The 115,343-nt window shown below is 42.9% G+C and carries 98 protein-coding genes and 1 pseudogene (2 of these 99 running past the window's edge); 44 read left to right on the forward strand and 55 right to left on the reverse strand.

Going from position 1 to position 115,343, the window contains the following annotated elements; genetic code table 11:
• The 18 genes from der to iscR form a co-directional block, all read right to left on the reverse strand.
• Positions 1-1,130, reverse strand: the 5' portion of a protein-coding gene (der, locus tag BK026_RS08095; protein ID WP_071815412.1) for a ribosome biogenesis GTPase Der. 316 nt of this gene lie to the left of the window's left edge; only the first 1,130 of its 1,446 coding nucleotides appear in the window; it begins with the start codon at positions 1,128-1,130; its stop codon lies beyond the left edge, outside the window.
• Positions 1,131-1,438: 308 nt separating this feature from the next.
• On the reverse strand, positions 1,439-2,698 hold the full coding sequence (gene bamB, locus BK026_RS08100) for an outer membrane protein assembly factor BamB (protein WP_071815413.1): 1,260 nt from the start codon (positions 2,696-2,698) through the stop codon (positions 1,439-1,441).
• Between the two features lie 43 nt (positions 2,699-2,741).
• Positions 2,742-3,359 carry a tetratricopeptide repeat protein gene (locus BK026_RS08105; protein ID WP_071815414.1) on the reverse strand — a complete coding sequence of 206 codons (618 nt, stop codon included), beginning with the start codon at positions 3,357-3,359 and terminating at the stop codon, positions 2,742-2,744.
• Between the two features lie 12 nt (positions 3,360-3,371).
• The gene (hisS, locus tag BK026_RS08110; RefSeq protein ID WP_071815415.1) at positions 3,372-4,655 is read right to left on the reverse strand and encodes a histidine--tRNA ligase; all 1,284 of its coding nucleotides are present in this window, start codon (positions 4,653-4,655) and stop codon (positions 3,372-3,374) included.
• A gap of 82 nt (positions 4,656-4,737) precedes the next feature.
• Complete coding sequence (gene ispG / locus BK026_RS08115) at positions 4,738-5,856, reverse strand: flavodoxin-dependent (E)-4-hydroxy-3-methylbut-2-enyl-diphosphate synthase (protein ID WP_071815416.1); 1,119 nt, start codon at positions 5,854-5,856, stop codon at positions 4,738-4,740.
• A gap of 8 nt (positions 5,857-5,864) precedes the next feature.
• A complete protein-coding gene (locus BK026_RS08120; protein ID WP_071815417.1) occupies positions 5,865-6,863 on the reverse strand; it encodes a RodZ domain-containing protein in 999 nt (332 codons plus the stop codon).
• Between the two features lie 6 nt (positions 6,864-6,869).
• A complete protein-coding gene (gene pilW, locus BK026_RS08125; protein WP_071815418.1) occupies positions 6,870-7,973 on the reverse strand; it encodes a type IV pilus biogenesis/stability protein PilW in 1,104 nt (367 codons plus the stop codon).
• Between the two features lie 24 nt (positions 7,974-7,997).
• On the reverse strand, positions 7,998-9,116 hold the full coding sequence (locus tag BK026_RS08130; protein ID WP_014977032.1) for a bifunctional tRNA (adenosine(37)-C2)-methyltransferase TrmG/ribosomal RNA large subunit methyltransferase RlmN: 1,119 nt from the start codon (positions 9,114-9,116) through the stop codon (positions 7,998-8,000).
• A gap of 418 nt (positions 9,117-9,534) precedes the next feature.
• The gene (gene ndk, locus BK026_RS08135; protein ID WP_012519000.1) at positions 9,535-9,966 is read right to left on the reverse strand and encodes a nucleoside-diphosphate kinase; all 432 of its coding nucleotides are present in this window, start codon (positions 9,964-9,966) and stop codon (positions 9,535-9,537) included.
• A 272-nt stretch (positions 9,967-10,238) separates the two neighbouring features.
• Positions 10,239-10,649, reverse strand: coding sequence for a SufE family protein (locus tag BK026_RS08140; protein WP_014950170.1), 411 nt, complete (start codon positions 10,647-10,649; stop codon positions 10,239-10,241).
• 59 nt (positions 10,650-10,708) lie between these two features.
• Entirely contained in the window at positions 10,709-11,242 is a 534-nt protein-coding gene (gene sufT, locus BK026_RS08145) for a putative Fe-S cluster assembly protein SufT (RefSeq protein ID WP_071815419.1), read from the reverse strand.
• Between the two features lie 50 nt (positions 11,243-11,292).
• Complete coding sequence (locus tag BK026_RS08150) at positions 11,293-11,649, reverse strand: iron-sulfur cluster assembly accessory protein (RefSeq protein ID WP_014979828.1); 357 nt, start codon at positions 11,647-11,649, stop codon at positions 11,293-11,295.
• A gap of 9 nt (positions 11,650-11,658) precedes the next feature.
• The gene (locus BK026_RS08155; protein WP_071815420.1) at positions 11,659-12,876 is read right to left on the reverse strand and encodes an aminotransferase class V-fold PLP-dependent enzyme; all 1,218 of its coding nucleotides are present in this window, start codon (positions 12,874-12,876) and stop codon (positions 11,659-11,661) included.
• Positions 12,873-14,129: a Fe-S cluster assembly protein SufD gene (sufD, locus tag BK026_RS08160; protein ID WP_071815421.1), complete on the reverse strand. Its 1,257-nt coding sequence runs from the start codon at positions 14,127-14,129 to the stop codon at positions 12,873-12,875. Before sufD ends, BK026_RS08155 begins: the two co-directional genes overlap by 4 nt.
• Positions 14,126-14,887, reverse strand: a complete 762-nt coding sequence (sufC, locus tag BK026_RS08165; protein WP_014977037.1) for a Fe-S cluster assembly ATPase SufC — start codon at positions 14,885-14,887, stop codon at positions 14,126-14,128. Before sufC ends, sufD begins: the two co-directional genes overlap by 4 nt.
• Before the next feature lie 3 nt (positions 14,888-14,890).
• Positions 14,891-16,327: a Fe-S cluster assembly protein SufB gene (gene sufB, locus BK026_RS08170; RefSeq protein WP_014950176.1), complete on the reverse strand. Its 1,437-nt coding sequence runs from the start codon at positions 16,325-16,327 to the stop codon at positions 14,891-14,893.
• Positions 16,328-16,721: 394 nt separating this feature from the next.
• Complete coding sequence (locus BK026_RS08175; protein WP_071815422.1) at positions 16,722-17,888, reverse strand: IscS subfamily cysteine desulfurase; 1,167 nt, start codon at positions 17,886-17,888, stop codon at positions 16,722-16,724.
• A gap of 18 nt (positions 17,889-17,906) precedes the next feature.
• Positions 17,907-18,392: a Fe-S cluster assembly transcriptional regulator IscR gene (gene iscR / locus BK026_RS08180; protein ID WP_071815423.1), complete on the reverse strand. Its 486-nt coding sequence runs from the start codon at positions 18,390-18,392 to the stop codon at positions 17,907-17,909.
• Between the two features lie 745 nt (positions 18,393-19,137).
• Between iscR and BK026_RS08185 the strand changes: the two genes are divergently transcribed.
• Together BK026_RS08185 and BK026_RS08190 are read left to right on the forward strand one after the other, a co-directional pair.
• Positions 19,138-21,990 carry a CheR family methyltransferase gene (locus BK026_RS08185; protein WP_071815424.1) on the forward strand — a complete coding sequence of 951 codons (2,853 nt, stop codon included), beginning with the start codon at positions 19,138-19,140 and terminating at the stop codon, positions 21,988-21,990.
• Between the two features lie 3 nt (positions 21,991-21,993).
• Complete coding sequence (locus BK026_RS08190) at positions 21,994-24,564, forward strand: bifunctional diguanylate cyclase/phosphodiesterase (protein WP_071815425.1); 2,571 nt, start codon at positions 21,994-21,996, stop codon at positions 24,562-24,564.
• An 89-nt stretch (positions 24,565-24,653) separates the two neighbouring features.
• On the opposite strand, the pseudogene BK026_RS08195 reads toward BK026_RS08190, so the two are convergent.
• The 4 genes and pseudogenes from BK026_RS08195 to BK026_RS08210 form a co-directional block, all read right to left on the reverse strand.
• Positions 24,654-24,767: pseudogene (locus tag BK026_RS08195) on the reverse strand (transposase); the annotation flags it as partial.
• Between the two features lie 367 nt (positions 24,768-25,134).
• Positions 25,135-25,947, reverse strand: coding sequence for an SDR family oxidoreductase (locus BK026_RS08200; protein ID WP_071815426.1), 813 nt, complete (start codon positions 25,945-25,947; stop codon positions 25,135-25,137).
• Complete coding sequence (locus BK026_RS08205) at positions 25,937-26,860, reverse strand: alpha/beta fold hydrolase (protein WP_071815427.1); 924 nt, start codon at positions 26,858-26,860, stop codon at positions 25,937-25,939. Before BK026_RS08205 ends, BK026_RS08200 begins: the two co-directional genes overlap by 11 nt.
• Positions 26,857-28,350, reverse strand: a complete 1,494-nt coding sequence (locus tag BK026_RS08210; protein ID WP_071815428.1) for an NAD(P)/FAD-dependent oxidoreductase — start codon at positions 28,348-28,350, stop codon at positions 26,857-26,859. The genes BK026_RS08205 and BK026_RS08210 overlap by 4 nt, the downstream gene beginning before the upstream one ends.
• 141 nt (positions 28,351-28,491) lie before the next feature.
• Here BK026_RS08210 and BK026_RS08215 point away from each other — a divergent pair, with 141 nt between their 5' ends.
• Complete coding sequence (locus tag BK026_RS08215; protein WP_177247893.1) at positions 28,492-29,094, forward strand: TetR/AcrR family transcriptional regulator; 603 nt, start codon at positions 28,492-28,494, stop codon at positions 29,092-29,094.
• Positions 29,095-29,120: 26 nt separating this feature from the next.
• Here the strand turns inward: BK026_RS08215 and cysE are convergent, their stop codons facing one another.
• On the reverse strand, positions 29,121-29,945 hold the full coding sequence (cysE, locus tag BK026_RS08220) for a serine O-acetyltransferase (RefSeq protein WP_071815430.1): 825 nt from the start codon (positions 29,943-29,945) through the stop codon (positions 29,121-29,123).
• 5 nt (positions 29,946-29,950) lie between these two features.
• Positions 29,951-30,715: a tRNA (cytosine(32)/uridine(32)-2'-O)-methyltransferase TrmJ gene (gene trmJ / locus BK026_RS08225; protein WP_014950182.1), complete on the reverse strand. Its 765-nt coding sequence runs from the start codon at positions 30,713-30,715 to the stop codon at positions 29,951-29,953.
• A gap of 255 nt (positions 30,716-30,970) precedes the next feature.
• Between trmJ and suhB the strand changes: the two genes are divergently transcribed.
• Complete coding sequence (suhB, locus tag BK026_RS08230; RefSeq protein WP_071817556.1) at positions 30,971-31,747, forward strand: inositol-1-monophosphatase; 777 nt, start codon at positions 30,971-30,973, stop codon at positions 31,745-31,747.
• A 162-nt stretch (positions 31,748-31,909) separates the two neighbouring features.
• Here the strand turns inward: suhB and secF are convergent, their stop codons facing one another.
• The 6 genes from secF to BK026_RS08260 form a co-directional block, all read right to left on the reverse strand.
• Positions 31,910-32,851, reverse strand: a complete 942-nt coding sequence (gene secF, locus BK026_RS08235) for a protein translocase subunit SecF (protein ID WP_071815431.1) — start codon at positions 32,849-32,851, stop codon at positions 31,910-31,912.
• A gap of 9 nt (positions 32,852-32,860) precedes the next feature.
• A complete protein-coding gene (gene secD, locus BK026_RS08240) occupies positions 32,861-34,705 on the reverse strand; it encodes a protein translocase subunit SecD (RefSeq protein ID WP_071815432.1) in 1,845 nt (614 codons plus the stop codon).
• Positions 34,706-34,760: 55 nt separating this feature from the next.
• Entirely contained in the window at positions 34,761-35,099 is a 339-nt protein-coding gene (yajC, locus tag BK026_RS08245) for a preprotein translocase subunit YajC (protein WP_071815433.1), read from the reverse strand.
• A 24-nt stretch (positions 35,100-35,123) separates the two neighbouring features.
• On the reverse strand, positions 35,124-36,236 hold the full coding sequence (tgt, locus tag BK026_RS08250; protein ID WP_071815434.1) for a tRNA guanosine(34) transglycosylase Tgt: 1,113 nt from the start codon (positions 36,234-36,236) through the stop codon (positions 35,124-35,126).
• A 172-nt stretch (positions 36,237-36,408) separates the two neighbouring features.
• Entirely contained in the window at positions 36,409-37,455 is a 1,047-nt protein-coding gene (gene queA / locus BK026_RS08255; RefSeq protein WP_071815435.1) for a tRNA preQ1(34) S-adenosylmethionine ribosyltransferase-isomerase QueA, read from the reverse strand.
• A 403-nt stretch (positions 37,456-37,858) separates the two neighbouring features.
• Positions 37,859-38,134 (reverse strand): DUF6471 domain-containing protein, encoded by a 276-nt coding sequence (locus BK026_RS08260; protein WP_071817557.1) that lies wholly within the window; start codon positions 38,132-38,134, stop codon positions 37,859-37,861.
• Between the two features lie 264 nt (positions 38,135-38,398).
• Here BK026_RS08260 and BK026_RS08265 point away from each other — a divergent pair, with 264 nt between their 5' ends.
• The 12 genes from BK026_RS08265 (at position 38,399) to BK026_RS08320 (ending at position 49,639) form a co-directional block, all read left to right on the forward strand.
• Complete coding sequence (locus tag BK026_RS08265; protein WP_071815436.1) at positions 38,399-38,788, forward strand: DUF2170 family protein; 390 nt, start codon at positions 38,399-38,401, stop codon at positions 38,786-38,788.
• Positions 38,789-38,811: 23 nt separating this feature from the next.
• Positions 38,812-39,492 carry a PspA/IM30 family protein gene (locus BK026_RS08270; RefSeq protein WP_071815437.1) on the forward strand — a complete coding sequence of 227 codons (681 nt, stop codon included), beginning with the start codon at positions 38,812-38,814 and terminating at the stop codon, positions 39,490-39,492.
• Positions 39,493-39,648: 156 nt separating this feature from the next.
• Complete coding sequence (locus BK026_RS08275; protein WP_177247894.1) at positions 39,649-40,704, forward strand: potassium channel family protein; 1,056 nt, start codon at positions 39,649-39,651, stop codon at positions 40,702-40,704.
• 12 nt (positions 40,705-40,716) lie between these two features.
• Positions 40,717-41,361: a YjfK family protein gene (locus BK026_RS08280; RefSeq protein ID WP_071815438.1), complete on the forward strand. Its 645-nt coding sequence runs from the start codon at positions 40,717-40,719 to the stop codon at positions 41,359-41,361.
• A gap of 14 nt (positions 41,362-41,375) precedes the next feature.
• Entirely contained in the window at positions 41,376-41,792 is a 417-nt protein-coding gene (locus BK026_RS08285; RefSeq protein ID WP_071815439.1) for a DUF350 domain-containing protein, read from the forward strand.
• 11 nt (positions 41,793-41,803) lie between these two features.
• Positions 41,804-42,496, forward strand: a complete 693-nt coding sequence (locus BK026_RS08290) for a DUF1190 family protein (protein ID WP_083575052.1) — start codon at positions 41,804-41,806, stop codon at positions 42,494-42,496.
• A gap of 3 nt (positions 42,497-42,499) precedes the next feature.
• Positions 42,500-43,666, forward strand: coding sequence for a glutathionylspermidine synthase family protein (locus BK026_RS08295; protein ID WP_071815440.1), 1,167 nt, complete (start codon positions 42,500-42,502; stop codon positions 43,664-43,666).
• A gap of 35 nt (positions 43,667-43,701) precedes the next feature.
• Positions 43,702-44,241, forward strand: a complete 540-nt coding sequence (locus BK026_RS08300; protein WP_071815441.1) for a rhomboid family intramembrane serine protease — start codon at positions 43,702-43,704, stop codon at positions 44,239-44,241.
• A gap of 45 nt (positions 44,242-44,286) precedes the next feature.
• Positions 44,287-44,988 carry a VC0807 family protein gene (locus BK026_RS08305; protein WP_071815442.1) on the forward strand — a complete coding sequence of 234 codons (702 nt, stop codon included), beginning with the start codon at positions 44,287-44,289 and terminating at the stop codon, positions 44,986-44,988.
• Between the two features lie 83 nt (positions 44,989-45,071).
• Positions 45,072-45,779 (forward strand): ABC transporter ATP-binding protein, encoded by a 708-nt coding sequence (locus BK026_RS08310; RefSeq protein ID WP_071815443.1) that lies wholly within the window; start codon positions 45,072-45,074, stop codon positions 45,777-45,779.
• The gene (locus BK026_RS08315) at positions 45,780-48,383 is read left to right on the forward strand and encodes an ABC transporter permease (protein ID WP_071815444.1); all 2,604 of its coding nucleotides are present in this window, start codon (positions 45,780-45,782) and stop codon (positions 48,381-48,383) included.
• Complete coding sequence (locus BK026_RS08320; protein ID WP_071815445.1) at positions 48,380-49,639, forward strand: lipocalin-like domain-containing protein; 1,260 nt, start codon at positions 48,380-48,382, stop codon at positions 49,637-49,639. The genes BK026_RS08315 and BK026_RS08320 overlap by 4 nt, the downstream gene beginning before the upstream one ends.
• 13 nt (positions 49,640-49,652) lie before the next feature.
• Here BK026_RS08320 and glsB read toward each other — a convergent pair whose 3' ends face one another.
• From glsB to BK026_RS08335, 3 genes are all read right to left on the reverse strand, one after another.
• Complete coding sequence (glsB, locus tag BK026_RS08325) at positions 49,653-50,561, reverse strand: glutaminase B (protein ID WP_071817560.1); 909 nt, start codon at positions 50,559-50,561, stop codon at positions 49,653-49,655.
• An 86-nt stretch (positions 50,562-50,647) separates the two neighbouring features.
• A complete protein-coding gene (locus tag BK026_RS08330; protein WP_071815446.1) occupies positions 50,648-52,129 on the reverse strand; it encodes an alkaline phosphatase in 1,482 nt (493 codons plus the stop codon).
• Between the two features lie 167 nt (positions 52,130-52,296).
• Positions 52,297-53,256: a chemotaxis protein CheV gene (locus BK026_RS08335; RefSeq protein ID WP_071815447.1), complete on the reverse strand. Its 960-nt coding sequence runs from the start codon at positions 53,254-53,256 to the stop codon at positions 52,297-52,299.
• Positions 53,257-53,636: 380 nt separating this feature from the next.
• On the opposite strand from BK026_RS08335, the gene BK026_RS08340 reads away from it, so the two are divergent.
• The 3 genes from BK026_RS08340 to BK026_RS08350 all read left to right on the forward strand — a co-directional run bounded on the left by BK026_RS08340 (position 53,637) and on the right by BK026_RS08350 (position 58,753).
• Positions 53,637-55,232, forward strand: a complete 1,596-nt coding sequence (locus BK026_RS08340) for an isocitrate lyase (RefSeq protein WP_071815448.1) — start codon at positions 53,637-53,639, stop codon at positions 55,230-55,232.
• A gap of 294 nt (positions 55,233-55,526) precedes the next feature.
• The gene (locus tag BK026_RS08345; protein ID WP_071815449.1) at positions 55,527-56,471 is read left to right on the forward strand and encodes a LysR family transcriptional regulator; all 945 of its coding nucleotides are present in this window, start codon (positions 55,527-55,529) and stop codon (positions 56,469-56,471) included.
• A 98-nt stretch (positions 56,472-56,569) separates the two neighbouring features.
• Positions 56,570-58,753: a malate synthase G gene (locus BK026_RS08350; RefSeq protein ID WP_071815450.1), complete on the forward strand. Its 2,184-nt coding sequence runs from the start codon at positions 56,570-56,572 to the stop codon at positions 58,751-58,753.
• 161 nt (positions 58,754-58,914) lie between these two features.
• Here BK026_RS08350 and BK026_RS08355 read toward each other — a convergent pair whose 3' ends face one another.
• The 6 genes from BK026_RS08355 to BK026_RS08380 all read right to left on the reverse strand — a co-directional run bounded on the left by BK026_RS08355 (position 58,915) and on the right by BK026_RS08380 (position 63,902).
• Positions 58,915-59,931 (reverse strand): NAD-dependent epimerase, encoded by a 1,017-nt coding sequence (locus BK026_RS08355; RefSeq protein WP_071815451.1) that lies wholly within the window; start codon positions 59,929-59,931, stop codon positions 58,915-58,917.
• Complete coding sequence (locus tag BK026_RS08360) at positions 59,928-61,022, reverse strand: nucleotidyltransferase family protein (protein ID WP_177247895.1); 1,095 nt, start codon at positions 61,020-61,022, stop codon at positions 59,928-59,930. Before BK026_RS08360 ends, BK026_RS08355 begins: the two co-directional genes overlap by 4 nt.
• Complete coding sequence (locus BK026_RS08365; protein ID WP_083575053.1) at positions 61,015-61,872, reverse strand: HprK-related kinase A; 858 nt, start codon at positions 61,870-61,872, stop codon at positions 61,015-61,017. The genes BK026_RS08360 and BK026_RS08365 overlap by 8 nt, the downstream gene beginning before the upstream one ends.
• A 17-nt stretch (positions 61,873-61,889) precedes the next feature.
• A complete protein-coding gene (locus BK026_RS08370; RefSeq protein WP_071815454.1) occupies positions 61,890-62,099 on the reverse strand; it encodes a hypothetical protein in 210 nt (69 codons plus the stop codon).
• A 2-nt stretch (positions 62,100-62,101) separates the two neighbouring features.
• Positions 62,102-62,929, reverse strand: a complete 828-nt coding sequence (locus tag BK026_RS08375; RefSeq protein WP_071815455.1) for a hypothetical protein — start codon at positions 62,927-62,929, stop codon at positions 62,102-62,104.
• A 193-nt stretch (positions 62,930-63,122) separates the two neighbouring features.
• On the reverse strand, positions 63,123-63,902 hold the full coding sequence (locus BK026_RS08380; RefSeq protein WP_071815456.1) for a serine protease: 780 nt from the start codon (positions 63,900-63,902) through the stop codon (positions 63,123-63,125).
• Between the two features lie 67 nt (positions 63,903-63,969).
• Here BK026_RS08380 and BK026_RS08385 point away from each other — a divergent pair, with 67 nt between their 5' ends.
• From BK026_RS08385 to BK026_RS08400, 4 genes are all read left to right on the forward strand, one after another.
• Positions 63,970-64,734, forward strand: coding sequence for a YdcF family protein (locus BK026_RS08385; protein ID WP_177247896.1), 765 nt, complete (start codon positions 63,970-63,972; stop codon positions 64,732-64,734).
• Between the two features lie 25 nt (positions 64,735-64,759).
• Positions 64,760-65,536, forward strand: a complete 777-nt coding sequence (locus BK026_RS08390) for a PEP-CTERM/exosortase system-associated acyltransferase (protein WP_071815458.1) — start codon at positions 64,760-64,762, stop codon at positions 65,534-65,536.
• An 85-nt stretch (positions 65,537-65,621) separates the two neighbouring features.
• Positions 65,622-68,273 (forward strand): XrtA/PEP-CTERM system TPR-repeat protein PrsT, encoded by a 2,652-nt coding sequence (gene prsT / locus BK026_RS08395; protein ID WP_071815459.1) that lies wholly within the window; start codon positions 65,622-65,624, stop codon positions 68,271-68,273.
• A gap of 183 nt (positions 68,274-68,456) precedes the next feature.
• Positions 68,457-69,347 carry a PEP-CTERM sorting domain-containing protein gene (locus BK026_RS08400; protein WP_071815460.1) on the forward strand — a complete coding sequence of 297 codons (891 nt, stop codon included), beginning with the start codon at positions 68,457-68,459 and terminating at the stop codon, positions 69,345-69,347.
• A gap of 46 nt (positions 69,348-69,393) precedes the next feature.
• Here BK026_RS08400 and BK026_RS08405 read toward each other — a convergent pair whose 3' ends face one another.
• The gene (locus tag BK026_RS08405; RefSeq protein WP_071815461.1) at positions 69,394-70,266 is read right to left on the reverse strand and encodes a ThiF family adenylyltransferase; all 873 of its coding nucleotides are present in this window, start codon (positions 70,264-70,266) and stop codon (positions 69,394-69,396) included.
• Between the two features lie 165 nt (positions 70,267-70,431).
• Here BK026_RS08405 and BK026_RS08410 point away from each other — a divergent pair, with 165 nt between their 5' ends.
• The 14 genes from BK026_RS08410 to BK026_RS08475 all read left to right on the forward strand — a co-directional run bounded on the left by BK026_RS08410 (position 70,432) and on the right by BK026_RS08475 (position 84,709).
• Positions 70,432-71,571 (forward strand): GNAT family N-acetyltransferase, encoded by a 1,140-nt coding sequence (locus tag BK026_RS08410; protein WP_071815462.1) that lies wholly within the window; start codon positions 70,432-70,434, stop codon positions 71,569-71,571.
• Positions 71,558-73,006 (forward strand): oligosaccharide flippase family protein, encoded by a 1,449-nt coding sequence (locus tag BK026_RS08415; RefSeq protein WP_071815463.1) that lies wholly within the window; start codon positions 71,558-71,560, stop codon positions 73,004-73,006. Before BK026_RS08410 ends, BK026_RS08415 begins: the two co-directional genes overlap by 14 nt.
• 93 nt (positions 73,007-73,099) lie before the next feature.
• Positions 73,100-74,833 carry an ATP-grasp domain-containing protein gene (locus tag BK026_RS08420; protein WP_071815464.1) on the forward strand — a complete coding sequence of 578 codons (1,734 nt, stop codon included), beginning with the start codon at positions 73,100-73,102 and terminating at the stop codon, positions 74,831-74,833.
• Between the two features lie 93 nt (positions 74,834-74,926).
• Positions 74,927-75,913, forward strand: a complete 987-nt coding sequence (locus BK026_RS08425; RefSeq protein ID WP_071815465.1) for a hypothetical protein — start codon at positions 74,927-74,929, stop codon at positions 75,911-75,913.
• The gene (locus BK026_RS08430; RefSeq protein ID WP_071815466.1) at positions 75,900-76,895 is read left to right on the forward strand and encodes a glycosyltransferase family 2 protein; all 996 of its coding nucleotides are present in this window, start codon (positions 75,900-75,902) and stop codon (positions 76,893-76,895) included. Before BK026_RS08425 ends, BK026_RS08430 begins: the two co-directional genes overlap by 14 nt.
• Positions 76,896-76,904: 9 nt before the next feature.
• Positions 76,905-77,873, forward strand: coding sequence for a glycosyltransferase family 2 protein (locus BK026_RS08435; protein WP_071817561.1), 969 nt, complete (start codon positions 76,905-76,907; stop codon positions 77,871-77,873).
• Positions 77,873-79,003: a glycosyltransferase gene (locus tag BK026_RS08440; RefSeq protein ID WP_071815467.1), complete on the forward strand. Its 1,131-nt coding sequence runs from the start codon at positions 77,873-77,875 to the stop codon at positions 79,001-79,003. The genes BK026_RS08435 and BK026_RS08440 overlap by 1 nt, the downstream gene beginning before the upstream one ends.
• A complete protein-coding gene (locus tag BK026_RS08445) occupies positions 78,990-80,207 on the forward strand; it encodes a glycosyltransferase family 4 protein (protein ID WP_071815468.1) in 1,218 nt (405 codons plus the stop codon). Before BK026_RS08440 ends, BK026_RS08445 begins: the two co-directional genes overlap by 14 nt.
• Position 80,208: 1 nt before the next feature.
• Complete coding sequence (locus BK026_RS08450) at positions 80,209-81,102, forward strand: glycosyltransferase family 2 protein (RefSeq protein WP_071815469.1); 894 nt, start codon at positions 80,209-80,211, stop codon at positions 81,100-81,102.
• Positions 81,099-81,992, forward strand: a complete 894-nt coding sequence (locus tag BK026_RS08455) for a glycosyltransferase (RefSeq protein ID WP_071815470.1) — start codon at positions 81,099-81,101, stop codon at positions 81,990-81,992. The genes BK026_RS08450 and BK026_RS08455 overlap by 4 nt, the downstream gene beginning before the upstream one ends.
• 22 nt (positions 81,993-82,014) lie before the next feature.
• The gene (locus tag BK026_RS08460; protein ID WP_071815471.1) at positions 82,015-82,791 is read left to right on the forward strand and encodes a sulfotransferase family 2 domain-containing protein; all 777 of its coding nucleotides are present in this window, start codon (positions 82,015-82,017) and stop codon (positions 82,789-82,791) included.
• Positions 82,792-82,860: 69 nt separating this feature from the next.
• Positions 82,861-83,754, forward strand: coding sequence for a glycosyltransferase family 2 protein (locus tag BK026_RS08465; protein WP_071815472.1), 894 nt, complete (start codon positions 82,861-82,863; stop codon positions 83,752-83,754).
• Between the two features lie 134 nt (positions 83,755-83,888).
• On the forward strand, positions 83,889-84,197 hold the full coding sequence (locus BK026_RS08470) for a hypothetical protein (protein ID WP_071815473.1): 309 nt from the start codon (positions 83,889-83,891) through the stop codon (positions 84,195-84,197).
• A 41-nt stretch (positions 84,198-84,238) separates the two neighbouring features.
• Positions 84,239-84,709, forward strand: a complete 471-nt coding sequence (locus tag BK026_RS08475) for a hypothetical protein (RefSeq protein WP_143142101.1) — start codon at positions 84,239-84,241, stop codon at positions 84,707-84,709.
• Positions 84,710-84,939: 230 nt separating this feature from the next.
• On the opposite strand, the gene BK026_RS08480 is transcribed toward BK026_RS08475, so the two are convergent.
• Complete coding sequence (locus tag BK026_RS08480; RefSeq protein ID WP_071815475.1) at positions 84,940-86,784, reverse strand: acyltransferase family protein; 1,845 nt, start codon at positions 86,782-86,784, stop codon at positions 84,940-84,942.
• Between the two features lie 651 nt (positions 86,785-87,435).
• Here BK026_RS08480 and BK026_RS08485 point away from each other — a divergent pair.
• On the forward strand, positions 87,436-88,473 hold the full coding sequence (locus tag BK026_RS08485; RefSeq protein WP_071815476.1) for a hypothetical protein: 1,038 nt from the start codon (positions 87,436-87,438) through the stop codon (positions 88,471-88,473).
• A 35-nt stretch (positions 88,474-88,508) separates the two neighbouring features.
• On the opposite strand, the gene BK026_RS08490 is transcribed toward BK026_RS08485, so the two are convergent.
• On the reverse strand, positions 88,509-89,633 hold the full coding sequence (locus BK026_RS08490) for a glycosyltransferase (protein ID WP_071815477.1): 1,125 nt from the start codon (positions 89,631-89,633) through the stop codon (positions 88,509-88,511).
• A gap of 26 nt (positions 89,634-89,659) precedes the next feature.
• On the reverse strand, positions 89,660-91,126 hold the full coding sequence (locus BK026_RS08495; RefSeq protein WP_071815478.1) for a lipopolysaccharide biosynthesis protein: 1,467 nt from the start codon (positions 91,124-91,126) through the stop codon (positions 89,660-89,662).
• A 796-nt stretch (positions 91,127-91,922) separates the two neighbouring features.
• Between BK026_RS08495 and BK026_RS08500 the strand changes: the two genes are divergently transcribed.
• Positions 91,923-93,845, forward strand: coding sequence for a hypothetical protein (locus BK026_RS08500; protein ID WP_071815479.1), 1,923 nt, complete (start codon positions 91,923-91,925; stop codon positions 93,843-93,845).
• 227 nt (positions 93,846-94,072) lie between these two features.
• Positions 94,073-94,840, forward strand: coding sequence for a hypothetical protein (locus BK026_RS08505; protein ID WP_143142102.1), 768 nt, complete (start codon positions 94,073-94,075; stop codon positions 94,838-94,840).
• 25 nt (positions 94,841-94,865) lie between these two features.
• Here the strand turns inward: BK026_RS08505 and BK026_RS08510 are convergent, their stop codons facing one another.
• From BK026_RS08510 to BK026_RS08565, 12 genes are all read right to left on the reverse strand, one after another.
• On the reverse strand, positions 94,866-96,356 hold the full coding sequence (locus tag BK026_RS08510; RefSeq protein WP_071815481.1) for a lipopolysaccharide biosynthesis protein: 1,491 nt from the start codon (positions 96,354-96,356) through the stop codon (positions 94,866-94,868).
• Positions 96,353-97,687: a putative O-glycosylation ligase, exosortase A system-associated gene (locus tag BK026_RS08515; protein WP_071815482.1), complete on the reverse strand. Its 1,335-nt coding sequence runs from the start codon at positions 97,685-97,687 to the stop codon at positions 96,353-96,355. The genes BK026_RS08510 and BK026_RS08515 overlap by 4 nt, the downstream gene beginning before the upstream one ends.
• Before the next feature lie 180 nt (positions 97,688-97,867).
• Positions 97,868-99,019 carry a glycosyltransferase family 4 protein gene (locus tag BK026_RS08520; protein WP_071815483.1) on the reverse strand — a complete coding sequence of 384 codons (1,152 nt, stop codon included), beginning with the start codon at positions 99,017-99,019 and terminating at the stop codon, positions 97,868-97,870.
• Positions 99,016-100,218 carry a hypothetical protein gene (locus tag BK026_RS08525; RefSeq protein ID WP_071815484.1) on the reverse strand — a complete coding sequence of 401 codons (1,203 nt, stop codon included), beginning with the start codon at positions 100,216-100,218 and terminating at the stop codon, positions 99,016-99,018. The genes BK026_RS08520 and BK026_RS08525 overlap by 4 nt, the downstream gene beginning before the upstream one ends.
• On the reverse strand, positions 100,215-101,408 hold the full coding sequence (locus BK026_RS08530) for a glycosyltransferase (protein WP_071815485.1): 1,194 nt from the start codon (positions 101,406-101,408) through the stop codon (positions 100,215-100,217). Before BK026_RS08530 ends, BK026_RS08525 begins: the two co-directional genes overlap by 4 nt.
• A 9-nt stretch (positions 101,409-101,417) precedes the next feature.
• A complete protein-coding gene (locus BK026_RS08535) occupies positions 101,418-102,641 on the reverse strand; it encodes a TIGR03087 family PEP-CTERM/XrtA system glycosyltransferase (protein ID WP_071815486.1) in 1,224 nt (407 codons plus the stop codon).
• Positions 102,641-104,551, reverse strand: coding sequence for an XrtA/PEP-CTERM system amidotransferase (locus tag BK026_RS08540; protein WP_071815487.1), 1,911 nt, complete (start codon positions 104,549-104,551; stop codon positions 102,641-102,643). The genes BK026_RS08535 and BK026_RS08540 overlap by 1 nt, the downstream gene beginning before the upstream one ends.
• A gap of 9 nt (positions 104,552-104,560) precedes the next feature.
• Positions 104,561-105,643, reverse strand: a complete 1,083-nt coding sequence (locus BK026_RS08545; RefSeq protein ID WP_071815488.1) for a glycosyltransferase — start codon at positions 105,641-105,643, stop codon at positions 104,561-104,563.
• Entirely contained in the window at positions 105,636-107,099 is a 1,464-nt protein-coding gene (gene xrtA, locus BK026_RS08550; protein WP_071815489.1) for an exosortase A, read from the reverse strand. The genes BK026_RS08545 and xrtA overlap by 8 nt, the downstream gene beginning before the upstream one ends.
• A 39-nt stretch (positions 107,100-107,138) precedes the next feature.
• Entirely contained in the window at positions 107,139-108,182 is a 1,044-nt protein-coding gene (locus tag BK026_RS08555) for a FemAB family XrtA/PEP-CTERM system-associated protein (RefSeq protein WP_071815490.1), read from the reverse strand.
• A complete protein-coding gene (locus BK026_RS08560) occupies positions 108,158-109,000 on the reverse strand; it encodes an XrtA system polysaccharide deacetylase (RefSeq protein WP_071815491.1) in 843 nt (280 codons plus the stop codon). The genes BK026_RS08555 and BK026_RS08560 overlap by 25 nt, the downstream gene beginning before the upstream one ends.
• Before the next feature lie 36 nt (positions 109,001-109,036).
• Entirely contained in the window at positions 109,037-110,461 is a 1,425-nt protein-coding gene (locus BK026_RS08565; RefSeq protein WP_071815492.1) for a TIGR03013 family XrtA/PEP-CTERM system glycosyltransferase, read from the reverse strand.
• 241 nt (positions 110,462-110,702) lie between these two features.
• Between BK026_RS08565 and BK026_RS08570 the strand changes: the two genes are divergently transcribed.
• The 4 genes in view from BK026_RS08570 to BK026_RS08585 are tightly spaced (at most 12 nt apart) and all read left to right on the forward strand, a layout consistent with a single transcriptional unit that may run on beyond the window.
• Complete coding sequence (locus BK026_RS08570) at positions 110,703-111,338, forward strand: XrtA/PEP-CTERM system exopolysaccharide export protein (protein ID WP_371264980.1); 636 nt, start codon at positions 110,703-110,705, stop codon at positions 111,336-111,338.
• 12 nt (positions 111,339-111,350) lie between these two features.
• The gene (locus BK026_RS08575; RefSeq protein WP_071815493.1) at positions 111,351-112,904 is read left to right on the forward strand and encodes an XrtA system polysaccharide chain length determinant; all 1,554 of its coding nucleotides are present in this window, start codon (positions 111,351-111,353) and stop codon (positions 112,902-112,904) included.
• Complete coding sequence (locus BK026_RS08580) at positions 112,901-113,824, forward strand: XrtA-associated tyrosine autokinase (RefSeq protein WP_071815494.1); 924 nt, start codon at positions 112,901-112,903, stop codon at positions 113,822-113,824. Before BK026_RS08575 ends, BK026_RS08580 begins: the two co-directional genes overlap by 4 nt.
• On the forward strand, positions 113,825-115,343 hold the 5' portion of the coding sequence (locus BK026_RS08585; RefSeq protein WP_071815495.1) for a hypothetical protein. 170 nt of this gene lie beyond the right edge of the window; the window shows 1,519 of its 1,689 coding nt (coding positions 1-1,519); the start codon lies at positions 113,825-113,827; the stop codon falls past the right edge of the window. It begins immediately after the preceding gene.

The following is a 115,343-nucleotide window of genomic DNA, read 5'->3' on the forward strand; positions in this document are numbered from 1 at the left end:
TGGGTAAGTAACGCTGTGTTAACTCGTTTGGTCGCACTTAAATACGCTTCTTGCACAGATTCAAATAGGTTACCCACACCCGAACCATGGAGTGCCGAAATAAAGTGAATTCGTGCAAAGTCTATAAAGCCTAATCGACGGTCTAGTTCGCGTTTTATGTCGTCTTTAACGTCAGTACTTAACCCATCCCATTTATTCACCGCCACCACAAGCGAACGGCCTGAATTAAGCACAAAACCTAACAAGCTCAAATCTTGATCAGTTATACCTTCTCTTGCATCAATGACGAGCAACACAACGTTTGCCTCTTCAATGGCCTGAAGGGTTTTCACAATAGAGAATTTTTCGACTGCTTCGCTTATTTTTTTACGCTTTCTTACACCCGCGGTGTCAATAAGAATATATTCTCGTTCATCCCTTTCCATTGGAATATAAACGCTGTCACGAGTCGTCCCTGGCATATCAAACACAACTACACGCTCTTCACCAAGAATGCGGTTAGTTAGCGTAGACTTACCAACGTTAGGTTTACCCACAATGGCCAGCTTTATTGGTAAATTCTGTAATCGTTGACGCTGCGTTTCAGCGTCTTCTTCTTCTTCAGAAGCTTCATCGACAATTTCCATGTCAGGAAAGTCTGACTCCAGAGGCTTAAGTGCGTCTTGCAATAGCTGACTGACGCCTCGCCCATGAGCAGCCGCAATCTGCTTAATCTCACCAAGGCCTAGCGAGTAAAATTCAGCACTCTCGCTGTCGCCGTCGATACCGTCGACTTTATTGGCGACAACAAATACCTTTTTATTGATGCGCCTTAGGTGATCGGCGATCCCCTGGTCGGCAGGCAACATGCCAGCTCTAGCATCAACTAGAAATAGAACAACATCAGCCTCTTCAATTGCAAGCAAAGACTGTTGTGCCATTTCGGCATCAATGCCTTCTTCATCACCAGTGATACCACCTGTATCTACAACAATAAACTGACGACTATCAAATTTTGCCTGGCCATATTTGCGATCTCGCGTTAGGCCCGGGTAATCGGCAACTAGGGCGTCTCGCGTATTGGTAAGACGATTAAACAAGGTTGATTTTCCAACATTTGGACGACCAACCAAAGCAACAACGGGTAACATTTATCAGATCCTAAAGGTCATGAAGCTAAAAAGCAGCAAGCTGGCTTAAACTGACTTACGGCATTACAAAGCGAGTAACAACGCCAAAATCACATTCGATTTGAATAGCAGCTTTTGTGAATGGTTTTATTATATCTCGTCAGCGGTTTAATACCAACCAACGGAAACACACGTGAACGTTAACGATGACATCAAGCAAAGCGGTGGGTTACAGGAGCATTTGCATCTTTGAACATAAACAACGGCAACACAGCGTTTGGACTGCATTGCCGTTATCGTAAATTTAGTTAGCTGTAGCCGTGCACAAGTTAGTTAGGCGCACGAACAGACGCAATCACACCATTACGGGTAACCGCAATAACCGCGTCATCAACTTTTAACGGAGCTGCAAAGATAGCATCGTCCTCATCGTCACCGCCGATGTCTATTCTAGCCACAATTTGGCCTGTCTCTTGCTCTATCCAATGCATAAAGCCCCAGTTGTCTCCCACAACTATATAATCGCCAACGGGGGTTGCTGACGTAAGCGAGCGCTGCTTCAACGCACCTTGAGACCACAATTCAACACCGTTTCTTCTGTCTAGCGCATAAACATTCGACTTGTTGTCAACGACAAAAATGTTATTACCATCGACCGAAAGGTTTCGGTATGAAGCGTATTCACGTTTCCACACTACACGCCCAGTTCTGAGCTCAACCGCAGCTAATGTGCCGTTGTACGACACCGTATAAATAGTGCCGCCGAATAATACAGGCGTTGTATCTATATCAACAATACGCTCAAGTTCTGTTGCACCCGATGGCGTCGCTACGACGGTCTCCCATGCAAGTACGCCAGTTTCGATTAGATTAACTTGAACTTTACCCGTTGCCGTACCAACTATTACCCCACCGTTAGAAGCGATTGGGCCTGAAATACCGCGCAACGTTAGCGGAGGAGTATCACCCTCGTGACGCCACAACTGCTCACCCGTGCGAGTACTAAATCCAAATAAACTGCTCGCGCCAGTATTAACAACCAAAATACCAGCATCGACCGCCGGAGCAGCTAAGATTTCTCCAGGAACGGTGGCATCCCAAAGAAGTTCGCCAGTATCGATATCAAGCGCGGCAACATAGCCGTTTTCGGTCCCGATAAAAACGCGTTTTTCAGCGACAGAAATACCACCGATTCGCGCTGTTTCACCTTTGCGCCAGAGTTTAGTCACCGGACTGAGCATGCCTTCGTTCTTAAAGGTCGCGAAGTCTTTTTCCCACAGTACATTGCCTGTTGAAGGTTCCATAGCAACTACCACTCCATGCCTATCAGCCGCAAACAACTTGCCGTAGGCATAAACCGGACGAAGACGAGAAAAATAATGGTCAACACCATCACCGATGTCACGTTCCCAATTGATATCTAGTGAAAACTTTTCATCGATTGGTTTTAATCTTCGTATTTCTAATTCTTCTTCATCTGCAAACCAGTCTGTGACGGTAGAGCAGCCAGAAAGCGTTAACGAGACGGCAAATGCCATACCCAGTGTGCGAGCGAAACGACCTTTACGGCCACACGTATCGTGAAACAAATTGCGTACCTCTTTATTCTTTGTACTGCCTTTAGGCTTGCGATTACTGCGCTGCGACAGAAAGGTTGTCTAACTTCATTTCCAAAAGCGGATTGTTAGCATTTTTTTCTAGTGCATTTGAATAGGCTGAACGTGCGTCGTCAAATTTCTCCTGCTTTACATATACATCGCCTTTAAGCTCTGAAACCTCGGCAGAAAATGCGTCGTTAGCCACATTGCCAAGGGTAGACAACGCAGCATCAAGCTGGTTCATTTCAATTTGTACACGCGCTAATCGCAGCGAGGCCAACGATTTTAATTCGTCGTTGTCAGCAAAAGTAACAACACTGTTTAAGTGTGATGCCGCAGCGTCTAAATCGCCAGCGTCTACTGATTGCTTTGCGGCAAGTAAACGCGCAATGCTGGCATAACCGCTATCTTGGTTCTCTTCTATAAATGCAGTAATTTTTGCGTCACTGCCTTCGTTACCAAACGTTTCGACTGCACTCTGATAGGCGACTGATGCAGCCTCTTTGCTTTGCATCTGTGTTTCAGAATAATACCGCCAGCCCCAAAGGCCTCCTAGACCTAGCGCAGCGCCGACGATAATGGCAGTGCCATGCTCTTTCCAAAAGCGCTTAATCGCTTCTACTTGTTGTTCTTCTGTTGCGAACTGTTCCATGGTGTCCTCTTTTTATTTTGCGCCCAGCATCTCTGCAACCTTATCAGATAAGGCATCAAAGCTGACTGTAACCTGTTCTTGACCATCGCGCAGTGGTTTAACACCGACTTCGCGAGACTGCATTTCGTCATTACCTAAAAGCAACGCCAAACTAGCACCTGTTTTGTCAGCACGCTTAAGTTGTTTCTTAAAATTGCCGCCGCCACAGTGCATCATAATACGTGCTTTTGGAAGGGAATTACGAAGATGCTCTGCTACTTCAATAGCATAAGACTGCGACTCATCACCCATCGCTGTTACGTAAACATCTGCAAAGCTAGTATCCTGACCTTCTTCTGTCAGCGTCGTGAGCAACAGTACCAAACGTTCTATGCCCATAGCAAAGCCAACCGCCGGCGTTGCTTTGCCACCAAGTTGCTCTACTAAGCCGTCGTAACGACCACCAGCACATACCGTACCTTGTGCACCTAAACTTTCCGTAACCCACTCAAAAACCGTACGGTTATAATAATCAAGCCCACGAACTAAGCGAGGGTTTATCTCAAATGGTATACCCGCTTGCGTTAAACGTGCGCATAGGGTTTCAAAATGGACTTTAGACTCTTCGTCAAGATGATCGATTAGCGCTGGCGCATCGGCAATCGCCGCCTGTACATCAGGGTTCTTTGAATCAAGTACGCGAAGAGGGTTTGTTTCGAGTCGACGTAAAGAATCTTCATCAAGCTGGTGTGCACGTTCTTTAAGGAATGCTACAAGCATATCGCGATAAGCCGCACGTGCTTCATTCGAACCTAATGTATTAATTTGCAGCTTTACATGCTGTTCAATACCAAACGCTTTCCAAAAACGAGCACTAAGAAGAATGACTTCCAGATCAATGTCAGGTCCGTCCATACCGTATGTTTCTACACCAAACTGGTGGAACTGGCGATAACGTCCTTTTTGCGGACGTTCATGGCGGAACATTGGTCCCATGTACCAAAGGCGCTGCTGCTGGTTATATAATAAACCATGCTCGTTGCCTGCACGCACGCAGCTTGCTGTACCTTCAGGACGAAGCGTCAAGCTGTCGCCATTTCTATCTTCGAAGGTATACATCTCTTTTTCTACGATATCGGTCACTTCACCGATAGAGCGCTTAAATAAGTCGGTGCTTTCAACGATGGGGGTACGTATTTCTTGGTAACCGTAACTCGCCACTGTTTGACGAAGTACAGATTCTACCTTCTGCCATGTACCGGAAATCTCCGGTAGGCAGTCATTCATGCCTCGAATTGCCTGAATAGTCTTAGCCACGTGAAATTCTCATACTGCTAAATAGTGAAAAGCCCCGCATTATAGGGGCTTTGGGAATAAACAACAATGAACAAAAATATTCTTAGTCTTTCACTGACACCTGAATTTTGTTTTGCTCACTCATGCGTGAAGCCTTGGCGCGAATTTTGGCTTCCAGCTTATCGACGAGATCATCGTTTGGAAGGCGCTCTTTAACGCGTTTGCCGTCTTCGTACAGGCCGCTCATGTTGCGCGCACCAGTCAGGCCTAAATCAGACACTTCTGCCTCACCTGGCCCATTAACCACGCAACCGATGATAGACACATCCATCGGGGTAAGAATATCTTCTAAACGCTGCTCTAGCGCATTCACCGTTCCGATAACGTCGAATTCCTGTCTTGAACAACTAGGGCAGGCTATAAAATTAATGCCTCGTGAACGAATACGCAGTGACTTTAAGATATCAAAGCCTACTTTGATCTCCTCTACTGGATCGGCTGCCAACGAAACACGCAGCGTGTCGCCAATCCCTTCTGCCAAGAGCATACCAAGGCCTACGGCACTTTTCACCGCACCAGCGCGCTGTCCACCAGCTTCAGTAATGCCAAGATGAAGCGGTTGATCAATTTCTTTTGCAAGAAGTCGATATGCACCAACGGCAAGAAAAACATCCGACGCTTTGACGCTAACTTTAAACTGGTCAAAATTGAGTTTATCCAAAATATCGACATGTCGCATAGCCGATTCAACAAGCGCTTGCGGCGTTGGTTCACCATACTTTTCTTGTAAGTCTTTTTCTAATGAGCCACCATTGACACCAATCCGGATAGGGATATTTTTATCTTTTGCGCAATCAACGACAGAACGAACTCGCTCCATATTACCAATATTTCCAGGGTTAATGCGCAGACAATCCACACCGTATTCTGCCACCTTCAAGGCAATGCGGTAGTCAAAGTGAATGTCAGCCACTAACGGCACGCTCACCTGTTTTTTTATTTCTTTAAAAGCTTCTGCCGCTTCCATGGTAGGAACCGACACACGAACAATCTCACCGCCCACAGCAACGATGCGATTGATTTGATCAACAGTCGCCGCCACGTCAGTTGTGCGGGTGTTTGTCATAGACTGAACAGCAATGGGGGCACCATCACCAATAGGAACGTTACCTACATTAATACGCGTAGACTTTCTGCGTTTAATGGGACTTTCTGCAAACATCTAAATACCTATAAAGGAAGTGCAAAGCGAGCGGTTCTTCCATTTTGATAAGAAGAAATATCGACTGGCTCGCCGTTAATTGTTATTCGCACATTATCCGGTGCACCGAGCGTAACTTCAACAGGCGGAACACCCTGAATTTCCATTATACGCCCTTTTTGCTTTACGCCGTAGGCTATTGGCTCTCCAGAAGCATCTTTGATGTTAACCCAGCAATCATCATCAAATGCAAACACCATTGAAATGGGTTGCGCACTTGCCTGTGCGCCTGTAACAAGGTTGGGGAGCTCTGCGTCCTCGCTTTGAACAGCTTCGACCAGCGTAGATAAATTATTACTTTCATCGACAGGGGTACTTGGCGCTGAGTTCACATCATCGCCAGCGCCGTCGTTTGAATCACTTATTTCTGATTCGGCTAGGCCTGCTAGTGGTTCTGAATCAGTGCTTTCATTTATCACTAAGTCATTGGTAGACGAATTGTTATTCGAGGCGTTATCGTTTAAAGGAACAGGGGCGCTTGCGGCTTCTCGTTTAATCGTTTCTGCTAGGGAAACATCATCAACCGTGTCATCGCTGGGTTGTTGGTACCACCAAACGACCACACCAGCAACAATAAGCAACAGGATGACATAGGTGACCATCATCCAACGGTCATCATGTGTCTGTTTTGCGACACGTTTCGAAAAACTCTGTAGCTTTTCAGATGAAGGAACAGACGTTTGGTTATGAAACCGCTCAAACGCTTCAATGACTGCGTGCGAGTTCATACCCAGTTGTTTAGCGTAATTCCTTACGTAGCCCTTCGTAAAGGTAATAGATGTAGTCTCATCAATAATGTCGCATTCCAACGCATTGATTTGTTGAGATTTTAAAAATAACTTACTCGCTATATCTTGTTGAGAAAGGCCAAGTTGCTCCCTGCGAGCTTTTAGCATTTCTCCTGGACTTGGCGTACTTTTTTCTTGTTGCGAATTCACTTCTTGGTTCGCGTTTTCTTCTGACACCATTAAATTCTATTCCTCCTGCATTTCGGGTGGCACTAGCCAAATCTTTTGTCCAGCAATAATAGCGCCAGAACTTTGCAACTTGTTCCACTTTTGCAGTTTAGTCATACGGATGTTATGCAACAAAGAAATACGATATAAGTTTTCGCCTTCTTTTACTACATGGAATTTAGCGGACTGTGCAGAAACACCCGCAAGCGATGCCGCTTCGCTCGCTTTCATTGAGGTATTAATATCAGCATTTCGGTTTTCTAACGGCTTAGCAGCGTCAGCGTTACTAGACTTCTCTTTTGATAGCGTTGGCGAAGTAGACTTTAGAGTACGCACACTGCCAGTTGTTAGCGCGCTTCTTTGCTCTTTAAAGCGTAATGCTTGAGCACTGTCTGGAAACATTGAAAGCAACATCTCGCCGTAACTTTGGGCGGCTTCGTAATTGTACCGCCCCTTCGCGATTTCATATGACAAAAACAAATAATCAGGAGACACGCGAGCAACCCTTTCGTATCGTTCTAAGGTTCTTTTAGCTTGATCCCATTGTTCTGAGTCACTGTACAGTTCTGCCAACAAAAATAAGGTTTTTGGTCTTGCAGGCTGATGCTTTAACGCCTCGTTGAAGTAATTGATTGCTTCGTCTTGTTGCCCCTGACTTTGCGCACAAAGCGCCAGATTCTCATAGGTTTGCGCAGCGTTAGCGTAAAGACGATTTTCAATGGCTTGTAAAAAATATGTTTTTGCCTCTGAATATTGTCCTAACTGACATTTAAAAGCACCATAGCTGTTAGTAATGTTACCGTTATCAGGGGCTATATCCATCGCGGTTTCATAAAATTCTTCAGCTCTGCCATTGTCACCAACCAGCTGATAGTAATATGCCATTGCAAACTGCACATCGGCCGAACGCGGATTGAACTTCAAGGCTTTATCTAGATTTTGCTTTGCCTGCGTATAATTGTTGTTTTTAAGATAGGTAAGGCCAAGAGAGACTCGCGTTTTTGCGGCCTCTTCATAATCAAATCCAGAACCACCTGTTGAGCCACTGCTCACACATCCAGCCAGTAAAAGAGCGGTACTTAAAAGTCCAGCTCGTATCGATGTTCGCAAATCCAATAGCATTGTCTTACCCTAATATCTTAATGATTATTGGGCCATTTTTACCGAAATTGCTTCGCCCTTCACCTGTTTTTTTAACATTCTTTTGGTTCTGTCTACAACATCACCAACCAATTGGCCGCAAGCAGCGTCAATATCGTCACCACGTGTTTTACGCACAACAGTGGTAAACCCATATTCCATAAGCACTTTTGCAAACCTATCGATGCGAGAGTTGCTCGAGCATGTGTAAGGAGAACCTGGGTATGGGTTAAAAGGTATTAAATTTATCTTACTTGGTGTGTCTTTCAATACCTTTGCCAGTTGGTGCGCCTGCTCAGTGCTGTCATTGATATTTGAAAGCATGACGTATTCCACTGTTACGCGGCCTTGGTTCGCTTTAGACTTAGCCAAGTAACGGCGTACGCCTGCCAAGAATGCCTCGATATTGTATTTCTTATTGATAGGCACGATTTCGTTGCGTAACTCATCGGTGGGGGCGTGTAGTGAAATAGCTAATGCCACATCTATTTGGTCGCCCAACATATCTAGCGCAGGTACTACACCAGATGTACTTAGGGTAACGCGGCGTTTGGACAGGCCGAAACCGAAGTCGTCCAACATAATATCCATTGCTGGTACAACGTTTTTAAGGTTAAGCAATGGTTCACCCATGCCCATCATTACTACGTTGGTGATAGGGCGTTTGCTTGAGTCTTTTGAAAGACCAAGGAAAGTAGCTACACGCCATACCTGCCCAATAATTTCACTCACGCTTAGGTTACGGTTGAACCCCTGTTGCGCGGTTGAACAGAAAGTACACTCTAGCGCGCAACCTACCTGTGATGACACGCAAAGCGTTGCACGGTCAGTTTCTGGGATCCAAACAGATTCAACTTCCTGACCACCTTCAAGGGTAAGTGCAAACTTAATAGTGCCGTCGCTCGCTTCTTGAAAGTATGCAATTTCAGGCGCTTTAATTTCGCAATTTTCAATGAGCATCGCGCGAAGGTTTTTATTGAGGTTACTCATTTCCTCGAAATCGCTGATACCGTGCTGGTAAATCCATTTCATTACCTGATCGGCACGAAACGGCTTCTCGCCCATTTCTTTAAAGAAATTGCGCAAGCCTTCGCGATTTAAGTTTAATAAGTTAGTTTTTGCCATGAATAAGATGACCCTTTTACCTTCGAGGGATGCCCCCTCTTACTACTGAATACGGTGTAAAAATCAGCGATTCGACTATGTCTTGAGCGACATTTAAGAAAAAGAAAATCACTGATTAAAATTTGCGCGGATTTTACCACAAATGAGATTTGAGAAAAAGCCGATTTAACGCAGAGAAATGTTAAGCTTGGCAATGCGCGAGAAGCGAGGTTCAGTGCACCTAAATAAGCGCCGAGCAAAGCAGCATAAAGCGTGCTCGTGACCTTTGTAAGTGACTGAGCGCGTTTTAGACAATGCGCGAGAAGCGTGGTTTAGTGCACCTAAATGAGCGCCGAGCAAAGCAGCATAAAGCGTGCTCAGACACTTACAAACAAAAACGGGGCCCGAGGGCCCCGCTTTTCAAACAACCAGTCTTCGCTTAGCGAGTACGTGGGCAGATTTCTTCTTCAGAGAAGAAGTAAGCAATTTCACGTGCTGCTGATTCAGGTGCGTCAGAACCGTGAACTGCGTTTTCGTCGATTGACGCAGCGTAGTCTGAACGTAGTGTACCTGCAGCTGCATCAGCTGGGTTAGTTGCGCCCATGATTTCACGGTTAGCTAGAACAGCATTTTCGCCTTCTAGTACTTGAACCATAACCGGACCAGACGTCATGAAGTCTACAAGTGCGCCGAAGAAAGGACGCTCTTTGTGTTCTGCATAGAAGCCTTCTGCTTGCTCTTTGCTCATGTGGATCATCTTAGATGCCACGATGCGAAGACCTGCAGATTCGAAACGGTTGTAAATTGCACCGATTACGTTTTTAGCTACCGCATCAGGCTTGATAATCGAAAAAGTACGCTCAAGAGCCATGTTCTCTCTCCAAACAAATAGTGTATGTATCTTTAAAATTTTGGCCGCGAATTATAGGCAATAAATAGCAGCTTGACCAGAGCCTTTATCAAATCAGATATAAAGTACTGTTTTTATGCGTAAATGTAGAGAAAGGATAGCCTGTTAGCGATGACAATATGATGACAGCGTACAGAATATTTTGCGCGATACGTGGTTACCGGCAACTGTATCTGCGCCCTGCCTTTTCTATGAGACCCTAAAACGGCGTAAAGAAACCAACGCTTAAAAAGTTAAGCGTTGGCTTTTGCTAATTCTTGAATTTTACCCACGATGGCGCGTAAGCCATTACCGCGAGTTGGCGTGATATGACGCTCTAGGTCTAATGCTTCAAAATAGCCGTCAATATCAAACGCCAAAATATCTGTTGGCGTCTTGTCATTATAAGCAGCAAGTACTAACGCAAGTAAGCCTTGAACGATAACTGCATCGCTGTCCACGTCAAAGTTGATTTTATTGCCGTCATAAGACTCCACCAACCAAACGCTGCTCTGACAACCTTTAACCAAACGCTCGGGGGTTTTAGCATCTTCAGGCAAGCCCGGAATAGATTTCCCTAAATCAATGATGTACTGATAACGCTGTTCCCAATCGTCGAAGAACGCTAGATCATCAATAATTTCGTCACTGCTAGGTAGTTGCATTGCTATTTCCGCTTAATTTATTTGAAAAGTTGTGTGATTAAATTTCACTGCGTGGATGACTAGAAGAACAGACCCGCTTCAAGCTGAGCTTCTTCGCTCATCATGTCTCGTGACCAAGCTGGGTCGAAAACCAACTCAACCTCCACGTTTTTAACATGAGGCACCATAGCTACGCGATATTCCACATCACCAACTAAAACTGGCCCCATGCCACAGCCCGGTGCTGTAAGCGTCATATCGATATTTACGGCACCAGATGCTTGATCAACATCCACTTTATAGATAAGGCCGAGCGATACAAGGTTAATGGGAATTTCAGGGTCATAAATAGTTTCTAACGCGTCCCACACTTGCTGCTCGCTAATGTTGCCATCTTCTGGCGCGTCAAAGCTTAATGTCATCGCTTTACGGCCAATAGCACCTGCATCAGTACCGTCGATGCGGTACATGTTACCGCGCCACGTTACCGTATAGTTACCACCGAGCTCTTGGGTGATATTCACAAACTCGCCTTCAGGGATCACGGTTGGATTACCCGCGGGAACTAAGCGCGCTTTACAGTCACGCTCGGTGGTCACCATTTTTTGCTTCATAAACTACTTATTACTCTTTGTTCTTCCACTGATGAACTTTAACGTGGCACTTAGCCTACGTTAAAGCTTTCACCGCATCCGCACTCATCAACCACGTTTGGATTGTTGTATTTAATGACGCCGTTCACACCTTCTGTAACGTAATCAATCTCTGTATTACGCAGTAGGTCGGTGGCATCTGCAGCCACAGCTACGTTAAGTACTGGCGAAATTTCAACAATTTCGTCATCGGCTTGCGCACTATCTGCGAAATCTAGCACGTAAGCGTAACCTGTACAGCCGCTGACTTTTGTCGATAAACGAATTAACTGACCAGGCTTGTCTTTAAGCTTACTTTCGAAATGCTTAACGGCACTGTCAGTTAGCGAAATGAGTTTTGTACTAGGTACGAAAGTTTCAACACTCATAATGCCTCCTTAGGCCAACATCATTTTTGCTTTTTTAAGCGCAGCAAATAGGCTGTCTACTTCTTCAAGCGTATTGTAAATTGAGAACGACGCACGGGCAGTACCCGGAATACCAAAACGCTTCATTAGCGGCTGTGCACAGTTATCACCGGTACGGATTGCAACACCTTGTCTATCCAGAATAAAGCCTACGTCCGCTGGGTGCGCGCCTTCAAGTAGAAAGCTCAGCACGCCTACCTTATTAGGTGCAGTACCGATGATACGCATGCCGTCAAGCGCTTCGGCTTGCTCGGTAGCGTAAGCAAGTAGCTTCTGCTCGTGCTCGTGTAATGCTTGTACATCAAGGGCACTAAACCAATCTACTGCAGCGCCCATACCAATGGCACCTGCAATGTTTGGCGTACCGGCTTCTAAACGATTTGGCAATGCACCCCATGTGGCTTCATGGTAGGTCACGTCTTTGATCATCTCGCCGCCTACCTGCCAAACAGGCCAGGTTTCTAGCACCTCTTTTTTGCCCCACAGACAGCCAATGCCAGTTGGGCCGAATAGCTTGTGGCCTGAAAATGCGTAAAAATCACAGCCAATGTCTTGAACGTCAACACCGCCGTGAGCAATACCTTGTGCGCCATCAACCAGCACCCATGCGCCAACCGCTTTCGCTTTTTCAGTAAGCAGTTTAATTGGGTTAACCGTTCCTAGTGCATTTGATACATGAGGAAACGCCACTAGCTTAGTGTTTTCAGACAGCAGTCTATCGAAAGCGTCTACGTCTAACTCGCCACTGTCGAAAATAGGTACAACATTCAGTGTTGCACCAGAGCGGCGACACGCTTGCTGCCAGGTCACCAAGTTAGCGTGGTGCTCTAGTTCAGTCACCATCACTTCGTCACCTTCACTAAGAAGTTGACCAAGACCATTGGCGACTATATTGATGGCTTCCGTGGTGCCCGACGTCCAGATAACTTCTTCACGCGCTTTCGCGTTAATGAACTTTGCAACGCTGGTACGTGCATTTTCGTAACGGCGCGTGGCTTCATCCGATAAATGGTGCGCACCGCGGTGCACGTTTGCATTCGTCCCCGTATAAAAATCTACTAAGGCGTCGATAACGGCCTGAGGTTTTTGCGTTGTTGCCGCGTTATCTAGGTATACCAGCGGCTTGCCGTCTACCGTTTTAGATAAAATAGGAAACTGGGCACGAAGTGCTGCAACGTCTAAGCTCATTTCACCTCCATTTGGGCGAAACGCTCGCTCAAGATAGGCGCAAGCCACTCACGTACTGCTACGTTTGGCACATCGTTGATAAGCTCTTGAATGAAGCCAAAGTTGAGCATTACCAGTGCTTTACTGCGAGAAACGCCGCGGGTAAGCATGTAATACAAGGCTTCTTCTTCAATTTCAGCAACCGTTGCACCGTGCGCACATTTTACGTCGTCAGCATAAATTTCAAGCTCTGGCTTGGTGTTGATAACGCCGCGGCGAGATAGCAACAAGTTTCGGTTATTTAGTTCAGCCAATGTCTTTTGCGCATCACGATGAATATGAATGCGACCATTGAACACGGCACGTGCTTTATCGCCTACAATCCCACGCGCGTTTTCTTCTGTTGTGCCATTAGGCATGGCGTGCTCAATGGTGGAGTGAAGGTCAAATAACTCGCCTTCTGCCAGAAGGTAAATGGCGTTCATTTTCGCATCGGCAAATTCGCCGGCGTGATGAATATCTACATCTAAACGCGAAAGCTCGCTTCCATAGCCCACCATGGTGCTGTTAAGCGTGGTGCGGTTATGCAGTTTGAAGTGGCTACCGCCTAATTGCTTGGCTTTGCCAGTAAACATGGCAAAACGATAGTGCTCTAGATGCGCATCGTCAGCCAAGTCATATTCAGCAAACGCAGTGGTTAAACTTTCTGTATCGCCAAAACCTTGTTCGATAACAGTAGCACTTGCGCCTTCAGCAACCTTCACCACCACACGCGTATGGGCATCAACGTTCTGCGAGGCCATATTCACAATGCGAATTGGCGTGTCAATCTTCGCACCCGCTTCAACATTAATAAATACACCGTGTTGGCACAGCGCGTCGTTAACTAGGCCAAACATATGACGAGTTGGTTTAACTTGACCATACACACTGCTAATAGCTTGCTGGGTAGCCGCATCATCACTGTTTAGTGACGTAATACTCATACCGGCTGGCACATCTAGCGTGTTAACCTGCGTAACCAATACACCGTCTACAAATACAAGGTCGATAGCATCTAGGTTATCGATAGCGGGTACCGGTAAACTGTCTGCTTGAACCGCTTGTTTTGCATCACGCTTTTCTACAGGCGTTAACGGTGTAAAGCGCCAGCTTTCGTTTCTACGGGCTGGCCAACCATCAGCTTTTAACTTTTCTAAGGCCTGCTGACGCACGGGCGCTAAGTAATCGGAGATTTGCGCCGCATCAATGACCTGTTCTAGCCATTGACTCATGCTTCAGCCTCCTCGTACGCTTTACCTAGGAATGCGTATCCGCTCTTCTCTACTTCTAGCGCTAGTGACGCGTCACCGCTTTTCACAATTTTGCCGTCGGCAAGAATGTGTACAAAGTCAGGCTTGATGTAGTCTAGAAGACGCTGGTAGTGGGTAACAACGATGAAGCTGCGCTCGCCATCGCGCTGACTGTTAACGCCGTCGGCAACAACCTGTAGCGCGTCAACGTCAAGGCCAGAATCTGATTCATCAAGAATACAAAGCGTTGGCTCAAGCAAAATCATTTGCATGATCTCGTTACGCTTCTTCTCACCGCCAGAGAAACCTTCGTTCACACCGCGCTTCAAGAAATCCAATGGAAGCTGTACTTGCTTACACGCTTCTTTTGCTTTCTTTAAAAACTCAGCAGCAGTTAATGGCGCTTCGCCGCGCTGTTCGCGCATAGCGTTAACTGACTCTTTCATGAATTCCATATTGCTTACGCCAGGAATTTCAACTGGGTATTGGAACGCAAGGAAAAGGCCTTCGCGGGCACGTTCTTCTACTTCAAGCTCTAGTAGATCTTTACCGTTAAGCGTGGCTTCGCCTTCGCTTACTTCGTAACCATCACGACCAGATAGGACGTAGCCTAGTGTACTTTTACCGGCTCCGTTGGGGCCCATGATAGCGTGTACTTCACCAGGTTTAACTTCAAGGTTAAGACCCTTAATGATGTTCTTCTCTTCCACGCTGGCATGTAAATTCTTGATACTAAGCATTGATTACCCCACTGAACCTTCAAGACTAATTTCGAGCAGCTTGCCGGCTTCTACGGCAAATTCCATTGGCAGCTCTTTGAATACTTCTTTACAGAAACCGTTAACAATCATAGAAACGGCCTTTTCTGTGTCTAAACCACGCTGCTGACACAGGAATAATTGTTCGTCGCTCACCTTCGATGTTGTTGCTTCGTGCTCAACAATGGCTGAAGGGTTACGGCTTTCGATATACGGGAATGTGTGCGCGCCACATTTGTCACCGATAAGTAGCGAGTCACACTCGGTGAAATTACGTGCTCCGTCTGCGCGAGGGCCCATTTGGACTAGTCCGCGATAGGCGTTATTACTGTTACCCGCTGAGATACCTTTAGAGATGATGGTCGACTTGGTATTTTTACCCACGTGGATCATCTTAGTACCGGTATCAGCCTGCTGGCGACCGCGCGTTAGCGCTACTGAGTAGAATTCACCTACACTGTTGTCACCTTTAAGTACACAGCTTGGGTACTTCCACGTAACCGCTGAGCCCGTCTCAACCTGCGTCCACGAGATTTTCGCATTAGTATGCGCTACACCGCGTTTTGTCACGAAGTTGTAGATACCGCCTTTACCGTTCTCGTCACCCGGATACCAGTTCTGTACCGTTGAGTATTTAATCTGCGCGTCGTCCATTGCCACTAGCTCAACCACTGCCGCATGCAGCTGGTTTTCATCACGCTGTGGTGCGGTACAACCTTCAAGGTAGCTTACATAGCTGCCTTCATCGGCGACGATTAAGGTACGCTCGAACTGACCGGTGTTCATTTCGTTAATACGAAAATAAGTAGAAAGCTCCATTGGGCAACGTGTGCCTTTTGGAATATAAACAAATGAACCATCAGTAAACACGGCGCTGTTAAGCGCAGCAAAATAGTTATCTGTGCGCGGCACTACCGAACCGATGTATTTCTTTACAAGGTCTGGGTACTTCTGTACTGCCTCAGAAATTGGGCAAAAGATCACGCCCGCTTCTTCAAGCTTATCACGGAACGTAGTTACAACCGATACCGAGTCGAATACCGCATCTACCGCAACGCCTGCCAGCATTTCCTGCTCGTGTAGAGGTATGCCCAGCTTTTCATAGGTGCGAAGTAGCTCAGGGTCAACTTCATCTAGCGACTTAGGCTTATCTTTCATACTCTTTGGTGCTGAGTAATAAGAAATGGCCTGATAATCGATTTTCGGATAGTCGACATGCGCCCAATCTGGCTCTTCCATTTCCAGCCATGCATGATAAGACTTCAAACGCCATTCAAGCATCCATTCAGGCTCGTTTTTCATTGCTGATATGCGGCGGATAACCGACTCGTCCAGGCCGCTTTCAAACGTTTCCGATTCGATTTCTGAATAGAAACCCGCATCGTACTTTCTTTCTAACGCCTGTTCGATCTGTTCACTCATGTTGGGATCTCACTTGTTTGCCTGCATTTGCTGCCACTAACCTTTCTACTTAACTGGCAAATAAATCACCCCACGGTCTTGGTAATTTATATAGACTTTCAACTTCAACAACTTAATTTACTTGGGTAATTCCCCAACAGCATTGTCGAAACTGCCAGTTACATTGCGGACAGCCTAAAATTTTGGTGCCGTAGTATATAATACCCGACTATTTCACTCAAATATTCAGCCATTAATTTATGGCCACTTACGTGTTTTAAACGCTGCTTAAAGGTCAATTTCCTTCAAACGCGCATTAATTTTCTTCCACATTCACTAAAATAAAAAAGAATGCGCTAACACTAACTACGCTTTGCCTACTACAAAAACGCGTGCTCAACGACGGTATAGACGTTTATGCTGAAACCGCTTGGCGTAGTCTTGTGGTTACATCCACTACTTTTTGTATTACGTAATCAATGTCTTCTTGGGTCGTAAAACGCCCCACGCTGAATCTAATTCCTGCATGCGCCAATTCGTTGCTGCGGCCAATCGCCTTTAACACATAAGAAGGCTCTAAACTCGCTGACGTACATGCCGACCCTGAAGATACGGCAATATCATTTAAGCCCATCATCAAGCTTTCACCGTCTACACCCGCGAAGCTCACATTTAGAATACCCGGGATACGCTGTGTAGCGTGGCCGTTTAAATAGACATCGTCGAGCTGCTGAAGGCCCTGCCACAGCGATTCACGCAGCGCTAATATGCGCGCACTGTCCTCTTCCATTTTTGAGGAGGCTAGCGCGATGGCTTCACCCATCCCAACAATTTGGTGAGTGGCTAGTGTACCCGACCGCATACCGCGCTCGTGACCACCGCCATGAATTTGTGCCACCAGATTGATTTTCGGACGGCGACGCACAAATAGCGCCCCCATACCTTTCGGGCCATATACCTTGTGCGCTGATATAGACAGCAAATCAACCGGCAGCTCAGCTAAATCTATGGCAATTTTGCCAACACTTTGCGCACCATCAACATGAAAAAGAACGCCTTTGTCACGACAAAGCTGGCCAATAGCTTGAATGTCTTGGATAACGCCAAGTTCATTGTTCACATGCATCACTGACACCAAAATAGTGTCGTCGCGCAACGCGTTTTCGAGATCATTTAAACCAATTAAACCGTTTGGTGATACTTCAAGATAGGTAACCTCAAAGCCTTGGCTTTGTAAGTACTCACAGGTATCTAACACCGCTTTATGTTCGGTGTTAACGGTAATGATATGTTTACCTTTATTGGCATAACCTTGGGCGACGCCTTTTATTGCAAGATTGTTCGATTCAGTGGCCCCCGAAGTAAAAACAATTTCTCTAGGGTCACAATTAAGCGCGTCGCTGATTTGATTTCTAGCAACATCAACCGCTTCCTCTGCCATCCAGCCAAAGCGATAGCTACGAGACGCTGGATTACCAAAGTTGCCATCTAGCGTTAGGCATTTTGCCATTGCCTCGGCCACACTTGGGTCTACCGGTGTAGTTGCTGCGTAATCTAAATAAATGGGTGTTGATAAAGCCATTCGTTACTCAATACCAATTTAAAGTTGAATACTTACTTCAATATCGTTGGCGATGTTGCGCAGAGAAGCTGCATTATCTTGACGCCCTGCAACCTCTTGAACATCACGTTTCGCCATCAATTCGCCTAACGTTATTGAATTTAAAAATACGGAAATTCTATCGCTTAAATCTTGCCATAAGCTATGCGTAAGGCAGCGGTCACCACCCTGACAGTCAGCTTGGCCTTGGCAGCGTGTTGCATCAATCGATTCATCGACAGCGCGGATGACCTCGCCTATGGCAATCTCGCTCGCTTCACGGCCTAATAAGTAGCCACCACCGGGCCCTCGAACACTGTCCACCAGCTGTTCTTTACGCAATCGAGAAAAAAGCTGTTCAAGGTAAGATAAAGAAATTTCTTGTCGTTCTGAAATGTCGGCAAGAGGCACTGGACCACGCTTTGAATGCAAAGCGACATCAAGCATTGCGGTAACCGCATAGCGCCCTTTCGAAGTGAGTTTCATTGTATTCTCCCGCCGTTTGTAGTGCGGGAATTTTCACATACCCGACTAAAATGGTCAAGTATAAGACCCAGTAAACTAGTCAGGTATTTGTAGCTTCCAATCCAGAGCTGGAATGGTTTCTAACGAGTCTGGAATGCTAAGCCAGAATGGACGTGTGATCTAGCTGTGGTGTTTTTTCAAGCTTCGTATTTTTTCCAACAGAGCATCTAACATAGCCGCTCGTTGGTAGTGCGTTGATTTGGGTTAGTTTGATTGCTAAGGGAAGATGGCGGTTTCATTACCAAGTAACTTTGTCGTGTAATCATATCGCGTGGAAGGTAATAGCGCATATTCTAGCGATAGAGTGACATCAATATGCGGATCTAATCGGATTGCGGACCTCGACCTTTAGCAACAGCAGACCGTTATAGACAAGGAGCAGGCCCTCAGGGTTTAGGCTTCAAACTTCCGAGTTGTGCCAGAAGCGGACGCACAAGCTAACTCACTTTTGCCCAAAAAAGTTTAATGTAAAATCTTTAAAGTTGCGTGAAAAAAAACTTGCATTCTAACTTGATAAGTTGTCTATGAATTGAATGGAGTATCAAAGGGTTAGAGACTTTTAAAAACGATCTCTAAGTGCCTCGTATACTACTCTCACACAAACATTCAGCGAATTAAATAATTATTATAAAGCACAGTAAATCAATGGATTGAATTTTCAGCTTTGCTATTCTATGAACAGAATACAAACAACATGAACTCCACTATGCCAAAAACTCAATCACGTTCTGAAACTAATGTCGTGTGTATAGGCGCTTCTGCTGGCGGCTTAGAGGCAATAGAAACATTTTTTAAAAATTGTCCTAATGACTTTGGCGCAAGCTATGTTGTTATTCAGCATCTGTCATCCAGTTATAAAAGTATGATGGACGATTTAATCAATCGTTATACGAGCATGCCAATCAAGATGATTAAGTCAGGGATGCATGTTGAGTCAGATACGGTGTATTTGATAGAAGCGGGCACGACAATCGCCCTCAGTAATAATGTGTTCGTTGTTGAACAAAAGAATGATGGCTCCCTGACATTGCCCATAGATATTTTTCTCCAATCTCTCCAGCAAAATGAGTTAAACAAGGTCATAGCTATTGTTTTATCTGGTACTGGTTCTGATGGTTCTAGAGGGGCATTGTCGGTCAACGCAATGGGGGGATTTGTTATTGCACAAGAGCCAAGTGAAGCTGGCTTTGATGGCATGCCTAATAGCGTTATGAGTACTGGGGTTGTTGACCATGTTTTATCCGCCAAGGACATGCCCAACATGATAGCGCGTTATTTAACGATGGGTGTTAAGCCAGTCGCAAAAGCGCCTAAAGTAGCTCAAGGCGAAGATCTCAGTGCCCCTGCTCAGTTAAAACGAATACTCGACAAACTAAATGACGAGTACGGTATTAACTTTAATTTATATAAAGAAGCAACGGTTGAACGTCGTGTAGAGAGGCGCATGCAGGTGAAGCACATACCTGACTTTCATGCCTATGCAAACTTTATTGAATCAGATCCCGTCGAGCCGATGGCGCTTAGAAGCGAATTGTTGATCCCCGTCACCAACTTCTTTAGAGATGAGGCCGCATTTTCTCATTTAAAGTCAATGGTCATCGATAAACTGGTTGAAAGTAGCTCTGGTTCAGATGAATTAAGAATATGGGTGGCCGGGTGCTCGACGGGGGAAGAAGCTTATAGTATTGCAATGCTATTTGATGAATCGATACATTCGCACAACAAAAATTGTAGCTTTAAAGTATTTGCAACTGACGTGAACCCTGATGTTATTAATACGGCTTCGCAAGGGATCTATCCAGACGCAATCCTAACTGAAGTGCCGCAGAATTACATTGACGAGTATTTTTCCAAAGATGGAAATCAGCTCAATGTAAAAAGTAAAATTCGAGATAAAGTGGTGTTTGCAGTACATAACTTACTCACTGACGCCCCGTTTACCAAAATGGACTTGGTGAGTTGTCGTAATACGCTTATTTACTTTAAAAGCGAAGCTCAACTTGAGGCCATGCAACGCCTGCAACACGCCGTAAAAGAAGGTCGATATTTGTTCTTGGGTAAAAGCGAGAGCTTGGTAACCAATATCGAAAATTTCAAATTACTGGACCGAAAAAACAAGCTGTTTTCATGCATTCGACGCTCAACGAATCTTTTTAATAATTTAAACTTTTCTGTTAGCAGGCATGGCTCAGTGCCAGTCTCATCCTCAACCGTTAAGCCAATGCAGGTTAATAAAGCACAATATGATGCTGAAAGGTTAATTAAGCGAGAATTCACCCCACTTTCCATCCTTGTAAACAACAGTTTTGAAGTCATTCATGTTTATGGTGAAGACACTGGCTTATTACAAATAAAGCCGGGCGCATTAAACAATCATATAGGCAACCTTTTGCCTGAAAAGCTCTCACCTGTGGCGTTAGCGTTAATTTATCGCCTGAATAAAGAGGATGGCAAGGTAAGCTCAGACATTGTTCAAGTCAATGAAAACAATCAAGAGCCACGATTCGTAAAACTAATAGGCTGGGCAATTAAGCAGGATGATTTGCCTGCTTACTATGCTATTTCGCTTTTAGAAAAAGAGCAGTTACTGACGTCTGAGGGAGGCGAGCCAGTTGATGTGAATCAGGTAAATACTGATCGCATTAACCAACTCGAAATTGAGTTACACGCCACAAGAGAAAGCTTGCAAAGTACCATTGAAGAGCTTGAAACTACCAATGAAGAGCTGCAATCAACTAATGAAGAGCTAATGGCTTCTAACGAAGAGCTGCAAAGCTCTAATGAAGAGTTACAGTCAGTTAATGAAGAACTAAACACGGTAAATGCCGAGTATCACGAAAAAATGAGTGAACTCAATCAAATTAACGCCGACTTAGATGTCATGTCGAGTTCCACAGGCTTTGCCAGTGTGTTTGTAGACGCTGACGTCTGTGTGACACGCTTTACGCCAGATGCTCAATCCATCTTTAGAATAAGGGAGCAAGACCACGGCCGCCCACTTGATGAAATTGTACACAACCTTATCTACCCAGAACTGTTTGAAGATATTGCTCGAGTTATTGCGACCGGGAAAACCAAAGAGCGTGAAATTAAGGCTGAAACCGGAAGCGCTTATATTGCGAAACTAATGAGCTACGAAGTGCCGTCCCAAAATCAATATGGGGCGGTTATTTCATTTATTGAGACTAAAGGCTTTGGTTCTTTTCAGGCTGTTATGAACTCTGTGCCACAACATATTGCTGTGCTGGATAAACACGGTGAAATTATGTTGGTGAACCGAGCTTGGCAGCGTTTCGCTAACCTAAATGCCACTGGGAATGAAGCCGAGTTGTTGGGGGTAGGTATTAATTATTTGGACGTGTGTAAAGGCGCTGACGATGACATGGTTAAAAAAGGAGTAGAAAGCGTATTATCAGGGCAGGCCTTGAACTTCTCTCATAAATACCCATGCCATTCGCCAACAGAAAAACGATGGTTTGTGATGACCGTTGAACCTATTCTACATGAAGAATACAAAGCAGTAGTGACACACACGAATGTGACCAAGTGGGAACAGTAGTTAATGCGTAGCCGAATTGATGATTTAAAGGCCCAGTTAAATAGGGAAGTTGCACGCGTAGATGAGGCGCTAGCAAACAGTCATACTGGCGCAGAAGAGAAAATCCAACAATTGATGGAGTCTCTACATGTCTATCAAACAGAATTGGAAATGCAAAATGTTGCGTTGTCGGAAAGTAATAACGACAACCAAGTGTTACGTCAGTATTACTCTTCGTTGTTTGCATTATCGCCTTTGCCAAGCTTTGTGGTAGATACGCGTTTAAATATTCTGGAAAGCAACCAAGCTGCAAAAGAGTTATTTAAGCTCAGTAAATATAAACTGTTAAATCAAGTCGCCTTCACGAGTATATTTGACACGCAGACAAGCCAGACCATTTTTCAACGTGTAAATAGCACAAAAAAAGAAATGGTTGGCGAGAGTCTTGAAGTCAATATTGAATTAATAGACGGCCACCGTACTTACCGAGGCTACATTAAAAAGCTGTTAAACCCTGTTAGCGCACAGGACACTTGTTTACTTATTTTGCACGACATAACCAGTGACAAGCAGCTTTTAAAGCAGCAAAGTTTATTTACCAAGTTGTTAGACAACGCAAAAGAAATGTTGATGGTCACCAATGTGGATGGCGAAGTAATAAGTTGCTCCGAACACCTGCTCGACTTCTTTGCGTTAACAACGTCTGAAAATCTAATTGAGCACCTACCTAAAGCACTGGCTAACCCTATCGTTAGCTATTTAGGACAAGAGTTACTGTCGAAACGAAGCTGGAAAAACACGATTGAAGTTGTTGACTCAAATGGCGTGTCCAACCGATACCTTTACCTTAGATGCTTCCCTATTTTGGAAGATGGGAAGGCTACAGGTGCTGGCTTTATTTTGTATGACGACACACAACGAATAATCCAAGAGCAAGAGCTAAGCCTAGCCATAAGAGTGTTTAATGAGGGCACACAGGCAATCATGATCACCGATGCCCAACAAAATATTATTCAAGTGAATTTGGCATTTGAGGAGATAACCGGATACGTCACCGAGGAAGTCATTGGTGAAAAACCAAGTATTTTAAAATCGGATAGGCAAGATAAAGCGTTTTACCGGATGTTTTGGAAGTCAATACAAGAGTATGGCACTTGGGAAGGTGAAATATGGAACAAACGAAAAGACGGCGAGGTCTACGCGCAATGGTTAAGCGTGACCAGTTATCCTAAATATGCTCCCAAACCAACCAATTACATAGCAGTGTTTAGGGATATAACCGACCAAAAACAAAAAGAAAAAGAGATATACGATTTAGCTCATTACGACCCGTTAACTCATTGTGGAAATCGCAGAAAGCTCAAAATAGTTGTAGACGGCTTACTAAATCAGAAAAACACCAAAAACTTTAGTGTTTTTTTGTTTGACCTTGACCTATTTAAAGTGACCAACGACGTGCATGGGCACGAGGTTGGAGACTTATTACTTCAAGCATTGGTGGAGCGAATTAAGCATGTTATTCGGGACGACGACCAATTGTTCCGCATTGGTGGCGACGAGTTTTTGCTCTTATTTGATGGCCTGCCAGAATGGCACCTTTGGGATAAAGCCAATGAGCTTATCAATGCGTCAAAAGCCCCGTTTTATATCAAGAACAAAGAAATAAATACGGCAATCTCGATTGGTATTGCTAAATATCCGGACGATGGCCATTCATTCAATTTATTATTAAAACATGCAGACGCGGCTCTCTACTCTGCCAAAGATAACGGACGAAAGACGTTTGAGTTCTTTGACCCGTCTATTTTAAACAGACTCACACGAGAGGAGTTAATAGAGAGGCACTTAAGGAGCGCAATAAGCAAAGGCGAACTGACAGTCGCGTACATGCCAATTGTTTGCTACCAAACTGAGTGTGTTGAAAGCGTTGAACTATTGCTAAGATGGAATAATAAAGAGTTGGGAGTTGTAGGCCCAGATGAATTTATCCCCGTCGCTGAGAAAATAGGAATAATCCACGAATTAACCGAACACGTTTTTTCAAAGGCAGCAGAACTGATCCAAGTTACGAAGATACATAAGTTGTCTCTTAACAATGTATCACTGAACCTTTCGAGCTTAGACTTTAAAGACCCTTCGTTTTTGATGGGGTGCATCGGTAAATTAAGCAAGGTGGTTTACAAACATTTAACCTTGGAAATCACAGAGTCAATCTTGTTGAAAGACACCGACGAGAATATCGCCACGATTCAGGAGATAAGGGAAAAAGGGATAAAGGTTTCAATAGACGATTTTGGCACGGGCTATTCTTCATTAGGTTATTTATCCAATTTCTCCGTAGACGAGATAAAAATAGATAAGTCGTTCGTTGATGGCATTTTGACCCATAAAAAAAATCAAAGACTTTGCAAAGCCATCATTGGCCTAATCAAAGCGTTAGATTGCCACAGTGTTGCTGAAGGGGTGGAATCAAAAGAACAAGCTGATTGGCTAAAATCTCAGGGATGTAATTTGGGGCAAGGTTACTTTCATAGTAAACCCATTGATTTAGATGAATTACAAGAGCTGTTGAAAGGACAACCTAAAGGGCCTTAGCTTTCATCATAAGTGCAACTCGTTTATGTCCAAAAACGCGTTTAAACCAACGACTGCTTTACGCACATAGGTGCCATTAAACTGTGAATTAGCGAACTGCTAGTCACTCCCAGCCTCTCAGAAACGCTTGCCACCGAATAACCTTGATCGGTAACTTGTTTAACGGCTTGTATCTTAAATTCTTCTGTAAATCGCTGAGACATCTTTTCTCCTTAGTACACATAATTATAAAGCAATTAAGTGTCTAGAGAAGTCTGGTCGATTCAAACTTTGCATACAAGCCCCCATCGATATATATTGAAGTATAGCGACGCCTGTTCTCACATCCCGAGCGCGTAGTGTTGAGCTGATTTTTAAGTGCTATATCTTCATTCCACTTCAGTTCTGGAGAAATGACTTCGTTCCAGTCTTTTTCTAGAAACTTTTGAAGAGGGCTATTAGAAACTCGCCCTCAACTTTCCCTGAACACAAGAAGCCGCATTCCAGCTTTGGACTGGAAACGACAATTGATTAATACAAACGTTTTTTATGAATAATAAATATTCTAGTTTAACGAAAAAAGTTTACTCGTTATCGTTTCATCAGTTTTCCAATCACGCCCCAATAAGATACTGGCATCAACCGTTCGATAAACGACAAAATTTTTGCATCGAGCCCTATGAGCAAACGGGACTTATCATTTTCAATAGCTTTAATAATCACACTCGCCGCTTTTTGAGGTGGAAACTTAAGAAATGCGTTCATCAATCTGCGCTGGCGAAATATTTCAGCGTCACTAGCACTTGCAGGTGCTTTAGCATTATCAGCAATCGACGTGGCAATGCCCCCTGGATGCACGACTAAGACGGTTACATTTGTATCTCTCAATTCATATCTAAGGGCATTACTAAAACCGCGAATGGCGAACTTACTAGCACTATATGCAGCCTGCCCAGGTGGAGAAATTAGCCCGAAAAGACTTGAAATATTGACTATTTTTGTGGGACTACCGACTTTGCGCATAGTCGGTAATATGGCGCGAATAAGCGAAACTGGAGCGTCAAAGTTAATTTTCATTAGCCAGTTAAAATCTGTTTCGCTAACTTGTTCAAAACTACCTCCAAGTGCTACTCCTGCGTTATTTATCAGCAAATCGATAGAATTGTGTTTTATGAGAATTTCATGTGGCAGCGATTTCACATCTTCGGCTATAGACAGATCACAAATATGCAAGGTTACACTCTGACTGTGAGATGGTAAGCACGATACTGTTTCTTTCAATCCACCCTCATCGCGATCGACGAGCGCTAAGTTGCACCCCGATGCACATAGCTGGATAGCTAATGCTCTACCAATTCCACTTGCGGCACCCGTTAATACTACGACACTTCCTTTAAGCTTCATGTTTATGCCCCGTGTGTAATTTTATATGGCCTAATATACTGTCGGCTATTCGATGAGACTGTATCGTATCTATTTGGTGACGTAGGCCACGTAACACTTGGTGCTTTGCTCCAGAAATAGCATTTGCTGTTGCAACACCGCCACTTGGGTGCACCATGCGATCAACATCACCGTGAATGACCAATGTGGGGGCTGACACTTTGTTGAGTAATCGAGTGCGATCACCTGATTTCATAATGGCGCCAATTTGGCGAAATACAGCTTTTGAATCACTTTTAGAACCGTTTCGATGCCACGCAAGCTTTGCATATTGCTGCCATTGACTTATCGCCCCTTCTGCATTGATATCGCCTATGTGAGTCATCATGGCGCGATAATTTATAATCGCGTCACTTTCACTTTTCGGTGCCTTCGCTCTGGCAATTCGCCATAACGTAGAGTAAGAGGGTTGGCCTACTTTTCTACTTCCAGTAGTTGAAAATATAGAGGTCATTGAATCAACAACATCTGGGTAAATGCTTGCCAGTGTTTGCGCAATCATTCCTCCCATCGACATACCAACTACATGTGCACTGTTGATGTTTAGCCCTTCCAAAAGCTGCGCAGTGTCTTCTGCCATACGCTCTAGCCCATATGCTCCATTTGGCGCTTTTCCTCGTAACTGTTGGAGCAAACTGGGGTGAGGAGTGGTGCTTCGAACTGAACGTCCCGCATCACGGTTATCAAAGCAAATCACTCGGTAACCGCTAGTCACCAACCGCTCTATTAAGGCGCTTGGCCAGTACACTAATTGCAGCCCAAGGCCCGCAATAAGCAAAATTGTACCTTGTGTGTCGTTACCATGTTCCGCGTAGCAAAACGTATCCCCATTCTTTAGCGTAATAAATTGTTCCTGGTGTAAGGCTAGGCTCATAGTGCCACCTCGGCAGTATTTTTTGTCTCAAGGCTCTTCTCAAACACCAAAGCAGGATCGTCCACCTTACCTTTACGAAATATCTTTACATCCTCTGCATAGTTCCAAGACATAGACCAAGGGAAATGGGTCCCCTGACGCGGTAACTGCTCGATTGAACGTTGAATATATCCTGCACCGAAATTTAACAGCGGCTGTGTTTCCATTTTTGGGTCTGCAATAGGCGTACATTGTGAATAATCGTGCTGCTTCATATGATTCAATAACCGCGTAAAATGCTCACACAGAAGACCTATTTTTAAAGTCCAAGAAGAGGATGTGTACCCTACTGCAATAGCAAAGTTAGGCACGCCACTTAGTAACATCCCTTTGTATGTAACACACTGAGGAAGCGATACTGCCTTTCCATCTATTTTCGGAACGAGCCCCCCTAGTGGCAGCAGATTAAGTCCCGTAGCAGTAACTATTATATCTGTATCAATATGCTCACCAGATTCAAGTTGAATACCTGTTTCTGTGAAGTTTTTAATATTGTCTGTTACTACCGATGCACTACCATTTGATAACGCTTTGAACAGGTCTCCTCCTGGTACTGCGCAGAGTCTCTGCTCCCATGGGTTATAAGGGGGGTTGAAGTGCGTATCAACCGGAAATCCTTCAGGCAGCATTTTAGCATTCAAATCACGTATAATTTTTCGAGCGCGATTGGGAAACCGTTGGCAAAAAGCATATACCCAACGCTGCTTCGCAATATTAAATCGCCGAGCAGCTTTGAAAGCTAAATTATCGCCGACTAGAGGTCTTAAATGCTTCGCTATAGGGTCTTGTGTTGGAACGGGCAATACGTACGAGGGCGTTCGTTGCAGCATGGTTACGTGAGAAGCCGCTTTTGCCATTGAAGGTACTAATGTGACAGCAGTAGCGCCACTTCCTATTACAACTACGCGCTTACCTTCATACTCTAAGTTTTCGGGCCATTGCTGGGGATGTATGATGTCACCTGAAAAACTCGACTGTCCGTTAAACTCAGGTGTATACCCTTTGTCATAACGATAATAACCCGATGCATTAAAAACCCATCTGGCTGCGACTTTTTCAGTATGCCCTGTTTCTTCTGAGCGTAAGGTCACTAACCAATACTGCTTATCACTTTGCCAATTTAGCTCAACAACTCGTGTTAAAAAGCGTATTTTTTCTCTGATGCCATTCTCATTTGCTGTTTGCTCGATGTATGCCTTGATGGAGCTACCGTCAGCAATAGCTTTCTTTTCTTTCCAAGGCTTGAAGTCGTACCCAAACGTGAACAAGTCTGAATCTGAACGAATACCAGGGTATTTGAATAGATCCCAGGTCCCTCCCAGATCTGCACGAGCTTCGATGATGGAGTAGGTCAAGTCCGAGCACTTACTTTGCAAGTGGTAAGCGCAGCCGATACCTGAAATACCTGCTCCGACAATCAATACATCTAAAAATGGCACTGTGTTTTGCATGCAAACCTCAAAGTGATAACAAGCGTTTTCACTTTAATATATGTTGTTGCAACCGAGCCGTCAATGCATAATATGCTGACTATGAAAAATAATTCTTTAACATCCGAAGCATCAACAGAGCGCACGTATTCGGGCATCTCAATGTCCGAGAGAATTGTGCTGCGCCGCCAGCGATTTATTGAAGCAGGTATTTTACTGTTTGGCACTGTGGGATTTCAGTCTACAACTATGCGTATGCTGACGGCACAAACAGAGTTAACAAACCGTTATTTCTATGAATCGTTCTCGAACTTAGAAGATTTGCTCGTAGCCTGCTACGAGAAACTGATGGATGATTTTCGTCATCAATTAAAAGAGGTGCTTGAAAAAGCAAGAGAAAATAGCGAGCCGTCGCAGCGCATTCGCCCGGGGTTAGAATGCTTTTATCGATCCATGTCTGACCCAAAGTTTGCCCGAATCACGCACGCCGAAGTATTAGGCGTAAGTGAACGCGTTGACCGGCTTTATAGTCGTTGCTCAGCAGATTTTGCCGCTTTGATGATGTCTTATTTAACTTCGTCTTTACCTGCCAAAAAACAACTATCTGATACGCAAATGCAGTTTGTTGGTGCGGCGCTAACAGGCAGCTTAATTAATAGTGCAATGGTATGGGTAAACAGCCAATATCAAGCCGATATCGACGATGTTATTGATACGTCGCTTGCTATTTTTATAGGCACAGTTAACCAGTTGCAGTTAAATTAAAGCGCTCCGCTGCCTACAGCCATTTCTTATATCGCAGGATCGAAAGAGGAATGCGCCCTCTCTCGCTCTTGGTTTTCCGTTAGGTCGAAACCCGTTTCAGCGAAATCTTCAGCGCTAATGTTATGCAAGTTCTCCGTGCATACTTCACCGCCCAAAGATTGAATAACCTTGCACATCTCTTCCACTTTGGTGTCCATTTGGTGCATGTGTTCAAGCATGATGCCCATAGCATTGGCTACCGGGTCAGGGTTATCTGGCGCTACGGCGTAGGCATCAAACCCATATTTTTGCGCAATTTTGTCTCTTTGCGGGTTAACGGTAGCACTTGCATCTTGTTGCTTGGAAATAATAACGCGGCCAGGAATTCCAACCGCGGTAGCACCGTCAGGAATGTCCTTTACCACGACCGAATTAGACCCTACTTTGGCATTTTCACCAATAACAATAGGCCCCAACACTTTGGCGCCAGCGCCGACAACTGCACCATTTTTGAGGGTTGGATGGCGCTTACCCGCTTTCCAGCTAGTACCGCCAAGCGTAACGCCGTGGTAAAGGGTGACATCATCGCCAATTTCTGCGGTTTCACCAATGACCACACCCATACCGTGGTCGATAAATACCCGCCGTCCTAACGTGGCACCAGGATGAATTTCAATCCCCGTAAGCCAACGACTAAACGTTGATAAGGTACGTGCCAACCATTTCCATTCAGCCTTCCATAGTTTGTGACTAATGCGATGCAGCCATACTGCGTGAAGACCTGGATAGTTAGTCAATACTTCAAAGGTGTTTCTGGCCGCTGGGTCGCGATGAAAGACACCTTGAATATCATCTTTTATACGGGCGAACATAGTGTTTACTCTTTTTCTTCTATCGCTGGTGCAGGGTCTGCATCGCCTGAATTAGCATTCTTCACCGATTTATCGATAGACGCCAATATACCGCGTAATATATTAAGCTCTTGAGACTCAGGGCGTGCTCGGTTAAACAAGCGGCGCAGCTTAGTCATAACCACACCTGGGTGGCTTTTACGAATGAACGAGGTGCCTTCCAGCGTGGTTTCCAAATGGGTATAAAAACGCTCTAAATCGTCATTTAGCGGGTATTCTTCTTCAACGCTTGGATAAGTTTCGCGATTTAAATACGCCATGCGAATTTCATAACACAGTGTTTGAACTGCAGCCGCTAGGTTAAGCGAGCTATATTCAGGGTTAGCTGGAATGCACATATGGAAGTGACATTGCTGCAATTCTTCGTTAGTTAAACCACTGTTCTCACGCCCAAACACCAAGGCGACCGGGTACTTTTCTACTTCTTGGACCAGCTTTTCGCCACAGTCGCGCGGGCCTAACATAGGCCATGAATGCGTGCGAGAGCGTGCAGATGTCCCTACTACCAAGCCACAGTCTTTAACTGCCTCTTCCAGCGTGCTTACAATTTTCGCGTTAGCAAGCACATCACCAGCCCCTGCCGCCAATGCACTGGCTTGGCCGTCTGGCTCATTTACTGGGTCGACAAGATATAAGCTGCTCAGCCCCATGGTTTTCATAGCTCTTGCTGTCGAGCCGATGTTTCCCGTGTGAGACGTGTTAACTAAAATAATGCGAATATTCTCGAGCATGCGTGTAATACCTACGTACTTATTTGGATAGCGTCTTTAATTCGATAATTCGCGATCTTGGCGCACTATCTTATAGACTTTAATAGTGTGAAGTTTAACACAGCGGCAGTATAGATGGCTATTCACGCTATTGTGCTGGGATTTCATTTGCATCGTGCATATATTCTGGTAGACTCCGCCCGTTTTCGTAAACAACTAGCTATTTTTTATACAGCTGGTTTGTTTCATTGGTCTTTTACAATTGGTGGTTTATCTATGCATCCTATGCTGAATATTGCGGTGCGCGCTGCGCGTGCGGCTGGAACAGTTATTGTTCGTGGTTTTGAAAAACATAATGAAGTAGCGACAGAGGCAAAAGGCTTGAACGACTTCGTTACTCAAGTTGATAAAGAAGCAGAACAAGCAATTATTGCCAAAATTCAGCAGTCTTACCCGAACCATTGCTTCCTTGGCGAAGAATCGGGTGAAGTTTTGGGCACAGAAACTGAATATCAGTGGATCATCGATCCATTAGATGGCACCACTAACTTTGTAAAAGGCATTCCTCACTTTGCCGTTTCAATTGCACTTCTTCACAAAGGTCGCTTAGATCAAGCGGTTGTTTTCGACCCAATTCGCAGCGAACTATTCACCGCGAGCCGTGGTCAAGGCGCGCAGCTTAACGGTTATCGTATTCGTGCTTCTAAGCCTCGTGACCTTTCTGAAACCATTATTGCTACTGGCTTACCGTTTAAGAACAAATCTCAATTTGGCGAATATGCGCTAAGCCTTAACAAAATTTTCCACGAAGTGGGCGACATTCGCCGCGCAGGTAGTGCAGCGCTAGACCTTGCTTACGTTGCAGCTGGTCGTCACGACGGTTACTGGGAGCGCGGCATTAAATCTTGGGATATCGCAGCGGGTGAACTGATTGTTCGTGAAGCCGGCGGTTTGGTAACAGATTTTAAAGGCGGAAACGACCCACTTCACAAAGGCGAAATTGTTGCTGGCAGCGTGAAAGTTGTTCAAGGCCTAGTTAAACATCTTAAGTAAGAAGTACCTTAAGTAAGCTCAACACCTTACATAGCTGAACACGTAGAGCCCTAAGGAAATTATTGAAGGAAGGCGCTATTTAATGGCGCCTTTTTTGTAGCCATGTGGCATAAAAAAACCGCATCATAGATGCGGTTTTTTGTACGTTTCAAGGGTGTAAAACTAAGGCATAGGATCTAAATCTGCGCCTTCCTTTTCCACTTGCGGCGGCATTAGGTCTTCTTTACTAATACCCAATGCAAGTGCTACTGAACTCGCAATATAAACTGACGAGTAAGTACCTACTACCACACCAAATAACAATGCAGTAGCAAATCCGTGGATAAGCGCACCACCCTTGTAGAATAGCGCAACTAATACCAACACCGTGGTTAATGAGGTGATGATTGTACGGTTTAGGGTTTGCGTTAGCGAGATGTTGATAATCTCAACAGGCTCACCTTTACGAATTTTGCGGAAGTTCTCACGAATACGGTCAGATACAACGATGGTATCGTTAAGTGAATAACCAATTACCGCTAGTACCGCAGCTAGTACCGTTAGGTCGAACTCAATTTGAAGTACCGAGAATAGACCCAGCGTGAGGATAACATCGTGCATTAGCGCCGATACTGACCCCAATGCGAATCGCCATTCAAATCGCATCGCTACATAAACTAGAATACACAAAAGTGCCACTAGCATCGCTAGGCCGCCCTGCTCTGTTAACTCTTCACCTACGTTAGGACCTACGAACTCGATACGACGCATATCAACCGAAGTACCGTCAGCACGCAGGGCAGCCAGCACCTGCTCGCCAATAGTCACGGCTTTAACGCCATCACGAGGAGCAATACGGATAAGTACGTCTTGGCTACTTCCAAAGTTTTGCACGATAGCATCTTCGAAGTTCGACTCATTAAGCTGAACCCGAATAGCTTCTAAATTTGCCGCATCTTCGTAGCCAACTTCAATTAGCGTACCGCCGGTGAAGTCTAGCCCCCAGTTAAGGCTATTAACGCCTAACGACACGAACGAACCTAAAATGAGTACCGTTGATAGCACCATCGCAGGAATGCGAAGGCGCATAAAATTGACGGTATCGGAAAGTTTTAATAATTGCATGTTACGTCCTTAAATCGCCAATTTTTCTACGCGTCGGCCACCCCAAACGGCATTAACAATAACGCGCGTAACAAGGATTGCGGTAAACATAGACGTTGCTATACCAATCATTAGGGTAATCGAGAAGCCTTTGATTGGGCCAGTGCCCACGGCAAACAAGATCAGACCTGCAATGAAGGTGGTAATGTTAGCGTCTAGAATGGTAGAAAATGCACTGTCGTAGCCTTGGTGAATAGCCTGTTGAGGGCTACGACCGTCGCGAAGCTCTTCTCGAATACGCTCAAAAATAAGCACGTTTGCATCAACCGCCATACCAACAGTAAGCACGATACCTGCCATACCCGGAAGCGTTAGGGTTGCTCCAGGGATCATCGACATAATACCTACAATCATGACCAAGTTTGTAACAAGCGCGATGTTCGCAACCACACCAAACGCTTTGTAATAAATCAGCATGAAAACAAGCACGGCTGCCAGACCATACATTATCGCCTGCATACCTAATTCAATATTTTCTTTACCTAAACTTGGTCCAACCGTACGCTCTTCAACAATTTGAATTGGCGCTATCAGTGCACCTGCGCGAAGTAGCAACGCTAAGTCACGGGCTTCTTTCGGTGAATCAAGACCTGTGATTTGGAACTTGCTACCCAGTTGCGCACGAATAGTCGCAACCGAGATCACTTGCTCGTGTTTTTCAAACACTAGCTTGCCTTCTTTGTTACGTTCTCCAGTCGACTTGTATTCGATAAACACCGTAGCCATTGGTTTACCAATGTTGCCACGGGTTGAGCGAGACATCTTATTACCGCCTTCAGAATCAAGCGAGATGTTTACGTTTGGAAGCCCATACTCATCAACACCGCTATTCGCATCAATAATATGGCTACCAGTAAGCATAATACGCTTTTCAAGTAGCTGAGGAATGCCTTGCTGATCTTCAATCACTTGAGAGCCAGGAGGAACGCGGCCGTTCAATGCATCACGAATGTCGTTCTTCTGATCTACCATGCGAAATTCTAGTGTTGCCGTGGCGTTAAGAATTTCTTTGGCCCGGGCGGTGTCTTGAATACCTGGAAGCTGCACAACAATGCGATCAGCACCTTGCTTTTGTACAAGCGGCTCCGCCACACCAAGTTGGTTTACACGGTTTCGAATGATGGTAATGTTTTGCTTAACTGCGTTGTCGCGAATTTCTTGCAGCTTGCTTTCAGCAAATACAGCGCGAAGCGTTAAATCGTCGATTTGATTAAACGTGAGATCGCGGCTTTGGTTTCTCAGAAAAAACTCGGCTTTGTCTAACGCATCTTCATCACGAAACGTAATATCAACATGGTCGTCTACTTGTTTAACACCGCGGTAACGGATCCCTTCTTCGCGTAACGATGTACGGAAACCACTTTCAGCGTCTTCCAATGACTTGGCGATAACTTCGGTCATATCTACTTCCATCAGGAAGTGAACACCACCACGAAGATCAAGGCCTAGCTTCATTGGCGCGCCGCCCAAGCCCTCGAGCCATTCTGGCGTATCAGGCGCAAGGTTCATTGCAACAAAGTATTCATCGCCTAATGCCTGCTCTAAGCTTTCACGGGCAATTAACTGGGTATCTGAGTCAGAAACACGAACAAGAATTTGTTCATTTTCGAACTCGACGCGTTTTACGGGTATGTTTTTTTCTGCCAACACAGCGTTAACTTGTTCAACAGTGTTCTCGGTAACAACTGCGTCACGGCCTGCTAAGATTTGTACGGCGTGGTCTTCACCGTAAATGTTAGGAAGCGCATAAAGTGCACACACTGCAACCACAATGAGTGCACTCAGTACTTTCCAAATAGAGTTTTTGTTTAGCACTGGATAATCCTTTCGTGCCAGTACCGGGAAGCATCCCGGCCCCGGCTATTGTTACTTACAGTGACTTCATGGTGCCTTTAGGCAGCACAGCAGTTACTGAAGACTTCTGAACAACGATGTTGTTTGATTCGTTAAGTGCAACTTCAATGAAGTCTTTTTCTTCTGACACCTTGGTAATTTTTCCTACCAAGCCACCTTGTGTTAATACTTCATCACCTTTGCTAAGAGACGACACCAGGTTTTTATGCTCTTTTACGCGCTTTGCCTGTGGACGGTAAAGTAAAAAGTAAAATATTAGACCGAATACTGCCAACATGATCAGCATTTCCATGCCGCCACCTTGTTGAGCACCACCAGCAGATTGCGCATAAGCATTAGAAATAAATAAGCTCATAAAATTCCTTAGATTTTATCGTTGTTATAGTGCCGGAACCGGCAACCCTTTTTGTTCATAAAACTCTTGTACAAACTCATCAAGCGTTCCCGCGTCAATCGCATCGCGAAGGCCTTGCATAACACGCTGATAATAGCGAAGGTTATGGATGGTATTTAAACGCGCACCCAAGATTTCGTTACATTTGTCCAAATGATGTAGATAAGAGCGAGAATAATTTTTGCAAGTGTAGCAATCACAATTCTCGTCAAGTGGAGAGGTGTCGTTCCTGTGTTTCGCATTACGAATTTTTATAACACCTTCTGTCACAAACAGGTGACCATTTCGCGCATTACGCGTAGGCATTACACAGTCAAACATATCGATACCGCGACGCACAGACTCAACCAAATCTTCAGGTTTGCCTACGCCCATAAGATAGCGTGGTTTGTCTTCCGGAATTTTTGGTGCGGTATGATCGATAATGCGGATCATATCTTCTTTTGGCTCGCCTACCGACAGACCGCCAATGGCGTAGCCGTCAAAACCAATAGCTTCAAGACCAGCAAGCGAGACATCTCGCAGCCCTTCGTACATACCGCCTTGAATAATACCGAACAGTGCTGCTGGGTTGTCGCCGTGGGCATCTTTGCTACGCTTAGCCCAACGCAACGACATTTCCATTGAAACGCGCGCTTCTTGCTCAGTAGCAGGGTAAGGCGTGCACTCATCAAAAATCATCACAATGTCAGAGCCTAGGTCGCGCTGAACTTCCATTGATTTTTCGGGCGTCAATAGAATTTTTTCGCCGTTTATCGGCGAACGGAATGTTACACCCTCTTCGGTAATTTTGCGCAAATCACCCAAGCTAAATACCTGGAAGCCGCCTGAATCAGTGAGGATCGGCTTATCCCAATTCATAAAATCATGAAGGTCACCATGCTGGCGGATAATGCCAGTGCCCGGACGAAGCATAAGGTGAAAGGTGTTTCCAAGACAGATGTGTGCACCGCTGTCTTTCAATTCTTCAGGGGTCATTCCCTTCACGGTACCGTAAGTACCTACCGGCATGAACGCTGGCGTTTCAACAACACCACGTTCAAACACCAAACGACCGCGTCGCGCTCGGCCTTCGGTTTTTAACAACTCAAATTGCATGTTAAAGCATTCCCAATTTGGTGCGCTTTTGCGCTGGGTATAAAAATTAATTGGCGGCGATTATACCAGTAATTCAGTTGAGATCATGCCCCGTATCTATGTTTATCTGTAACTAAACCAAAAGAACTTGAAAATTACCGATTTATACGCGGATGACCTCAGGCTTGTGTTCTCAGGCACGCTCAATAAACATAGAATCACCGTAGCTGAAGAATCGATATTCTTTTTCTATCGCTTCTTGATACGCCTTCATAACATTGTCCTTACCCGCAAACGCGCTAATTAGCATCATTAATGTGGATTCTGGAAGATGAAAATTGGTAAACATCGCGTCTACTACTTTGAATTCAAAGCCTGGATAAATAAAGATTTCAGTGTCTTCGTTAAAAGCCGCAATAATGTCTTCATCACCGCGTTCTGCACTGGCCTTAGCGGCCGACTCTAACGAGCGTACCGATGTTGTACCCACTGCAATAACGCGCTTACCGTTGGCTTTTGTAGCAAGGACAGCGTCAACAACGTCTTGCGGTACTTCTGCGAACTCTGCGTGCATCTTGTGCTCTTGAATGTTGTCTACGCGCACAGGTTGAAATGTACCCGCCCCTACATGCAACGTTACAAACGCCAAATTCACACCTTTGTCTTTCAGTGCAGCTAGTATGGCATCGTCAAAGTGAAGCCCTGCGGTAGGTGCAGCAACCGCACCTGGCTTTTGGTTGTAAACAGTTTGATAGCGCTCCTTATCTGAGTTTTCATCCGGGCGGTCAATATAAGGTGGCAGCGGCATGTGTCCATGAGCTTCAAGTAGCGTTAACACCGTTTCATCGTGTTCGAACTGCAAAATGAATAGCGCATCGTCTCGCCCTGTTACCGTAACGTTTACTTTTTCTTCAAGAATAAGTTTAGTTCCTGGTTTGGGGGCCTTGCTTGCGCGCACATGGGCCAGCGCCGTATTGTCAGAAATAATACGCTCAATGAGCACTTCCACTTGTCCGCCTGTTTCTTTTTTTCCAAGTAAGCGGGCGGGAATAACCCGCGTATTGTTGAACACCAACAGGTCGCCTGGCGCTACAAACTTCAGCATCTCAGCAAACATGGTGTGCGCGACACTGCCAGTCTTACCGTCTAAGTGTAATAAACGGCTCGCTGTACGTTGTTGAGTGGGGTATTTGGCAATTAATTTTTCGGGTAGCTCAAAGCTAAAATCTGATAGTTTCATAAATACTGTTAAGTTATGGCACTAAAGTTAGACAAAAGTACTATATTAAGTTTCGTTTAAGTTACTACTAAAGACTAAAAAATATTGAATTAATCTATTAACCCGCTCTTCAAAAAAGCATAAATAAAATTAAATATCAACAACTTAAAAACAAACGTATTGTTTCAAATAACTTTATATTGAACACCATACGTGCAATTTCAATAATTGCGTAGCAGTGAAAACCTTAAACGGTTAAGATACACCCAGATAGTGATGATGTTCTCCCATAAACATTCCTTATCATTCATACCCAGCTTTGCTGGGTATTTTTTTATCTGCGCATTTTCTCTGCTCGCATAAAACCGCTTGTTACGGAAAGCCAAAGAAATAACACTTTCATTTGGGCAATAGTTTACGCCTTTTAGGATTGAAGATCAGTTAAGATTTCTTCCAAAAGCGCAGCATCTACTGGGCGCGCTTTCAATACGAACAAAATCTGTAAAAGTAAATCGGCGCCCATAATACCTTTATTCACTTTATTTCTAAGATTATCCGCACTCTGCTCCACGCCAACCTCTTGCAGCCTTTGGCTTAGCGCTTGGTATTTTACGCCGCGAACAGACATTTCCGACTTCACAACTCGTGCTACCGTTTGCCGCCACGCATTTTTAGCACTCTGCGTATTTCCTGTGTCCACATAGCCTCCCAAAACCACACAAATGTGATATATATTTTACAAAAACACACTTTTTTACACTTATAGCATGCATTTAATGTTGACGATTATGGCACAACAGGTCTACACTGCAAGTCAAGATATTGGCGAAGACGGAAATTGTCGTTAAAGTAAGGGTGTTTGCTTCTACAACTCTGTGATTGTTTTAGAAACACGATTGTTCTAGCAACCTTTGCACGACATTCATTTGCACAATTATCGCTTTAATAACTAAAGGAGAAAGATATGAGCTGGGAACTGAAAAGCATCGAAGCTTTGTTTAAAGAGCACGATGACTTTGTGGCAACACGTGAGGAGAACTGTTTGCTTATTGCTAACCAAGACGGCATTGATGCATGGCTTGCCATCAGCGGAGAACAAATCATTGTAGAAAGCCTTTTGTTTGCAGCGTCAGAAGTTAAAGATAAGCCAGCGCTAGACCACGAAATATTGTCTACTCATATGGTATTTCCTCTAACCACCGTTGGCATATCAAATGTAGGTGGTGAAGAGTATTACACTGCGTTTGGCGCACTAAGTGCCCAGTCAAAAGCCGAAAGTATTGTTATTGAAGTAGAAACCCTGTTTCAGAATGTTGCATCTTTTCTAGATGCTTACGAAACACACCTTAACTAAAATTTACTTCTAAGGAGAAGCGAATGTCTGTGTGGAAAAAACTAGTAACAGCAGTGAAAGGTGGTGCAACCGAAGCTGCGCAGTCTGTAGTAGACAGTCAAGCAATCAGAATTCTGGAGCAAGAGATCAGAGAAGCAAAAGAAGAATTGCGTAAATCAGACCATGCTCGCACGCAAATACTGGCGAAATGTAAACTTTCGCAACAGAAAGTGGAAAGCTTCAATTCGTCAATTGCTGAATACGAGGCCCATGCCCGAAAAGCAATAGATTCAGATCGTCAATTAGCACTAGACTGTGCCCAAAAAGTATCTGAACTTAAGGAAGAACGCGACCAAGAGCAAACTTATCTTGACCAGTTCCAACAGTCTGAGAAACAGCTTGCGCAAAATATTCAGCAAGCCAAAGCAAACCTGCGCCGCTTAGAACAGCAAGTTGATATGGTTAAAGCGACGGAAAGTGTTCAAAAAGCTCAGGTTGCAGTTTCATCTCGCCACATGGGTGCAAACAGTAAAATGAAAACAGCGACCGAGTCTCTGTCACGCATTCAAGAGAAGCAGAAAATGCGTAACGCTGAGCTACAAGCAGCTGAAGAGTTAGCGAGTAACGAGTCGAGCAGCGACCTTGAGAAGCGCCTTGCAGAAGCAGGCATTAAAGGAGGTAAAACTTCTGCTGATGATGAGCTTGCTCGGATCTTAGGCAACTAAAATTAATAAAACGGGAGCATAATGCTCCCTTTTTTGTCATGTTACTAACTGCGGTATGTGTGTGATTTTCCAAGCAACGCTCATACAAGCCAATTTAAATAGACAAATCAAGCACTTCAAGGCAGAGTAAGGGCACGTAAACAAAGGCTGTTTTTAATGTCTCCATGGAATAAACTGCGCAAAATAATGATGCAATATTTTGCCGAATCTCGTTGGTACACCATAGTCAGCGCTTCGGTGTTCTATGCAATCACCAGTTACTGGCTGTTATACGCGGCTAACGAACACGACCTTATTGCTAGCGTAGATTTCGTTTATTGGTTAGCGGTAACTGCTTCAACGGTAGGTTATGGCGACCTATCACCTACTACCCCCGCCGGTAAACTCGTTGTTGCATTTTATGTAATTCCTTTAGGCCTCAGCATTTTCGCAATGGTTATAGGTCGTATCGCTGGATGGGTCTCGTTGCAATGGAAAAAAGGGTTAATGGGTATGAACAACCTACATTTGGATCAACATATTTTAATTATCGGATGGAATGGACAACGCACGATGGTCCTTCTTGATTTGATATTACAAGAGAGAGAGGCCATGTCCGACAGGCCAGATATCGTCCTGTGCGTTAAGGCTGACATTACTAACCCCATGCCTGGCGTAATTGAATTCGTCAAAGTCGACTCTTTTAATAAAGATGAGGATATGGATAGGGCCTGCGTTTCCTCTGCAAAAACAATTCTCATAGATAACCCTCAAGATGACGTTACCATGACAACGGCGCTTTATTGCGCAAAGCGCAACCCTGATGCACATCAGGTTGCTTACTTCGATGACGATAGCTTGGTTAGCCTGTTACAAGACCACTGCCCAAAAGTAGAATGTACGCCCAGCGTTGCGGTGGAAATGCTTGTGAAAGCGGCTTTCGACCCTGGCTCTAGTATGCTTCATCACGATTTATTGAGTGTAGATGCCGGCCAGGCACAATTCTCAATAAAAATACCTGAAGATAGCCCTGCCATCTCAGTAGCCAAACTTTTCATTAACTTAAAACGAAAGCACAACGCGATTTTCATTGGCTATGCACCTAATGGGCAAGTAAAGGAAATGGTAGTTAACCCTCCTTTAGACACCACGTTAAATGCCGGTGACACGTTATTTTATATTGCAGAACGACGCATTAACGCCATTAACTGGTCGTCGCTAGATGCTGATTAAGAGAGGACGCTGATGTTTAGTAAGTTATTTAAAAAAACAAAGGTTACAACGCCAAAAGCGCCGGAAGTGATGGGGCTCTATTTAGGTGGCTCATTTGAGCTAGATAACTTAAAGCTCACTTTGCTCGAACCTGAACTGACCATTCAACGCGCCGCTCGCTCACAACTCATTCAAGCGGTTGGCGAAGCGCCCTTAGATACTGGCGGCACACTTTTGAGGTTCTACACCGACGATGAAGCGTTTCTCCAGGTTGTCCTAGATGGTGGTATGAGTGAAAACCACATTTCTGATGTTAAGCTTTGGCATTTTTACGATACGCAAACAATTGGCAGTACGGCGCAATGGAACGAGTGTTTGGCAAATATTATCAGCCAGCCCACTTATGAACTGGACGGAAAAACCTTTACCCGTGTATGGGGGGCCGTCGGTGATGAGTCTCCACCCGTCGCCGTGACAGAAACCACTTATGAAGAAGACGGTGATACCAGTACAACTGATCAGTTTATGATGCTTTATGAACGCCCACTTGATAACGACAGAGTGGAAACACTTCTTGTTGTAGGTGAAGAAAAACAAGTCGGTCACAATTTAGATCGCTGTCTTGTCATTTCAACAGGTTTTGATATCCAGCCCACAGACATAACAATTAACGGTTAATAGGAAGAACTTTTATGGAAACAATTTTGCAATCGCTGTCAGGTTTAGACAACTTCGCGCTTTACTTTGGCTTATCTATCGTTTTTTTGTTCATTTTCAAACTGGTTTACGCTCTTGTAACGCCGCACGATGAATGGAAGTTAGTTAAAGAAGAAAAAAATGTTGCAGCGGCCATTGGCTTTGGTGGCGCAATTATTGGCTTCGCGATAGCCCTAGGTAGCGCAGCATCAAATTCTGTTGCAATAATCGACTTCGCCATATGGGCACTGGTAGCAGTGATTGCTCAATCATTGGCGTTCGCTATTTTGCGATTTAGCTTCATGCCCAAAATTGCAGAGCGCATTAATAATAATGAAATTTCAGCAGGTGTTATGCTAGCTAGCATGTCAATCGCCGTTGGCTTACTAAATGCAGCATGCATGACCTATTAAAGGGGGCTGCAATGACTTCGTTAAAAAATAGCAACCAGCCGCAACTATCCGGTAATGAACAGCACTGTGAATCTAGTGTTACAGCGGATAAACCCAAGACAAAACGCAGTAAAAACATTGATTTAAACCATATGCGCAAAGGTTTTATCGCTAAACCTCTGGCGCTTGGTGTAGCAAGTATTATGCTGAGCGCTTGCGGAAGCGAGCGCGAGGATGCGGTTATCTACACGTCTTTAGAAGACTGTACACAAGACTACCCTGACGCCGTGGAGCGCTGTGAAGCCGCCTATAAAACAGCGGTGGATGAAGCCATGCGGACAAGCCCACGTTTTTCTTCTGAGTTTGACTGTGAACATGAATTTGGGCCAAACCAGTGTCAATATGTAAACAACAGTAGCGGCAGCTTTTTCATGCCATTTATGGCAGGCTATATGGTGAGTTCATTACTTTCACCTAGCCGATATTATTCTCAGCCACTTTACACGTCATATGCGTATGGTTCTCCCTATCGCTCTCGCTGGATTACGGCGGATGGCTATGTATTTGACGGTGATCTGAGAAAACGCAAATACCGAGTGAGCAAAGACGTTTACAAACCAAAACCAACCGTTAATCGCACTATGAAACGCGGTGGATTTGGCAGCAGTGTGCGCGCAAAATCGTCATGGGGCAGCAGCAGTAGGTCTGGCGGCTGGGGCGGTTAACTGATGTTCAGAATGTCATGCCAACCTCGTGAGGGTTGGCAGCAGCTTGCAAGCGAGTTCGGCTTTCATTTTCACACTATGTATGGTGAACCGTATTGGGATGAAAGCGCCTATTATCAATTTTCATTAGAACAAATTGAAAACGACATTGAAGATCCTACCGCACAGCTTCATCAAATGTGTTTGGATGTCGTCGATGACGTGGTAAAAAGTGAGGCGTTACTCAAGCGTTTTTGCATCCCTGAATATCATTGGGATTTTATCAAGCAAAGCTGGGACGCTAGAGATCCTAGCTTATACTCTCGACTCGATCTTGTTTACAACGGCAAAAGCCCAGCAAAACTGCTCGAAAACAACGCTGACACACCCACCAGCCTTTACGAATCAGGGTTTTGGCAATGGTTATGGCTAGAACAAAACGTAGACGCAGGAAAACTGGCGCGTAATGCAGATCAGTTTAATAGCCTGCAAGAAAAGCTAGTACACAGATTTCGCGAAATCGCTCTTCATTATGATATTAATCAGCTTCACATGGCGTGCTGCAAAGACACGGTAGAGGACAGAGGCACAGTGCAATACCTTCAAGATTGTGCGCGTGAAGCTGGGCTTCACTCCGATTTTGTCTTTATCGAAGACATTGGAATTGCAGATACAGGCGTGTTTACCGACTTACAAAACAAGCCAATCACCGAATGTTTTAAGTTATACCCTTGGGAGTTTATGCTGCGTGAAGAATTTGGTGATGTATTACATGAAGCAGGAACCAATTGGATAGAACCCTCTTGGAAAGCAATAATTTCCAACAAAGCGCTTCTGCCCCAACTTTGGAAAAAGTTTAAAGGTCATCCTAATTTACTACCCGCATTTTTTTCTGACGATACGTCTAGCGCTGATCTTTCTGGAAAGTGGATTAAAAAGCCACTCTTTTCAAGAGAGGGGGCGAATATCTCTATTGTTGAAAACGGTAAAGAGCAAGCGTTAAGCGAGGGTCCTTATGGGGAGGAAGGTTTTATTTTGCAATCTTTCCAACCGCTTCCAATATTTGAGGGAAATCATACGCTCATAGGAAGCTGGCTTGTTGATGATATGCCAGCCGGTATATCGGTCAGAGAAGACAAATCTGCCATTACGCAAGATCTTTCACGCTACCTGCCTCATATAATTTTGTAACGCCTAACGTTATCTATTTGCTTTATGGAGAATCAATGAAGCCGTTTTCGCTACAAATAAGAATATTGCTTACGCTAGGAGCACTTCTTATCGCAATTGAAGTTGCTAACCTACTAACCGGTAATGCTTTAAATCATTTTGGCGTTGTGCCTCGCTCTATTTCGCACCTTCCCTTCATCTTTACGGCACCATTTTTACATGGCACTCCTACGCACTTAATGGCTAACCTAGTGCCACTTCTTTTATTCATGTGGCTAACTATGCAATGGGGTATGCGCACCTTTCTTATTGCAACAATAAGCGCATTATTGATTGGTGGAATTGGCGTTTGGCTATTCGGAAGGACTGCTACACATATTGGTGCAAGCGGTATGGTTTATGGTTACTTTGGCTTTCTGGTATTGGCTGGATTTAGAAGTAAAAAAATACGTTATTTACTCATTTCTCTGTTAGTAGCCGCGCTTTACGGCACAATGTTGGTCGGGATCCTTCCAACCTCTAAATTTATTTCCTTTGAATATCACCTATTTGGGTTTGTTGGCGGTTTAATTGCTGCTTGGTACTGGGCACGCTAGACGGTTTACGTATAATTACGCTATCGCTAAACAAGAATCAAAGTTATGTCAGCAGTAGAACAATCTCCCCAAAAAAACCAAGGCTTCTTTGGCAACCTTGCGTTTAATATTGTTATACCCGTGGTACTAATGAGCTATGCAAGCTCAGAAGATTATCTTGGACCGGCCTGGAGTATCGTAGCAGCCTTAAGCTTTCCCATCGGTTATGGGCTTTGGGACTTGAAGGCGTCAGGTAAAATAAACGGCTTTTCTATTCTAGGAATAATCAGCGTGTTGTTAACGGGTGGCTTTAGTTTACTAAAATTACCTGCTGAATATATTGCCATTAAAGAAGCTGCGATCCCCGGCATGATTGGAATTGCCGTTCTTGTTACGCAGTACTCCAATAAGCCGTTAGTAAAAATGCTTATCCTCAACGATCAGATAATTAATTGGCCTTATCTCAACGAAGTACTAGATAAACAAGGCAAGCAGGCTGAATTTAAGAAGAAGGTTGCAACCAGCTCCTACATCGTAGCAAGTTCATTTTTTCTATCTTCAGCGCTCAACTATATTCTGGCAAAAATGATTTTAGTCAGTGAACCCGGAACAACCGCTTACACTGAAGAGCTTGGGCGGATGACGGCTTTGAGTTACCCCGTTATAGTTATTCCAAGCATGGTTCTGCTAATTGCTGCACTGTGGTATTTATTTGCACAGATTAAAAAGATCACGGGCGAAGAGCTGGATAATTTCATCAACCAGTAAATCGAATTTTTGCGTTAGGCGTATTTATTGGATAAGTGCTAAATAGCAGCAATTAAGAATCATAAATACGTCTACGTAAAATCATGCTAAAAATTGAAAATCTCAATAAGTCGTTTTACCAAACCGACGATGTTCAGCTACTTGAAAACTTGTGTTTAGAGGTGCCAGCAGGCGCTTCCGTAAGTATTCAAGGCGCATCAGGCTGTGGGAAATCTACCCTACTCTCTTTAATAGCTGGCTTTGATTTTCCAGATTCTGGCAACATTTTTGTTGATGGAACGTCACTTTCAAACATTGCAAATCTAGACTCCTTTCGTAAAAACCAGCTGGGCATTGTATTTCAAAGCTTCAACCTTTTTGATTGTTTTAATGTTTGGGACAACATTGCTTTTACAGCCAGACTTAAAGGCAATTACAATAAAGCCTACCAGCAAGAATTAATGCATAGCTTAGGTATTAATAGTTTAGCCACGAAACCGGTGTCGGTTTTATCTGGGGGCGAGCAGCAGCGATGTGCCATTGCTCGCGCACTCATCCATAAACCGTCTCTTGTGTTAGCGGATGAGCCTACCGGCAATCTTGATGAAAGCAACAGCGATGCGGTTGCCTCATTGCTTTACGAGACCTGTTCACGCACCAATACGTCCCTTGTTTTAGTTACCCATAGCAACCAGGTTGCCCAACAGGCCAATATGTCTTTCCTGCTTAAAAGAGGCAAGCTAGAAGAAATCACCAATCTGAACAAGCGCTCCATTACAACTGGTACGCATAATCATTCGTTATGTAATTAAATGAACGCGCTCTTTCTCACTTTCAATGCAATGCTTGCAATGGCTCGCACACGACCATGGGAGCCTTTGCTGATTATAGTTGCCATTTTACTGGCCAATGCAGGGCTAGTAACGGTCTTACTGATAAACGAAGGAGCAAGCCAGGGCGCGCTGACTCAGCAAAACGGTACGTTATTGAATGGCACTATCATCACCGCTGCACAGCAGCAATCCTTGGCTGCGCAAACTACAGAGCAATCAGGTGCTGCACATACTAATGCCTTACACCTAAACACGTCACACTACAGCAAACTGAGAAAAGCGGGTTTTACGGATATAATCGCATTTTCGCAACGAGAGGTTACGTTGCAATGTAAAGAGAAAATAGACAACCGCAAGACGCTCAACCTTATCGGATTAGACACTCAGCCTCTTCTTGGAAGCCGGTTTAAACAACTAACTATACAACCCAGTAGAAGTACAGCTACCTCGAAGCCATCTCCTAGTGGCCAATTTATAATAGACGCGCTTATTAACCCCATTACCGTTGCTGAATTAAACTGCAATCAACCGCTTTATACTACTGGTGAAAAAACGTGGTCTAGCGATATCAGAGTGTCTGTTGACAGCAAAATGCCTGAAGATACGCTGGTTGTTTCAATCGCTGATTTTTATACCGACAATATCTCGCCATTCAATACTCCCCTCGCTGGTTTGATATCTATAACTGAACTAACGCCAGCAATGCGAGAGCAACTCGACAATCTTCTGCCGTTTAAAATTAATATTAAATCAACGTATAATAATGACACAGGAACCTTACCGGAAAGTTTTACGCTTAATCTATGGGCAATGAGTATGCTGATGGGGGTTGTCGCACTCTTTATCGTACTAAATGCTCTAAATTTAATGTACAAAGCACGGCTATTTAATGTACTTAGGTTCAGGCAACTCGGTGTTTCTAGCAGATTGCTCGGCGTTGCGCTTTTGGTAGAGCTATTGTTTTATTGCATCTTGGGCGTACCGATAGGTATTTATGTAGGGTTCGAGGCCGCGTCGGCGCTTTCTCCAGTGATCAAAGGAACCTTCTCTTCATTATTTGACGCCGCCTTTGTTACACCAGATATCGATGTTATCTTTATCTTCTCGCTCGCCTTTTTTATTACATTTGTGGCACTTTGCCTTTTTGCTATCGTACCTATTAGGCAGCTGTCTAAATCACTTCTAACTCATCGACAGCAGCAAAGAAGCACGCCTTCTATTCGCTTTGTCTGCTGCACTAGTATTGTTATTTTAGTTGTGTTGTACGGTGTTAGCATTTTTATCCATTCAACGCTTAGTGCGCTACTTTTTGTGGCAGCTTTACTGCTAGGAAGCTGCGTACTGGTTCTGCTTTGGTTACCGGTTTTAGCCTTTTACCTTGCTCGTTATGCACCCAAGCGATTTCCAGTATTACACTTTTCAATCGCCAACACGCATCACTTGTCGTCTAGGACTCGATTGGCGGTTTGCGCTTTTTTTATTGCGCTCACTGCTAACATCGGCATGAACACAATGACTGACAGTTTTAGAGACGCTACGGAACGTTGGCTGTCACAGCGGCTCTACGCCCCTTTTTATTTGTATACCGAACAAGCGCTCTCAACGTTTAAAGCGCCCGCTGGGATGCTGTTAACACCGCTTCTCCAATTTAAAACGGTTATGGCCAATGCCGATGTTACGTTGAGTAGTTACCCTGTGCACAATGCGGGTCAACAGGCGCTTGTATTAGACAGCGCAGTACCCTCAGCATGGAGCCAGTTTGTCGAGGCAAATGGTGTATTCATCAACCAACAATTTGCTTACAAACACGCAATTAAATTAGGTGATTCAATTTCGATAGACCGCCAAACCTATAATCAACTTTATGGTGGAATGTTAGACAGCACGTCGGACTCGGGAATACTGTCCAAAGAGATACAGCTTAACGTTCTCGGTATCTACCCTGACTATGGCAATTTAGAAAACCAAGTATTAATCCCCCTTCCTTTGTTTAGAGAGAAGCATAAAGATGCACTGTTTTCTGGCGTTATTGCACTGGCACCGGTTAAGGGCCAAGTGAGCGCAGAGAGAATAAAAGCATTGCTATACAATGAATCACAAAATCAGGCGGCGGATACTGATGATCAACTGTTCAGTAGAAAGGCACTACTTGCGCTCTCTATGAAAACCTTCGACAAAACGTTTGTGCTTACCGATGGGCTCAATATCGTCACGCTTTTGGTGGCCGGTTTAGCCTTCGCTATATCGCTGAGTATTTTAGCGCTCGCCAATAACAGCCAGCTCAGCGTGTTAAGAGCATTTGGTGTGAGCCAATTGCGGGTTAAGCTATCTTTACTTTCCCAGTATATGGTTATCTGCTTACTTACTGCGGCGTTAGCGTTACCCTTTGGGGTCTATTTGGCTTCGGTGTTTATTAACTACGTCAATCGATTTGCTTTTAACTGGACTTACCCTCTTTTGATAAATGTTAGCACTATGGCGTTCACCGTGCTTTTTTCATTAGCGTTTGTATTATCGGTTATCTTATTGCCACTGGGGAAACTCAAGCCAAAAGTAGATTTGCGACAAGAGTCACAGTTATGAATAAATTTTCGTATTATCCAAAAAATGCCCTTTTTCACTGCATTGTCGCTTTATCGTTTTGCGCAATGGCGGGCTGTAGCGACGACAATTTAGTGAACTCACAGGTTACTAAGTCCACACCAAGTAGCCAGCCAGGCCCCAGAAATTTTTTTGGTGAACTATCCATTGATGATAACTTTGCTCAAGTACAACAGTCCGTCCCTCTTCGGCTTCCTTTCGACCATGAAAGCCACCCTAATTTCCAATTGGAGTGGTGGTATTTTACCTTTGTTCTAGAAGGTGAACACCGCGAAACGGGGCAAGTTCAACAACTTGGTCTTCAATATACGCTTTTTCGATTTAACACCAACAGCAAAGCAAAGAAAACTAGCCACTGGTCAAACTCACAACAGTTTATGGCACATGCGTCGTTACACAGTAAAACACAGCATTTTTTTGAAGAGCGATTCGCCACAGGAAGCGTTGGAAACGCGTATGTAAGTAATGCGCCTTTTCAAGCCGTCATTGATGACTGGTCAGTAAAGAGTGAAAACGCTACGCCCTTTCCTTCCATCTTGCAATTTTCAATCAACCCTCAGCTTCCAAACAAGTCACGTTTAATATCAGCCGGCAATAGTAGTGCAAAGGCATTAGGTACCCTGCACCTTACCGCCACACAACCTTTTATAAAACAAGGGGTTGACGGTTACAGCAAGAAAACCAGTGACGAGCGACTGCGTTCGTACTATTACAGCCAACCGTTTATTGATGCTAAAGGTGAAATAATCATTGAAAATGAAGTATTTAAGGTAACAGGTAAGGGTTGGTACGACCATGAATGGACCAGCCATTTAGTTGCGCGAGATGCCATGGGCTGGGATTGGTTTTCGCTACACCTTGATAATGGCAGCAAGCTCATGGCGTTTAGAATGCATACGTTATCAAGCAACGCCAATGCAGCAAAAAATTCAGTTGAAATGTTCACAACGGGCAGCTTTATAACGGCTAACGGAAAAAAAGTAGCCCTTGAAGCAAATGATATTTCAATTACGCCCGTAGAATATGAAACTATTGTACTTTCAGACGCTGAAGGAAGTATTGAGAAGCAAGTGCCCACACACTGGCAAATGTTGGTGCCTAAAGCCAATATCGCGGTGAATATTCGCCCTTTTAAACAGGGCCAATGGAATGCCAGCGTGTTTCCTTATTACGAGGGCCGTATCGAGATAGAGGGAAGTCACAAGGGAAGTGGCTTCTTAGAACTAACGGGTTACTAAAAAGCCAAAAGTATTAATAAATAGACCAGTTAATTCGTTCACTTAACGATGTAAGCGCAGCTACACCAAGTTGGGAGTTACCCACACTATTAAGCGCAGGCGAAAAAACACAAATCGAAAAGCGCCCTGGCACAACGGCAACAATGCCACCACCCACTCCGCTTTTTCCTGGCAACCCAACTTTAAAAGCAAAGCTTCCAGCTTCGTCATACATGCCACTGGTAGCTAACAACGCATTAACCTGTTTGGTTTGATAAGGCGTTAGAATTTGCTCACCCGCACATGACGACATACCTTGATTTGCCAAAAAGCTGGTAGCGCGAGCGAGATCTTCACAACTCATTTCTAACGCACAGTTATAAAAATAGTTCCTGAGTACTTCTTCTACTTCGTTTTGAAAGTTACCGTACGCTTTCATTAAATAAGCCATGGCGGCGTTTCGAGCCCTATGCTCATATTCCGATTCCGCGACGACCTTGTTAACTACAATATCGCCGTTACACGATAACCTTCTAACAAAATCGCGCATGGCGATATGTGGCGAAGCAAAGCGTGACTGCACCATATCACTCACAACCAATGCGCCAGCATTGATAAACGGGTTCCGCGGAATACCATTTTCATATTCAAGCTGTACAAGAGAGTTAAATGGCAAACCAGACGGCTCACAACCAACCCGCTCCCACATGCTTTCGCCATAATGATTTATCGACAACACTAAGTTAAACACTTTAGAGATACTTTGAATTGAAAAAGGCACACTGGCATCGCCAATTGAGGTTATTTGGCCTTGTGTATCGCATATTGCGATCCCAAACTGACGCGGGTTAACCGATGCAAGCGCTGGAATGTAGTCGGCAACTTTTCCCATTCCAAGCATTGGTTCAACTTCATCGAATATGTCATGAAGAAGTGAAAGCATGTCTTCATTCATTTTCAAAAATACCTCTTAAAAATAAAGCGCTATGTGTAGCGCTTTATCAAATAGTGAATGCTAGTCAAAAAAGATTAATTGCAGCGCCAATCTTCTTTAAAATCACACGTGCCGTCGTCTTTGCTATCACCAGACATTAACTCAATATTGCTATTGTTTTTATCACTAGAAGACATTATTGCTTTAGTATCAACTTTACTTCCAGCAACGTTACCGCTGATAAGCGCAAATATTTTTTTCGCAATGTCTGTGTTATCGATTTGCCCAGCAAACTGCTCTGCGCCAGTACCAAAAGCGAATACTTCAACATCTACACCCGTATGCCCACTGGTTGTCCAACCGGTGTTTGTTTTAACATCTAAGAACTTTTTCACTGCCATAAACCGGCTTTTATCATCTTGATTAGAGACACTATCGAAGGTTGCAAGCTCCTCTTCTGTCATCGATAAACCAAGTTTTTGCGCGACAAATTCTCCAGGCTTATCTGCACTAGCCATGTCGATTGCAATAGTCATTACCGATGCAGACATATTTTTTAGGTGCTCCGGTACCCACTTGTAGTCGCCATTGGCGCCTATTGTAAGCCCGCCGGTACTGTGATCTGCTGTGAGCACGACCAAGGTTTGAGGATTCTGCTTAACGTACTCTCTCAAATACTCCATTGTTAACGCAAGGTCGTGCATCTCTGCCATAGCCGACCCTATGTCGTTTGAATGTCCAGCCCAGTCTACCTGGCTAGCTTCAACTAATAAAAAGAAACCCCTGTCATTCTCTAGATGCTTTATGGCATTTTGTGTTAAGTACGCCAAACGGTTTTTCCGTCTGTCATCTAACACTGCCGGTAAGGCCACTGGCGCAAATAAACCTAAAACGTTACTGCCCGCTGGCACAGATGCTAAACGGTTATAGCTATCAGCGTATTCGTAACCAGCATCAATAAATTCTGCAAGAATGTCTCTGTCTTCTCGTTCAAAGTACGTGGTGCCGCCACCTAGCATGACATCTGCAACAAATTCACCGTTGACTCTCTCATCAAAAAAATCTTCGGCTATGTCGTTGTAGTTCTTCCTACTTTCATTATGCGCAATATATGACGCTGGTGTGGCGTGCACAATTTGTGAGGTAACCGCCAGGCCAGTACGCATACCATTTCGCTTGGCATAATGCATAACTGAATTTACTGGCTGCTTATTAACATCAACACCAATTGCACCGTTGTATGATTTCACGCCAGTAGCTAATGCCGTAGCCGCAGCAGCAGAGTCAGTCACATAACCAGACACATTCGCGGGATAAGTAGACGCATTGCCTACAAGAATTTCATCGAATATAACAGTTTCTACTTCAGGCGTGTTCGGGTCGTCCATAAAATTGCGGTATGCTGTGGTAAAGGCTGGGCCCATACCGTCTGCAACAACCATAATAATATTTTGAGGCGCCGGGGACGCTGGTACTTTTGTTGCACTTTCAGTCGTATTTTCGGTAATACCACAAGCGGTCAAAACCGCTACCGTCGCACAGCTCAAAATAGATGTGCGAAAAAAATGTTTCATCATGAAAACTTCCCTGACGTTAACTGTATATTTATGCTCGTGAGCTCAAATCGGAAACGATGCTTGTAAATCCAATACAAAATGGAAGGACGCCCAATTCGACAAAAGTCGATAGTGTAAATCAGGCGGGAATTATCTAAAAGGCTTAGGCGTAGTTTCGGTGAAATTATTTAGGTTTGTCGAGACTCAAGCCACTCGCGCATGCGCTGCTGCGCTACATCGACCAATAAATCAGGTTGGAATTTTGAAATAAAGCGGTTGCAGCCCACTTTTTCGACCATAGCATCATTGAAGCTGCCACTTAAAGACGTATTAAGTGCGATAAACAAATCGCTCATCCTGGGATCATTTCTCACTTCGGATGTCAGTCTGTAACCGTCCATTTCAGGCATTTCTGCGTCTGTGAACATCAGCAGAATTTCCTCACTTGGCCTTTTACCTTCATCTGCCCATTTCTTAAGCAAAGCCAGCGCTTCGGCTCCGTTTTTTCGCTCTATAATGTCAATACCAAGTTGGGTTAAGGTATCTTTTATCTGCTTTCTCGCGGTGCTTGAGTCATCCACAATAAGCACTTTTTTACCAGCGAAATGGTTCACGATTTGCTGGTCTAGAACATTTTCAGAAATTGACGTGTCATAATCGATAATTTCAGCAAGCACTTTTTCAACATCAATTATCTCTACAATCTCAGAAACACCGTCAACATTCACCTGGGTTATGGCGGTTAAATAATTAGATTTCCCTATACCGGTTGGTGGGGGTTGAATGGTGCCCCATGAAGTATTCACAATGTTTTTAACGTTACCGATAATAAAACCTTGAACACTGCGGTTGTATTCAGTAATGATAACGTTCTTCGCCACGTCTTCGGTGGCAATACCACGCATTTTTATTGCCTGCCTTAAATCGATAATGGGAATTGAACTCCCTCTGTAGTTCATCACGCCTTTGAGGTTGTAATGAGAGCCAGGCATCATATTAAGCTTCGGTACATTGATAACTTCTTTAATTTTGAACACATTCATAGCGAAGATGTGACGTGTACCTAATTGAAACATCAAGAGCTCGAGGCGATTCTCGCCTACCAATTTTGTTCTCTGATCCACCGATGACAATACGCTATTGCTCATACAAGCCACTTACCTTATTTATTCAATCAATTTACCGCGTACCAACCCGAATTCAGTTTGGTAAAACAATTGTTTACGCACGCCCAAACATTACTATGCGTTGCACGTTAACTCTATTCCCCTTTTAGCTAATTCGCTGCGCAATAAAGCGTCATATAGTACAGAGGATAGTCAATCTTCTCTGGATTATCCTCACTCTCCAAAAAATTAGTTGCTAGTTTGCGAATACATCATTCACTAAATAAATGGCGGCAATGCAAATTATATATTTCTATTATTTAAAAATGCGAACTAGGATGAAATGGAAATCACGGGAACGCTTAAGAGCGTAATCGAAAACAACATAAAGTATTTTACTACTACAGTCGGGAGAGACGCTCATGTCGCAATATCAACAAGACATTGATAACTTCGCCACATTAAAGGCAGCACAAAACGGAACGTGGGAAGGTATCAACCCAGAATTCGCTGCACGCATGAAGGTTCAAAACCGTTTCAAAACAGGTTTAGACATTGCACGCTACACAGCAAGCATCATGCGCAAAGACATGGCTGAATACGACGCAGATTCGTCTCAGTACACACAGTCTCTAGGCTGCTGGCATGGTTTTGTTGGCCAGCAAAAAATGCTTTCGGTTAAAAAGCACCAAGGCACAACTAATAAGAGCTACCTATATCTTTCAGGCTGGATGGTAGCAGCACTTCGCTCTGAATTCGGGCCACTTCCTGATCAATCAATGCACGAGAAAACTTCAGTATCTGCGCTTATCGAAGAGCTTTACACTTTCCTTCGTCAAGCCGATGCTCGTGAACTGGGCGACCTTTTCCAAAAGCTAGACGACGCTAAGAAAAACGGCGGTGACGTGGCTGCTATTCAGGCTGAAATTGACAACTACGAAACACACGTAGTGCCAATTATCGCTGACATCGATGCTGGTTTTGGTAACGAAGAAGCTACATATCTACTTGCAAAGCAAATGATTGAAGCAGGTGCATGCTGTATCCAGATTGAAAACCAAGTATCAGATGCCAAGCAATGTGGTCACCAAGACGGTAAAGTTACGGTTCCGCACGAAGACTTCCTAGCGAAGATCAATGCAGTACGCTATGCATTCCTTGAACTAGGTGTTGATGAAGGTGTAATTGTTGCACGTACTGACTCACTAGGTGCTGGCCTTACTCAGAAGATCCCGGTATCTACGTCAGAAGGCGACCTAGCTGCTCAGTACAATGCATTTTTGAAGACAACTGAAGTTGCAGGTGCTGAAGATTTAGCTGAAGGTGACTTGGTACTTAAGCAAGGCGGCAAGCTTGTTAAGCCTGAGCGCTTACCAAACGGTTTGTTCCGTTTTAAAGACAACACTGGCTTTGACCGTGTAGTTCTTGACTGCGTTACTTCACTTAAGCACGGTGCTGATCTGCTATGGATTGAGACAGAAAAGCCTCACGTTGGTCAAATTGCTGAAATGGTTGACGCTATCCGTGAGCAAGTACCGAATGCTAAGCTAGTTTACAACAACTCTCCATCGTTCAACTGGACACTTAACTTCCGTCAGCAAGTATTCGATGCTTGGGCAGAAGAAGGTAAAGACGTATCTGGTTATGACCGCGCGAAGCTTATGTCTGCTGACTACGATGACAGCGAATTGGCGGCAGCTGCTGACGAGAAAATCAAGAGTTTCCAAGCTGATGCAGCGCGTGAAGCGGGTATTTTCCATCACCTTATTACGCTACCAACTTACCACACTGCAGCACTGTCTACTGACAACCTTGCTAAAGGTTACTTCGGTGAAGAAGGTATGCTTGCTTATGTACGCGGTGTTCAGCGTCAGGAAATTCGCCAAGGTCTAGCGTGCGTTAAGCACCAAGCAATGGCTGGCTCTGACTTAGGTGATACACACAAAGAATACTTCTCTGGTGAAGGCGCACTTAAAGCGTCTGGTGAAGACAACACGATGAATCAATTCGACGTGTAATCAAGAGTTAGATGGAAAGTATCCCAACCTTTCCTTCAAGGCACCTTCGGGTGCCTTTTTTATTTCTCTGCAATCAACTAAACCTTCCAAGCTATTCACACTGATTATACATTTCAAAAAAAATAAATTTTCTTATACGTTTTAAAAAACCATAAAAATTAAATATAAAACTTTAATTTCAATAACTTAAATACATACAAATCGTTGCGATAAGACTAAATGCTTATCTGACAAACAATAAAAAAAACCATATAATAGCTTTGTTTAATCAAGTCCAAGAAGAGCATTATAATTATGAATATAGCGAAGGTTGACTTAAATCTTTTAGTGTACCTTGATGTACTGCTTCGCGAAGGAAGTGTGACCAAAGCGGCCAACCAGCTGAGTATTACTCAGCCTGCAATGAGCAACGGCCTGAAACGACTTCGCGACTTGTTTAAAGACCCACTACTCGTGCGCACCAGTGACGGTATGACCCCGACCAAGCGCGCTATTGAATTACAGCCTATTATTAGAGATGTTCTGAGCCGATTAGAAAGTTCTATACAACCAGAAACTGATTTCGACCCTCTTACAAGCGATAGAACGTTTAGAATTATGACCAGTGACTACGCAGAAAGTACACTTCTGTTGGAGCTGGTAGGAAGACTTGCACAATTGGCGCCCAACATTACGCTGGATCTAATTACACCTAGTGACGTTACTTTCCATGACGTAGAGCAAGGAAAGGTTGACATGGCGATTAACCGTTTTGATGAACTTCCGCTTTCATTTCACCAGAAAGTGATTTGGTACGACACATTTAGCTGTGTTATGAGCGCAGACCATCCGCTGGTCGAGCAGTGTAATCTAGAAGGGTACCTTCGCGCCCAACATATATGGGTAAGTAAAACAGGCTTTGGTGTGGGTGTAGGTATCGATCCGAACGAAGTTCAAAAGCTGGGTTGGGTAGATGCTGAGCTGACTAAAATAGGAAAACAACGCGCTATCCGTGTATTCACTCGCCACTATCACGCAGCACTGCAAATAGCGAAAAAGCAAAAGCTCATTGCCACTTTACCAAGTAAAGCCGCACGTCTATTCAAAAACGATCCTGATGTAGTAATTAAGGAGCCGCCGTTTGATATTCCTCCCATAGCACTGAAAATGGCGTGGAGTGCACTTCTTCACCACGACGCAGGTCATATATGGTTGAGGCGTCTGATCAGCGATGTTGCTAGCGAGATGAATGCTGGCTAACCATTCACAAGATATATGGCAAAGATACAAACCATAAATTAAAAAACCACCTCTTTACACACTACACTGGAAGGACAGAAAAATGTATAGAGGTAGTTATGCAAGGATATATCACTCGCGGGCGATTACAGGTTGCCGAGCAGCTCGACAACTTTATAAATGAGCAGGCAATTCCCGGAACCGGCGTCGACAGAGACGCTTTTTGGAAAGGTGCAGAGGCCCTCTTCGCAGAATTTATTCCTCAAAACCGCGCATTACTCGAAAAGCGCGAACAGCTGCAGCGTGCTATCGATGACTATCACAAAGCAGGCAACCCTGTTAATGGCACACAGTATACAGACTTCCTGAAAAGTATCGGCTACCTTGTTGATCAGCCAGAAAACGTTAACGCAGAAACCGTTAATGTAGACGCTGAAATTGCCACAATGGCCGGCCCACAATTGGTTGTGCCTATAAATAATGCACGCTATGCACTAAACGCGGTGAACGCGCGTTGGGGCAGCTTGTACGATGCGCTGTATGGCACAGACGTTATAAGCGATGAAGGTGGAGCCGAAGCTGGAAAGTCTTACAACCCAGTGCGCGGCGAAAAAGTTGTGGCAAAAGCGAAAGCCTATCTCGATAGCATGCTACCACTGGCGAAAGGCAAACACAGTGATGCAGTTGAGTATAAAATTGAAACCGGAAAACTGTCTGTTGCGCTATCTAACGGTGATGTGACCACGCTTGCTAATACTGAACAGTGGCAGGGTTACCAGGGTGATATTCATACGCCTTCTGCATTATTGTTCGTTCACAATGGACTACATTTTGAAATCCAGTTAGATCCTACCCATCCTATTGGAAAAAGTGACCCAGCAAACGTAAAAGATGTATTGGTCGAAGCTGCCCTTACAACAATAATGGATTGTGAAGACTCGGTGGCGGCGGTTGACGCTGAAGACAAAACACTGGTATACAGCAACTGGCTTGGCCTAATGAAAGGCACGCTAAGCGTTGAAATGACGAAAGGTGGTAAACAGCTAGTTCGTGCTATGCACGAAGATAGACAGTATTTACCTTCTAAGCACGCCAATTCAGAGAGTGAATTGAAGCTTACCGGTCGAAGCTTAATGTTCGTTCGCAACGTTGGTCACCTAATGACGAACGACGCCATGCTATTTGATGGTGAAGAAGTACCTGAAGGGATCATGGACGGACTGGTAACGTCACTTATTGCAAAGCACGACTTATTAGGTAATAGCAAGTTCAAAAATAGCCGACAAGGTAGTATTTACATTGTAAAACCCAAAATGCACGGCCCAGAAGAGGTTGCCTTTTCCAACGCGCTTTTTGGCCGAATTGAAACCATAATTGACGTGCCAGAGAACACGCTAAAAATGGGCATTATGGACGAAGAACGACGCACTAGCGTCAATCTTCAAGCTTGTATTGCACAGGCCACGGCCCGAGTAGTGTTTATCAATACCGGCTTTTTGGATAGAACAGGCGATGAGATCCATACTTCAATGTTGGCAGGCCCATTTGCAGACAAGGCCTCGTTAAAAACGATGCCGTGGATCAAAGCCTATGAAACGGCAAATGTAGCCGTTGGCCTACGCTGTGGCTTATCTGGAAAAGCACAAATTGGTAAAGGCATGTGGCCTATCCCTGATGAAATGCAGAATATGATGGATGCGAAAATTGGCCACCCTAAAGCAGGCGCAAATACCGCATGGGTGCCCTCACCTACCGCAGCCACGCTACATGCTTTACATTACCACGATGTAAATGTATTCGATGTTCAACGATCTTTAGACAAGCACTTTAACGGGTTGGCCGATATTTTAACCATCCCCTTACTAGAAGATGCATCAACGCTTACTCGTGAAAGTATTAAGCGCGAAGTGGATAACAACGTTCAAGGTATTTTAGGTTACGTTGTGCGCTGGGTTCATCAAGGCGTTGGCTGTTCGAAAGTGCCAGACATCAACGATGTAGGTTTAATGGAAGATCGGGCAACACTTCGTATATCATCTCAGCACCTTGCAAACTGGTTGGAGCATGGCATTGTTAGCGTAGATCAGGTTAAAGAGTCACTTGCACGAATGGCCGTACTGGTAGACGAACAAAACGCTGGCGACGCAGAATATATTCCGATGGCACCAGACTTAGAAAACTCGATAGGTTTTCAAGCTGCTAGCGAACTTATCTTCAAAGGCAAAGAACAGCCAAGTGGCTACACCGAGCCACTGCTCCACGCTAAACGTCGTGAAATGAAAGCAAAGCTTGCACAAGGCTAGATTTGCTTTAGTAAAAGTGTGAAAAAAGCCCGTTTGCTTCTGTAAAAGCAAACGGGCTTTTTTGTACTTCCGTGGATTAGACTAAATACTGCCCTATTCCATTGTCCGAAGAAAAGTGCTCACTCAGAAGGCGCTGGCAAGTTTCCTTGCGGCACATCGCACTACACCTGATAAAACTCGCGATACCACTTTACAAAAGCGTTAACCCCGGTAATAACATCAGTTTTTGGTGCGTAGCCTGTACTACTTACCAACGCAGATACATCTGCATAAGTATCGGGCACATCCCCTGGCTGAATTGGCAATAGCGCTTTATTTGCCGTTACTCCCAGTGCACTTTCAAGTGTTTCAATGAATGTAAGCAAATGGACAGGCGTTTGTGCACCTATGTTGAAAACGCGATAAGGTGCGTTGCTTGTACTTGGATTTGGCGAGCTTCCGTTCCAATCTTCATCAGGCGTTGCTATGGTATCAAGCGAGCGCACTACGCCCTCGACAATATCATCAATGTAAGTGAAGTCACGACGATGATTACCATAGTTGTAGACCTCTATTGTCTTGCCCTCAAGCATCGCTTTAGTAAATTTGAAAAGCGCCATATCCGGACGCCCCCACGGCCCGTAAACGGTAAAGAAACGCAGCCCTGTAGTGGGTAGATTGTAGAGGTGGCTATAGGTATGTGCCATAAGTTCGTTAGCTTTTTTAGATGCTGCATACAAGCTAACCTGATGATCGACATTATGCTTTTCAGAAAAAGGCATGGTTTCGTTAGCACCATAAACAGAACTTGAAGACGCATAAACTAAATGGCCTACCTTGTGGTGGCGACACCCTTCTAAAACATTAACAAACCCTACAATGTTAGAATCCACATAAGCATTTGGGTTTTCTAGCGAATATCGCACACCGGCTTGTGCCGCTAGATGAACAACGCCGTCGAACAAATGCTCAGCAAAAAGCGCCGACATTTTATCTCTGTCTTCCACGCCCATCTGAATAAAGGTGAATGAATCAGAAGCAGGCGACCCTTGGATATTGTCTAAACGAGCTCGCTTAAGGTTTGTATCGTAATAGTCATTGATGTTGTCTACACCAACGACAACATCTCCGCGCTCTATTAAGTATTTTGAAACCGCTGCGCCGATAAACCCGGCCGCACCAGTAACTAAGATTTTCATTTTTGCGTCTCGTGTTGTTCCCAACTGCTTTTAATATTCTTTATTGTTTTCACATACGAGTGCTTTATTAAAAGCGTCAAAGGCATTTTTATTAAGTGACTTTTAACAAACAAAACCCATGAAGACAAGTGGTGTTTAGCTGTCCACTCCGACAATAAAGGCTGCTGCAACATTGTGATATAGCAGCGCTTTTCTACTGGCCAAAATAAACTTCGCCCTAAGCACTGCTTAACAAAATCAGTTTCATTAGGTAATAGTTCACGTTTAAAAACACTATGAAGGAGAGAGAATACTTTCGCCACATCTTTTTCTAATCTTAGCGTCTTAGCTCGTGCAAACAGCGCGGCCGCGCTGTGTTGATGCTGCGTTAGTGCGTTTATCAAATGATAAAGATCGGTTAAGTCTCTCAAAGTTCGATTGAACACACTGTCTTGCAACAAATGTACGGCAGAGTGAATAATCAAATCTGCGTCACTGGGAATAAAGAAATTTGGTTTAGCTTCACGCGCCTCGGCAAAGAGTAAATGCGGATCAATGAACCTTTTAGATGTCATCGGCAAAAGATTATGGTGAAGATCAAGCGTTAACCCGCCAGTTGTATGCATAAATGGGGGAAGTTCGTGCATCCATTGACGATAATAATAGTCATCGTATTCATCATTCTTTATTGACGCATATCCGTTTAAAAACAACCAAAATTCGGCGTTATCAAGCGAAGATCTAGTAACCAAAATATCTACGTCAGACATGGTTCTGCCTGTGGCAATGCTTTTTTGTGCAAAAAGGTAAGCGGCACCTTTGAGTACTAAGAACTGAATACCATCTGGATTGTTAGCGACGAGCTTTTCAATATGCCAATTCACAGATTTTTGTTGGTTTTCAACCTGTAGCTTTGCGCTTATTAAGTGTGTATTAATTCGCTTTAGCAGCGAAGGAGAAATGTTAAGGCCCTCAATTCTATTTGCCAATAGGCCCAGTAAGCCTAGTTGTCTACTAAGGGCAATCAAACGAAACCACTCAGACAGCGGCCGTTCCACATCGACGTCTTCATTTTTGAGAAAGCACATTAACCAAGCAAACGTATTATTCATAAAGGCCATTGATAAAGTCGGCTGCAGAACTTAAATCATTATATTCTATCCGATACGCAATGCAGGACTCACTGATGTTTTGCAGTGCACGTATCGCATCTACACCTAAAATGTTTATATTAAACGACTGAGTATTTAGTAAATTAAATACATCTAGCGGCGCTACTTCCTCAACGGACAATCCATCACAGTGCGCGTTATATTTAGGGAAGATAATATGCTTTACAAGAGCGTCATCTACCTTTGTTTGCCAACTATTTTCAGTAGGCTTGCAATGGCTCACTGTACCTTTATGCGTTGCGAATGCACTTGCACCAAACTCTGCGCTTGGATATCGATGTTTAATCACATCAATTGATTTGTTTTTCAAGCTCACAGGCCTGACAAAAGGCGTTACAGTTGACGAGTCGATATTTATTAGCGACAGTTCATCGGTAAGCAACCTGTAGCCCTCCAACATCAAACCACAGGCAAGTGTACTTTTACCACTTCCCGAGTTCCCTGTTATTAAGGTTGCAGTGCCGTTTTTAGCTACCGTTGCGGCATGAAGAATAAGGCGGTCTGAGGCGTATTCAGAAATACACCAATTCATTCCCCATTCTAACATTGCATGAGCATGTGCTAAGGGGGCTTTGGTAAACGGTTTAAAACCATCTAGATGAAACAAACAGCGCGATGGTTGAGGTATACCGGCAACCCTGGCTTTAGATAACCCCACATGAAAGTCGGCGTCACCGGTTTCGCTCAAAATGTTGTTTGTGTATATGTTGCCAAGGTTATCAATGACGGCTTTGTCGAATGCTGTCACTTGAAAGGCATAAGGATAAGTACCAATGTAACGCGTGTAAATACTGCAAACTCCGACGTTTAATCAAGGAACTCGTAGCGAGAAAGATTCGCTACCAGTTCCTCATCGATGTCAGTCGTGTCGACATCGCCAGTTTCGCCACCGCTTTGCAACAGTTCAATGTCTTGCGCCGCTTCGGCTCTAAACACTAACATTTGCCCAGAGCCTTCATGAAACAAAATTACCATCGACGCGGAGCGTGTAACACGAACCCATTTACTAAGCTGCATTACTACACTGAAGGATAGCTAGAAGAATCACCTAACAAATTATCAGTATCGAGGTTGCTTGATGATGAATCAGTATTTGACGATGAAACAGACATAACGGCAAAACGACCTCTAGACCTTGATCTAGAGTAACACTGAACAAGATCTGACTCTGAGCGTGTTTGAATTGACTTCGCATCTACGCCACCACGTTCGTTCAAACCCACCAATGAATCGATAAACTTGTTAAATGCACTCGTACTATTGGCATCTTCAGCTTTCTTGCAAAAATCAAGTATTTGAGCGGCATTGTAGCCGTAATCTATTGATTCATGGGACGCATTCAGCATGGCTGCTGCAAAGTGATATTCTTCTTCTTTCTCGCCACCTTCATAACTTTTAGTAAGCGATTCCCAAGGCGTTGAATGTTGAATGAAGCGTGGCGTGTGTGCACCAAGTAATCCTCTCCAGGTACTGGCATAGCTTCCGTAGTTCTCGCTACCTGTAGCCACTACAACATCTTTTGACCAACCGTACAGTTTGTTAGCGTTAGTCGAAAACCCGTGCGTACCCATGGTCCAATCCCATTCAATGCCGAAGTTTTTATTTTTAAATAAAAACAAGCCAGCGAATATGGCTGTCGGCCAGCATTGAACGTGATTTTTGAAAAAGCCCGGCGTTAAGCCTTTCGTTCCCTTGCAAATGTGCGTGACGCCCGAAAAGTTATTAGACGCCGCAGCCGAAGGGCAGTTATCGCCGGTAGCCCATACAGACTTACTGCTGACAAGCGCAAGCAAAGGGGCCGCTTTCACTGACCCTTTTAATAGTTTTCGCCTTGTTAACTTTTCCATAAAATTTTTAAACCCGTTTTACCAATACGCTTCTGCTAGACACTGGTCTAGCAGGTGATTGAATGTAAGAAGTCTTACAACATCGTTTTACAAAAATAAGCAAAAAACACACCAGAAGGGAAAAACCTTTCATTTCAGAAAGATACATTTTCAGATATTCTAATTAGTAAAAAACCCTGACATACCTTCGCCTTTACAGCGATATGTTATTCCTTGCCGCCAAATTGCGCAAATGTTTTACTGGAATAGCATAAGAAATACCTGTGGGTGCACTCAGCGCGTATTCCTTGCCTTTTTGCGCGAGTACTTTGTTAATAATACCAACAACTTGCCCTGTTTTCTCACTATATAGCGCGCTCCCACTATTTCCCGGATACGCCGTTGCATCCAGTTGATAAATTAAAAAGCTTTTACGTAATCGCTCTAGCAAATCAGGGTTGAGTTCTCTTGCAGAGTTTGCTGGCAATGCATCGGGGGTTACTGCTGCTACAAGCCCGCCATGCGTGGCTGGGTATAAACCTAAAATAGCGCCAATGGGAAAGCCGGTGAACGCAATTTTACTGCCGGAAGGCAAAAGCGTGTCATCAGCAAACGTAAAATTGCTGGGCAACGACATTGCTGCGTCTTTAAATTTAAGAATAGCAAGGTCGAAAACCGGGTCGAAATCAACGAGCTCGACAATATGAACGTCGAAATCTTTTCCTGTTCCCGCCATTACAACGCGATGCTGAACCGTGTTGAGGGACAACTCCTCACTTACCACGTGATGGTTCGTAGCAATATACTTTCCATTACCAAATACAAACCCTGTTCCCTTTAATTCAACATGATTGCCACGAATTGGCGTTAGTGTACCCACACCAACCACGCTAGGCGTGATGCGCTTAACCACATCAACAAGTTCTTGTGCAATTGCAGAAGCACTCATACTGAGAAAAAGTGCCAAAAAGGCGAATTGTTTAAAATTACACATAAATTTCCGGTGGCGAAGAAGCGTTGAACGTTGTAAAAAAGATATATGTCTTGAAATGGAATTTCAAATGCTCAGTTCCATCGCCAATTATTTTACCATGCCGTTACTTTACCCATTCCTGCTTATTCTTTCAGGCGTGTATTACGTATTTTCTTTTAAATTACTCAAGGCCAAATGCTGCCTTATCGCTGGATTGTTCTTACTGTTTCTATTTACACAACCACTGTTTGCCACCTTGGTGGTGCGACCTTTAGAGAGCGCTGCTGTAAAGCCGTTCGACAATGCGCTCAACTCTACGATTGTTGTTATGGCCTGTAATTACAGGCATGAACTCGCCATTCCTTTTGAAAGCAGATGGACGAAGTGCTCTACCGACAGATTATTGAGAGCCATTGACATCTATCAAAGAACAGGAGATAACATTATTGTAGCAGGGGGAAATTTTGGCGATTGGCCGAATGCCTATTCACACTATGCTACCATTTTTTTAACCGAGTTTGGCGTTAATCCAAAGCACATCATTGCAGTTCCTAGCGGGTATGATAGCGAATCTGAGATACAGGCAATCTTATCTCAACTCTCAACGCCAGCGGTAACATTAGTAACATCAGCAAGTCACATGAACAGAGCACAATTTTTCTTCGAATTATGTGGAAAAAAGATAGAAACAGCGCCAACAAACTATCTATCGCTGCCCAGTTCAACGCTTGCTTTGTCGCTACCGTCTTCGGAAAGTTTGACTATAATTAAACGCGCACTACATGAATATTTAGGTACTGTTGAACAGGTAATAAAAAAAGAACTGGGTTTATTTAAAGGTTACTGCGGATAGACTCAATGAAAAAAACGGGGCGACCATGGATAGAAATAATGACGTAGAGACGATAGCTTCACATTTTGCCTCTTTTTTTAAACCAGATGTATCTAACGCTAAAAGTAGTGTTGAAGCGTCGTTTGCCATACGACATTTAGTTTACGCAGAAGAGTTAAAACTAGAGCCCGAAAACGAACGTAAACTTGAAACCGATGAGTTCGACGCACAATCTATTCATTGTTTAATCCAACATGTCGCTACGCAGCGTTTTGCTGGTACCGTACGTATAATTCGTTCAACGTCACCAGCAGAAAAGCTCCCTATAGAAAAATACTGTGAGCACAGTATTTCTAACGAGCAACTTCACCCTTCAAACTTTGCCAGAGAAGATATTGTTGAAATATCCCGATTAGCCGTACCAAGTGAATTCCGGCGCCGCCAAATGGACCAATTCGATGGCGCAGCAACGGGCGGTATCAACGAGGCGACCTACTCTGAAAAAGAGTTGCGGTGCTTTCCCTTTATTGCGATAGGACTCTATTTAACTGCAACTGCAGTGTTAATGCAGCACAACATACATCATTGTTACGTAATGGTTGAGCCTCGCTTGGCGAGAAGTATGCGGCTGGTAGGACTCGCCTTTGAACAAATTGGCCCTGTTGTTGACTACCACGGGAAACGTGCGCCTTTTTTCATAAACCCAATGCAGGTTAGAGATGCGCTTCGTCCAGGGTTCAAAGATTTGCTGGAAACTATTATTGATAAAATAAAGACACAAGATAAAAGCGACAACCGCTTAATACACTCACCCACACCATAGTGAACGTATAGACAAGTGAATTTAAAAATGTCTTTCAAGTAATAACTACTGATGTTGGGAAGGGATACGAGAAAAAGGAAGCCTTATGAAAACACAAATGGTTGTAGCAGGATGCGTAACAATATTGTTAGGTTGTGACCCTCTGTCTAGCCCCCCTTCCCTTGAAGATGCAAAATATGCAGTTCAACAAAACGACAACGAACAAGCCATTATTCACCTTAAAAATATAATACAAGATCAGCCTTCGTCACCCGAGGCAAGACAGCTATTGGCCAAAATTTACTTCGACATTGGGCACTACGCCGGCGCAGAAAAGGAATTTCAATGGGTGCTTGGCACACAGCCAAACAATGAAATTGCTAAAAAAGGGCTGTATGAATCTCTCTTTTTCCAAGACAAATTCGAGCCCCTTTTAGAAGCAACTGAACAAGAACATAGGCTGTCGCCGGATCTTCAAACACAAGTTTACGTTTATCGCGCGGTTTCTCACTATGAACTTGGCAACATAGGAAATGCCAAAAGCGAACTTGAAAAAGCGTCTGATATTTCAGAACAAGCCAAATTTGTGACATTAGGCAAAGCGGTGGCTATGCGCGAAAACGAGAACACGTCTGACGCTTTAGCACTGGTAAATAGTGTGTTAGAAACGGAACCAAATTTTCATGAGGCCCGTTTATTACAAGGGCAACTGTACGCGGCAGACAATAACTATGCGCAGGCAGTGAAAAGTTATGAACGCTTTCACAATGCATTTAATTTGGACAACAAAGGAAAATTACTGCTAGCTGATGCGTATGTAAAAACGCAAAACTATGATGGTGCTCGCCCACTCATTGATGATTTATTAAAAGTGTCGCCAAATCACCCTTATATCAATCTTTTGAAAGGTGTTACTGCGTTTAACAACGGTAACTTTCAAGCGAGCATTGGCTACTTTGATACCACACTTGAAAGTGACCCCTTCAATATTGCCGCAAAAATGTACGCCGGAACGGCTGCATATCGCTTAGGTAACCATGAACGTGCTTATGAATTCTTAAGCCCAGTAGCGGAATCATTAGAGCAAAGCCACCCTGTACACAAAATGTTGACCGATATAAAGATCAACTTGGGGTATACGGTCGAGGCCTTAAACGATTTCAACAAGTTAACACTTTCCAATGTTGATGAGTCGCAATTGTTGTTCAAACTTGGGGCAGGCCTTACTGAGAAAGGCATGCTAGATGAAGTTAAAGACCTTCTAAAGAAAGCCGACGAGTGGAACCTAAACGACAGTCAATCTTTGAAAAAGTCGGGTATTCTGAAAGTAAGCGTTAACGATTTATCTGGCATTACAGATTTAGAGACGGCCTATGCGAAAAACCCAGACCCCACAACGCGAGAAGCTTTAATAAAAAGTTATTTATTCGCAGAACGCGGGGAAAAGGCAGAGGCTCTTGTAGAAAACTGGCTTGAAAATGAGCCACAAAATGTAAAGGCTTTGAACATTGCTGCGTCTGTTTATATCGCTAACAAAAAAGCAGACAAAGTAAAACATGTGCTGGATAGAGCGCTAGCCATTGCTCCTGATAACGTGTATTCGGTGAACTATTTAACTACCCAAGCACTTGAGGAAAACAACACTGAACTTGCCATTACTTTGCAACGCAACCTTGCACTTAGCAAAAATGGAACCAGCGACATAGTATATCGCTACTATTTACTTGAAAAGCAGTTTGGAGAGGCAAAAAGAGCGCTATCTATCTTTGCTCAAAAACACGAAGAGCAGCCCCAAAACTTAGAAATAACAACGAAATATGCGCAAGCACTGTTGAATGAAGGAAACCTAACAAAGTGCATTGAAGTGATAGAAGATGCAAAGTCAAAAGCAGATGCACCAGATATGTTTTGGCAGCTTTGGGCAGAGGCTTATTTAATGCAACGCAAAGAAACACAAGCGCTAAATATTTATAAAAACTGGAAAGCGCTTGCCCCTGGAAATATGAAGGCATGGTTATTTCCGATAATGCTTCGTGATAAACAGCAAAATTTTAAACAGGCATTATTTGAAACCGATAAAGCCTTGGTAAGGTTTCGTTCGTCAGACAGACTTCAACTAATGCGTATTCATTACCTCATATTGACTGGAGATATAGTAAGTGCACAGCGTGCTTTCAGGCTTCTTGCGCCTAGCGCGGAAAGCGTACCAGAATACGCAAGTGTTGCAGGGCACATAGATTACGCAAACGGCAACTTTTCTGACGCCATAAACAAACTAACGCAATACTATGACTATGCCCAATCGCCACGAACTGCGTTAATCATCTCTAATGCCATGTTTAACAATGGGCAGAGCAAAGAAAGTTTAAACATTCTTGAACAACACCTTGAACACGACCCGGCTAATTTCAAAGTCAGGCTCACACTTGCTCAAAAATACGCCAACATTAAAAAGCACCAAAGCGCCATTCAACACTATACGGCGCTTAATGAACGCTATCCCAACAATGTAGTTGTGCTAAACAATTTATCATGGCAGCTACTGCTGGAAGGCAACGCAGACGCAGCTAAATCTTTTGCCGAGAGCGCATTCGACCTAGCGCCAGACAACCCCACGGTGATGGACACTTATGGATTAGCATTAATGAGAACCGGCGAGGTGGCGAAAGCGGAAAAAGTGTTGCAGCAGGCGTTAACGCTAGCGCCAGATAAAAAAACCATTCAGGAGCACCTAAAACAGGCCCAATCGCTTTTATAACCCGTTTCTTGTGTCGTATTTTTTAACACTGATACATTAGCTAAAAGTATAACATGCTAAAAAATAAGCACTTAACACCATGGCACACTTTTAGCTTACTATTTAATCAGCACAGATTGCATTTCGTAGTTTGAAATATACAGCTGTCACGCTTTTAATAAATTACGATTAAGGAACTTAATTATGAAACTTAGATACATTGCTGCCGGCGCTTGCATCCTTGCCGCATCAGCAGCTGTTTCTGCTGACGAGTTTTACGTTGACGTAGGCGCCGATATGGGCGGAAACGCAAATTACGCTAACGGCCCAACAACCACTGGATGGTTAGAGCAGCTTCAATACCAATACAGGTCAGTTACTACCGCAGATTGTCCAGTGCCATTGCTGACATCAGGCTGTAATATTTCAACTACAGGTGGACTAGATTTAAGCAGCACCGTTGCTGTTGCCAACAATTCTGTTCAATTAAACAAGGTAGTGGGTACAACGCCTTCTGAAGATTTCGATGACGGCCCTAGTTCAAATGGCTTGAATACGCTAAATGGTTTTAACTTAACGTTTTCATTCGATTTAACCGGTACTATTTCAGGCGACGATCCACTTAGCCTAGAAACAGACTACACTGCGGGCGACGTAACGTTTTACTACTACGATAGAGCCTCAAGAGCGGCGGGCGCCCTATCAGGCAACCCACTAGATGTGTATAAAGAGTTATTTACATTCAATATCTTTAACACAATTCAGTTCACTGGCGGCCCTACTCTTTTTGGTCAATTAACCTCAGTAGGTAGTGGCCTGATAAATGGTGTTGAAGCAGGCGATGTGTTTAATCTTGCTACTGGATCTTTTAAAGATTTAGTCGACAACATGGCTAACGTTCTAATTAAATTAGACTTTAACACCGACATTACCGAAGTAACCATTGCAGACAACGGTGATGGAACAAGCACGCTAACCGGAACCCATTCAGGCGGTTTCGCGGTAACCAATGTGCCTGAGCCATCAACAATCGCGTTGATGGGATTAGGTTTGTTAGGCATGGTAGGCGCTTCGCGTCGAAGACTTAACAAGTAATTTTACATAGTGATTTAAAAAGCCGCTTTAGAAGCGGCTTTTTTTGTTACTGCTTGTCACCCTTTGCTAACATGCGCTTGAGGTACCAGCACATAAAACGCTGCTTCCAATGTTTATTTCCACCCGGTCTGTGAGTTTTTATTAACGTATTGCGGTAGGCATCAAAATGTAAACCGTAAGGCGCATGAATGACATCCCCCCTGCCCAACAATAACTTCAACGCATTGGTGCACAGCACCCCCGCGGCAAGCGATATACCCATACACGTTGACGGCACCTTTGCGTCTTTTTTAGTAAAGTTCACGCTCGAGGTTCTTACCAAATAATGACGTTGCTGCATGCTTGGTGACATACCCACTACAAACCTCACAATTTGATCTTCAAAGCTATGCCCCTCTAGACAAAAATACTCTTCAAAGCTCATTTTTCCAGGAACAAAACACATGAGCGCAGCGCCCATCCCCATAGGCGCTGCTGAAATGGCAGGGATACCTTTTTCATAGCAACGTTGAAAGACTTTTCGTCTAATATCAACGCTGAAAATATCTAAGCTGTCGACATACAAATCGACACCATCTAAAAACGCGTCTAAGTTATCTTCGCTAATGCCTTCGGCAAAATTAGTAACCGACGCTGTAGGGTTTATCGCCCGCAGGGTATTTTCCATAACTTCAGATTTAGGTTGCCCAACCGTATTTATATTTGCACCAGCTTGACGGTTAAAATTAGCAACATCGTAAGCATCCATGTCTGATATATTAAAGTTACCTATACCTAGCCTAGCGAGAACAATAGAGTGATCGCCCCCAACACCGCCTAACCCCCCTATGGCAACTTTAGCGTTTCTCAATTGCTCCTGTTCTTCAGCTGTAACCCAACCAATATTGCGTGAGAACGCATCGTAATAATCGAAATCCATTTTAATTGCCTTTTAGAAGTGGAAGGTTTTACTATTTATAGCACTAAATTTTAGATAATTTCTCCTTAATATTCTTTTTCTCACTTCAGACCTATCGCGATTCGTGAACCGCCATTGCCTATTGCTATGAATCCATCTATTCTGTGCTTCCAAGGAAAATAATTCATGCACAAGAATGCACAACCCATGACGTCTCTTTCAGCAACCTCAGCGCCATTAAAAAAAGAGCAACTACCAGAATTGCTAGCGCAATGGACCAAGCTAGAGAAGATTTCGAGTAAAAGCTTTTTCACCAGCTGGAAATGGATAGGAAGCTGGTTAAAAATGCTAGACTACAAAACAAATGTGGTCACCGTGTTCGACCATGACGAAGTCGTCGGTTTGGCGTTTTTCAATATACTAAACGCTAATCGCCCATTTCACGTGTCTGCACAGCTTTGGTTTAACCGCACCGGTGAAGACGCGAAAGACCAAATTTGGCCAGAATACAATGATATTTTGTGTGCAAGAGGCCGTGAGTGGGCAATAAGAGCCGTTGTGTTACAACATCTTGCTGATAAATATCCGCAGCTAGATGAGTTTATTCTTGGGGTTAGCAGAGATGAAATTTTCGAAACCCCTACTCCGCGAACGCTGTTCCCGAGAATTATTTGGGAAACGCAAAGTTATGCTAGCCTGCTAAGCGATACATTTTCAGATCTTGATGTATATTTATCGACACTGTCTCGCAACACGCGTCATCAAATAAGGCGCACGCTAAAATTACTGGGGCAGCGTGGTGAAGTGAAGCTTGTAAAGGCACAAACCAGCGACGATGCACTTGAAATGCTTGAATGCGCCGCACAGTTGCACAGGCAGCGTTGGCCTGGGTTAAAAAGTGGTTTTAACAACCCTTATTTTCAACGCTTTCACCATGAACTTATTAAAAGAAATTATAGCTCTGGATGCATCGACTTGTTGTGCTTACAGGTGAACGAGTCTCCTTTATGCTACCTCTATAACTTTAATTACGACGGCTACGTTTACTTTTACCTGTCAGGTATAGAATACGAACAAGACAACAGGCTTAAGCCTGGATTACTCGCTCACGCTATGGCCATAAGCCACTATGCTTCAAAAGGTTGTCACACCTATGACTTCATGGGCGGGCAAGGGCAATACAAGGCGTCATTATCTAATCACCAAGAGCCCTTGATAATAACCAGTTTTCAAAAAAAGCAACCGCTCTTTATTTTGAAGCACTGGTTAGACAATGCAAAAAGTTACTTAACCTCGTCGGGTAATTTACTTAATGACAGAGAGTAACCGCTTACTAAAAAGCTCCTCGTGGGTGCTTGTTGTGTCTTGGCTTAACCGCGCAATGGGGCTTGTTTCAGTTTTCATTCTTGCCAGACTACTTTCTCCGGAAGCATTTGGTGCGTTTGCTGTGCTAACCATTACCGTGCAAATTGCAGACGTACTTACGAATTTTGGTGTTGAGCAGTACTATATCCAGAAAAAAGATGCCACGTTGAACGAGCTTAACAGTTGTTGGAGCTTCAACCTGCTTATTAAGCTTTTAGTAAGCGTGCTATTGTTTATCGCCTCTCCCCTCATAGCTGAGGCATTCGACAAAAAAAACCTCACGTTAGCCTTTCAGGCAATTAGCCTTTTACCCGCGCTTAATGCATTTAACAATGGGTATATTTTCCACCTGAAGCGCACGTTAGCATTTCAGAAATTTGTAACGTTTTCGGCTGCAGGCCAGCTTATTGGAAGCGTATGTTCGGTGGCTATAGCCTTTATATATGAAACGTATTGGGCATTGATAATTGGGCTGGGGGTTAATACGGGCATACAGGTGCTTCTTAGCTACATTATCTTGTCTTATAGAACCAAGTTCACAACCTCACAACTGCTTATATCGTTTGCGTTTGGGAAGTGGATGATACTAAAAAATATCGTTGGCCATGCGCGGGCGAAGTTTGATGTTTGGTATGCGGCTTCAACGTTTTCACTCCATAGTATTGGTGGTTACAACACAATGAAAGACATCGCGATGCTTCCAGCGCGTGAGCTAATAGGCCCCGTATTTCAAGTGCTGTACTCTTACATGTCGCAGGAAAAAGCATCCAAAGAGCGAATATACGTTACCTGCCTGATGATGCTTCTTATTGCCATACCTAGTGCAGTAGGGTTATACCTACTGGCCGACGACCTTACCCCTTTGTTGCTAGGCGACGAGTGGACAGAATATGGCCCTGTTCTGGCTAATTTAGCTGTACTGACCTTAAGTTTTACTGCTGGCAATGTAATAAGCGACGCCATTATATCGAGAGGAAAAGTAAAGCACGTATTTGTTTACGACTTAAGTACTTTGCTTATTAGTGTGGCAGCACTTGCCTTTTTTCATCAATTTATTTCATCGCCAACCAGCCTTTCTGCCTTTAGAGCAAGCATTGGTATTTTTATGCTTTTTTCCGGGCTTTTTTGGCTGAGCTACTGTCTTGAATTAACGTTTTCAAGACTTCTTCGGGCACTTACTGGGAGCAGTATCGCTGCGGCAATAATGGGAGGGTGCATTGCATTTTCACTAACGTTACCCATTCCGTTTTATTTATCGCTAATGTTAAGCGTGTCGCTTGGTATAGGTGTGTATTTCGCTGCATTATTTTTGGTTGTTAAAACCGTTATTTTTTCCCAAGAAGACAGGCACACACTAACAGCAATGATGCGTATGATCAGCGCACGATTTTTCTGAGGTTTTTAATGCAAGCTTTCTCACGTATTTTATTACTCTCTTTATCTGTCATTTTGACACAGACAGCGGTTATCTGCGCATGGGGCGTTCAACGTGCGTAACTCGCTAAACACACGCAAAGCACTGGTACTTGGCGAAGACACACGGAGCTTTTTGTCGGTTATTCGCTCTCTTGGAGAAGCCGGCATGCATGTTGAGGTGGTTACATTAGACAACCTGTCTCCTAGCATTCATTCCAAGTGGGTAAAAAAAGTCTTTCGACTAAACTATCAGGCGTTGACTCAGAAGCAATGGAGTGACAGTGTTGAGAATATTATCAACAACGGTGAATACGATATAGTCATTCCTTGTGACGAACGTTCTATCTATCCGCTTTTAGACATTAAAGAGCGGTGTAAGCTGCATACCGTTTTCGCTATTCCTGAACGCGGTGTACTAGGCCCGCTTTTCGATAAAAAAGAAACGCGAAAGCTAGCAAAAGAACTCAACATCCCTGTAGCAGAAGGTGAATTGACCAATCTGCAAACCACCAGTAATGAAGCATTACAAACCCAATACGGGCTGCCGGTTGTGCTTAAACCTGCGATGTCTTACAACAGCGAGCAGCTATCTCACAGAAACAGTGTTGTAATAGCCAAAAACGAGCAGGATATAGACGCATTCAGATCATTGCATACTCACTCATTGGTAGAGCGCTATTTCACAGGCGTTGGAATGGGAGTTTCAATACTATCCTCTAAAGGAAAAATTAGAGCTGCCTTCGCTCACAAGCGAGTGTCAGAGCCTGAAAAAGGCGGCGGCAGTTCGTATCGTAAGGCTGTGCCGTTAGATAGCGGCATGTTAGATGCGTGCCAGAAAATTTGTCGCCACTTAAATTATACCGGCGTTGGCATGTTCGAATTCAAACATAACGCGCAAACCAACGAATGGATCCTTATTGAGATAAACGCGCGCTTCTGGGGCAGCTTACCGCTGGCTGTATTCGCAGGTGTCAACTTCCCTGCTCTACTTGCCTACTATTTACTAACTACACATCGCCCTAACAAACTGACCTATAATCAAAAAGCAAGGGCAAGAAACCTTTCAGCTGATTTTTATGACATTAAAGAAAGTTTTGACCGAGAACGACATTCAACTGGCCTAAGCGCGGCCGTAAGAAAAACCTGCGCAAGATTACTAAGCCTAAGCTACATGTTAACCGGTAATGAAACCATAGATTCATTTAAATGGAACGACAAAGCCCCATTTTTTATTGAGTTAAAACAGCTTTTTGGCGACAAAGTAAATAAATTACTAACCATTAACCGAAAACGCGCTTTAGAAAATAAAGGGCGCGAAAGCTTACCTTCGCGGCCAATTAAACACATACTTGTATTGTGCTACGGCAATATTATGCGCTCGCCGTTCGCTACCGAACTATTGCGGGAAAAACTCCAACAAAAAGGCATAAATGTACCGGTAAGTGGTGCGGGCTTTCATCAAAAACAGGGCCGAAGCGCGCCAAAGCGCTGTATAACCACGGCCCAGCAATGGAACATAAACCTTGAATCGCATCGTTCAAAAACGTTTAACCAAGACATGGTTAAACCCGACGAACAGCTTATTATCTATTTTGATTTAAAGCATGAGTATTTACTGGCGCGTTTTTACCAAAAATACACCGCGGTAAATTTAGCGCATTTTGTTCCCCCTGGGCGTGGGCCGCTGGAAGAGATTGTCGACCCTTATGACGGCACTGATGACGGGCTCAAACGCTGTTACGAAAATATTGATACTGGCCTTGATAATTTGCTTAGTCAGCTTGTGCATTTAAACCTGATTGAATAACGCTATAACACGCTAATACTTAGCCTACCTGGCTTTACTCAGCTGCAAAGAATGGATACGATTGTAACGATAAGTAACCTATGGAATTGAAACGTGTCTGGAGCAAGCGTTGCCCCTAAATTAGCAATAGTTATTCACACGGAAGAAGAATTTGACTGGAATGGAGGCTTCATTCCATCTGCTACTGAAGTAAGCCACGGCAACGAATTGTTGATCGCAATTAAAAACTTAACAGCGATTGGCGCTAAAAGTACGTTGGCGATGGATTATGCGTTTGTGTCTAGCGAACAAGGTGAAAGATGTATTAGTAACATTAACGCATGCCGCGAACTTTCCGAGCATGTGGAGTTTGCTGCGCATTTGCACCCATGGGTAAACCCACCGCTATCCGAGAGCTTCGTAGACAGCGTTCCAGAGGAATTTTCCTACCCCGGAAATTTGCCTGAGGCAGAAGAGTTTAGCAAACTTAAAGCGCTAACAGAAAAAATTACGGTAGTGGCAAAACAAAAACCAGTCACCTATTTGGCGGGCAGGTATGGTATTGGCAGAAACACACCGCGTATACTAAACGCTTTAGGATACAAAGTTGATGTGAGTATTAGCCCGTTTGCTGACTACACACATCAGCATGGCCCCAACTTTACGCAGTACAACACCGACATTTTTTACCGTGATGGAATAGTAAACTGGCCGCATACTAGTGCGATAGTGAGCCCCTTTCGCATTGCTCGAAAACATTTTCATGATGCTCCTAGTACCTATGCAAATTCGTCTTTGCTAAATAAAATTATGCGAAAAGTACTGCGAGCGAAACTTCATAGACTATCTCCGGAAGGCTTTTCTCTTGCTGACATGAAAAATGTCACGAAATATCAATATGATTTGGGCCAGCGTTGCTTTATATTATCGTTTCATTCACCCAGCGTAAAAAGTGGGCTTACGCCTTATGTAGAAACCGATGCACAGGCGGTAGAATTTAACGAAAAAGTACTGGCCTACGCTAACTGGTTTAAAAATGAATTTAAAGGTGAGTTTATTAAAGTGAAGGATCATCCCCAGGTACAGCATGACACACTCTGACTTTGATAACGCGCCATTTTTTAGCGTAATAATTCCTACCCGCAACCGCTTTGCACTGTTTAAAAAAGCTTATGAGTCGGTGCTAAATCAAACATTTTCTAATTTTGAGATCGTTGTTATTAACGATGGTTCTGATGAAGATGCTTTAGCTCAGTACAAGGCATTTGAGGCAACGACACCGCCTCATGTGCATTTCCGGTACCAAATTAGGCGCCCAAATGGTCACGGTCAAAGTTATTCTATGAATACAGGCGCATTAGTAGGAAAAGGCGAATACCTTTGTTTTTTAGATGATGACGATGTGTGGACAGACCCCGAGCATCTTGAAAGAGCGCATAAAAGTATTACTGCTAGCAGCACGAAGGTTGATTCATATTACACAAATCAAAAAGCGGTGTTCGTAGACGGTAACGAAAAGCCAGGCCCTATTTGGCTAGATGATTTAAGTACTCGCTTGGCACACAAGCAAGCTGACTCGGTTGGCTCGTACTCGGTGAGCGCTGCCGAGCTACTTACTGCCCACGGTTTTGCCCACTTGAACTGCTCAATTGTAAGAAGAGCCCTTTATTTAAGTATGAAGGGAATGGATGAAAACATTCGCTGGGAGTGCGATCACGATTTTTACCTGCGCACGTTAGATAACGCGACCACCGTACTTTTCAACCCAGCTTTTATTGCTAAACATCTGATACCAGATACACAAAAGAAAGAGAACATGACAACAATGGTAAGCATGCTAGAAAAGCGTCTTTACCAAGTTACTGTATTTGAAAAATGCACGCTATTGTTGAATAACCCAGCACTCAAAGCGTATAGCCAGAAACGCCTTGCTTATACCTTTCAGCACATTACAAATGAACTAGTGCTAACCAAACGTACCAAGGAAGCCGCTGTTTATGCCCGAAAAGCACTTGCCTGCCGTTTCACTATTCGCTGGCAGGTTTTCTGCTATTGGCTTCAATTAAAAGCGCTTTTTAGCTAAGTGAACCTCATGAAACTAATTATTCAAATTCCCTGCTATAACGAAGAACATACGCTACCGCAAACCGTGAAAGATTTGCCTACGCATATTGACGGCATCGACACGATTGAATACATGATTATTGACGACGGTTCAAAAGATAAAACCGTTGAAGTAGCCAAATCGTTAGGCGTGCACCATATAGTTAGAAACAAGAACAACCGAGGGCTTGCCCGCACGTTTAGAAAAGGCATAGACGAATGCTTGAAACGTGGCGCTGATATTATTGTAAACACTGACGGTGATAATCAGTATGCGGGTTGGGATGTTGCAAAATTAGTAGTTCCCATTTTAGACGGAACCGCTGATGTTGTTGTAGGCGACAGAAAAACCCAAGATATTGAACACTTTTCGCCGTTAAAAAAGCTGCTTCAGAAAGTAGGCAGTTACGTGGTAAAAAAGGTTTCGGGCGTGCAAGTACCCGACGCAGTCAGCGGCTTTCGAGCGTACAGCCGAGAGGCAGCATTACAGCTAAATATTATCAGCCCTTTCAGCTATACCATAGAAGCGCTCATTCAGTCGGGCAAAAAGCATATGGCTGTAGCCCATGTACCGGTTGAAACCAACGCCAAAACCCGTGAATCACGTTTATTCACCAGCATTCCTAAATTCATAGAACGCCAGTTAACCACTATAGTGCGCATGTATACCATGTATCAGCCATTGCGCGTTTTTGTTCTTATTGGGGCAATAATTACGTTAGTGGGCCTTATACCCATTGTACGCTTCCTTATTTTTTACATGATGGGTGACGGAAACGGGCATCTTCAGTCTTTGATACTTGGTGGCGTGTTAACGGTACTGGGCATTATCACGTTTCTTATAGCCATACTTGCCGACCTAATAAACTTCAATCGCCAACTTATAGAGCAAACGCTAGAGAAAGTGCGCAGAATGGAACTGCAGATGCTTGATGAACAAAAAAGTGACAACGAATAATGAATCCGTTGTTTTGGGGAACATTTGATTTAGGAAAGCCTCGCGTACGAATTCTACTACAAGGTTTAAAGAAAAATGACATTATCCCTATAATTATTCATAAGGATATTTGGGACGATGTAGAAGATAAGAGTCAAGTAAAAAGTAACAGAGCTAAATTGGTAAAAATACTACGCTTTCTAATGGCCTATCCAATTCTAATCATGCGCTATCTTTTTGCTCCTAAACACGATGTAGTTGTAGTTAGCTACCTTGGTCATTTTGATATATTGCTGGTATGGTTTTTTGCTAAATTAAGACGTAAAAAAATAGTATGGGACGCCTTCCTATCCCTCTACAACACGGTCGTTGAAGACCGTAAATTGGTATCTAAAAACAGTTTAACTGCGAAAGCGCTGTATGCTCTGGAGTGGCTCGCGTGTAGAGCAGCTGATACCATTATCTTAGACACACATGCTCATGGCGAATATTTCGCTACCACGTATAGCCTCCCTAGAGAAAAAGTTCGAACTGTATTCGTGGGGGCTGAATTAGAAAAATTCCCGAGTATAAAACATAAACGCGACGGTCAAAAAAAACAACTCGATGTACTCTTTTATGGCCAGTTTATCCCATTGCACGGCATATCAGTAATTCATGAAGCAGCACTCCTTTTAAAGGATGAGGATATTAACTGGACAATAATTGGCGAAGGACAAATGGCTGATTCATTTGCCAATGCATTAGAGGTAAAGCCTCTAAACAAGCTTAATTGGATAAGATGGGTGCAATACGAAGAGCTAGTAGCGCAAATTCATAATGCAGATATTTGTTTAGGAATTTTTGGCGATACAGAGAAGGCTTCTCGTGTTATCCCTAACAAGGTTTTCCAAATTTTAAGCGCTGGCGCCCCTCTCGTTACTATGGACTCTCCTGCAATAAGAGAAATATTCACTAAACCATGTTCAGGAGTAAAATTATGTGAAGCTGGAAACGCAGAGGACTTAGCTGACAAAATATTGCAAATGAAAGCTGAATTAGCTTCGTTGTCGCTTCCGGCGCATGCAGCATTAAGAAATGTAATATCGCCTTCGTCGATTGGAAAAGCGATGGAGCGCATCTGTATGGATACTATTCATGGAAAACAATAAGCCAAAAGTTTTGGTCGTGTCTCCGACCTTTCCACTGCCTTTAGTTGCCGGTGGAAAAATTCGTATATTCAATATATTGAAGGAGCTTAGTAAAAACTACGATATTACGCTGTTGTCATTATTCGAAATTGGAGTAGATTCAAGGTCTTATTTGAGTCAACTAGAATTTCTTTCTCGAATAGAGCTAATTCCAGTTTCACAATCTAAAACAGCGCAAATAAAGCGGCTGTTAAGATATTCTTTTCACTGGCTCTTGGGTACACCAGCAGAGGTACTTATTAAAAAGTCACCCGCACTTGCGGCTAAATTAAATGAACTGATAAAGCGTGAAGCATTTTCGCTTGTACAGTTCGAATACATACAAACCGCACAATATTTAACCAAAGAAATACGTAATAATTGCCGCACTGCGCTAGTAGCGCATGATATTTCGTATATATCACAAGAGCGCAAGGCCCATATTGCGAGAGGGTTAGCGAAACTCTTCTGGGCAAGAGAAGCTAAGTTGATGAAGCAATACGAACGCGATAACTGGGCTAAGTTTAACAGTATTTACACTATGTCTGAGGTGGATATTGACTATATGAACTCGCCCGATACTGAGCGTTTCACAGCGGTTATACCCAATGGTGTAGATACAAAAAACCTTAAATACCAGTTACGTAGCGGTAATAGAACGATTGTTTTTGTTGGGTGGATGCGACATTTACCAAACAGAGACGCAATAAGCTGGTTTATAGATGAGATTTGGCCGATTATAAGAGAGTCGGCGAAACCAGTTACCTTGAAAATTGTTGGAAAAGGCCTTCCTTCTGATATTATCCAAAAGGTAAATGCTGATAGCGCAATACACTACCTTGGGTACGTCGACGACATCTATGAGGTTGTCCAAGACTCAACATTGTCTATCGTACCCATTCGAATTGGTTCAGGTTCTCGCCTAAAAATTCTAGAGTCGATGGCACTTGGAACTCCTGTTGTTTCTACAACTATAGGCTGTGAAGGAATACAAGCATCAAGTGACGAAGTCAGACTAGTAGACGACCCCAACACATTTGCTGCTGAGGTGTTAGCGTTATTAGACAACGAAGAAGAACGACAAAAACTTAGTGTTAATGCAAGAGCGCTCGTAGAACGACGTTATGGATGGGAATCGATAGGAAGAAGCGCAAGTGAGCTCATACAACAAACAATCGAGCGTTAGTATGGCGACGACAATTTGGGTTGTTATTGTTAATTATCATAGCCAGCATTTAGTCATTAAATGTATCGACTCGTTCAAAAAATTCGCATCAATCAATCTCAACTATGTAGTAATTGACAATAGTGAGCAACCAGATACGAGTGAACTTACTACTATTCATAAAGATGTTGTTACTAAGCGCCCAGTGAGCAATGGTGGGTTTGCTGCAGGGTGTAATTTAGGTATACAGCACGCATTAGCCCAAAATGCAGAGTATATTTTACTCATTAATCCTGACACTTACGTTACAGAAGATGTAATAACGCCGCTAATTAAAACATTGAGCGAAAGCGAAGAAATTGGCATGGCTTCCCCTACCATTTATTGTAGCGAACCTAAAGATAAAATATGGATGGCAGGTTCAAGTTGCAATTGGTGGACTGGTGGTCCCAAACACGTATATTCATCTAGGTTGATTGAACAAAAAAGTGCGGTAGAAGTGCCTTTCGTATCCGGCTGTGCAATGATGATAAAAAAAGCTGTTTTTGAGACTGCTGGGTTAATGGACGAGCGCTACTTCCTGTATTTTGAAGACGCTGACTACTGTGAAAGGATAAAAGCTAAAGGATGGCGGATTGTATTTTTACCAAATACCTCTTTATATCACGCAGTTTCGAGCACCACTGGTTTCCAAAGTAAAAATTACGTTTATTATTTTTCTAGGAACCGACTATGGTTTTTAAAGCGATGGGCTCCGCGCTTAGCTTACATTTACTACTTACTGTTTACTATAGTGATCAAATTGCCCGGTGCTTTTGTTATCTTTGCGTTAATACGCCGAAAACCCTCATTATGTAAGGCTTTTTTTAGAGGCTTTATAGACGCATTTAGAAAAGCTCCGAGGCACGCGCAATGACAAATGTGTCGATTGTTCTTCCAACCTACAATAGGGCCGCTACGATAGGCCGCGCTATAGAGAGCGTACTAAACCAAACGTACCCCGATTTTGAATTGCTAATTGTAGACGATGGCTCTACTGACAATACTGAAATAGTCGTGGCACAGTACCTTAAAGATCCTAGGGTTAAGTATTATAAAAGAAAAAACCAAGGTGCGTCTGCAGCACGCAATTTTGGAATAAGTGTAGGAACTGGTGATTATGTAGCATTTCAAGACAGCGATGATGAGTGGCTTGAAAACAAACTAGCGCTACAAATTAGCTCATTTGCCGAATGTGCAGATAGTGTATGCATGGTTTATGGCGATTTACTTAGAGTTAATAATGCTGGTATTGAAGAAATAAGACAATCTCCAGATGTTATAGGCGATGAACTCTTTAACCCTGAGACTAAAGAGTTTAATGTATTTGGTATTGGTATCCAGACATGCTTGATTAAGCGAAGTGCATTGAACAAGGCTGGAAATTTCGATACTGAACTGCCAAGGTTCATCGATTTAGAACTTTTCATTCGGTTGTCGAGAGTTGGCGTTTTTTTAAGGCTGGCATATCCAATAGTTAGATATTACGAGATGCCTGGGATTTCAACAAATCCACTCAACGCAGCAATTGCCAGGTTAAAAATCATTGAAAAGTACAGCACAGAAGCAAATCAGCGACCAAAAGAGCTAGCATTTCAATACTTGCAAGTTGCTGGTTGTTATTGGAAAACGCCGTACCACGACGAAAAGAAAAGATATGCGCGAAAGGTTCTATTTTCGAAACAAGCAGATCTTTCTTTAAAGCTACAAGCATTTTTACTTTTGTGCATTCCTCGAGCTTTAGGAAAAAGACTTTTGGGACGCTAAACCGCATTATTTTAAAACGCTTATGAATATACTGTCAGATATTAAATATGCAAAACGCTTGTTGATAGACAAGCCGTTGAATAAAAAAATTTGTTACGTGCATATACCCAAATGTGGTGGTACTGCGCTGCAAAAGGCAATCGTAGCTAGCTATGGTATAAAGAACTATCTAAATCAAAGTGCTCGCTTTGTGCTAGATGCGGGCGCATCGAAACGGGCCACCGAAATAAAAGGCGGAGATTTAGTAGAACAGCGTTTTACATTGTTACATTATGCACTGAATTCACGTGCAAAGTTCGTCAGCGGTCACTTTAGCATCAATGAGGATGTTTTAAACAAGTATGGTAATGAATGGCATTTTGTAACCCTCATGCGCGATCCCGTGGAAAAATGGATTTCCAACTTTTTCTTCAATAAATACAATACTGATAATGCGCATGCATGGAAAATTGATGAAGATATAGAAGACTACCTAAAGACCGAGCGAGCAAAAAAAGACGGATGTGATTATGCAACTCAGATTCTTGGTATGTCGCACAATGAAATAAATATGTCTGAAGAAGCGATTAACAAAGCGGTTTCACTTTTTAAACGTTTCAGCGTAATCGGCTTTGTTGACGAAATGAACGAATTTGAGCACCAATTTCAGCGCTGTTTCGGTGTACCACTGGCCCTTAAGAGTGAAAACGCTAGCCCAGTGCGAGCAGACAAAAAGGTTTTATCTGAAGATATCTTGAGAGAGATTAAGGCGCTGTGCGAACCAAATATAGCGATATACAACGCAGTAAAGCACGGATAAAAGTTTTTGTAGGAAATTTTATATATATTGAATAAAACTGCAGACCATTTCTTTAGAGAGTAGCCTAAATTGAAAGCTAAAGTATGTGTTGTCATTCCTCACTATAACGACGAAGAACGACTTTCGAAATGTTTAAATGCGCTTGAACAGCAAAATTTCGCAAAAGATGATTTCATTGTTGTAGTTGTTGATAACGGTAGCACTAGAGTACCCAAAATTTCTAAGACACTAACGATTAAAACTTTACTGCTTGTCGAGCCCAAACCGGGCTCCTATAGTGCTAGAAACAAAGGTTTAGCCGCTGTGGAATGTGAAATATACGCATTCACTGATTCAGATTGCGTTCCTTGCGAAAATTGGCTGTCCTCAGCGGTCAAATTTCTAGAGCAAAATAAACAGGCTGCTGTCTGTGGTCCAATATCTCTTTTTCCGAGAAATATTCATTCACCAAACGTTATTGAATTGGTAGAACTTACATTCGGGTTTCCGCAACTGCGCTACCTACAGAACAACAAATTTGCCCCGACAGCCAATTTAATAGTTAAATCTACCACATTTGAGATAATCGGCCCCTTTAATGAAAGCCTACTTTCAGGTGGAGATGCAGATTGGGGCCATAGGTTATACTGTAAAGAAATGGAAATTGGTTACGAACCTAAAGCTGCTGTTTTGCACCCCGCTCGCCATTCACTAAAGCAATATTTAACAAAGACAAGGCGTGTGACTCATGGGAAGTGGAAAAAGTATAAGGACTACAATATAGGAAATTTATCTTTCCTAAAAACATGCAAGTACCTTATTCCACCGAAGCAAGATATCAAAACATTATTCTTGAATAATAACGAAACCCCCGTTCACAAAAAAGTACTCGCCTCATTCTTTTTATATTTAAATAGTTTATATATATTCTATGTCATTACAAAAGCTAGATTATCAAAAAGCACAGATATGGAACGTGAGTAACTATAATGAAAGACGTCCAGCAGTTTATTCGCTCAGTTTTCGTAAAATAAGAAAGTATAAACAGAATTGACTATATAAAAATTTGGCTTGGTTAAGACGACTAAAAAACGGAATATGAAGGAGTTCAAGGATAGATGAATAATCGTTTATGGCTTTTTTGGAACAACCCTAATAACAGAAAGGAGCCCGCCTACGTTACGTTGTGCAAGTGGGCAGTGCTTCATAATTGGAGTGATTCAAACCCAATTTTTCTAAATGAAGGCAATATTGAAGATTATTTACCTGGTATTCGCAGTAAAGTAGAAGGCATACAAGTCAATGTGAAAGGTAGGTTAGATCGACTAAGTCGGAAATTTAAACACAACCCATTGAATGAGGCTGTAAAATGTGACGTTTATAGGGCTAATATACTTAAAAAATTGGTGGTATATATTGTGATGTAACGATTATTCCGTTGAGGCCTATATCTGACCTCTTTAACTTCATGACAACACAACGACCATTTTTGATTACGCAGCGCAATAGCCATAACAAAAACCATTACCCTGTAAGTTTCTACGGTTGTCGTGAAAACACTAAAATCATTAATCAATACTGCAATGCTATTGATTACAACCTAGCATTGAAAAATGAATTTCACTACACTGAACTAGACTCTTGTTCACTAACGCCGATTGTTAATAGCAATAAGCCAGATGCCATCGTTTTACCTGAAAAAACAGTGATACCAATACCGTTTGAAGAAGCCACAGAGAGATATGTGAGTCATGCGCCTATAGCACCTTTGATAACCAATAAAGATATATTTGCGGTTAAGCTCTTTAACGGCCTATTCAAAGGGTACTTCTACGATTATGATATAGAGCAACTTTACTTTGATGACAGTCTTTTAGGCGAGCTATTTCGATTTTCAGTGCCAAAAGAAGTGTACGAAAAGAATATGAATTGTTCGTAAAAGAGCTTTAGATTTAAAGCTCAAGAAGCTCTATCAGCAAACCTTTTATTTTTTTAAAACACTTTGTTTTCGCTTCGTTTATAAAATTATTTTGCACTAAGTTTAAACAAAACATCATAGTAACCGCACAAATTCGAATAGGAGTTCAGCACCTCTTACCTTTCGCCTAGCTATCAACCCCTCTTAGAACGTTTAAGCTAGGTTTAAAAACAACTCGCAGTGTGTCGCTTTTAATGGTTCCATATTTCTGTTAACAAAAATTCGGCGCCCTCTTGGGTTAGGTGGCCGTAATCAAACTGAATTGGAGTATTGTCAACGTAGTGATTACATTTATCTCTGTCACTACACATTTTATAGATAATGGGGTAAAACCTAGCACCTGTCGATTCTACGACGGCTTGCAGCTTAGTATTAACTTCAGCCTGCCTGTTAAACTTCGAGAAGTATTTAACATCCTCCTCGGGATACTTAGCTAAAAGCCAAGGCAATGAGTATTTATATTCGACAACAGGCCCCATTACAGTAACACGGTCGGTAAATGGTTTAATTTGCTCTATGAAAGGCTTCACAATTGAAGTATCTTTTAGTTTCCATCTACTAGCCATGATAACTTCATTAAAATGCCCTTTTGGAATAACGTCATTAATTGCCCAATGCAATAGCTTTGTACAACGACCCGCGCCTTTCAATGGCAATACGGTTTTACAACCGCTTGCGGTTATTTGCGATATCGTATAATTATCAGGCGCCTGTTTTGCAAGCGCTGCATACCAGTGCCCAGCGTGGCTATCACCTATGAGTAATATGTTATAGCTATTTTCTTTATAAGCAAGGCACTGTTTCTCGTCAAAAAATGAAACATCGTTAAATCTACTAGATAAAAAACAAATTCCATGTCGATAATCATTCATGGGCGTATTTAAAATGCCTTCCAAATACACGGTTTTTTTCGGGAAAGGCGCATTTTGAATTGGTATTGATAAAAGTATAAAGAAAGCGAGTATCGCGGATATCAAGGCAGAGCCCGCTAAATAACGTTTTTGATAATTTGAAATGTTTACCTTTCGAAATGGCACTTCTATAAAATAGTAAGTAGCAATGGCTAGTACCAGTGATACTGTGAACACAACCGTCATATCCGTATACGTATAATGGTCTAAAAATTGAAGTTTGAAAAAAACAATGACAGGCCAGTGCCACAAATACAGCGAATAAGAAATATTACCAATAAATTGGCAAACTCTATTGGCTAACACAGCATGGAGAAATCCGGCTTTTACGTGCGCATAAATTATCCCTACGGTTGCTAGCGTAATAGGCAGCGCATTAATTCCGGGGAAGAGCGTATATTTGTTATAGCTTACAAAGCATATTGCCATACAAGCGAGAGACAAGCTCACTATCAAATTTGCTTTCCATGTTGAGTAACACTTAACGCCAGTTATTGCTAACAGGCCTCCGGCTATAAATTGCCAAAAGCGTGTTGGTGACGCGAAAAAACTCAGTGCGCTATCTTTATAAAGAAGCCATTCGCTTAGCAAAAATGAAGCTACGCCTAACAGTATTAATGATGCAATAATTGCTGCAATTCGCAGATTCATTTTGGTAAGTAGCATTAAAAAAATAGGAAATACTACATAAAACTGCTCTTCTACAGAAAGTGACCAAGTATGTAACAGTGGAGCAAACTCGAGTGCCGAACTAAAGTACCCAGATTGCGAATAAAACCAAAAATTTGAAGAATAGAGTAAAGATGCTACAAGGCTGTATGAGTAGTTAGCGTACTCGCCAGGCAATAGGTATATATATGAAAGTATAGAAGTTACTGCAGCAACAACTATATAAGCAGGAAGTAAACGCTTAAAGCGACTGCTGTAGAATGCGCTGAAAGAGAAAGAATTCCTGCTAAGCGCTCGCCATAGCTGACCAATAATCAGGTAACCCGATATAACGAAGAAGATGTCTACACCTAAATATCCACCTGGTAATGCTTTTGGTTGTATATGGAAGATTACAACACTCAGAACAGCAATCGCACGAAGCCCTTGAATATCAAGCCTTAAAAGTTCCTTCATAATTATATGCTTCCTACGATTTAATGAGGCTAATTACAGCAAAAAAATTCAGAAATGAAAAATCACACAGCGTTACCAAAATACCACAAGACGACCAATTCGTGGCATAAAATTCACAGTGCCACTCTGAACCGTTGTGCTTTGAATATTTCAAGTGATTTTTCTCAACACTGATGGAATCCAATTCGAACGTCAAAACATTATAATTAACAGCACTTTTTTACGATTTATGGCGCTAACTACTACAATTTCAGCATAATGAACGCTAATTATGAACGATTTTCTTCTAGCACTTAGCGCAATAGTAACTTTATGCGTTAGCGAAAATTTTCCAACTATGCTAATCAATAAGCTATCGCTTAAACACGATGTTATCTGTTATCGTTGTATCTCGGACCAACACCTAAGGCCAGTGATAACATTTCGCTTTTTTCGACAACTAAGCCGCATCAGAAACAGGTAGCCGATATATTCTAACGTTTTAATATAAGGCATATTTACATCTCAATTTAAGGTAGTATTACTAACTGCGCTAAGCTTTGTAGAAACTAGTAGCGATATCAAAAAGAGGCTGTCTTACTCACTGCTGGTGTTAAAGCAAATATAATCAGAGAATCTATACGTTTATAGAAATACCTACAGGTTAGAAAATTGAAAAAACTGATATTGCACATTGGTTTACACAAAACTGGAAGCACCTTGATTCAAAGGACCCTGGAAGAGAATAGAGCTAGCCTCGAAGCGGATGGATGGCACTTATTTTCGCAAACTGCTCAGGGTCGTGTCAGCTCGATAGGAAATGCTAATTCTTGGGTCGAATTTAAAGGTACGGCCGCATCATTTGACGCATCTTTAAACCCCAAAATCTATAAACAATTGGAAAAAATAGATTCTAATGTAATCCTTTCCGCTGAAGAGCTCGCGTGGGTTAATAACGAGACTGAAGTGAAACGTATTTCGTCCGAATTGTCTTCAATTTTTGACGAGATCAAAATTATTGTTTACCTGAGACGCCAAGATAAGCAGCTTTTGTCTCATTATCATCAGGGTTTTAAAAACCCTCACTCAACAGCACGTAGGTTTTATGGGAGTCGTTTAAGTGTATACCCTAAGTTCAAGTCATATTACAATGACTACCTTGACTACTATAAAAAATTGAGCATTTGGAAAAATTGTTTTGAAAATCATGAACTAATTGTTAGGTTTTTTGAAAAAAACCTATTAGTAAATCATGACCCTGTTTCAGATTTCAAAAGTGCGCTCGACTATGAAATGAAGATTGATATTCAAAAAAACCTGAAGGTAAATCAGTCTTTTAATATAGTTCAAAGTATTATTTCTAATAGCATTTTCAATGTAAGAAAGGAATTATGGTTTGAGTTGGGTCAACCTCGATTTATTAACTTACCTTTTTTTAATGACAGTAAAAAACCCAAGATAGACGAAAGCGTTTCTAAAAATATATTAACTCACTTTTATACAAGCAATTTAAATTTGGAAAAACTTGGTGTAAAAGTCCCAAACAGTTGGCTAATTGTAGATAACAATCCCAACCATGAAGAAAGCCTTATAGAAATACCACCCGAACAATATGAAAAAGCCATCGAAGCACTAGTTTTCTTTATAGACAATTTAAAATTGATAGACTTCATCAAGTTAAAAATAAAAAAGCATCTAAAAGTAAAATAAACCATCAAACCTTAAAAAATTAGAACTATTTTTAGTTATTTTTTAAGGTTCGCACTTAGAGCTTTTAAAGCCGATATTTTTGATAGGTATTGACCTTTATTATTTAAGATATCATTTATAGCCTGTGCAGAAAATATTGAAGTCTTACCTATAAAATTAAATGGTTTTCGCCACCATTTATACATGAAGATAGAATATCCAATATTGAGTGTTACAGCCCGCTGTGCATTATAAAATTGGTCTGCAATAGCAGGAATGCAGATAGGTAATGCTTGATATTTGATACAGTTAAATATATGGGAAGTCCCACCATGACCGATAACATAGTGAGCCCAAGTAAACTCTTCGCTATAACTCCCCCATTTTTCAATTGTTACTTCCAAATTATTTAGTGATGCCAGTGTGAGATTGTGAAACTCCTCGGTGCCAGTTAGTATTTTAATCTCAATATTTGGGTTAACTAGCTTTATTTTTCGAACTGCTGCAATCAACTGCTTTACAGTTACCGCTGGCATCGAGTTTCCATAGGTCACCAATAGATTTTTTATATTATCTAAGTTATTCGTTATACAATTGTTAGGCAATTTATTTTGTGATTCGTACCAGATTTCAGGAAGAAAGTGTATTGCATTTTTCCTAGAATAAACCCAGTGACTAAAATTAAATTCTCTTAAAGGTAGGTTGAAATAGCTAGAAGCCATAGCTAAGTCGTTATTTTTCTTTTTACAGGGAAGAAGAATTTTCTTTCCAAACGCGAAACTTTTTTTGTATCCCCAATGAATACCAGCAGTTCCTACTGCATGATAGGTGGACACATTACTAATCTCCATTGAAACCTGAGCATAGGAGCAAATTCTGTCAATGTAAATTTCATCGTAATGCCCTATTGAGATTATTTCATTGAGCCACTGAATGCTTTCAACAACTTTATTAGAGAATTTGTAATTTCCACTTAAGTAAACTTTCTTCATACTGTTTAAAAAATTAAATGGAAGTTCTTCTTTCTTTAAAACATTCCCCCTATCTGTTGGCTTTTCAGAAACAATCAGATCAACTACACTACCGCAACTTAATTCTTTTTTCAGTAAGTCAAAATAGCCATCACCACCAAAGTCGAGATGTGCCGGAGAGTCGTAAACTATAGCCAATACCTTCTTCATTTTTTGTTTTTCTCTTTTTTTTAATTTTATCTATTCTTAAATAACCTTTGCACAACGATAGCCTTCATATTTTTATATGCTATTGGCGTAAATATTATATTTAGAGAAATATAGAAGAAACTTCCATTTAAAATAGATAGAACCAGCCTATAAGTATCAGAAAAGTTTGAAAATAAAATCTTATCCATTAATAAAGTGAAAAAAGCCATTACAAAGGATATTAACATTGTAGGTAAGATTGCTTTTATTACGTCATTAACACTCCTATTCAACAAGCGCATGGCAACTGACCACGTTAATAGAACGGATATAACGAATGATAGAAAGTAACCTGCCATTAGCCCTTTCATACCAAACATTACACCGATTGATAAGCAAACTAGTTTTAATGGTTGAGTAAACAAATTCACTTTTAACTGCAAATCTGGCCGGCCTAACCCCAGGTATACTGCGCCTGTTACTGTCACAATGGAGAGCAAAAGGCCTAGAATGCAGAAAAATTGTAAATAAATAGTCATACCCAACCATTGTGATCCGAATATTACTTCTATGAGGAGAGGTGCAACAACTGCTGTCCCCATCAATATAGGAAATGTTAAAAGCGATATACATCCTATGCATTTTAAATATATAGCCCCCACACGCTCAGGGTCTGATTGAATTTTGCTAAAAGTAGGGAACATAACATTCGTGACAACTCGAGAAATGTTTTGAATCGGGAACAGCATTAAGCTGTAAGCCTTCGAGTAAAGACCTAATGTTGTTGAATCGATATATTTCCCCACTAGAAGTTTATCTAATTGGGATGTTCCCTCACGAATCAATTTAGTGACAAACACTGTCACGGAAAAAGATAAAAGTTGTTTTAGCTCGCGATAACCAAACAAGAATACGAGCGAAATTTTACTTACATAAAAAAGCAAAAATAGTCTTAATAGGTTCAACACTAATAGTTGAATCACTAAACTCCAATAAGAAAGGCCTTTGAACGCGCAGACTAATGCCGCGACGCCCGCGGTTAAATTTGAGACTAATTCTATTATGCCAACGCGTTTATGATTTAGGCTTCGTAAAAGTTTGGCTTTAGGTACGCTAGTTGCCGAAATTAATAAGAAAAGAATCGATAACGACTGACTGATTTGAGTTAACTCGGGTCTTTCATAAAACCTAGCGACCCAATCGCTAGCCGCAAACATAAGTAGACTCAATAGCAAGCCAATTGCAACATTTAACCAAAAGCAGCTTATGTAGTGAATTTGGTTAACTTTTTCTTTTTGAATCAACGCTGAAGCAAATCCGAGGTCTGCGAAGAGATGCGAAAATGAAACAAAAACTAGTACCATGGCTACCAAGCCGAAGTCATCTGGAGTTAAGAGTCGAGCTATGAACACTCCGATTGTAAAGTTCAAAACTTGAGAAGAGGACTGCAAAAGTACTGACCAGCTCACTGCATTGATAGTGCTATCTTTCAAACTCACTTGTCTTTGATTCACACAATCCACCTGTGTATAGAAAATTTAGTATAAAAAATGCTTACTACAAATCTGAAAATTCAATGACGAGCGTGCATATTTTTAATTTAATCTCACTAAAAAAGCCTGCTTTAAGCGCCTTGACTTGCTTTATGGCAGATTGCTTTTTACAAGTACTTTGAAATGTACATAGAATTGATAAAAGCTTTTCATGTCATTAGGCAACATTCTCTAATTTAAATTCGTCCGAACAACGGGATAGAATTTAGCGCTCGTTTAACAATTCCTACGGCTACGCAGAACACCAACGAAATTCAGCCACTCCAACTAAATACTCAGTAATATCCAGTGGTGTCGCGCCGAGGCCAGATCTTAATGTGACGTATCAATAATGGCCAAGTGTACCGTTTATTCTTTCGTTCAGTCCACATTCACGACGAATACTTTTCCATAGACCGATGAAAATAATTTTCAATCGAACATAAAGAGCATTTTTATATCGGCGATACCGTCGCATTTTCCTCTCACTTCAGTAGCTGTAATAAGTATGTCCACATCAAACGAATGCTTGAATTACAAAAGCTTTTAACATAGGAACAAATGTGGTGTATTCTTTTAACTTAATAGCTGCACAGCAATTGCTGCCCCAAAGAGCGCCTAATCTACGAGTAAATTTACGGATGAATAACGAAGACATGAGCAGGGTAAAATGACCTCGTGTGGATTGAATGAAATAGCTTGCCCGCTTATCTCAAAACTACATTAAATAGCAACAAACCAAGTTTACCTTAGAGAATTGCGCTTTTACGATTTAGAAATGGAAAACATTATGCTTCGCTTCACTACAAGAGATATTGCGCTCTTAATTCCCGCTTTTTTTCTAATAGTAGGAGGCGTCATCGTTAGCGAAGGCGGGCTGTATCTCACCCCACTTCCTGTTTATGCAGCTATCCATAAATATGTTCTGTTGGGGTGCGCCATTGGGGCTTCTCTAATTATCATTACAAGCTTGGTACATTGGCGAGGTATAGCGTCACTATTTGGAAGTGAAAAAACTGTAAGTAAAACACTAATTTTATCAAGTTTATTTTTTAGTTTTGGCTTGTGGCACAGCTATGGGTTTAAAGGGTGGCAAGGTTGGATGCTCTACCCTTCTATAGGTATTTTCTTTTCAACGCTGGGCATTTCTACCCTCGCATACATTTTAGTATTACGTTGTTGCTTCCATAACCTAGTGTTCAAACTCTCTGAAGAAAAACTATTCAGGTACAGTGTTGGTATTTTCTTCTGCATGTCGTGCGTAATGGCTTGGTGGGCATACGAAGGCATTCCACACTTCGGAGATGCGGCTATTTACGCAGCAGAAGCAAACCTTATCCTATCTGGTGATATTGCATCGAACTCACAGGGTGCGAGTTTATTGGTTTATCCACCGCCCATTAACGAAGGGCCTAATGGTATATTCGGAAAGTACCCTTATGGTTGGCCTTTGTTTTTAGCGCTCTTTGTAAATTTCAATATTGGCTGGCTAGCAAACCCTTTACTTGTGATTCTTCTAGCATTTATGCTGAGAAAAGTAGTAAGTTCACTTTATAAAAATGAACCACTTGCTAACGTTAGTGCGGTTGTATTTTTGTTGTCTGGTTTTTCGGTAATCGCCAGCACTGAATGGCTCTCTCACCTTACGGTCTGTTTAGCACTAATGATATTTTATTACTTCTATGACAAATCAATTATTGGTGGTCAAAACAATAAATTACAATCACTTATAAATTCGACATTCGCAGGCATGGCGCTTTTTTATGCCATACACACCAGACAACTAGATTCATTTGTATTCACATTGCCAATAGTTGCGTATTCAATTTATGCGCTCTTATCAAGATTTTCAAAAGTAGTTCTTCCTCTTATTAATATTGGAATATGGGGCATTGCAGCAGTAGCGCTTCACTTCAGAATTAATCAATACTTACGCGGAGATGCGCTAGAATCACCGTATGGCGGGAACTATGCGCAACAGGTTGCCGGTCAAGCATCAACCGCAAAAAGCGAACTTCTTGATTATGTTTTGTGGGCACACCAATCTATAGTAGATATTGGTTATTTTTGGTTCGCAGGGGCTGCTTGGGCGATAGGATTTATTGTAGTTGGCATTCGATATGGCAACTTGATAAAAAAAAGGACTTCACTATTTTTTGCGTGTTGGGGAGCGATATTTTTATCTTATGGCGCTATTAGCTTCTATGGTCTTGGCTGGTTTGGGCCTAGATGGTACTACCCTCTTTTACCTGTAGCATCGCTGTGTATTGCAGGCGCAATTTTATATTTTAAGGGTAAAATTGCAGATGCAAAGGCCCCTCCTCTGCTTGCTAAATTCTCGATAAATTATCTTACGATCGCTTGCCTTGTGTCGCTTACCATTGCATTACCTAATTGGGCAGTTCGCTTAAAGTTTGACGCCCCTTTTTCTGTAAATACCCAGCTAATGCAAGAAATTGAAAAACAAAATATTCAGCACGCTGTAGTTGGCGTTTTCAATCATGAAAAAAATTTAGAGGGAAAGTTGTTTCGTAACGTTATTTCCCAACAGACCTTTCCGTTAGAAACAAGCGAAGTCATCTTTGTTATTATGCGCGATGGATGGGCAGAAACAGCGTGTAATGTTTGGCCAGATAGGAATATTTATGCGCTATCTGAAACTACCGGCTTTGATATGAAGCGCATTGTTTGTGCACCGTAATTACACTGCACAAGAGGCATAGAAAATACAAGAAATGGGTTACCTTTCGGGCATGTTTGTGTGGATTTTGATAACCCGATAAGTATGGGAAGCCAGTAAAGAATTTGCTACAAGGTAGCGCCCAAAAAATCGATAGCGCGATTAAGAAAACGAGTTTGCTGACATGAAAAATTCAATTGAACGAAACGTTGCTTACTTTAAATGGACAGCATTATAAAATGTCATACATGCAGACAATAAAATCACTGGCAAAAAATCCATCACTGCTCAACGGAAAAAAACATCTTTTCTTGCTAAGTCATATGCGTGCCAACACAAGCCTAATGGGGCACTTGCTCGGAAGCCATCCTGAGATAAATGGCTATTATGAAATGCACATAGGTTACTACAGTAGCAAGAGTTTACTGCGGCAAAAAGCCTTGTATTGCGAAGCACATTCATTAAAAGCTAAAAGCACATATATGTTCGATAAAGTACTGCATAACGAACATGAAGTTACTGACGCCATGCTAACTAACTCACGTTGTCATTTTTTAATAAGTATTCGCGCGCCAGAATATGCAGTACCAAGTATTGTTTCGCTTTACAGAAAAGCACACCCTAAACACGAATTTATCGAACCTAAAAGCGCCGCACACTACTATTGCCAAAGGTTAGAAGCGCTTGCCTCTATGGTTAAAAGGTGCGCGTTTGACTATCTCTATCTTGATGCAGACGTTATAAAAGTTAATCCGAGTGAAACGCTTGAGCGCCTTACAAGCTATCTGGCGCTTAGTTCACCGTTAACATCGCGATATGAAAAAATGCATAATACCGGAAAAGCAAAAGCGGGGGATTCGTCGAGTTCGCTGATGTCAGGTGAGATTATTCAGTCGTCTCTGCCTAGCGTTAGCCTTGAATATGAACAAGAAGATTTTTTTAAACGATGTCACGAAACTTATCTAATTACTAGAGAAACGCTCGCTAGCTATACACAAAAACGCATCATGCTGTAGTCGTTTTAAACGCCAAGTTTTGCTATTAGCTACCTTTTGATTTTAGTCGATAAAGCAAGTGCGCCAGTACAGAAGAAGAGGTTTGCTTTAATTTACTGTGCCAAAAAGCCCATGTAGGATCTATTTTTGCCATTATCGGCAAAACCACAATCAGCGCAGCGCCATAACTCAAGCCGCCAATAACAACGTTAATAAGCAGCCCTATCAAGCTTATTTCAATACTGTGATAACCATAAGTTAAACAGAACCACATAAATAGGGATGCCACTAGAGGCACGCCCAATACACTTACCATCTTCGAAATAGAAAGGCCGATAGTAGCCCTCACAAAAACTAAAATGGCTGCAAAAGCAACAATACCAACCAACGACCTTACCCAAGCAAAATATGTTACATCGCTAAAATCTAAAAGCTTAAATGCAGCCAGCAACATCACGATGCCAATACAGTCGCTAAACAAACTAAACTGGGTTTTATTTAAATAATCAAACAAATTATTGGTGATCGCAGTAAGTGGGAACGGAAGCATTAGCATGGCTAGCACGCTCATGATAGAAGCGGTATCACTCCATTTTGGCCCTAAAATAACCGTACAAAATTGCGGAGCAACAAACCACATCCCTACGATACAAGGCATAACAAAACCATAAACTAAAGCAAAGTACTTGTACGTTTTATCAAACAACTCTTGCTTATCGTTTCGAAACTGCGCTAATGCTGGAAACATTGCCGTAGAGGCTGGTGTTATTACTTCAGTTAACGGAAGTATGGCAAATTCTTGACCAATGTTATATTTTCCAACTGCGCTCTTGTCAAAGAGATTGCCCACTAAAAAAACGTCGAGTTTACTTCTGGTGTAACCTAAAACTGCTCTAGCCATTATTTTTCCAGAAAAAGACAACTGTCCCTTTTCCAGCGCAAAACTAATTTTTGGCCTGTAAGTTGTAATAAAGTAAGAGCCTACACAATAAACTAAAGTACTGCATATTCCACCTGCAACCAATGCCCAATAGTTTTGAAAATAAAAAGCAAGGGAGAGTGTAACAGCGGCTGAAACAAGCTTAGCAGTGAGCAATAATGTACTTATGCGTTTGTACTCGAGCGCTTTTTCTAACCGCACTAAACCAATATTAGTGAGCGCTGAAAATATGCTGGAGAAAGCTAATACTATAATAATCAACTGTATTTCTGGCTCATCCATAAAATCCGCTAGAAATTCAGATAAACAAATTAAGATAAAGATGAGCAAAACCTTCATGACAAGCGCAAGTGTCCAACTTGTGTTCATTGCTTTGCTATCCAACTCTGTTTGCGAAATTAAATAGCGATTAATTCCAATATCAGTAAGGGTTTCAAAGAATCCAATACATATAGTGGCAAGTGCAACCACTCCAAACGCCGAAGGGTCCAGCAACCGCGCCAATATAAGCGTACTGCCAATACCAATTAATCGTACGCCCCATTTGCCAAACAAATTCCAGAAGTACGCAACCGTTAATTTACGCTGAATACTCATGTCGAAATACCAGCACGCCTTCTCATAGCGTCTTCTCTCAGCTTTTCTTTTTCTTTTATTTGATTCTCGACAACGGCGGATAGCGCCGCGGTCATTCCCACGATAGCGAAAATTAAATCATTATATGCTGAGCTTAATGCTGCCCCAGCGCTTAAAAACGCAAATAACGATAGTCTAAGCATTTCTGCTAAGTTAACCTGCCAAAACTCTTGAGCAGTTTTAGCTACACGGTTCAATGTTCTGAGCGTGATAAAAAACAGCAAACCATACCAGAGAAAACCCAAAAAACCGTGGTCGGCCAACACCTGAAAATAGATACTGTGGGCCACAAAAATGGGGTCGCCTATATTAAGCGTGTCACTTGGGATCCACGATAAAGAGTCCCAGTCTAATAGCAGACTGTGAGCATTGCCGATGTTGATGAACGTTGCGTCAAAACCGCCGCCGAAAAACGGATGCCGCATAGCCATGAGGATTGCCAACTTCCAAGACTTTAATCGCCCTTGAAACGATGAATCTTCATCCGCACTTCCAATGGTTTCCATGCGGTTAAACCATTCATCGGATAAAATTAACAATGCAACAACTCCACCGACACTCATGAAAAAGCCGTCTCTGAATTTGCTCTTCGATTTCAACCAATAAGCAATGCAAAAGATTACGAGCCCGAGGAAGGCGCCTCTCGAATTGGAGCCTAATACGAACATAACGTTGAAAAATGCGACTGCATAAAGTCCGTTTCGAAAATAAAAATTATGTTGATATTGACGTGCTAGAAAAATAACAATAGGAATACACATTAACGCTGCTAGTGCAGATAAATTGTTATCGTTAAACGCTGGAGTGATGCCATAAATGTTGTGACCGCCTGCCGAGGCAATGAATTTTGCACCATCTATCATTGCTAGCGTAGCAAACGACAGGGTAACGCCCCACGCCATAGCTTCGAAATGTATTTTTTTACGCAGTACAATCGCAACAAAGAAAAACAACAACAATGTACGCCAGAACGTGTCGTATCTCATCATGACAATGGGATGATTATCGGTATTCAAGAATGAACTTATGGTTGCATGAACGAAAAATATAACCGCCAACACGAAAATTGCGGAGTCAGGTGGTTTCTTATTTATTTTGTTAATTGCAAAGCTAGCGAGCGTAACAACGGCAAATAAAAAATTCCATCTTACAGAGGTCGAAATTCCACCGAATGCCCACAAATAAGGAGGAACGAGCGCCGACCAAATCCAAAAAGAAAGAGATAAATATGGCCTTCGCATTGCTGCATAAAGTAGTAAAGGCAGCACAAGGATTAGCAAATAGTCACGCATGTTTAATCATTATCCTTGTCATCATTCTTCAAAGCATAAATAGTTAAGCAAACTATCAGGCATATCTCGAACAAAAACACTGCATTATCAATCATCCTAGCCAACCAAACGAAGTATTAGTAGCAGCTACAGCATTGAAACGCTTTTTATTTCTAAGTTCTTTAAACTTGTTAAACAGTCTCATTGGTTAAATGCTTCCATATGACCTTCGAAAAGCGTGATAATTCTCTGTGCATTATTTCTCCACTCCAGTCCTTTATCAAAAATCAACGCTTTGGCGTTTGCCGATAATGTTTGAACTAAAACGGGGTTGTCTACCATCTGTATCAAGCTTTCGGTCATGGCGTTTATATCACCAGAAGGAAACAACAGCGCGTCTTGATTGTGAGTAAGTAGTTCTTTTATGTTGGGGCTATCATCAGCAAGTATCGCCTTACCCATGGCCAAATACTCTATCATTTTTAGTGGCGACGCCCACGGCGTAACGGCGGGCTGAAGCGCGATATCGATTTGGCTTAACCAATAAGGCAAATTTTCTCGTTTTACTAAACCTGTCGAAATGAACTGCTTCTCAAATTTAAGCTCAATGGCTAACTGCTTAAGCTCCTCAAGCACAGGCCCATCGCCCACTAGCAAAAAGATGATGTCGTCGCGCTGTTGTGAAGCCAACGACCGCATTACTTTATCTAAATGATGCCATTCTCGACAAAAACCGACGAAGCCTACCACGCACTTACCCTCTAATTCGGGTTTGCGTTCATTGAACAGCGCAGGGTTAAATCGCGAAAGCTCAACACCATTTGGGATGACCTCTATTTTACTATCGGGCACGCCCGCTTTTTTAATATAATTTGCAAGCACATGAGTAACAGGCAATACGGTATCGGCATTTCTCCAGGCGTAATATTCTGTCCACCTGGCAAACCGTTTTAACGCTATGCCGCCATATTTGTCTCTTTCCTCGAACAACGGCGAGTTTACTTCTAACAACACTGGAATATTGCACAATTTGGCGGCCCATATACCGCCAAGAAAGAACAGGTTGTAACGTTCATACATGACATCGGGCTTTGTTTTCAATATGGTGTAAACCACTTTGAAAAAAGCAACAAAGCTATAAAGAAATTCCAGTACTTCATATACTGCCTTAGGTAGTCGCTGCTTTAATTTGCTAACTAACCCACTATCGCTTCCAAAGCTAGCGTCATCAGACAACGTTGGCGCCACCATAACAATGTCATGACCTAACGATGCAATAGCCTTGTTGATTTCTTCTATGTGTACGTATTGCCCGTCTCTTGAGGCAACCCTATGATGGTATAAAATTTTCATTCGCTTTTACTTTTTATTACACATTGTGCTGTGTCTCTGCACCACTGCTGCGGAAGAAATGGGTAAGATGGAAAATTAACCTCATCTCTGGCATCGTAAATGATGTTAGAAGTATCCATTTCCGGAAGCTGAGCTTCACCAATCAGTAAGTTTCTTGAGTATTGCTGCTGAACATCACTTTTATCAATAGCAAGCATATTATCAAAACCAATTCGGTCGAATAAAAATAAGCTGTCTTTGATTTCAATTGCATTACTACTGTGTTTTCTGCCTTCTAGCCCATACCCAATCGCTTGGCTATTAGCCGAAAATCCACCTTGGTGTAACAATGAATTGCTTATAACCAACTTACCGCCGTTAGGCACATCAATTAGACGACTGTCGACTGACGACAACGAGGTAATGATACTGCCATGAATTTCAGTAACAGCGCCCCTGCTTTTGATTTCATGCCCTTCACCTTTTGCGGCGATAAAAAGACTGTCATAAATGTAAAGCTGTGCGGTATTGGTATATATTCCGTGAGCTCGTCCCGCTCGCCCTAGCTGCTCAAATCGACTGTCATATACATAAATCTTACTGGGCAGAGTGGTAGCCTCTAATATGCCATTCTCACTATTGCGAAAATACACATGTTCTAGGGTTAAATTAGCGCCCTCTTGCCTTATACACGCACCGTTTTTATCCCTTACAGAAATATACCTACACTCTATATTTTTTATAGTTACGTCGTTGGCTTTGTTAATAATGTAGCCTTTACCTTTGGCCGCCGCTTTTTCGAATACAACATGACCTCTACCTATTAGGGTAATGCCGTCAACAGTGATTTCAAAAGGCGAACGATAAACGCCCTCGGCTATTTCTAGAATGTCACCTGGCTTTAATCGACTAAGCGCGTCTTTAAGTGAATTAACAGGCTCACCATTTAACAAATGGGCTGTAGACGGTGGGTACGCGGCAAGCGGCATCCACTTTTCGAAAACCGCATCTATTTCTTCTTTAACGGTAGGAAATGCGCGTAGCGTTTCACGCTCAGCTTGCTTAGCTGACGCATAATATTTACCCACCAATTTATCAGTCACTTTGAAGAACAGCTGAGGGTTAAGAACAACTAAGCCCACTAATGCAATATGCCCTAATACACCGGTAATCAGAAAGTATCGCTTAATGAATGTGCCCATTGCCGCTTTAAGTTTCATTTTGGTATCTCCGTTTTACCTACAATACCTGAGAATATGTCATGCAGTCCCTTACACGTTTCTTCCCAAGAAAACTGTTCTGCATAGCGCCGAGTTTCACTTCTGGTTTTATCTTTTTCCAAAATAGCTTTAATGCCGTTTGCGATATCTTGAGGATTGCGCTCTACAAGTACACCGGCACTTGGGGTTTGCACCACTTCGGGTGTTCCCCAAACGCGTGTGGCCACCACTGGCGTACCAGAAGCCATTGATTCCAATAGCACATTCGCCCACCCTTCGCGACTTGATGCTAATACTGATACATCAGACGCTTGAAACCACGCGTTTAGTTCTATTTGTGAGAGTGCGCCTAAAAACAGTACGCGGTTCGCTACGCTCATTTCTTCGGCTTGTTGGCGAAGCTTCTCAAGATCAGGGCCGCTGCCGGCAATGGCAAGTGTCACATCGGGCAGCATTTGTAACGCTTCAATAATTAAGTGGTGCCCCTTGCGCTCAATTAGCCAACCTACCGAAATAGCAAGGTATTGTGTGGTTAGCTTATGGCTTTGTTTAAGTGCGATTTGCTCTTCGTTAGTACTCGGTGAAAACAGTGCTAAGTCAACGCCGTTGCGCATGACAGAAACTCGCTCACTTGGCACGCCCAATTGCGTCATTTCATCTTTTAACGCCTGGCAAACGCTCATCATATGCGCCGCCCCCTGAAAAACGCGGTGCAACATCTTACGGGCTTTGGGGTACGATGGAATAAGATTAATATCTGTGCCTCGTGCCGTGCAGGTAAATGGTAAGGCTAATGCCTCAGCCGTTCGCTGTATTGCAATGCCATCTGGAAAAAAATAGTGTCCGTCAATCACATCAACGGCAAACGTTTTTTGCACCTGCTTTACCGCTTTTTTGATAGCTAGTTGCAGAAAATAAGGCGTGATATACATGCCGACTTTAGGAACTACAATGTAGCGAGGGTGATAGACTTCTATGCCGTCAATCACCTCTTTTTGGGGCACATTTGCATACTTGCTATATTCGCCAAATACCTTGTTTGAAAAGGGAAACCAAGGCACAGGTGCTATAACTTTGGCACTGATATCTGGGTAGCGACTCAGTAAGTGTTTTAGTCGTGTATGAACAAAAATACCATGTTTGGGATCATTACTGTTCGGATATAGGGTGCTAACGGTAAGTATATTCATGCTTTATTTTCACAACGTGTCGCTAGGAAAAATAGTGTCTAGCGGCTTAAGCGCCCCATCCCAACTATAGTGCGTTTCAATCCACCCTCGGTTTTCCTTGCCCACGCTGTAGGCTAGCTCAGGCGATTCAAGCAGCTGTTTTATTGCGCTAAGCACAGCCGATGGCGTGTCTTGAACAAAAGATTGTTGTGACAATGGAAGTGCTATGCCCTCTTGCGCCATGCTTGTCATAACGACAGGCTTATTCATTGCCATTGCCTCCAGCACCTTATTTTGTACGCCTCGGGCAATGCGCAATGTTGCAACACAAACGGTTGCATGCGCAATAAACGGCCTTACGTCAACTACCCTGCCGGTAACAATCACGTTTTCAAGGTTGGCAATATCCTTCACTCGCTCACTGGGGTTTCCGCCCACTATATAAAACGTTAAGTTAGGGCATGCCTTACTCAGCTCTGGCCACACATGTTCGGCAAACCACACCACAGCATCTTCATTTGCCCAATAATCCATTGCACCGGTAAAACAAACAGACGGCCCATCACATTGTGGTTGGTCAGTATAGTCATACTCGGCGTCAGGTGAGAAATAGGCAATATCAACGCCATTACTCAGCGTTGATATTTTTTCTGAATAAGACTGAGGGGATAATTTACGAAATAGCTCACGCTCCTCATCAGTAACAAGCGTTATGCCGTCTAACTCGCGAAGCAAAAATTGCTCGTAATCACTTAGCAAACGGTATTCTCGACCGTAAATTAACTTCGAATGCAGCGGCTTATTCTCGCAGTACTGTCGCCACTTGTCTGAATCAACATCGCACATATCAAGCACGCGCTTTTTGTTAGCAAATCTGGCTGGCGTAATAAACTGCGCAACGCTAGAGCAATAGGCGAACAGGTAATCGATGTCGTTCGCTGCTACTACATGGTCAACCCATTTTTGTAGGCTAGCGCTTTTGTAATGTTCTACTGACACTGGTGTTCTGGCTACTAGTGAGCGAATGCCGCTAACTATGTAGCGCTTACTAGAAATATCAATAAAACACGTTTCTTTGCAGTACTTAGCTACTTCGTCTTTGTACTGAAAATCAAACTCGTCATCAATGAAGCAACCTAAATACAAATCAAATCGCTTACTTAAATATTTCATTAAGTTAAACGTTGCTATTTTGTCGCCTTTGTTAGGAGGAAAAGGCATTCTATGGCAAAGAAAAAGAAGCGGGGTTTTCATTACTTACTCGCTTCTTCTTTCACTAGAAATTGGCAAAGCATCATTATTGTCCATAGCGACGCTGAATGGTCGTAACGCCCGCTTATATGTTCTTGCGCTTTTTTCATTAACACATTGTGCTCGAAAATATTGTGCTTTTTTACTGCTTCAGATGACAATAGCGATAGCATTTTGTCTTGTAGCGGCCCTCTCAGCCATTCAGCAAGCGGTACACTGAAACCCATTTTTTTTCTGTACAGCGTGTCATCCGGTAAAAACGGTTCCAGTGCTTTCTTAAACGAATACTTACCTTCGCCGTTTTTCAGATTGACGCTTGATGGTAGCCTAAATGCCCATTCCACGAACTTGTGGTCGAACAAAGGTACACGTACCTCAAGTCCGTGAGCCATGCTCGCTCTATCAACTTTGGTGTGAATATCGCCTGTTACCCATGTTTTAAAGTCTAAATACTGTGCTTCTTTTAATTTATCCTTAAATACCTTTCCATCTAGAACATCTTCAAACACTTCGCCAGCATCATAGCCGTTTAGCGTTGTTTTAAATTGTTCTTTGTACAGGGCATTTCGCTCGTCTTTGCGCAGTTTACTCATACTGTTCAAATACGCCTGTGACGATGACATCGACAACGACTGAAAGGTGGTTTTCGCTCTTAAAAATTGTGGCGCCCAATCAAGCTTTGGGTAGTACTTTCCAAGAAATCCAAAAATGTGCTTTCTGATCCAAAGTGGAATTGCATCGCGAACCTTTTGCTCGTTCAGATGCAGCCTGTAACGTCGATAACCAGCAAACAACTCATCACCACCATCTCCAGAAAGCGCCACAGTTACATGCTTTCTTGCGAGTTCGCACACTTTATAGGTCGGTAGCGATGACGAATCAGCATAGGGCTCGTCATACAGCTGCGTCATTTTATCAACAAGTTCAAAGTCTTCGTGATTAACCACTTCACAATGATGTAACGTTTTGTACTTATCTGAGACTATACGAGCAAACTCCGACTCATTGTACTGAGGCACATCAAAACCAATAGAACACGTTGTAACAGGTGTTGATTGCAGCCCAGCCATCATGGCAACCACGGCACTAGAATCAACGCCGCCTGACAAAAAGGCGCCTAGGGGCACTTCAGATTCAAGCCGTATATCTACCGAATCTCTGAATTGACTGATTAACTTGGCTTCCTCTGCATCTTCGTGATTCGGTGCGTCCCAAGGCAGGTCCCAGTATTGAACAGGGGTGGGCAATGTTGCTGCACCGGCTTCACCTTTACATTGTTGAAATAACAGATAATGCCCCGCTTGAAGCTTTTTTACATTGCGGTAAATACTCTTTGGATCAGGCACATAGCCAAAAGTGAGGTAATCTTCAACGGCGGTATAATCAAGCGAACGGTCAAAATCTGGATGGGCTTTAAGCACTTTAATCTCTGAGCCAAATAGTACCGTACCATTATTGAGTAAAGCGTAGTGAAGTGGCTTTACTCCTAGGCGATCACGGGCAACAAAGAGCTGTTTTAGTTTTTCATCCCAAATTAAAAAGGCAAACATGCCGCGGAGTTTGTGCAAGCATTCTACTCCCCACTCACGCCATGCATGTAGAATGGTTTCTGTGTCGCTGTGCGTTTGATAATGATACCCCTTTGCCTTCAGCTCATCGGCAATTTGCGAATGATTAAAGATTTCACCATTGAAAACAATAACGGCGTTTTTATCTTCACTAACTATGGGCTGGCCCCCGCCAGAAACGTCAATGATAGACAGTCTGCGATGGCCAAGCGCAACACCATCACCAAAAAAATATCCTTCTGCATCGGGACCACGATGCGATTGAGCGGTATTCATACTCTTTAAATGCTCTTGAGAGATAGGCGCCGTCTCGCTAAAGTTAAATATACCGCTTATTCCACACATGCCTTTTTCTCACTGGTTATATAAAGCCAAATAGTCAGCAACCATTTTGGCTTCGTCAAATTGCGATATTACTTTGGCTCTTGCCGCTATCGACATTTGTTGCGTTTCCATGTTGTTGGTAAACATCTGTAAAAACGCCTTTGCCATAGCGTTTACATCTTCAGAGGGCACAACAACCCCTTCGTCATTACTGATCACTTCAGGCATTCCACCTACATTGGTGACTACCGCAGGAGTACCGCATGCCATGGCTTCAAGAAGTGTCATAGGAATGCCTTCTCCTAATGATGACATAGCGAAAACTGTAAACCCTTGATAGACCGCTGGCATATCCGACCGCATGCCCAGCAGCTCTATAGATGCTTTATTAGCGCCCTGTTCTACGCGCGCCTCGAGTACCGAGCGCGACTCACCGTCGCCTACAATTTGCAGCCTACTGCTCATTGCAAACGCTTCACTCAATGAACACGCCAAGTTAAACGCATCCACTAATAACACTTGATTTTTAATTGGGCTAAGTCGCCCAACGTGACCAATGGTAAAGCCCTTCGGCTTATCCGTAGCGGGAACATAAAGCTCCGTATCTACCCCATTTCTTATAAGTCGCGTTTTTCTTTTAGGAATCTTTACCGTATCAATAAGCCACTCAAATAATTCACCTGACACGGTTACCCACGTATGCACGAAAGGAGAGACAAACCGCCTTAGCCACCAATATTTTTTGTTCAGCCCTTTGGGGTCATAAATGTCGCGCCCATGCTCTGCATGGATCCTAACCGGTACCCGCATGCATGCTGCAACCACCTGCATTTCTAATGTTGCCAAATTATACGTATGCACAACATCGGGCTTAACGGAACGCAAAAGCGCAGCCCATTTCTTGAAAATTGACCAGTCTTGCCCCGCTTTTTTTCCTAACGATTTAACCTTTACCGAAGCGGGCAATAAGCGAGCAAAGTCATCGGAATATTCTGTTAAACACACCACGGTATGTTGAAAATCTACTGGCATTCTGCAGATCGTATTTACTAAAACACGTTCTAGGCCCCCAATATGCAAACTGTAAACAACATGGACGACTTTTTTAGTCATTATATTTTGCCTTGCCAGTTTCAGTATTGTTAGGGGGTAACGTCAAGCGTGACAGCGTTTTTACCACGCTTTGTTCAGTGCTACCGGTCGACACCTCAGCCACAACATAAAAACCGTCTGCACGTTTGCCTGCCAGCTTCGCAAGCAACTGATTCCACTTAATGCGCAGGGGTGAAGCATCAAGTAATGTCTCAAGTTTATAAAAAACTACTAGCGTTCGGGTATTGCCAGACACGTTTTGAATGGTTAGTTTGCGATAAGCATAATCACTAAACGACCGATGTTCAGGCCCCTCAACTAAACTAAAATTATCTTCGTTAAATGCACGATGAAGTGAACTCACTAGTTCATCATCACTGGAGTCTGTTCGATACGTTATGCTAACCGGAATACCCTCAATACGGCCTGTCCACGAGGGCTGCACATTGGCATCATCACCCACACCCCACGCTAATTCTTGTGTGTTAAGCGTTGAAAATATTTGAGTTAAATGCTGTTCTAGAGGCTGCGAAACGTGCTTTACCTCTTTACTTAAACTAAACAACACCAGTGAAGAAGAGAGCAATAATACAAACACAGAAACAAGAGGAAGCCATTTCATGTTAACGCGAAGCGAACCTGCACTATTTTTGCGCGAAGGCGATGGCTCTGCCCCAATGTTTCCAAGAAAAAATAGCAAAGCCAACACAAACAAAAAGAAAAACCAACCGTACACCAAGTGATCAGCGCCTACAGCGTGCTTCATGTCTGATAAATAGCCAATAACCATAATCCCAAAGGCGCGAATGCCGTTAGCAATAACCGGCACCAGTGCACAGATAAAGATAAATAAAGCGCGTTTCCAAAGCGTTTGGTAGTTTAAGTACGCAAGAAGCACACCTAAAGAAAATGTACCAATTAAAAAGCGAATTCCCGCGCAGGCTTCCGCCACGTGAAAAGTGCCATTAGGCAAGTACAAATAAAGCCCTTCGCGATAAACGGGAATATTCACTACGTTTAGTAACGCAGTACTTATATCGGCAGTAATAATTTGTAACTGGGGTACAAATTCTTCACCAAAGGGCACACAGAAATACAAATAAAATAAGGGAAAAAGCACAACGCGAAATGCGCTGTGCCCGATAACAGTCCAAACTATAAGTATAAAACTACTGACTGCACAAAAATGAGTTACAAGGCCAATAGAAAGCTGATCACCAAGAACGTATAGCGTCTGCACGCCCAGAAGTGGCAACAGCATAAGCCAAACAGGTTCATAATGAAGGCGACTGAGCAGATGCTTTTTTTCATATAAGATATACAGAGAGATGGGAACAATAAAAAAGCAATGCTTATAGGTTTCAGAGTTACTCCATACTGTTAGCATGTGCTCGAGAGTACTGAAATAAACGCCAAACCATGCCAAGAAAAGCAGGGTTGAAACCACTATGTATTGATGAGTTGCCTTGTTTTTCACTTGCGCACATTCCCTTACATGTATTGCTTACACACCATGCTATCCCAAGTATTTGCTTAAAAACGGGCCAAGTCGCTCTGTTACAAACAAAGGCAGCTTTTGCCATGCGCTAATAAACATTTTGTATTTAGGGTTATCTGGGCTCAAATTAGGCAGCGAATCAGCATTGATTAATTGGCAATAGTAATACAATGGGCGAGGTTGAATACCCCATGTTTTCTTATAATTACCCGAGCCAGAGCCGTTTTTACTGCGTCCGAAATCAAATGTAGTACACCCTTTTTGCAGTTTACTTCGGCACATTAAGTCGTAGTACATGAAGTCATTACTTCTGCATTGCCGTGCACTCGGCGTTCCGCCACCATAATACGGCAAGACCGTATCTTTGAAATAAAATGATAAAACCGCCGACACCGCTTCGTCATCTTTTTTGATTAATAAGCACTCTACTTGCTCACCAAATTCTTCTTGTAGCGCTTTAAAATATTTCTTGGGAAAAACCGGTGTCCCCAGATTTCTCACGCTTTCTGAATAAATTCGGTGTACAGCATCAACATCAGTGGTTGTTTCAGCAACTAAATTGTTCTTCAAAGACTGCCGAACATTTGCCCGTTGTTTTTTCTTGATAGACTGAAGTATGGCTTGCTCGTCGTCTGCTAACGCCATTAAAAAAGTAGAATGGTTGCAGTTCAAGGTTAGGTTAGGATTATTTTCTCGCGGCTTTGTGTAGCGCAATTCAAGGTAATCAACACCCAATTGCTTACCTAAGTCAGCAGCGGCTTCTTCCAATGCTAACAGGGTATTTTCGCTGTCTGCTATCGCGCCGCCATAGACACAGAAAGGGGTAGAGATAAGCGTATGGCCAAACAATTTACTTTTTTGTTCTACAAGCGGAAGCAACCCACAAATCACGCCATTAGCTTCCATGTATAGATAATGGCACTTGTGGCGATATACACGCTCTATTACATTGCGCCAACCCGACAGATGGAAAAAGCTGCCTTCGCTGTGACCCTCAACATATGCGTCCCAGCGAGCCTGTTCCGCCGACGCCGAAGTTAACTTACAAACTCTTTGCGACATTGGTCTTCCTTTATACCGTAAACATCAGCCATTGTTCCCCAAGAAAAATCTGATAAAAGGCGATGTAGCTTACTTTCCATACGGCCTAAGTTTACATAATGGCGAAAGCGAGACTTAAGAGAAAGACCAGCAACTCTTGGCTGATCTACGTCTATTTCCCACGGGTGGAAATAAAAGTTGTATGGTTCATTTTCTGTCTGTAAGAAACGGCTGATACGTCGATTAGACAGCCAGTAAGGAAATAGGCGGAAATATCCTCCGCCACCAATGCCTTTGTTTGCAGCTTTCGCCTTTAGCGTTGGAATAGGTATTTCAACAATGCCTTCAGGGCGCTGATATTTGAACCTTGGCCAGTCGGGTACCCCATAAAGGTCATGTACTATAGGGTAAGTGCTTGACGAATAAACAAACCCTAAATCGACCAAGGTTTCATAAACCCACTGTGTTTTTTCGTTTACCGAAAAACTTGGTGCCCTATAACCGAGTATTTGTACGCCACCTATATCTTCCAAAATGGTTTTGCTTTTCGTAACGTCTTCGACAAACCCTGGTTTATCAAGATTATTCAATCTTGTGTGATCGTATCCGTGGCTCGCAAGTTCATGGCCCTCTTTCACAATCCTTTGAATAACAGACGGACACTTTTCAGCAACCCACCCTAAACAGAAAAATGTCGACTTCACATTATGCTCTGCAAAGATATCTAGAAGTCTGTTTGTGTTGTCTCCCACCCTCATTGGAAGCTTTGCCCATTCATTTTGGGTAATCGATTTTTCGAATGCCGAAACTTGAAAATAATCTTCGACATCGACTGTCATTGCATTCTTCACTAGAGGTATCTCACACAAATATATTTATCTACCGCGCCCGAAGAGCACAATCTCGGTTGTCCTTACCAAAATAAGTAGGTCTAACAGTAAGCTTTGATGCTTAACATAATACAAATCGAATTTTAGCTTCTCCATTGAATCCGCTACAGAAGACCCATACGGATAATTCAACTGCGCCCAACCCGCTAAACCGGGTTTAACGTTATGTCGTTGATTATAATATGGGATTTCACGAACCAACTGTTCTACAAATTCAGGTCTTTCTGGTCTTGGGCCTATAAAAGCCATTTCGCCTTTAAACACATTGATAAGTTGTGGCAACTCGTCAATGCGATATTTTCTTATAAAGTGCCCAATTCTGGTAACCCTGTCATCATTTTTACTTGCCCACTTAGCCCCATCTTTTTCGGCGTCGGGTCGCATGCTTCGAAATTTGATAATTTGAAATAGTTTACCGTTTAAGCCAACTCTTTCTTGCTTGTAAAAAACGGAAGTTCCTGTTTTAAAACCATCATCCAAAAAGATAATGGCCGCGGTTAACAACATAAAGGGCCAAGTAAACAGGAACACAAAAAAGGCAAGAAAAGCGTTAACAGCGTAGTCTAGTGAGTCGCGTAAATAATTTTGCGTGGTGAAGCCATTTGAATAAATTACCCAAGACGGATACATGAGGTTGACGACAATTTGCCCGGTTTCCCTTTCCATGAAATCAAGCAACTCGGTAACTTCAATGCCTCTTAATTTACATTCAAATAATGCATCTAGCGGTAGCGTACCTCTACGCTGATCACAGGCGATGATGACTTCCTCGATGTCATTATCGAAAATAAACTGACGAAGACCCTCATCGAGCTTGATATGCACTATCTTTTCGTTTCTTATGCCTTCCTCTCTGTTGTCGCCAGGCACTGGAATAAAACCAATTAATTCAAAACCAATTCTGTCTACGTCTCTACGCATTCTTTTTTCAATAATCGATGCGCGCTCACCCGCGCCAAGGATCAGTGTTCTTGTTTTACCTAACCCTAAAAGACCAAGGCGTGTAGTAAAATAACGAAACACTACAAGCGTGACGATAGACGCGCATGATGCAGCAGGTAGAAAATAGGAGTGAATAGAAAACAAATCAGGCAACAGCGAAGACGCTATCGCTACACAAAAATAAGCAAGACCAACGCTTACGAATATTCGCCTAATTATTCCCCTGAAGGTTTCACGTAATTTACTCTCGTAAAGCCCCACCGACAGCATACAAACCACTACTATCAGGGCGAACGCTCCAATAGTGACAATGACAGAACGAACATTTTCTGGCGCCACACTCGACAAAGACGGGTAGTAAGCGCGCAGGATCACCAATATCAAATACGAAATATAGCTTATAAGAACTAAATCACTGAGCACCAGCAGATTTGACCGCTTATTATGCCTTTTATTATTCGCTGCCATTAATAGCTCTTCCCTAGCGAAGAAGTAAATTGAATCATAGTATGGAAATATTACATCAAATCAATGGAACAAAACACGCATATATGACGTGCTTGCACTTAAAAATGTGCGAGGGCTCGATATTAGACACATTAGCTATCTAATATCTTGCCTTAAGAGACAAATAAGTTAACAATACTTTTTGCGTTTGTCTTGTATAAACCGTCGGATGAAGACAGGGAACAAAATTAAAGGTGCTATGATGAACTTAAATACGTCTGCGTTGAAGTTGCTAGCTACATTATTACTATCGGTTTTGCTTTGGGGGTGCTCTTCAAATGCAAAGCTTCCCGAAGCAACGGTTCACCCATCGCTGACCAGCGATATCAACGACTATCGCTATCTGATTGGCCCAGGAGATGCTGTCAACATTTTTGTCTGGAGAAACCCTGAGCTATCGGGAACATTTTCAGTTCGACCAGACGGAATGATTACCACTCGACTTATAGAAGACATTGAAGTAACGGGTAGAACCCCCACTCAGCTGGCAAGAGAACTTGAAGAAAAGCTGAGTGTCTATATCAACAACCCCAGAGTTTCGGTTACGATAGGCGGTTACGTAGGGCCATTTAGTGAGCAAGTACGCGTTATCGGCGAAGCAACCAACCCGCGAGCAGTAAATTACAAAGAAAACATGACGTTACTCGACCTCATGATTGCCGTAGGTGGCATTACTGAATTTGCTGACGGCAACAGCACGCAACTTATTCGCACCGTGGATGGAAAACAAAAAGCATATCGCATATATATCGACGACCTCATCAGAGATGGCGACATTTCCAAAAACGTAGACATTCTACCTGGCGACATTATCATTGTGCCCGAAGCCTGGTTCTAGGAAGAACATTTAATGTTAGATTTGCAGCAGTTATATGCCCAAGTATTGGACTACATAAAGGGCATATGGATAAAAAAGAGATATATACTTCTCACTTCTTGGATAATCTGCCCACTAGGGTTTGCTTATGTGTTAACGCTACCAGATACGTACTCTAGTTCAGCGCGCGTGCACGTTGATACACGCTCTATGCTTGCGCCTCTTTTACGAGGGCTGGTTATAAATCCAAACCAATCTCAAGAAATAAGCCTTATAGCGCGAACATTAAAAAGCCGTGAAAACTTAGAGCGCATTGCAAGAGAAACTGACCTAGACATTACCGTTATCGGGCCAGGCGCGTTTGACGAGCTTATCAGTGAACTCAATAGCAACATAAAAATAAGCCCAGGGGGGCGTTCAAACATTTTTAATATTTCGTTTAAACACGAAAACCCTAACGTAGCTAAAAATGTTGTACAAGAAACCCTGAATTTGCTTATCGAAACAAGTTTGGGCAAAAGCAGAGTTGAGTCAGACTCAGCTTACCAGTTTCTGCAACAACAAATTGATGAATACGAGCAACGGCTTATTGAAGCCGAAATGCGCGTTGCCGACTTCAAAAGAAAATACTCAGATATCCTTCCAGAAACCGGTTCGTATTACTCGCAGTTAAAATCTGCTGAAGCAAATTTAAACGAGACGAAAAGGACAATTAGAGAAACCGAAAGCAGAATAGCATCGTTAAAGCGTAATCTAGAGCTTATGAGTCAAGCGGGTGATTCTGAGTCTGCAGGTAGCTTAGTCCCCACACGTTATGACTCCCGAATTCAAGCGCTTGAGAACAAGCTAGACGAATTAAAGCTTAGATTCACCGACGAACACCCCGATGTTATTGAAGCAAAAAGCTTATTGGCCCGTTTAAATACGCTAAGAGACAAAGAAGTTAAGTCCTACATTGATAGCCTTGAAAACGCAACGAGTATGTCTGCCGATAATCCGTTATCCATTGATATTAGTCAGCTAGAAAGCCAGCTTGCATCGTTAAATATTCGCAAAGAGGATTTTGAGTCAAAGATATTAGAACTTGAGACCAAAATTGACTTTGTGCCTCAACTTGAGCTTGAGCAGAAAGCGCTGAACAGAAACTATGGCATTATAAAGGCCAAATACGAAGAGCTACTTTCACGCCAAGACTCTGCTGAGTTAGGTAAAAAAGCGGATATTTCTGACGATGATCTTAAGTTTAGGGTGATATCACCCCCTAGCCTTCCTAGACAGCCATCGGGGCCAAATAGAATATTGTTCTATACTGGTATTTTGATATTCGGTTTTGCGGGCGGCTTAGCCATTGCTTTTGTTCTGTCACAGTTTTCTCCTGTTCTGATGAGAGCGCAGCAGTTGTCTTCGCTTGTTAACGTGCCGGTTTATGGCACCGTTGCAAATTTACACGCAAAAGAAATTAAGAAGCGTAATACTCGAAACCTGTTCATCTTTTTAACGTCATCTGCCATATTGGTTATGATTTACGGTTCGTTGGTATTAGCCTCTCTGTTGAACATCAACATTTATCAGCGGTTTATAGCATGAGTACAATTGAAAAAGCGTTGGCGAAAAACAAAGCTGGTCAGTCGTCAAACAACGCAAATTCCGAGCAAGTAAGCGATGAGGCTCAGATTGCCGCTGATTCTGCAGCGTCGACTCAACAGAATAATGACGCTACAGTGGCTTCTAGTGACAGCACTGCAGCGCCTTCTGACGGCCAAGGTATGCCGCACATTAATTTGGATATGAACTACCTAAGCGAAAAAGGCATGGTAGACCATAGCGCAGAAAGGCGCATAATTAACGAAGAATACCGAGCAATAAAACGCAAGATAATTTCAAATGCATTTGGTCCACTTTCGAAAACACTCGACCACAGCAACGTGATTATGGTGACAAGTTCGAAGCCCGGCGAAGGAAAAACTTTTACCGCAGTAAACTTGGCATTAAGCATTGCTTCTGAGCAAGATAAAACCGTTTTGTTGGTTGATGCTGATGTGTTGCGTCCTAATGTTATGAAGACGCTAGGGCACAGTAATCAGGAAGGCTTGATTGAATACCTACTAGGAGAGAAGGGCTCGGTGTCTGACATTATGCGGGCCACCAACATTCCTAATTTAAAAATTATCGCCGCAGGCAAGCCACACCGATTGTCAAACGAATTGCTCGCCTCTGAAATAATGAGACAAACCGTTGATGAGTTTTCCACGCGCTATAAAGACAGGATTGTTATTATTGATACTCCGCCTTTGTTGGGCATTAATGAAACGTCAGTACTCACCAACTTAGCGGGGCAAGCACTCGTTGTTTGTGAAGAAGGTAAAAGCAAATTACACGATATAAAAAGTGCAGTGGCCCATTTAAACCCAGATATGGCTATCGGCTTTGTCGTTAACAAAGTGCTTAATAACGACCAAGGCCCGGGCTACTACGGATACTATTACGGTACAAACGAGACTGGATAAATGAAAAAAAAAGGACTTTACGCTTCACATATTGTATTACTCAGTATTATTGCGACACCGTCGATCCGTGCAGCAGAGTTAGCTTTTTTTCCTAGTGTTCGTACCACCGCAGCCCATACAGAAAGTAGCCCAAATGGCCCTTTAGATACCAGCTATGTAGAAGTCACCCCAAGTTTTGCTCTGTCTTATCAAAGTGCAAAGCTGACGACTTATGCTTCTATATCTAACCGATATTTTTATAGAGATGTAGAAGATGACACCAGCTCAGAGAACTTCCTAACCGGCAATTACAATGCGCGATATGAGTTGATAGACGCTAGCTTGTACCTTCTTGGCTACGGGTCACAGTCCTACAACTCTATCAACGGCTCAACACTACTTATCGATGACCTGGCAACAACGCCGCAAAATCAGACAAAAACCAAAAGCAATAGTGCAGGTTTCGAAGCTACCAATATAGAAAACAGCTGGTTCGCACTCTCTGGAAGAGCCATTGTAAGTAAATTTGAAAGCGACAATACCTCTGACGCTCTCGATAGTGATCAAGTATCAATAGACAATACAAATTATACGTCGCGGTTGAGCATACGAAGCGGTAAACGCTTCTCACGCTTAAACTGGATAGTTAATGACAACTATAGAAAGACAGAACGCGATGACGGGGAAGATTCATCCAGGCACGCCTTAAATGGCAATATTCGCTATGAGTTTGTTGATAATTGGCAAGCCATTGTTCGATACAATGAGTCTGTTCAACGCTTTGACAACATTGACGATGAAGACGACACATTTCGCTCGTACGGTGCAGGTTTACGATATGATGTTAACAACAACTTTATAGACCTGGTGTACAACAAAGTTGCTGAACAAAGTAATTTCTCAGATACAGACAACGATGAATTCTTTTCTTTTAGATTTAACTTTCGGTTAAGTCCAAGAACACAATTGAGCGGGAGTAGAGATCAAGATTTCTATGGCGACACTGAATCACTTAGGTTCACCTTTGCAAATCGAAAGTTTCGCCTCTCTACACAATACAGTGAAGAAGTTACCGCAACGTCAACGGCATTTGGTGAAGATTCAACGGGTGTTTTTGTATGCCCTGCAGATTACCTAACGGTTGACGACTGTTTCATTCCTGATTCATTAACCTACACGCTTCAGCCTGGTGAAACATTTCAAGACTTGTCAACGTTTCAAGACAGTTTAAATGACGATGAAAGAGTAAGGAAAAGCCTTACCATAAACACAGGATACCGGTTTAATAGGCTAACGGTCGCTGTTCAAGGCCGAAGAACACGGGTGAATTTTTTAGGCTCGAACGAGACTACGCTGCAACATACAGCGTCGGGCAGCGCGATACTGCGTATAGGGGTTAAAACGTCGCTTAGAGGTCGTGCAGCCATGGTGATTTCTGAGCCGGATGACTCGGAATTTGATAACAAAAGCTATTTAGGTTCACTGGGTCTTTATTATCAGCTGAACAATGACATCAACTTTTTTGTTGAAGGTCAGTACA

Origin of the sequence: Alteromonas sp. V450 (genome assembly GCF_001885075.1) — a bacterium.
In the GTDB taxonomy this organism is placed as follows: Bacteria; Pseudomonadota; Gammaproteobacteria; order Enterobacterales; family Alteromonadaceae; genus Alteromonas.

Bases quoted from the DNA above. Each gene is read 5' to 3' on its own strand.
- pilW (WP_071815418.1), bottom strand. From the start codon at position 7,973: ATGCTATTGGATTTGCGAACATCGATACGAGCTGGACTTTTAAGTACC.
- tgt (WP_071815434.1), bottom strand. From the start codon at position 36,236: ATGCAATTTGAGTTGTTAAAAACCGAAGGCCGAGCGCGACGCGGTCGT.
- BK026_RS08450 (WP_071815469.1), top strand. From the start codon at position 80,209: ATGGCGACGACAATTTGGGTTGTTATTGTTAATTATCATAGCCAGCAT.
- BK026_RS08305 (WP_071815442.1), top strand. From the start codon at position 44,287: ATGTCAGCAGTAGAACAATCTCCCCAAAAAAACCAAGGCTTCTTTGGC.
- BK026_RS08405 (WP_071815461.1), bottom strand. From the start codon at position 70,266: ATGGATTTCGATTATTACGATGCGTTCTCACGCAATATTGGTTGGGTT.
- BK026_RS08345 (WP_071815449.1), top strand. From the start codon at position 55,527: ATGAATATAGCGAAGGTTGACTTAAATCTTTTAGTGTACCTTGATGTA.
- BK026_RS08505 (WP_143142102.1), top strand. From the start codon at position 94,073: ATGCAGACAATAAAATCACTGGCAAAAAATCCATCACTGCTCAACGGA.
- BK026_RS08315 (WP_071815444.1), top strand. From the start codon at position 45,780: ATGAACGCGCTCTTTCTCACTTTCAATGCAATGCTTGCAATGGCTCGC.
- BK026_RS08435 (WP_071817561.1), top strand. From the start codon at position 76,905: ATGAAACTAATTATTCAAATTCCCTGCTATAACGAAGAACATACGCTA.
- BK026_RS08475 (WP_143142101.1), top strand. From the start codon at position 84,239: ATGACAACACAACGACCATTTTTGATTACGCAGCGCAATAGCCATAAC.
- BK026_RS08510 (WP_071815481.1), bottom strand. From the start codon at position 96,356: ATGAGTATTCAGCGTAAATTAACGGTTGCGTACTTCTGGAATTTGTTT.
- BK026_RS08580 (WP_071815494.1), top strand. From the start codon at position 112,901: ATGAGTACAATTGAAAAAGCGTTGGCGAAAAACAAAGCTGGTCAGTCG.
- BK026_RS08430 (WP_071815466.1), top strand. From the start codon at position 75,900: ATGACACACTCTGACTTTGATAACGCGCCATTTTTTAGCGTAATAATT.
- sufB (WP_014950176.1), bottom strand. From the start codon at position 16,327: ATGAGTGAACAGATCGAACAGGCGTTAGAAAGAAAGTACGATGCGGGT.
- sufD (WP_071815421.1), bottom strand. From the start codon at position 14,129: ATGAGTCAATGGCTAGAACAGGTCATTGATGCGGCGCAAATCTCCGAT.
- BK026_RS08270 (WP_071815437.1), top strand. From the start codon at position 38,812: ATGTCTGTGTGGAAAAAACTAGTAACAGCAGTGAAAGGTGGTGCAACC.
- trmJ (WP_014950182.1), bottom strand. From the start codon at position 30,715: ATGCTCGAGAATATTCGCATTATTTTAGTTAACACGTCTCACACGGGA.
- BK026_RS08120 (WP_071815417.1), bottom strand. From the start codon at position 6,863: ATGGTGTCAGAAGAAAACGCGAACCAAGAAGTGAATTCGCAACAAGAA.
- BK026_RS08200 (WP_071815426.1), bottom strand. From the start codon at position 25,947: ATGAAGCTTAAAGGAAGTGTCGTAGTATTAACGGGTGCCGCAAGTGGA.
- prsT (WP_071815459.1), top strand. From the start codon at position 65,622: ATGAAAACACAAATGGTTGTAGCAGGATGCGTAACAATATTGTTAGGT.
- BK026_RS08310 (WP_071815443.1), top strand. From the start codon at position 45,072: ATGCTAAAAATTGAAAATCTCAATAAGTCGTTTTACCAAACCGACGAT.
- BK026_RS08460 (WP_071815471.1), top strand. From the start codon at position 82,015: ATGAATATACTGTCAGATATTAAATATGCAAAACGCTTGTTGATAGAC.
- BK026_RS08105 (WP_071815414.1), bottom strand. From the start codon at position 3,359: ATGGAACAGTTCGCAACAGAAGAACAACAAGTAGAAGCGATTAAGCGC.
- BK026_RS08520 (WP_071815483.1), bottom strand. From the start codon at position 99,019: ATGAAAATTTTATACCATCATAGGGTTGCCTCAAGAGACGGGCAATAC.
- BK026_RS08210 (WP_071815428.1), bottom strand. From the start codon at position 28,350: ATGCAAAACACAGTGCCATTTTTAGATGTATTGATTGTCGGAGCAGGT.
- BK026_RS08440 (WP_071815467.1), top strand. From the start codon at position 77,873: ATGAATCCGTTGTTTTGGGGAACATTTGATTTAGGAAAGCCTCGCGTA.
- iscR (WP_071815423.1), bottom strand. From the start codon at position 18,392: ATGAAACTCACTTCGAAAGGGCGCTATGCGGTTACCGCAATGCTTGAT.
- BK026_RS08185 (WP_071815424.1), top strand. From the start codon at position 19,138: ATGCCAAAAACTCAATCACGTTCTGAAACTAATGTCGTGTGTATAGGC.
- queA (WP_071815435.1), bottom strand. From the start codon at position 37,455: ATGAAACTATCAGATTTTAGCTTTGAGCTACCCGAAAAATTAATTGCC.
- BK026_RS08490 (WP_071815477.1), bottom strand. From the start codon at position 89,633: ATGAAGAAGGTATTGGCTATAGTTTACGACTCTCCGGCACATCTCGAC.
- BK026_RS08480 (WP_071815475.1), bottom strand. From the start codon at position 86,784: ATGAAGGAACTTTTAAGGCTTGATATTCAAGGGCTTCGTGCGATTGCT.
- BK026_RS08280 (WP_071815438.1), top strand. From the start codon at position 40,717: ATGTTTAGTAAGTTATTTAAAAAAACAAAGGTTACAACGCCAAAAGCG.
- BK026_RS08385 (WP_177247896.1), top strand. From the start codon at position 63,970: ATGCTCAGTTCCATCGCCAATTATTTTACCATGCCGTTACTTTACCCA.
- BK026_RS08150 (WP_014979828.1), bottom strand. From the start codon at position 11,649: ATGAGTGTTGAAACTTTCGTACCTAGTACAAAACTCATTTCGCTAACT.
- BK026_RS08410 (WP_071815462.1), top strand. From the start codon at position 70,432: ATGCACAAGAATGCACAACCCATGACGTCTCTTTCAGCAACCTCAGCG.
- BK026_RS08335 (WP_071815447.1), bottom strand. From the start codon at position 53,256: ATGAGCAATAGCGTATTGTCATCGGTGGATCAGAGAACAAAATTGGTA.
- BK026_RS08130 (WP_014977032.1), bottom strand. From the start codon at position 9,116: ATGGCAAAAACTAACTTATTAAACTTAAATCGCGAAGGCTTGCGCAAT.
- BK026_RS08530 (WP_071815485.1), bottom strand. From the start codon at position 101,408: ATGAATATACTTACCGTTAGCACCCTATATCCGAACAGTAATGATCCC.
- BK026_RS08355 (WP_071815451.1), bottom strand. From the start codon at position 59,931: ATGAAAATCTTAGTTACTGGTGCGGCCGGGTTTATCGGCGCAGCGGTT.
- BK026_RS08535 (WP_071815486.1), bottom strand. From the start codon at position 102,641: ATGAAAACCCCGCTTCTTTTTCTTTGCCATAGAATGCCTTTTCCTCCT.
- BK026_RS08205 (WP_071815427.1), bottom strand. From the start codon at position 26,860: ATGAGCCTAGCCTTACACCAGGAACAATTTATTACGCTAAAGAATGGG.
- BK026_RS08400 (WP_071815460.1), top strand. From the start codon at position 68,457: ATGAAACTTAGATACATTGCTGCCGGCGCTTGCATCCTTGCCGCATCA.
- suhB (WP_071817556.1), top strand. From the start codon at position 30,971: ATGCATCCTATGCTGAATATTGCGGTGCGCGCTGCGCGTGCGGCTGGA.
- ndk (WP_012519000.1), bottom strand. From the start codon at position 9,966: ATGGCTCTTGAGCGTACTTTTTCGATTATCAAGCCTGATGCGGTAGCT.
- BK026_RS08300 (WP_071815441.1), top strand. From the start codon at position 43,702: ATGAAGCCGTTTTCGCTACAAATAAGAATATTGCTTACGCTAGGAGCA.
- BK026_RS08380 (WP_071815456.1), bottom strand. From the start codon at position 63,902: ATGTGTAATTTTAAACAATTCGCCTTTTTGGCACTTTTTCTCAGTATG.
- BK026_RS08445 (WP_071815468.1), top strand. From the start codon at position 78,990: ATGGAAAACAATAAGCCAAAAGTTTTGGTCGTGTCTCCGACCTTTCCA.
- BK026_RS08285 (WP_071815439.1), top strand. From the start codon at position 41,376: ATGGAAACAATTTTGCAATCGCTGTCAGGTTTAGACAACTTCGCGCTT.
- BK026_RS08340 (WP_071815448.1), top strand. From the start codon at position 53,637: ATGTCGCAATATCAACAAGACATTGATAACTTCGCCACATTAAAGGCA.
- BK026_RS08175 (WP_071815422.1), bottom strand. From the start codon at position 17,888: ATGGCTTTATCAACACCCATTTATTTAGATTACGCAGCAACTACACCG.
- secF (WP_071815431.1), bottom strand. From the start codon at position 32,851: ATGCAATTATTAAAACTTTCCGATACCGTCAATTTTATGCGCCTTCGC.
- BK026_RS08565 (WP_071815492.1), bottom strand. From the start codon at position 110,461: ATGGCAGCGAATAATAAAAGGCATAATAAGCGGTCAAATCTGCTGGTG.
- BK026_RS08330 (WP_071815446.1), bottom strand. From the start codon at position 52,129: ATGATGAAACATTTTTTTCGCACATCTATTTTGAGCTGTGCGACGGTA.
- glsB (WP_071817560.1), bottom strand. From the start codon at position 50,561: ATGCTTTCACTTCTTCATGACATATTCGATGAAGTTGAACCAATGCTT.
- BK026_RS08295 (WP_071815440.1), top strand. From the start codon at position 42,500: ATGTTCAGAATGTCATGCCAACCTCGTGAGGGTTGGCAGCAGCTTGCA.
- BK026_RS08290 (WP_083575052.1), top strand. From the start codon at position 41,804: ATGACTTCGTTAAAAAATAGCAACCAGCCGCAACTATCCGGTAATGAA.
- BK026_RS08370 (WP_071815454.1), bottom strand. From the start codon at position 62,099: ATGCAGCTTAGTAAATGGGTTCGTGTTACACGCTCCGCGTCGATGGTA.
- BK026_RS08215 (WP_177247893.1), top strand. From the start codon at position 28,492: ATGTCCGAGAGAATTGTGCTGCGCCGCCAGCGATTTATTGAAGCAGGT.
- BK026_RS08545 (WP_071815488.1), bottom strand. From the start codon at position 105,643: ATGACTAAAAAAGTCGTCCATGTTGTTTACAGTTTGCATATTGGGGGC.
- cysE (WP_071815430.1), bottom strand. From the start codon at position 29,945: ATGTTCGCCCGTATAAAAGATGATATTCAAGGTGTCTTTCATCGCGAC.
- BK026_RS08555 (WP_071815490.1), bottom strand. From the start codon at position 108,182: ATGTCGCAAAGAGTTTGTAAGTTAACTTCGGCGTCGGCGGAACAGGCT.
- BK026_RS08275 (WP_177247894.1), top strand. From the start codon at position 39,649: ATGTCTCCATGGAATAAACTGCGCAAAATAATGATGCAATATTTTGCC.
- BK026_RS08190 (WP_071815425.1), top strand. From the start codon at position 21,994: ATGCGTAGCCGAATTGATGATTTAAAGGCCCAGTTAAATAGGGAAGTT.
- BK026_RS08415 (WP_071815463.1), top strand. From the start codon at position 71,558: ATGACAGAGAGTAACCGCTTACTAAAAAGCTCCTCGTGGGTGCTTGTT.
- yajC (WP_071815433.1), bottom strand. From the start codon at position 35,099: ATGAGCTTATTTATTTCTAATGCTTATGCGCAATCTGCTGGTGGTGCT.
- BK026_RS08320 (WP_071815445.1), top strand. From the start codon at position 48,380: ATGAATAAATTTTCGTATTATCCAAAAAATGCCCTTTTTCACTGCATT.
- BK026_RS08155 (WP_071815420.1), bottom strand. From the start codon at position 12,876: ATGAGCTTAGACGTTGCAGCACTTCGTGCCCAGTTTCCTATTTTATCT.
- BK026_RS08515 (WP_071815482.1), bottom strand. From the start codon at position 97,687: ATGCGTGACTATTTGCTAATCCTTGTGCTGCCTTTACTACTTTATGCA.
- BK026_RS08540 (WP_071815487.1), bottom strand. From the start codon at position 104,551: ATGTGTGGAATAAGCGGTATATTTAACTTTAGCGAGACGGCGCCTATC.
- BK026_RS08390 (WP_071815458.1), top strand. From the start codon at position 64,760: ATGGATAGAAATAATGACGTAGAGACGATAGCTTCACATTTTGCCTCT.
- BK026_RS08570 (WP_371264980.1), top strand. From the start codon at position 110,703: ATGAACTTAAATACGTCTGCGTTGAAGTTGCTAGCTACATTATTACTA.
- BK026_RS08455 (WP_071815470.1), top strand. From the start codon at position 81,099: ATGACAAATGTGTCGATTGTTCTTCCAACCTACAATAGGGCCGCTACG.
- BK026_RS08525 (WP_071815484.1), bottom strand. From the start codon at position 100,218: ATGAAACTTAAAGCGGCAATGGGCACATTCATTAAGCGATACTTTCTG.
- sufT (WP_071815419.1), bottom strand. From the start codon at position 11,242: ATGAAGCAAAAAATGGTGACCACCGAGCGTGACTGTAAAGCGCGCTTA.
- BK026_RS08140 (WP_014950170.1), bottom strand. From the start codon at position 10,649: ATGCAACTACCTAGCAGTGACGAAATTATTGATGATCTAGCGTTCTTC.
- BK026_RS08560 (WP_071815491.1), bottom strand. From the start codon at position 109,000: ATGACAGTCGATGTCGAAGATTATTTTCAAGTTTCGGCATTCGAAAAA.
- BK026_RS08575 (WP_071815493.1), top strand. From the start codon at position 111,351: ATGTTAGATTTGCAGCAGTTATATGCCCAAGTATTGGACTACATAAAG.
- ispG (WP_071815416.1), bottom strand. From the start codon at position 5,856: ATGTTTGCAGAAAGTCCCATTAAACGCAGAAAGTCTACGCGTATTAAT.
- BK026_RS08360 (WP_177247895.1), bottom strand. From the start codon at position 61,022: ATGAATAATACGTTTGCTTGGTTAATGTGCTTTCTCAAAAATGAAGAC.
- BK026_RS08500 (WP_071815479.1), top strand. From the start codon at position 91,923: ATGGAAAACATTATGCTTCGCTTCACTACAAGAGATATTGCGCTCTTA.
- BK026_RS08350 (WP_071815450.1), top strand. From the start codon at position 56,570: ATGCAAGGATATATCACTCGCGGGCGATTACAGGTTGCCGAGCAGCTC.
- BK026_RS08265 (WP_071815436.1), top strand. From the start codon at position 38,399: ATGAGCTGGGAACTGAAAAGCATCGAAGCTTTGTTTAAAGAGCACGAT.
- BK026_RS08470 (WP_071815473.1), top strand. From the start codon at position 83,889: ATGAATAATCGTTTATGGCTTTTTTGGAACAACCCTAATAACAGAAAG.
- BK026_RS08375 (WP_071815455.1), bottom strand. From the start codon at position 62,929: ATGGAAAAGTTAACAAGGCGAAAACTATTAAAAGGGTCAGTGAAAGCG.
- sufC (WP_014977037.1), bottom strand. From the start codon at position 14,887: ATGCTTAGTATCAAGAATTTACATGCCAGCGTGGAAGAGAAGAACATC.